The following is a 98,007-nucleotide window of genomic DNA, read 5'->3' on the forward strand; positions in this document are numbered from 1 at the left end:
AATCTTTAAACATTTACAATTATGATAAAAGTTTCAGTAATGTACCCTAACAGTAAAGACGTACAATTTGATGCGGACTATTACCAAACTAAGCATTTACCAATGATTGCAAAACACGTTGGTAGCGCCTTAAAAGGTTTAGAACTAGATTTAGGTATTGCAAGCAGAATTCCTAAAGAACCTGCTCCTTATGTCGCTATTGCACATTTACTATTTGATGATGTAGCGTCTTTTCAAGAGGCTTTTGGTCCTCATGCCGCAACCTTTGCTGCTGATGTGAAAAATTATAGTAATGTACAAGGTATACTTCAAATTAGTGAATTGGTTATTTTTAAAAACTAAAGATTAGAAACTTAAGAGGTGTCTTAATGAAGATTGAAGACCAAACGATAAAACAAATAGCCAATAAGAGCTTCCAAGCGGTTTTTAGAACGACTACAGAAGCGCATGGCTTTATGCACTTAGTTTTCAGTAAAAAAGAAATAACACCTTATCAATTCAGGTCTATTATGATAGATCTAAAAAAAGAATTATCAAAACTTAGTGTTTCAAAATTCAACAAAAAATTAAGCTATCATTGGCTAGTTCGTTTTGATCAGCAAGTAAATACACCTTTTCATGTAGATAATGCTGCAGAGCAATCTATATTAATGCTGGGTTATGAACCTAGTACTATTAAAAGTGAATTACATTTGGCAGATTATCATGCCTACGCTAAGAAAGCATATAAAAAGCCTGAAGATTATTTTAATAATTTTTCACCTGTTTTTAAAGATAATGAGGACGTATTATTGCCTTTCATTTCAAAAATAAAGTCAGCTAATAACGATAATTATTCTATTGTTATAATTAATAATAGCAGTCCAAAATCAGATGTTGATACTTTAGGTTTGTTTCATAAAGCTTTAATAATGAAGGTGGATTTAAGCAAAAGTAGAATCGTTAATTCTATGGTTTTAAATCTTGTGTCAAATGACAAAATCACAGAAGATCAACAAAAGGAAAACAACTTTCTAAACACAAATATAATCAGCAAATAAATTGATTAAGGTTCTAGAAATCAATATAAAATTCAATTAAAAAATAAAGTTATGGCTAATAAATTAAAAATAGATATCGTTTCAGATGTGGTTTGTCCTTAGTGTACCATTGGATACAAACGTCTAGAAAAAGCAATCCAAGAACTTGGTATTCAAGATCAAATAGAAATAGAATGGCAACCCTTTGAGTTAAATCCGAATATGCCAGCCGAAGGTCAGAATGTTATAGAGCACATTTCAGAAAAATACGGATCTACTCTAGAACAACAAAAGGCTTCTCAACAACATATGATTGATGCTGGTGATGAACTGGGTTTTAAATTCGATTATTTTGATGAGATGCGTATGGTGAACACTTTTGATGCACACGTTTTATTAGAATATGCTAAAGATTTTGGTAAGCAAACCGAACTAAAAATGGCATTAACTAAAGCCTTTTTTAGCGATAGAAAAGATGTATCTAAAAGAGCCATTTTAAAAGAAGCCCTTTTTAGTGTTGGTTTAAATGCAGACGAAGCTTTAGCTAAAATAGACATTGAAGAAGCCCGTAAAGAAGTAAGAACAAAACAAGACTATTGGAAAAATATGGGTGTAAACTCTGTGCCAACTATTGTTTTTAATAGAAAAAGCGCGGTTACAGGCGCACAACCTGTAGAAACGTTTAAACAAGTTTTAACTGAATTAATTAAAGAACAGCAATCGGTTTAATACAACCGATTGTTAAAAACATAACACATGGACAACAATAAAAACACAGGAGAATTAGACGTTTTGTTAGATGAAGTCCGAAAAGCAAGTGCTGCCAAATTTACAGACGAAACGAAAAAAATATATGCAGACGGAATTACTAGTGTTGCAAACTCTGGAGTTTTACATTCTGCTTTAAATGTTGGAGACAAAGCACCTAACTTTACGTTAAAAAATGCTTTAAACGAAGCTGTTACTTTATTTGACCAACTTAAAAATGGACCTGTAGTTTTAACCTGGTACAGAGGTGGTTGGTGTCCGTATTGCAATATCACATTGCACGCTTTACAAGAAAAATTACCAGACTTTAAAAACGAAGGTGCTACACTTTTAGCTTTAACACCAGAATTGCCTGATAATTCTTTGAGTACTTCAGAAAAAAACAATTTAGAATTCACCGTTTTAAGTGATTTAGGGAATACTATAGGAAAAGAATATGGTGTCGTTTACACGTTAACAGACGATGTTGCTAAAAGTTATAATGCTGGTTTTGGTTTGAATGAACAAAACGGTGATACTAGTAATGAATTACCATTAGCGGCCACTTATGTTATTGATACTAACGGAATTATTGCATATGCTTTTTTAGATGCAGATTATACAGCGCGTGCGGAACCTTTAGAAATATTATCTGCTTTACGTAAATTAAAATAGTGTATTTTTATTAAGAAAAACATATCAATGAAAAATTTCAGCTACATCATTATCCTTTCTATTTTATTTATTTCTTGTAAAGAAAAAACAGAAAACAAATTACAAGCAACTCCTGTTACAATACAATCAGAAACTCCAAAAATTACGCAAATAGCATCTTTTAAAGGGCAACAAGTAACTGGAGTTTCCGTGAGTAATGAGGGTCGTATTTTTGTGAATTTTCCTAGATGGAGAGAAGGCGTTAAAAATGCTGTAGCTGAAATAATAAATAGTACAAACACTGCTTTTCCAAATGAAGAGTGGAACTCTTGGAAAATAGGAGACAAAATAGAAACCAATAAATTTATTGGGGTTCAATCTGTAGTTGTTTATGACCATCTTATCTATGTTTTAGATACTAGAAGTCCCCTTTTTCAAGAAGTTTTAGATGCACCTAGAATTTTTGTTTTTGATATAAACACCAAAAATTTAGAACATACGTATATTTTAAATAAAGAGGCTTATCATCCTAATTCTTACATAAACGATTTACGTCTTGACAAAAAGAATAACAAAATCTACTTCACAGATTCTGGTAATTCTGGTTTAGTCATTTTAGATTTAACAACGGAAAAGTTCACTAGAGTTTTAGATAATCATCCTTCGACAGCAGCAGAGGTAGATTTTTTAACTTTTGAAAATAAGAAATGGACAAATGCTGTAAATTCCGATGGAATTGCTTTAGACACCAAGAATGACAAGTTATACTACCATGCCCTTTCTGGTTATAGTTTATTCAGCATACCAACAAAAGCATTAATTTTGGATGATGAAAAAGAAATTGAAAATGCGGTAACTTTTGAAGCTAAAACTTCTGCACCCGATGGAATGATTTTTGACGAAAACGGAAACTTATATTACGCAGATTTAGAACACAACAAAATCAAGTATCGCAAACCAGATGGTAGTATACATACTTTAGTGGAAGGTGATGCCATTAAATGGGCAGATACCTTTAGCATATACGATGGTTATTTATATTTCACCAACTCTAGGATTAATGAGGTAACTGCAGATATTTCTGAAATGAAATTTACCGTTAATAAAATTGCATTAGCAAATTAGTTTTTGATGCTTCTGGCGTAAACCGAAAGTAAAACATTACATATCTTCATAAAATGAAAAACAAACCTAAAGTATTATTCTTTGATGTAAACGAAACGTTATTAGATTTAACTATAATGAATAAGCAAGTTGGTGACGCTTTAGGCGGAAAAGACAATTTACTATCTTTATGGTTTACAACGATGTTACACTATTCGTTAGTGGTTTCAGCAAGCGGACAATACAAACCGTTTGGTCATATTGGTGCTGCCGCTCTGCAAATGGTTGCTGCAAATAATGATATTCTAATTTCTGAAGATGAAGCAAGAAAAATTGTTGCAAGTGCCATGCAGAATTTACCGCCGCATCCAGAAGTTAAGGATGCTTTAGCACTATTAAAAAAGGAAGGATATACTTTGGTAGCACTCACTAATTCGGACACAGAAAGCTTAAAAAACAAATTTGAAAACGTAGGCTTAACACCTTATTTTGATGCATTATTAAGTATTGAGTCTGTTGGTAAATTCAAGCCATTTACCGATGTTTATTATTGGGCAGCCCATAAAATGAACACAAAACCCGAAGAATGTATGCTTATTGCCGCACATGGTTGGGACGTCGCTGGAGCCGTTTGGGCGGGTTGGAGAGCTGCTTTTATCAGCAGACCTAGTCAACAATTATTTCCATTAGCACCAAAAACTGAAATTGTAGAATCAGATTTACAAAAGGTAGCTGATATTCTAGTTAACTATTAAAACAGCCCTAGTACACTCCTCTTTTACATATATCAACATAAAGGAGCTTTAAACAAGCTCCTTTATTGCTTTAAAATCCTAAGCTTTATGCTCCCATAAACAAAACCTAACTTCTCGTAATTACACGAAAAACGGATTTATAACAGTCATGTTTATTCTTAAAACTGAGGCTCTCAATAACATTGAATGTTACTCCTATTATAAGATTACTGTTGGTCGGTTTTAAAACTTTGGAGCTACCTATCCGTTATATTCTAATCTTATAAAAACGCTTGGTTTCTTTTGATATTTTCAAAAAATTCCACGAACTTCGTTAGGGTTAGATTAAAGTCATTATACAACACTCCTTTATAAAAGTTACTAAAATTAGGAGTTAAAATTCCCAAGTCTTTCCAAAATTCAGTTTTATTTTTGCCCTATGAAAATTTTAGTAATTGAAGACGAAATAGAATTACAAAACATAATAAAAGCATCACTTCTAAAGGAACAATATACCGTAGAATTGGCTTCAGATTATTATGCAGCTCAAGACAAAATATCAATCTACGACTACGATTGTATTTTACTAGATATCATGTTGCCTAATGGAAGCGGCATGGATTTGCTTCAGGAATTAAAAAAAATGGACAAATCTGGGAATGTTATTATCATTTCGGCTAAAAACTCGGTTAACGATAAAATAAAAGGATTAGAACTCGGAGCTGATGATTACCTCACTAAACCATTTCATATTGCAGAACTTACAGCACGCATAAAAGCTGTTATTAGACGAAATAATTTAAATGGCAAAAACTATATAGAGGTTGGCAATATTTTGCTTCATATACAAGACAGAACATTAACCATAAATGGTAACTTAATTCATCTCAACAGAAAAGAATTTGATATCCTCTATTATTTCTTGCTTAATAAAAACCGCCTCATTACCAAAACAGCCTTAGCCGAATATGTTTGGGGAGACCATATCGATGAATCTGATAATTTTGATTTTATTTATTATCAAATTAAAAATTTGCGTAAAAAACTAGAAAGCGCTGAGGCCTCAATCCTTATAAATACCATTTATGGTGTAGGTTATAAACTATCTGAAAAATGAAACTACTTAACCGGTCATTACTCTATCTCTCCCTTACATTTTTAGTAATTATTGGTGTATGGTCCGTTATTTTTTATCTTAACATAAAAGATGAAATACGAGATAGTATCGATGATGGATTAGACAATAACAGACTATTAATTCTACAAAAAACAAAAACCGATGCTTCTCTTTTTTTACAGAATGAGTTTAGCGGAAATAACTTTGAAATCCATCCTATTTCAAAACAAAAAGCCCTTGCTTTTAGAGATATCTACAAAGACACTTTAATGTATAGGCTAAATGAAGATGATCTAGAGCCCGTTCGGATTTTACATTCTGCTTTTGAACATCACGACCACTATTACCACCTTAAAATCATCTCTTCATTAATAGAAGAAGATGACTTAATTGAAGATTCATTTTGGAGTATTATATGGCTGTTTCTCATTTTAATTACCAGTGTTATCATTATAAATAATATTGTATTAGGTAAAATATGGAAACCGTTCTATGAGATTCTAGAGCGCTTAAAAACATATCGTTTAGATAAAGACGAAGCTGCACTAAACATCCCTACAAAAACCAAGGAATTTATTCAGCTACAACATGCATCCAATGCTTTGTTTCTTCATGCTAAAAAATCTTTCACTGCACAAAAACAATTTACAGAAAATGCATCACACGAGCTTCAAACTCCGATAGCTATAATCATTAATAAATTAGAATTGTTATTAGAATCTGAGCACCTCACTGAAAACGACGCAAAAACTATTGCTGAAGTCATAACGATAGCAGACAGAATGAAAAGGCTAAACAATTCGCTATTACTTATGGCTAAAATAGAAAACAAACAGTTTTTAGACATCAACACCGTTTCTATAAATAAGGTTTCTAAAGACTTCCTAGCCCATTATAAAGAATTAACTGATTATAGAAAGTTGGCATTTCAACTTGAAGAAACTGATCATTGTTCTGTTAATATGAACAGTGCTTTAGCCGAAATTCTAATTTCAAATCTCATTAAAAATGCTGTTTTTCACAATAAACCCCATAGTGATATTACTATTAAAATTACCAAACAAGAATTTATTATTTCAAACCAAGGAGACACCACTGCATTAGACTCAAAACTTATTTTTAATCGCTTTGAAAAAGATGCTTCTAAAACGAATAGCACAGGCTTAGGATTGGCTATTTGTAAGACAATTTGCGATGCTTATAACATTAGTATCACCTACGATTTTACAGAACATAAACATTCTTTTAAAATAAATTTTAAAAATATAATCACCCACAACTAAATTCCAAATTCTTTCCAGTTTTGACTTCTACATTTGTATTATTATTAATTAAAAAACATAAATATGAAGACAAAAACAATCCCATTTCTAGCCATGCTCCTTTTTATTACAGCAATGGCTTCGGCACAAGATATTCCAACAGACAAAGTGCCGTCTGTGGTTTTAAACACCTTTAAAAAAGAATTTCCTAAAGCGAATGATATTGAATGGGAATTACAAGGCGAGCGCTACAATGTTGAATTTGAAATAGGTTGGGATAACGACTATGAGGCTTGGTTTACTAATTCTGGTAAGCTCATAAAATACACCATAGAAATTTCTCAACGCGATTTACCTATTAACGTCCTAAATACTATTAAAAACCAATATCCAGATTACCATATCGATGATGCCGAAAAAATCATTGAAAATGGAATCGATACTTATAGCGTAGAATTAGAAAAAGGAAAAGAGGAACTTGACCTTATTTTCACTAAAAACGGCATATTAATTTAACACCTACAAAACCATGAAAACAATAATAAATTTACCACTCTTTGCAATTGTAACACTGTTCGCATTCTTTACATCTTGTAGTAGTGATGACGACAATAATTCGAATGAGATTATTTTAAGTGAAGAAGAAATCCCTGAAGCCATTCAGACCTACATTGCCACTCATTTCAGCTCTAATTCGATCGTACTAGCAGAACAAGAAACCGAAGGTAATACAGTAACATATGATATTTATCTCTCTGGAAATATAGCGTTAGAATTTAATAACAGCTTTGCTATTATTGACATTGATAGCGCCACTCAACTTCCAGATTCTGTAATACCAGAAGACATACTAAACTACGTAGCTACAAACTATCCGACTAATTTTATTACAGATTGGGAATTAGAATTAAATTATCAACAAGTTGAATTAGATAACCATATTGAATTGGAGTTTGATATGAATGGAGACTTTATTAGAATTGATAATGACTAAAAACGTCATCAAATTCTAAAGAAATCCTATATATAAAAAGCCATGATAGAACCACTTCTCTATTATGGCTTTTTTATGTTCTAAAATAGAATAGTATTATAACTAACCTAAAAAAGTGTTTTCACCTCATCAAAATCCAAGCCTCCATAATTACCAGAACTCATTAATAGCAAACTCTTATTATCAAATTTCTGAGAGAACAAGAAGTTTTTAAAGTCTTCTGGATTGGTATAAATGATTAAGTCATCGCGCTCAAAAGCATTCGCAATTTGGTCTTGTGTAACTTCCTCTAGTTTCTTAATTTCTACAGCATGTGGTGAATAGAAAACGACAGCAACATCTGCAGCATCTAAAGCACCTTTATATTCTTTTAGGAATTCGGCATTAAGACTGCTATAGGTATGCAACTCTAAACACGCGACTAAAGTCCTATCACTAAACTGTTCTTTTACCGCTTTGGTTGTGGCTTCTACTTTGCTTGGAGAGTGGGCAAAATCTTTATAAGCTACGCTTGTCTTAGATTCGGCAATTTTCTCTAAACGTTTGCTTGCTCCTTTAAACGTAGAAATAGCTTCGTAGAAATCGTCTTCATCGATGCCCATATGTTGGCAAATCCATTTGGCTCCAGCTAAGTTATTTAAATTGTGTGCACCAAAAACTTCAATTGGCATTGGCCCTTCTGGAGTTTCTAATAAGGTTTCTCCATCTTCAACCGTGTATTCTGGAGTTTTGTAAGCTATTTTTCGAATCTGATTTTCTGAAGCTTCCACTACACGCTTGACTTCAGGATCTTCTTCGTTATAATTAATACTTCCACCTGTCACAATAGAATCTACAAAGATGCTAAACTGCTCCACGTAGTTTTCATACGTAGGAAACACATTAATATGATCCCAAGCAATACCACTCAACAACGCAATATTTGGTTTGTACAAATGAAATTTTGGTCGCATATCTATAGGCGAACTTAAATATTCATCACCTTCTAACACCATAAAATCATTGTCTTCTGTGAGTTTTACCATCACATCAAAACCTTCAAGCTGTGCACCAACCATATAATCCACATCTCTATTATGATAATGCATCACGTGCAAAATCATAGAAGTAATGGTTGTTTTCCCATGACTTCCGCCAATAACCACACGTGTTTTATTTTTGGCTTGTTCGTATAAAAATTCAGGATAACTGTAGATTTTTAAGCCGAGTTCTTGGGCTTTTAATAATTCAGGATTATCTGCTTTAGCGTGCATTCCTAAAACTATCGCCTCTAAATCTGAAGTGATTTTTTCAGGATACCAACCAAAAGCATCTGGCAATAAGCCTTTAGCTTCTAATCTCGATTTTGAAGGTTCGAAAATGGTATCGTCGCTTCCTGTAACTTTATAACCTTTATTGTGAAGTGCTAAGGCCAAATTGTGCATTGCTGCACCACCAATAGCGATAAAATGTACGTTCATAGTATCCTTAAATGTATACCGTAAAAATACTATAAGTTTTTTGAAATGAGAATTTATCAAACAAGGTTCTCGATACGATTTTCTCGTTCCACAAAAATCACTCGCACTGACACAAAAACGAAATACGAAACATAATCTATACGTCAGTACGAATGTTTCTTAATTCAAAGTAAAAAAAACAAATAAATGTATTGAGAAGAAGGTATAAATTAAATCGTCTCCTTAAATTCCTTAAACACATCAATATCAGGTAAACCGTCAATCGCTTTATTTATCCAAACTAAAGCTTCTGTTTTATTATTCTTGTGTTTATAGATTTGTGCTAAGCGATAATAGGCCCATTCTTTGGGTACACCATCTTTTGCCGAATGGTTAGACAAATACGTTTTAAGGCATTTTTCACCTTTCTCTAATTGAATATTATAATCTGCGCACACCTTACCAATTTGATAGTGCATTGCGTTACGCTGGTGTATTTTTTGTGCTGCTTCAATATTCCCAATGGCCTTTTCTGGCTGTGCTTGTCCTTCATAGAAACTAGTTAACTTTTCGTAACAGGTTACAGATCCACCAACAGCTATGGCTTGTCTGTAATACTTTTCAGCCAATTCAGGCTCCTCATCATATTCATAAACATAACCTTTTGCCAAATAACCATCAACCTTAGATAAATTTTCTAATTCACCTGCATATACTAAGGCCTTCGCTGTACTTCCTCCTATAATTCCAGGTAATGAGATATACAATTCTACTAAAGCCCAACGGGCATCAATGTGATTAGGATCTAATTCAGCGGCTTTCAAAAATGCTTCTTTGACATCACCTATAATTCCAAGTGCCTTAATTTTACTAATGTTCAAAGCTTTCATCCCTAAAGCACCACCATATTTATAATGGTAATTCGCATTGTTAGGTTCTCGTTCTACTAATGTTTTATATTGTTTTATGGCTTGATCCCATTTTTCCTGATAAGCAAAAGCATCACCCAAAAGTTCTATAGCAAGCTTATCCTCAGGGTTTGACTTTAAAAATAAACGCATTTCGTCCTGAGCCTTTACAAACTCTTTATTTGCTATAAATACTTCCGCCTTTTCTTTAGACGTTTGCGAAAAACAGAGTGAAGACCATAAAAATATCCAAAAAAACTTATACATAGAATTATCCTTATAAAGCAAAAGTACAATTAATGCTTTAGTCGTAAAATCTTAATTTAATAACGTTTTGTTTCACTTGTAATTTGATTAACTTCACTCATCGAAATCATACGTTCACTACTTACTACTATTTTTGGAATACCTTTTGTTGGTATTTTGTAGAAAAAAATTAATCATGAAAAACTATATACCACTACTAATGCTCATCTGTTTTGCTTCTTTTTCTAACGCTCAAAATGATTTTGAAAATCAATGGAAAGAAGTCACTAAACTAGAAAATGAAGGGCTCACAAAAAGCGCTTCTGATTTAGCGGAAGACATTTACAAAAAAGCCGTTAAAGCAGAAAACACGGAGCAACGCATTAAAGCTTTACTGCATATCAGTAAATACATGCTTGTACTTGAAGAAGATGCACAACTACACATTGTAAATCGCTTTAAATCTGAAATCGACATTACAAAAAACGTGGTTACCAAACATCTGTTAGAAAATATGTTAGCCACTATGTATTGGCAATATTTTCAACAAAGTCGTTACCAATTTTACAATAGAACTAAAACCTCTGAAAAAGTAAGCGATGATTTTAGAACCTGGGATTTAGAAACCATTTTTAATGAAATCCATACCTATTACCAACGCTCTCTAGAAAATGGTATTTTGTTGCAACAAGAACCGTTGATCAACTATAGTTTATTATTAAATGAAGCCGAAAACTCTAAAGACTTTCGCCCTACATTATATGATTTATTAAGTCATAATGCACTAAACTTTTATAAAACAGACGAAAATAGTATTACACAGCCTGCATACAAATTTAGTATTGATAACGAAGCATTTATTTCAGATAGTGAACCTTTTATCACTATAGATTTATCATCTAAAGACACATTATCACTTCAACGCAATGCCTTAAAAATCTATCAAAATTTAATAAAGTTTCATAAAAAGAATAAAGCGACTAAAGCTTTTGTAGAAATAGACATTGAACGACTAAATTTTGTAAAACAACATGCTGTATTTTCTAATGTAGACCATTTACTTCTGGAAACTTTAAGGTCTAAATCAAACGCATTAGCATCTTCTGAATTATCGACTTTATATGATTTTGAAATTGCTACAGTATATTATACACAAGGCAACGCTTACAATAACACTATTAAAGACAGTGAAGACAACACCAAAAACCGCTGGAAATTAAAAGAAGCACTACAACTTTGTAATTTGGCAATTTCTAAATTCCCAAATAGTGTTGGTTCTCTAAAATGCAAGGTTTTAATTGAGCAAATACGACAAGCTAATTTACAATTACAAACTGAAGAATTTATTAGTAGTAACGCTCCTTCAAAAATCTTAGTGACCTACAAGAATTTAGACGCTTTAGATTTTAATATATATAAAATTTCACAAAACCAATTAGAACGTTATAATCAAATTTACAGAGCGAAAGAGAAGCGTGATTTTTTCAACAAACTGAATCCTGTTGAAACATTTTCAAGAGCATTAAAAACCGAAGGGGATTATCAAAGCCACAGCACAGAAATTGTATTACCACACCTAGAAAATGGTCTATACTTAATTAAAACAAATACAAATTCTGAACATGACGTTTTTGCAACAGCCCATATTCAAGCTACAAATTTAGCATTGGTTGAAAGCTCAGAAAATGACACACATTTGTATCAAGTTATCCATAGACAAAATGGTAAACCTTCAGCCTATGCTGATGTTGAATTATCATATTCAAACAACAGAAATAATAAGCGTTCAACAAAGTATTTTACAACAGATCGTTTTGGTAAGTTCGAATTTAAAAAGAGCACCAACTACTATAGAAATGTTCAAATTAAGGTTAAAACTAAGGATGAAACGGGTTACTTTGGAGACTTCTACATCAATAGAAAATACGACCAAAACAAAAATAACGACACACAATACCATAACTTTTTATTCACAGACAGAAGTATATACAGACCAGGCCAAACCGTTTATTTTAAAGGTATCGCAACCAAATCTAAAGACGGAAAAACGGAAGTATCAGCTCATGAGGTTTCAAAATTAAGATTGAAAAATGTGAATGGTGAAGTTATAAGCGAACTTTTATTAAAAACCAATGCTTTTGGCTCAGTACATGGTGAGTTTATTTTACCTAATGATGGCTTAACTGGTAATTTTAGCATTGATATGTTTTCACATAGTTACGGCTACACATATATTTCAGTTGAAGAATACAAACGACCAAAATTCAAACCAGAATTTCAACCGATTACAGAAACTTACAAAGTAAACGATAGCATTACGGTAAACGGAACGGCAATCGCTTTTGCAGGTAGTAATATTACAGATGCGAAAGTAGCATATCGTGTAAAACGAAATGTAAGATTTCCGAGTTGGTATTATTGGAGACGTCCATATTTTAATGCGGAAGCCCAAGAAATCACTTTTGGAGAGACCAAAACAAATGCTAAAGGAGAATTTGAAATTACATTTAAAGCACTTCCTGATGAAAGTGTTTCTAAAGACAATCTTCCTGTTTTTAATTATGAAATCACCGCAGATGTTACAGATGTTAATGGAGAAACACGCTCTACGTCTACCATTGTTAATGTAGGTTATCATGCCATGACACTAAACATTGTTGCGCCTCAAAAAATTGATAAAGCTCAAAAAGAAATAGAAATTAGTTTAGCATCACAAAACCTAAATGGCGAATTTGCACCCGCAAAAGGCGAATTAAAGATCTATAAACTAAATGCACCAAACCGTGTTTTAAGAACCAGACCTTGGCAAGCACCAGATTACCAAACGCTTTCTGAAGAAGAATTTATAAAACTATTTCCGCACGACCCTTACGATGATGAGAATCAATTAACTAATTGGAAAAAAGGAGCTGAAGTCTTTAGTACAACATTTGATACTGAAAAGAAAAAAAACATTTCGTTAAAAAAACTTAAGAAATGGGATTCTGGTCAATATATTATTGTTGCAGAAAGCAAAGATAAATTTGGGCAAATTGTAAAAGATCAATTTTTTATAGCATTTTTTAGTGATAAAGACAAGACTGTTGCTGACAATCAATTATATGATGCGCAATTAGACAAAACTAGTTATAACATTAATTCTATGGCCAAACTAACTTTAGGTTCTGCTGCAAAAAACATAACCGTTACGGTTGAAATTGAAAAGGACGACAAGATTATAATGACGCAGTTAGTTACCCTAAACAATACGAAAGCAACCATTTCGATTCCTGTTTTAGACAGTGACTTAGGTGGCTTTGTTGTACATACGTCTTTTGCTGCTTTTAATGAATTTAAATCGCAAAGTTTTAGAGTTAATGTGCCATATCCAAAAACGGATTTAGACATTGAAACCATCACTTTTAGAGATAAATTACAACCAGGACAAGATGAAACTTGGAGTTTTAAAATTAAAGGACCACAAGGTGATAAAGTTTCTGCGGAATTGTTGGCAAGTATGTACGATGCGTCATTAGATAATTTTAAAGAACATAACTGGAATTTTAACCCAATTAAGAATCCTGTTTATTATGGAAGCATCAACAAAAATTCTAGACAAAGTTTTGGGAATACTAATTTTAAATTATTTAATAGTTTTAATACTTCTAGCTATTATCCAAACCAAAGACGCGATGCATTAAATTGGTTTGGGTTTTATTTTGGGAATCATTATCGTTATAAGAAGAGGAATAAATCTTACGCACCTCTTGCTATGGAAATTATGGCGGATTCAGAGGAAGTGAACAAAGTTTCTATTGGAAATGTAAGCGAAATATTGAATGGCCGAGGGGCTGGCATACGTGTATCTGCTGGATCAGGTCAACCTAGCCAAGACGCTAGTATAATAATTAGAGGTGTGGCTTCTATGTCTGGTACTGGAGGTAGTGTTTTATATGTTTTAAATGGAAAAATCATTAGCTCAAAAGAGTTCTCTAAAATAAATCCATCAGACATTTTAGAAGTTAAGGTTTTAAAAGATATTGAAGAACTGAAAGCATATGGAACAAAAGGTAAAAATGGTGTTATACTAATAACTACTAGCGCTAGTGCAAATGACTTACAAGAAATTATAGTCCGAAAAAACCTCAACGAAACGGCTTTCTTCTTTTCACAATTACAAACCGATAAAGACGGCAACGTAAGTTTCAATTTTAAAGCACCAGAAGCTTTAACCAAATGGAAACTACAACTCTTAGCGCATACTAAAACGTTAGAAAGTGCCTTGACACAGATGGAAGCTGTAACTCAAAAAGAATTAATGGTGATACCAAACGCACCACGTTTTTTAAGAGAAGGAGATCAAATTACAATTAGTACTAAAATTGCAAATCTTACCGACAATGAATTATCTGGAATGGCTCAATTGATATTAACTGATGCTGTGACCGGGAAGTCCATTGATGCAGAACTTTCAAATTCTAGTAACACCTCTCCTTTTGTAGTTGATGCCAAAGGCAATACACAAGTAACTTGGAATTTAGAGATTCCGGAAGGTATACAAGCAGTACAATATAAAATTATTGCTAAAGCTGGCGATTATAGTGATGGTGAGCAAAATGCCTTACCTGTTTTATCTAACAGAATGCTAGTTACGGAAACGCTTCCAATGTGGATTCGTTCTAACCAAACCAAAACGTTTACTTTAGAGAAGTTGAAGAATCAGACTTCCACGACGCTCAGTCACCATAAGTTAACCTTAGAAATGACATCGAATCCAGCGTGGTATGCTGTACAGGCTTTACCGTATTTAATGGAATATCCTTATGAGTGTAATGAGCAGACTTTCTCGCGTTATTATGCAAATGCATTAGCACAACACATTGTACAATCAAATCCAAGAATTGAAGCTGTTTTTAACCAATGGAAATCGACTGATGCCTTGCTCTCAAATTTAGAAAAGAATCAAGAATTGAAATCACTTTTGATTCAAGAAACACCTTGGCTTCGTGATGCAGAATCTGAGACAGAACAGAAAAAACGCATTGGGTTGTTATTCGATCTTAATAAGATGAATAACGAATTGCAATCTGCCATGAGAAAACTAAAGAACAACCAACACAGTTCTGGAGCTTGGCCTTGGTTTAATGGTGGTCGTGATAATCGATTTATTACCCAACATATTATTGCTGGGTTTGGGCATTTAAAACAACTAAATGTCAGCCTGAGCGCAGTCGAAGGTTCTATGATCGAAAACGCCATAGACTATTTAGATGCCGAATTTGTTAAAGAATATAAAGACATCAGAAAGTATAATAAGGATGCAGATTTAAACAAAGATCATTTATCGCATACCCAATTGCATTATTTATACACACGAAGTTTTTATTCTGAAATGACTCCTTCTAAAGAGGTTCAAAACATCATGGATTATTACCAAGGACAGATTCAGAAATATTGGTTATCGCGTTCAATATACGCGAAAGGCTTAATGGCTTTAACCATGCATCGTTTTGGCGATTCTAAAACAGCAGCTAAGATTTTAAAATCATTAAAAGAAAACAGTATTACTTCAGAGGAATTAGGTATGTATTGGTTAGCAAATATGAACTCTTGGCATTGGTACCAGGCACCAATTGAAACACAAGCTTTAATGGTTGAAGTCTTTTCGGAGGCTGGAGAAATTATTCAAAACGAAGCGAAGAATCTTGAAGATATCGACAATTTAAAGATTTGGCTATTAAAGAACAAGCAAACCAATCAATGGAAAACGACTAAAGCTACAACCGAAGCTGTATATGCTTTATTATTACAAGGCAGCGATTGGTTAAGTGTTACAGAACAAGTAGACGTTAAAGTTGGTAATGAAACTATTTCACCTTCAGCATTAGAAAACGTAAAAGTAGAAGCTGGCACAGGGTATTATAAAACCTCTTGGAATGGTTCTGAAATTAAACCAGAACAAGCTGATGTAACGATTACTAAAAAAGGAGAAGGTATTGCTTGGGGAGCTTTATATTGGCAATATTTTGAAGATTTAGACAAAATAACTTCAGCTGAAACTCCTTTAAAGTTAAGTAAAAAGTTGTTCTTAAAATCGAATACCGATAAAGGTGAAGAAATTTCAGAAATCACACCGGAAACAATCTTAAAAGTTGGTGACTTGGTTAGAGTTAGAATAGAATTACGTTCGGATCGCAATATGGAATTTGTGCATCTAAAAGATATGCGTGCCGCAGGTTTTGAACCTATAAATGTATTATCACAATATAAATGGCAAGATGGCTTGGGGTATTATGAAAGCATTAAAGACGCAGCCACCAATTTCTTTATGGATTATTTACCAAAAGGTGTCTATGTTTTTGAATATGATTTACGCGTAAACAATGCTGGTGATATGAGTAATGGCATTAGCACCATTCAGAGTATGTATGCACCAGAGTTTAGTAGTCATAGTGAAGGTTTAAGGATTTCTGTAAACTAATCTATAAACCTAGAGTCTACAAAGGCCCCAATATTGATTATAAAGAAAAAGAGGTTTCAAATTGAAACCTCTTTTTCTTTATAACCTAACTCGTTTAAACAACTACTTTGACGAGTCCTTTTAAATTATTTATTTGGAGGAGTCGTTGGCCTCACTTCTATTTTGCTAGGCAATGTTCTTGGATTCATTTTTAATAAATCGACGACCAATTCACCAATATCTTCAATCTGTATTTTCCATGATTGTTCTTCTGTAGGTTTATTTCCATTAAAATGAGTAGACACAGATCCTGGCATAATGGTACTCACTTTAATTCCATATTGACGTAAATCTAACATTACAGCCTGTGTAAAACCGGTAACTCCAAATTTACTTGCGTTATAAGCTGATCCACTTGCAAAAAAATTAGCACCAGCCAAACTTGATATTGTAATATAATAGCCTTTAGATGCCTTGAGCGCATTAACACTAGCCTTTATTGAATTAAATACACCTGTTAAATTAGTATCTATGGTATCATTCCATTGCTCTACAGTTAAGTTTTCAATACTAGCAAAATGTCCTAAACCCGCATTAGCAATAACGATATCTAACTGACCAAAGGTGTTTAAAGCTTGTGCAACAGCCTTTTGTTGACTCTCAAGCTGCCTCACATCGGCCTGAATACCAATCACCGACCCAACACGATTTGTTCTAGAAGCCAAATCTTTTGCAGCTTCATCTGCAGATGTCTTTGTTCTACTTGTAATAACAACTTTTAATCCTTGACGAAGCAAAGCTTCAGCAACTCCATAACCAATGCCTTTGGTACCACCTGTAATAAGCGCTACTTTTCCTTTTAAATCTTGCATATATTCTCTTTTACCCAAATTTACAAAACTGTAATAGAAATCGGAAATTGTTAATTAAGTTGTTCTTTGTGCACAACGGCTATATTATCTAACTTTACCCCTTCAAAACACCTAATGTTTATATAGATGAAAACGCTACACATCATAAAGCCCATAATTTCATTACTTCTTGCAATGCTATTTTTATCTTGTATCAGTAAACAAAAAGGTCTTACGGAAGCCGTTCCTGTAAAAACACATCCCAAACTTCTTTTCTTAAATTACACTATTAATCGTATGAATACCGAAACAATGATTTCGTTAATTAATCAAATACAGGCGGATGGCAAATTAAAAATAAAGCCTATTGAGAAGCACAACAGCATTGGGGATTTAGAATATCACATTTTAGATAAAGACTTCACTTTATTAGAAGAATATTCAATAAAAGATCCACTAAAAAAAACCGTAGAGTTTATAAATGATTCAGGGAATCTTGAAAAAAAAATATTAGATTTAGACAGTGCACAGTTTTCTATTAAATTACAACTACCACCTAAAGCGAACTATATTGTAATTAATGAAATAAAAGCATCGGGAATAAAACAATTGGACACTGTAAAAATTAAATAAGCATGAAAAAAATCTTACTATTATTCCTTTTTACTTATCATTTCCAATTGACTTTTGCTCAAAATTTTGAGGTACAAAGCATAAAAAGTTCTGGTGATAATGACAAACGTATAAATCTTGTAATTTTAAGCGAAGGGTATCAAGCCAATGAAATGTCACAATTTGAAACCGATGCTAATAATTTTATGAATGACATGTTCTCCCAAGAGCCATTTGCTAACTATGAAAATTACTTCAATGTTTATATCATAAAAGTACCATCTAACGAAAGCGGTGCCACCCATCCCGGAACAGCGTTAGATGAATCTAGTGTCACTGTTCCAATACTAACGGTAGATAATTATTTCGGCACGGCTTATGACAGCTATGATGTACACCGATTACTCTACACTTCTAATACGGCTTTAATTAGCACAGTTTTAGCGAATAATTTTCCTGAGTACGATCAAGCCCTTATTTTAGTAAATTCGCCTTATTATGGAGGTAGTGGTGGCCCATTTCCCATAGCGTCAACAGGAACGAGTGCTGGTGAAATTGCTATCCACGAAATAGGTCATTCTTTTGTAGACCTAAAAGACGAGTATTACCCTGGCGATATTCTTGCTGAAGAAGGTATTAATATGACGCAACAAACGGACCCTACTTTGGTTAAATGGAAAAACTGGATTAACACTAACAACATTGGTATTTTTCCGTATGCTAATTCAGGAACGGCTGCTACTTGGAACCGACCACATCAATCTTGTAAAATGCGTTATCTTGGATATGATTTTTGTTCTGTTTGTAAGGAAGGAATTATTGAAAAAATTCACGATTTAATCTCTCCAATAGATTCTTATTCTCCTATGGAAGCGACAATTAACGCTCCTAACTTTCCTCTAAACTTTCAATTAAACACCATACAAACACTTCCAACGAATACTATTGAAAGTACATGGACATTAAATAGTACTACCATTGCGTCTAACACAGACACGGTTACTTTAGAAGCCAGTGATTTAACAACTAACACAAATAATTTAACGGTTGTTGTGCAAGACGCAACTCCTTTAATTAATATTGACAACCATGACACAATTCATATTGCAACTGTAACTTGGACCATAGATAACACCTTAGGGATTCAAGATATTACCGCTAACGATTTTAGCTTAACCATGTATCCAAATCCTGCTCAAACCATTCTAAATTTAAAATTAGAAAATACCTTAAACGAAGCTATTATTATAGAGATTATTAGTCTAGATGGAAAGCTAATTAAATCAGCTCAGCTTTCTAATAATCAAAATACAGCAATAGACATTAGTGCTCTAAGTAGTGGCTTATACATCACCAATTTTTATTCAAACAAAACTTTAATTACGAGTAAAAAGCTAATTAAAAATTAAATAGACGGGCCTTTATTTCGTTTTTGGCGGGTATCCTGAAAATATCTTATCAACTAATTTTACTAGTGTTGCCTCTCTTTTTTCGGGTAAAGCATTTAACTTATAATTACTCTTGCTCACAGCTTGCCAAAATAATCTTTCATTTTGCTTTTTATCTACAAAATCAATAACAATCTCTCTTGTTTTCTGATTTGTACCTATTGGAACACCTACAGAGACTCCTCCAAAGCCTCCACCTCCGCCACCACCAACTCCAACACCAACATTAGGCGTGTTTCTGTTCATCAGTTCTTGACTTTGAATATCAATATAAAAATCTGGATTATCAGAACGAGTGAGTCCAATAGTAGTCAGTTTAGCATCAATGGCACGTATTAAACGTAAGCTATCAAACTGGCTTAAACCCGTTTGCATATCACCGAAGTAATTATAGGTTTTGTAGTTACTAAAATCAGCTGATTTTTCGTAATCATAGTTGACTACAGCTCCACATGAGGTTATAAAAAGTGCGAGACATAAGTATTTAAAATTTTTCATCCTTTTTTTATTTAAAGATAACCAAATCTAATGACTAAATTTTAAAACTTAAGCTTCTTCGTCTTGAGGCTCAACCGCCTTGGTTAAAGAGGATGAGATAATACCCGTTGGAATAGCAACAATTCCCAAACCAATCATAAGAATAAAGAATGTAAAGACACGACCACCAACAGTTACAGGATATACATCACCATAACCAACCGTAGTTAGCGTTACAATAGACCACCAGAGACTAGAGAATATGGAAGAAAAATGCTCTGGTTGTGCTTCATTTTCAAAATAATAAATACCTACCGCAGCGAAATAAATGAGCATCAATGTAATGATCATAAATAAGATAATCTGTTCTTTTGCCAACTTCATCGCATTCGCAAAATGATGCATCGCTTTATTGTAACGTACAAGTTTGAAGAGCCTAAATAATCGGAACATTCTTAACAAACGCAATGAGCGTAAGTCTATTCCAAAAGACAAATAGAATGGCAAAATTGCGAGTAGGTCTATAATTCCGAAAAAACTAAAAATGAATTTCGGCTTACTATCGGCCACATAAATACGTGCCACATATTCGAATGTAAAAACGATGACACAAAACGCTTCTACAGCCTTTAATACCACTTTTGTTTGAGGCTTTAAATCTGGTAACGTTTCTATAGAAAACGTAATCACAGAAAAGATAATTAAAAATTGTATAAAATAAGCAAAACGCTTACTGCGCTTTGTGCCATTAAGTTCTACAAGATTTTTAAGATAGGCCTTCATTGTGAGGTTTAGACGTTAATCATTCAACATCTTCCAAAGTTCATCTTTTAATTCCGTAAGTCCTTGGTGCGCTAAAGAAGATATAAACATATACTTAGACTCTAAATTTTTATCTAAAATCTCAGATATTTCAGACTTTAATTCGTCATCCAACATATCAGATTTTGAAATCACCACAAAGCGATCTTTATCTAACATTTCTGGATTATAACGTCTTAACTCATCTACAAGAATTTCGTATTGCTCTACAATATCCTTAGCATCCGCAGGAATTAAAAACAATAGTATTGAATTTCGTTCTATATGCCTTAAAAAGTAATACCCTAAACCTTTTCCTTCGGCAGCCCCTTCAATAATACCAGGAATATCTGCCATTACAAACGATTTAAAATCGCGATATTCTACAATCCCTAAATTAGGCTTTAAGGTGGTAAACTCATAATCTGCAATTTTAGGCTTTGCTGAAGTTAAAACAGACAATAAAGTAGATTTTCCTGCATTTGGGAATCCAACCAATCCAACATCAGCCAATACTTTAAGTTCTAAAGTAATATCTCTTTCTTCATGAGGAATACCAGGTTGTGCATAACGTGGTGTTTGATTTACTGAATTCTTAAAATGCCAGTTACCACGTCCACCCATACCACCTTGTGCAACGATTCGTTCTTCACCATCTTCAGTGATTTCGAACATAATAGTATCCGATTCCGAATCACGAACAACAGTTCCTAAAGGGACTTCTACGTAAACATCTTCACCATCAGCACCAGTGCTTCTTCCGCTACTTCCATGTGCTCCATGGCCTGCTTTAAAGTGACGTTTAAATTTTAAATGAATAAGTGTCCAAAGGTTAGAATTACCTCGTAAAATCACATGGCCACCACGACCACCATCTCCTCCATCTGGTCCACCTTTTTGTATATATTTTTCGCGATGTAAATGCGCAGAACCTTTTCCTCCGTTTCCAGAAGATACGTGCATTTTTACGTAGTCAACAAAATTTCCTTCAGTCATATTCCTTTCCCACCAAAGTGGGAATCTTTTTTAGTTAATTCCTATTTTAACAGGAATGGCAATTTATAATTTATCAATTACAGAACTTAAACGCACTGTAATAGCTTCAACACTACCAACACCATCAACACCAAAATATTTATTCTGATCGGTATAGTAATCTTTTAAAATAGCCGTTTTTGTATAGTATTGTTTTATTCTATTTCTTATGATACTCTCGTCCGCATCATCAGTTCTTCCACTCGTTTCTCCACGTTTAAGTAAACGCTCTACTAAAACCTCATCATCAACCTCTAGAGCCACCATAGCGTCAATTTGAGAATCTTTATCTTCCATTAACGCATCTAAGGCTTTTGCTTGTGCATTAGTTCTTGGAAAACCATCAAAGATAAAACCATTAGCACCTGCATTTTTCTCCACCTCTTTATTCAACATATCAATAGTTACCTGATCTGGCACCAACTCTCCTTTATCCATATAAGACTTAGCTAACATTCCTAAAGCGGTTTCGTTTTTAATATTAAATCTAAAAACGTCACCTGTAGAGATGTGTATTAAATCGTATTTCTCTTTTAGAAAATTAGCTTGTGTTCCTTTACCTGCTCCTGGAGGGCCAAATAGTACTATGTTCGTCATATGTTGTGTTGTTTTTAATTGATATACATCTGGTAGATCTCTTCCTAATCCATTATAATCAAGTCCATAACCAACGATGAACTTATTAGGAATTTCTATACCGACGTAATGAAGTTTAAAATCTTTATTATAAGCTTCGGGTTTGTAAAACAACGTTGCAATAATTAATTGCTTTACATTTTCGTTTTCAAAAATACGATGCACTTCTTCCAAAGTGTTTCCTGAATCTATAATGTCTTCTAAAATAACAACTGTACGCCCTGTTAAATCTTGGGTTAAACCAATTAAGCGTTGAATATCTTCGGTAGACTTCACCCCTTCATAAGAGGCCAGTTTAATAAAAGTAACTTCACATGGTTTGGGATATTTTTTTACAAAATCGCTTACTAACATAAACGAACCATTTAATATACCAATAAATACGGGTACTTCATCACCTAAGTCTGCAGCAATACCATCTACCATCTTTTGGACGGCAGCATCTATTTCTTGTTCAGAGATAAAAGGTTTAAAGTATAAATCGTGAAGCTTAATCACTTTCTTTTTATTTTAGAATTGCAAAGATACATATTTGAACGAGGATTGACCATTTTTTGATTTACGAATTTCGAATTATATACCATATTTAGCGTATTTTTGCTATTGAAAAGCAGAATTTTTAATCTTAAATAAGATTCCCATTTGCACGGGAACAATAAAAATTGATGAACTATTTTTCTTCTAATTTTAAACTCGGTATTCTTGGTGGTGGCCAACTTGGCAAAATGATGCTATACGACACACGTAAGTTTGATATTTACACTTGCGTCTTAGACCCAAGCCCAGAAGCACCATCACGACTAGCCTGCGACGAATTCACCGTTGGTGATTTATTAGATTACGACACTGTAATTAACTTCGGAAAACAGGTTGACGTATTAACTTTTGAGATTGAAAATGTTAATGTAGATGCTTTAGAAACGCTTGAAAAGCAAGGTGTAAAAGTTTTTCCGTCGTCTAAAACATTACGAATAATCCAAAATAAAGCCACTCAAAAATTATTTTATCGCGATCACAATATTCCGACAGCAGATTTTACAAGATTTGCATATACCTCAGAAATTGATGAGGCTGTAGATCATGGAGGCTTAAGCTATCCTTTTGTATGGAAAAGTGCACGATTTGGTTATGATGGTACAGGTGTAAAAGTGGTTAGAAATCTTTCTGATTTAACGGATTTACCAAATGTGGAATGTATTACTGAGAAATTGATTCCATTTAAAAATGAATTGGCTGTAATTGTGGCTAGAAACGCACAAGGAGATCTTAAGACCTATCCTGTTGTTGAAATGGAATTTCATCCAGAAGCCAATCAAGTTGAATATGTCATTTGTCCGGCAAGAATACCTGATGCTATTGCTAAAAAAGCTGAATTAGTAGCCTTAAAAACTGCTGAAGCATTTAAACATGTGGGCTTATTAGCTGTGGAAATGTTTCAGACTGAAAATGACGACATCCTAGTTAACGAAGTTGCACCAAGACCACACAATTCTGGTCATTATAGTATTGAAGCCAGTTACACCTCACAATTTGAACAACAGATTAGATGTATTTTAGATTTGCCCCTAGGCCATACAGCAAGTAAAGTTGCAGGAGTGATGGTAAATCTTGTTGGTGCAGAAGGTTATACTGGAAACGTGGTTTATAAAAATATTGAAAACATTCTTGCAATGGAAGGAGTGACACCACACATTTACGGCAAAAAACAAACCAGACCCTTCCGAAAAATGGGTCATGTAACTATTGTAAATAAAGATATTACTGTTGCTCGTAAAATAGCAGAACAAGTAAAACAAACAATCGAAGTAATTAGCGAATAAAAAATGAGTAAAGTAGCCATAATAATGGGAAGTAAAAGCGACATGCCAGTAATGCAAGACGCTATAGATATATTAAACGGTTTTGATATTGAAATTGAAGTTGATATCGTTTCGGCACACAGAACCCCTGAAAAATTATTCGATTTTAGTAAAAATGCTCATAAAAGAGGCATCAAAGTAATTATAGCTGGCGCAGGTGGAGCAGCTCATTTACCAGGAATGGTAGCCTCTATGTCTCCGTTACCAGTTATTGGTGTTCCTGTAAAAAGCAGTAATTCAATAGATGGTTGGGATTCTGTATTATCCATTTTACAAATGCCAGGAGGAGTACCTGTAGCTACTGTAGCTTTAAACGGAGCCAAAAATGCAGGAATTTTAGCGGCTCAGATTTTAGGCAGCGCTGACCAATGTGTATTAGATAAAATAATCGTTTATAAAGAAGGATTGAAAGCAAAGGTTATTGATTCTGCAAAAGACTTATAAAAAAGCCTCAACTCTCGTTAAGGCTTTTAGCTATTAATCAATTCTACTTTAACATCATTTAATATGTAAAATATTAAGCAAAGGTACAAAACACCATATTACAGATTATCATATTCAAACGTTAAAATTCAGATAATCAAATACTTAATTCAAATCTACACGACATGACAATTCTTAATAAACCGTTCAACACCTTATATAATACTGCTCCATTTTCAAAACTTAAATCTGAAGATTTTTTACCTGCAATTAAAGAAGGGATAATAAAAGCAAAAGCTGAGATTGACGCAATCACAGCAAACAAAGAAACACCTAGTTTTGAAAACACTATTGAAGCCTTAGATTTTTCTGGAGAAGAGCTTGATCGTATCTCTAGTATTTTCTTCAATTTGAATTCTGCTGAAACTAATGATGAGATTCAGAAAATTGCACAAGAGGTTTCACCTTTACTTTCAGATTTCAGCAATGATATCACGTTAAATGAAGCCTTATTTAAACGCGTAAAAGCCGTTTACGACGCTAAAGCTAGTTTAGATTTAACTACTGAGCAGCAAACCCTTCTCGATAAAAAATACAAAGGGTTTTCTCGTAATGGTGCTAATTTACCAGAAGATAAAAAAGAAAAACTTCGTGCCATTGATAAGGAATTAAGTCAATTAAAATTAAAATTCGGAGAACATATTTTAGCGGAAACAAATAAATTTGAAATGCACCTTACAGACGAGTCTGAGCTTTCAGGTTTACCAGAAGGAGCCAAAGAAGCCGCTAAACAATTAGCCGAAAGCAAAGACAAAGACGGTTGGTTAATCACCTTAGATTATCCAAGTTATATTCCGTTTATGACCTATGCAGACAACAGAGCTTTAAGAGAAAAATTATCTAAAGCCTTTGGTAGAAAAGGATTTCAAAACGATGAACTAGACAATCAAAACATTGTTCTTAAAATCGCGCAATTGCGTTTTGAGCGTGCTCAACTTCTAGGCTACAAAACACATGCTCACTTTGTGTTGGAAGAGCGTATGGCAGAAACGCCAGAAAAAGTAACGTCATTTTTAAACGAATTATTAGAAAAAGCAAAACCAGCGGCTAAAGCAGAATTTGAAGAATTAGAAGCTTTCGCAAAAGAATTAGACAACATCGATCAATTACAAAAATGGGATTCTGGTTATTATGCTGAAAAGTTGAAGCAAAAATTATTCGACTTGGATGATGAGCAATTAAAACCGTATTTCAAACTAGAAAATGTAATCAATGGTGCTTTTACAGTAGCTCATAAATTATTCGGTCTACAGTTTGAAGAAATTAATACTATCGATAAATATCACGAGGACGTTTTAACGTATAAAGTTACGGATAGCGAAGGAGAATTAGTTTCCATTTTCTATGCCGACTTTTTCCCAAGAGCAGGAAAACGAAATGGTGCTTGGATGACGTCTTTTAAACCACAGATGATAAAAGATGGTAAAAATGAAAGACCACATGTATCTATCGTATGTAACTTTACAAAACCAACAAAAAGTAAACCCTCATTATTAACCTTTAATGAAGTCACAACATTGTTTCATGAATTTGGTCACGCCTTACACGGTATGTTAGCCAACACCACGTATCCAAGTCTATCGGGAACCAGTGTGTATTGGGATTTTGTTGAATTGCCAAGTCAGGTATTAGAAAATTGGTGCTACGAAAAAGAAGCTTTAGAGTTATTTGCAACACATTACGAAACAGGCGAAGTCATCCCAATGGAGCTGGTTAAAAAAATAAAAGCTTCCGCAACGTTTCATGAAGGTATGCAAACCTTACGTCAATTGAGTTTTGGATTATTAGATATGTCGTGGCATGGTATTGATCCTTCAAATATTACAAATGTAAAGTCTCATGAAGTTGAAGCCTTTGGAGATACAAGTCTGTATCCTGATGTCGCAGAAAATTGTATGAGCACGTCGTTTTCGCATATTTTTCAAGGAGGCTATTCTTCGGGATATTACAGTTACAAATGGGCAGAAGTTTTAGATGCAGATGCCTTTGAATATTTTAAAGAAGAAGGCATTTTTAATAAAACCGTGGCAGATAAGTTTAAAACCTTTGTATTATCTCAAGGAGGTACCGATAACCCAATGACTTTGTATAAAAAGTTTAGAGGACAAGAACCAAAACCTGAAGCCTTATTAAGACGTGCAGGCTTGTTGAAATAAATCAATAAAAAGAGAGCAAATGAAAAACTCTCTTTTTATTTAAACAAAACTTTCACAAATTATTGAAAGTTTAAAAATTATTATATATTTGTATTATGGAATATCAAGAAGCAAAAGAAAAATTTATTAGCACTTGGGGAAGTTTAGGCTCACTTTGGGGCATCAATAAAGCGATGGCTCAAATACAAGCCTTACTTTTTATTTCCACCCAGCCTTTGTCTATGGAAGACATTATGGAAGATCTTAAAATTTCACGCGGTAATACCAGTATGAATTTAAGACAACTCATGGATTGGGGCATTGTAACCAAAGTATTGGTTTCTGGTGAACGTAAAGAGTTTTTTACTACGGAAAAAGACGTACAAGAATTAGCACGCATCGTCGCCAAAGAGCGCAGTCGAAGAGAAATTAGACCTGTGATTAAAGTTCTTGAAGAGGTCTCTACCATAAAAGATGATGGCACTGAAAACACAAAAGAGCTCATTAAACAAACCAAGGCTTTAAATCAATTAACCCAAGATTTAGATACTTTAATGAATAAGATGGTGAATCAAAAACAAAATTGGTTAACGAAATCGGTTTTAAAACTGATGAAGTAGCAGGTATATTTTTTTAAAACAAACTTTCAATTTTTTCTGAAAGTTTAAAAACAAAGAAAACATGAAACATTTTTACGATATCAACAAAATATTAATCCTTAGCACCTCACTTCTTTACTTGACTTTTTGGGGAGGCATTGCAGCCCAAATGGTTTTGGGGTTGACTCAAATTTTAATGAGCATCACGCTTATCGTTCATTTTAAAACACTCACTCAACCGATCAAAAAACTATTTAAAGCTTATGTAATTACAACGGTATTCATTATTGTATTCTTTCGGATTATAGCTTATTTCGGAATTAGAGGATTCCCGTTCATCCTCCTATGGCTATTCGTTTCAATGGGGCTTGCCCTATTCCATTTCTATATCACTTATAAACTTAAATTATCATGAAAACACAAATTCCAAATGGGTTAATCATTCTAGGTGGCTGTGGACAAGTATTCACCGCATTAATTTATCCATATATAAGACACAAGGTTTTTGACTGGTATAATGACGTAAAACAGCTAAAACCTCTAAATCAGGAAATCGCAAAAACGTATGGCCGATATATTCAAGGTTTAAATTTTTCTTTTGGATTAATTGCTATCGTAATTCCCAACGATTTACAAAACGGATCAAACTTAGCTATTGCATTAACCGGACTTATTGCGGCATATTGGGTTGGAAAAGTCGCTACACAAATTGCGTATTATCCCATGTATGACATACCTCAGAAATTAATTTTTAAGATCGGTAGTTATGTCATGAATACCTTATTCATACTATTTGCTGTGGTTTACACATGGTTATTAATAACAAATCTTAGTTCAAGCTTATAAATTTCCATTATGAAAACACAAACACTACCTATTGACAGCTATTCTGAAAAAAACAAAATAGAAATGATAGATTTCTATAACGAAGCCTCAGAAGATTACGAATTTTGGAGTCAAGACTTTAACATGCATTTTGGTTATTATACACCGTTTAAAACTAATCCTTTTAAACGCGACAGCATGCTTAATCAAATGAATGCTCAGGTTATAAAACGACTTCAAATTAACACTAAAAAGCATAGACTCATCGATTTAGGTTGTGGTATGGGAGGCACAATGCGCTATGCTTTAAAACAACATCAAAATCTTATCACTTATGGAGTCACACTTTCTGATTTTCAAGTGAAACATGGGAATGATTTATTACAAGGAAAAAATGGTATTATTCTAAAAGAAAATTACAACCACACCTCATTTCAATCTCATTCCTTTGATTCGGCTGTAGCCATAGAAAGCTTTTGCCATTCCGGTCACGGAGAAAATTCATTAAAAGAAGCGTATCGTATTTTAAAACCTGGCGGAAAATTAGTCATCGCAGATGCCTTCCTAAAAAAAGAGCATTCAGAACTTTGCAAAGGAGCAGAATATGCATACCACCGATTATGCGATCATTGGAGTCTTGAAAAACTGGAAACCCACACTTTTATAACGCAAAAGTTACAAGACTTAGGTTTCATAAATATTACAATTGAAGACACCTCCCATTGCGTTGCCCCTTCTGTACTATATGTCCCATTTGCAATTACAGGCTTTATACTCAAAAAATTGCTAAGTTTTAAATCTATAAAAAGAGAAAGTCTTCACAACTTAAAAGGATCATTCTACGCATTATTAACAGGATTACACCTCAAAAGTTTTGGATATTATATCATTAGCGCCACAAAAACATAATGAGATATGCACCCTATATAATTTTACTTTAATTTTTAGAACTAAATTATATCTCAAATTTTTAACCTATTTTTGAGTCAGCAATGAAATTGAACAATGCCTAAGCATCAAATAGACCCAAACAATTGGGTGAAATCATATTCAGATTACTTATTTAATTACACAATTACTCGTGTTAATAGCAGAGAGATTGCGCAAGATTTAATATCTGAAACATTTTTAGCTGGCCTTAAATCCATGAAAAACTTTAAGGGTGAAGCGAGTGAACGCACGTGGCTAGTGTCTATTTTAAAGCGCAAAATCATTGACCATTACCGAAAAATAAACTCTAACAAAGGTAAAGCTGAAGTTAGAATGACTTATAACAGTGATACAGATAGCGAAGGTGATTGGTTAGAAGAACGCGTAGCAGATGCCAGTGACAAGACTGCTGAAGACCATTTAGTAAATTCAGAATTAGGTGACGCCATCTACGATTGTTTAGGAAAATTACCAGAAAAACAAGCAGACGTTTTTAAGATGAAAACCATTTTAGGTTATGATACAGAAACCATTTGTAATGATTTAGATATTACTGCGTCTAACCTATGGGTAATTATACACAGAGCACGAACTGCATTAGCAGAATGCATGGAAGAAAATTGGTATAAATGATATTCCGTTTACAAGGACATTAAAGATGAAAAAAAGTTTTTTATTTATAAGCTGTGAGGAAGCAAAACATATTTGTGATAAAGTACAATATAATGAGGCTTCTTCTTGGGAACAATTTAAACTAAGATTACGTCTTTCGTATTGTCACATTACAAAAAAGTACTCTCGCAAGAATACCAAATTATCTGAAACTATAGAAAAATCAAAAGTTCAGTGTCTCAAAACTGAAGAACTTAGCAAGCTTCAATCCGAATTTGATAGAGAATTAGCGAAGCAACAACAAGATTAACAGCCAAACAATAGGCAAACCTTCTACCCAAAACGCACTAAAATATTTTGATTGATTTTTGTTTGACAAAAGCAAAAACAATAATGTAACCGCAGTAATTATTACGATAGCAATTATTGATTTGTCTAATAATTCATCTTTAAAAAACTCTAACGTCAGAAAAACAACCAAAAGGATTACTCCGATAACTTTAGTGTTTTTAACTCCTATTTTTTGAGGTATTGTCGCCAACTTTAAACTATCGTAATTTAAGTCTCTAATCTCAAACGGCAGCATTAGAACCAGTATATAACAAAACCGTTGTACCCCAACAAGTAAACCATCAGAACTCACCAAAACACCATTATTCAACATTGGTAATAAAACCGTTGTAAAGGTCCATATCAATGCAATAAGATAAACCTTCAAACCACTGACTTGCCTTAAATTCTTGTGGTCATCAAATAAATATTTTTTAGGAACCATTATAGGAATAGCATAAAAGAATGTAATAATCCCAAGAATAACAATAAGCATTAAAGCCTCAAACTCTAGCTTTAGCACAAAATAACACATTGCTAAAAAGGCAATAAAAGAAAATACTTGTAATGCTTTTAACCAACCTGCCAAACTGCGATGATGAAACTTAACAATCCCAAAATATTTCACAAAATTATACCCCGTTATCGTTGCAAAAAAAACAAAACTTAAAAGATATGTATCGTATGCAATATCCATCTCTATTAACGTTACCCAAGCTAAAGAACAAGCGGCTAAAGCAACATGAATACTACTATTCAAATAAAAGTTGAAGATGCGTTTTAAAACTCCCATTCCACAAAAGTAAGGAATGTGTTAATAACCTCTCGTTTCGGTTAAAAACTTTAATTTTCAATAACTAAAAAATTAGGCTAAATCCTTACTTTTGCAGAACTAAATAAATTATTTTTTAATGGACACAACCTCATTTGCACTCAGACATATTGGCCCAAATTCGGACGAACAACAAGCCATGTTAGACACTATAGGTGTTAAAAATATAGAACAATTAATTGACGAAACAATTCCGACGAACATACGCCTAGAAAACGACTTAGATCTTGATGCTGCGATGAGTGAGCAAGAGTATCTAACCCATATCAACCAACTCTCACAACGCAATAAAATTTACAAAACCTATATTGGCTTAGGGTACTACCCTACTAATTTACCAGCAGTAATTCAACGTAACATATTAGAAAACCCAGGTTGGTACACCGCTTACACACCTTATCAAGCAGAAATTGCACAAGGTCGATTAGAAGCCTTATTGAATTTCCAAACCATGATTATTGATTTAACAGGTATGGAAATTGCCAATGCATCACTTTTAGATGAAAGTACAGCAGCTGCTGAAGCTATGGGACTTTTATTTGCTATTAGAGATCGTGCACAAAAGAAAGCCAATGTCAATAAATTCTTTGTTTCAGATTTAGTGTTACCACAAACTATTGCTTTACTTGAAACAAGAGCGAATCCAATAGGTATTGAATTGATTATTGGAAATGAAGCAGAATACAAACTATCTGAAGATTATTTTGGGGCCTTACTTCAATACCCAGGAAAAAATGGACAGATTACAGATATTAAAGCTTTTATTGAAAAAGCAAATGCTCAAAATATTAAAGTTGCTGTTGCAGCCGATATTTTAAGTTTAGTAAAACTTGAAGCACCAGGGAAATTTGGTGCCGATGTTGTTATTGGAACAACTCAACGTTTTGGAATCCCAATGGGATATGGTGGCCCTCATGCGGCTTATTTTGCTACAAAAGAAGCTTACAAACGTGATATTCCTGGGCGTATTATAGGAATTACTAAAGACGCCAATGGCAACAGAGCATTACGTATGGCGCTTCAAACTAGAGAACAACATATAAAACGCGATAAAGCAACCTCTAACATCTGTACCGCTCAAGTACTTTTAGCCGTAATGGCTAGTATGTATGCTGTATATCATGGCCCAAAAGGCTTAACATTTATCGCCGATAAAATAAAGAACTCTACATCTACCCTAGCCCACGCTTTAGAGCAATTAGGATTAGAACAAGTCAATTCACATTACTTCGATACCATTCAAATAAAGGCTGATGCTGTTAAAGTAAAATATGAAGCTGAGAAAAAAGAAGTCAACTTTCATTATCCAGATACTAATACGGTAACGATATCTATCAACGAAACGACTAATGTTTCGGACTTAAATGAAATTATTTCAATTTTTGAAGCTGTAACAGGAAAGACTACAGAAAAAATCGAAGCTGTTTCTCATATAAAAACCATTCCAGATCATCTAAAGCGTCAATCCGACTTTTTAACTTTTGATATCTTTAACACTTATCATTCTGAGACCGAATTAATGCGTTATATAAAACGTTTAGAACGTAAAGATTTAGCATTAAACCATTCTATGATTTCATTAGGGTCTTGTACCATGAAATTAAATGCGGCTTCAGAAATGCTACCGTTAAGTTGGCCAAGTTGGGGCAATATGCACCCATTTGCGCCATCTGAACAAGCCACAGGTTACAAACTAATGCTAAAAGCACTAGAAAATCAATTGTCAGAAATTACTGGTTTTGCGGCAACGTCACTTCAACCAAATTCTGGTGCTCAAGGTGAGTTTACCGGACTAATGGTTATTAGAGCATATCACGAATCTCGTGGAGATCACCACAGAAATATCTGTTTAATTCCTTCGTCTGCACATGGAACAAATCCGGCAAGTGCTGTAATGGCAGGAATGAAAGTTGTGGTAACTAAAGCTTCAGAGGATGGAAATATAGATGTTGAAGATTTAAGAGAAAAAGCAGAATTACATAAAGATAATCTTTCGGCTTTAATGGTTACTTATCCTTCCACGCATGGAGTTTATGAATCAGCCATTAAAGAAATCACAAAAATTATTCACGATAATGGTGGCCAAGTCTATATGGATGGAGCCAATATGAATGCTCAAGTAGGCTTAACTAACCCAGGAAATATAGGTGCCGATGTATGTCACTTAAACTTACACAAAACTTTTGCTATTCCTCACGGAGGTGGTGGGCCTGGAGTTGGACCAATCTGCGTTGCAAAACAATTAGTGCCGTTCTTACCAGGAAATCCGATCGTTAAAACGGGAGGTCATCAAGCTATCACAGCGGTTTCAGGGGCGCCTTATGGATCGTCTTTAGTTTGTCTTATCTCTTATGGTTACATAAAAATGTTGGGCTATAGAGGATTAAAAAAAGCAACCGAAATTGCGATTCTAAATGCAAACTATATCAAAGAACGTTTAAGCGAATATTATCCAACGTTATACTCTGGTGAAAACGGTAGAGCGGCTCACGAAATGATTATTGATTGTCGTGATTTTAAAGCCAATGGTGTTGAAGTTACGGACATCGCAAAACGTTTAATGGATTACGGATTCCACGCCCCAACAGTTTCGTTCCCTGTTGCAGGAACCATGATGATTGAACCTACCGAAAGTGAAAGTAAAGCTGAAATGGATCGTTTTTGTGATGCCATGATTTCAATTAGAAAAGAAATCGACACAACATCTAAAGACGAACCTAATAACCTATTAAAAAATGCACCTCATACGTTAAATATGTTAACCTCTGATGAGTGGTCATTCCCATATAGTAGAGAAGCGGCAGCATTTCCATTAGAGTTTGTGAGAGACAATAAATTCTGGCCTAGTGTAAGACGTGTAGATGACGCTTATGGAGATCGAAATTTAATCTGTAGTTGTGTCCCTATAGACGCCTACATGGAAGCTTAGTTCAAGTACAAAAACATAAAAAAAAGTATCTAAATTAGATGCTTTTTTTTATGTTTTTAAAATTATAGATCATTATAATTATGAATTCTTTAAAAATTATTGCTTTAGAACTGTAAATTATAAAAATGAATATATTATTAGTTAATTTCGTAACTATGAAAACAATTAGCGATGGCAATTAAAATAACAGGAACAGGGAGTTATATCCCTAGTAATATCAAAAAAAACGAAGATTTCTATAATAATCTATTTTTAAATGCTGATGGCTCTTCTATTAATAGCCCAAATGAAATCATTGTAGAAAAATTTAAAGCTATTACAGGTATTCAAGAACGACGTTATGTTGAAGACGATCTATTAAATTCTGATATTGCTTTTTATGCTGCAGAAAAGGCTATTAACGATGCCAAAATTGATAAAGAAACGATTGATTACATCATTGTAGCTCATAATTACGGAGATGTAAGACACAATGCAGAGCAAAGTGATACCGTGCCTAGTATGGCATCTCGAGTAAAACATTTATTGAAAATTAAAAATCCAAAATGTGTTGGTTACGATTTACTTTTTGGATGCCCTGGTTGGATTGAAGGAGTAATCCAAGCCAAAGCGTTTATCGCTTCTGGTATTGCAAAACGCTGTCTGGTTATTGGCTCAGAAACCCTATCTAGAGTAATCGATAAACACGACAGAGATTCTATGATCTACAGTGATGGAGCTGGTGCTGTAATCGTTGAGAAAACAGATGAAGAAGGAGGTATTTTAGCTCATGAATCTGCAACTTACGCCTTAGATGAAGCTCATTTTATTTACTTCGGAGAAACCAACAATCCTGAAATCACAGATAAGCGTCGATACATAAAAATGTATGGTCGTAAGATTTATGAATTTGCATTGTCTAACGTTCCTAATGCTTTAAAAGCTTGTCTTGATAAAAGTGGAGTTTCCATTAAAGATGTCAAAAAAATATTGATTCACCAGGCGAATGAAAAAATGGATGAAGCCATAGTAAAGCGGTTTTATAAATTGCACCATATGGAAATGCCCGAAGGTATCATGCCTATGACAATTAGTAGGCTCGGAAACTCTAGTGTTGCTACGGTCCCAACCTTATTAGATATGATATTAAAAGGCCAACTAAAAAATCAAGAGATTAACAAAGGTGATATTATTATGTTTGCAAGTGTTGGTGCAGGTATGAATATTAATACTATTGTATATAAATATTGATTTACAAGATTTCTATAAGCCCTATTTATGTACGAAAAAACATACCCCAATAAACGCTTCAAACTTACCCTGCAGTTTTTACAAAAACATATCAATACTTCAGAAACTATTTTAGATTTAGGAGTAAAAAATCCGTTTTCTGAAATTATGATTTCGGAAGGGTTTTCTGTTAAAAACACAACCGGAGAAGATTTGGATGAAAATCAATCGGCAATTAAAAACTCTTCTGCTGAGGTGGTAACGGCTTTTGAAATTTTCGAACATTTATTATCACCTTATGAGATTTTAAAATCTATTAAAACAAATAAATTAGTTATTAGTGTGCCTTTAAAATTATGGTTTGCTCCGGCCTATCGAAGTAAAACCGATATGCGTGATAGGCATTATCATGAGTTTGAAGATTGGCAACTCGATTGGCTTTTAGAAAAAACAGGATGGATCATTAAAGACCGACAACAGTGGACTAATCCTGTGAATAAATTAGGGATTAGACCTATTTTAAGACGGTTTACGCCGCGTTACTACATTGTATATGCAGAAAGAGTTTAACTTTGAAAAAACAGCTTTCAATTTTGGACTTCTACATTATCATTCCGGCGCACAACGAAGAAGATTACATTGGTAAAACTTTAGAATCTTTGACGCAACAAACATTGTTGCCTAAAGCTTTAGTTGTTGTAAATGACAATTCATCGGACGCCACTCAAAACATTGTTGAAGATTACGCATCAAAACACCCTTGGATCTCATTATTAAATTCAGAATCATCAGATAAACATTTACCTGGTTCTAAAATTATTAATGCCTTTAATAAGGGCTTAGACTCACTTGACGAAAATTACGACATTATCTGTAAATTTGATGCCGATTTAATTTTTCCTAAAAATTATTTAGAACAGTTAACCAATCATTTCAATTCGAATACAAATTTAGGTATGGCTTCTGGTTTCTGTTATGTTGAAAAGAATAACGAATGGGTTCTCGAAAATTTAACCAACAAAGATCATATTAGAGGTGCTTTAAAGGCGTATAAAAAGGATTGCTTTAAACAAATAGGACAACTCAAACCTTCTATGGGATGGGATACGGTTGATGAGTTATTAGCGAAATATAATAGCTGGGACATTCTCACTGATGAAACACTTCATGTAAAGCATTTAAAACCAACCGGACAATCCTACAACAAAGCCTCTAAATATTTACAAGGTGAAGCCATGTATAAAATGCGTTATGGCTTTTGGATTACTTTAATTTCTGCTTTAAAACTAGCGCTAAAAAAAGGAAGTTTTAAATTATTTAGAGATTATATGTCTGGCTATTTTAGAGCTAAATCAAATAATTTAGAGTTTCTAGTTTCAAGTGAAGAAGGACAATTTATTAGAGCGTTGCGCTGGAAAGGTATTAAAAATAAATTCAGTTAAAAACTCCAGTTGTTATAACTACTTGAGGCTTCTAATGCATCTTCAATTGTATCATCTAACTGCGGAAAAAAATCAATTCCTGTTAAAGCTTCAACCTCATCAACTGAAACCACAAATTTATATAATGGTAAATCTGAATCTTCATGATTCACTATAAACGCAAGTACTTTTATTGTTCCGTTTGTGTTGTCCAATATCACTTTATAAAATTGATTTGGAACAGCGACACCTTCATCTCCAATAGTTTTTAATCCATTTTTAAGAACGCCACCAGTTACCACAAAAACACCATCATTCTTTTTAGCCCAATAACGCACTTTCTGCTCTAATCGATTCCAAACACCAGCATTAAACAGGTGTTCTTGTGGACTAATATTACTCGTTAAAAAGGTTTCATCGTGTGCCGTTTTTGTAAATCTTCGGTCACCTGCCGGACACAAATGCCCTTTATCGTAACCCGATTTTTTATAATTCCGCCAATGCGCTGCTCCCGTTTTTACGGCATTATCAATTTCAAAATAAGGTCGCTTATGATTTGTAGAACTTATATGTGATGCTTTTAACTCATAAGCAACCCATTCTGCTTGTTCATGCGGCTCACTATAAGACAAGGAATAATTTTGATGATGAACTATTTGATTTGTTGTGCTAGTCGGTAGAAAGTACTCATTAGTACCTTCTTTTACAGTTTGCCCTTCATTTACAACTTCAGCTTTTTGTTCGGCATTTAGATAATAGTCATAACTGTAGATAGCTATTGCTATGATGATAGCTATTATGGTGAATATTGGTTTTCTTTTCAATTTTTTATTTTTTCTAAAAGTATTTTAGCTTCGTTATTTTTATATAAATTTTCAGAAATTATAGTTTCTAAAACCGCTATTGTCTCTAATTTCCTATCTGCTTTTAAGAAGATTAAGGCCTTATACCAATACCCTTTTTCTGCATCTAACAGATTACTATTTATAAGAGTATTAAATGTTTCTTCGGCTTCATTATAATTCCCTAATTCAGCTTGTGCAATCCCTTTATAAATTGCTAACGCTCCATCTTGTTCTTTAAATGAATTAAAAACTTCTAGGGCTTTATTATAATTCTTCTCTTCAAAAAGTTGTTGTGCTTCAGTTAGTTGAGTAACCTCATTACTTCTAGAAACAAAAGAAGGCAAATCATTTAAAGCCACATACTCATAATACAATTCTTGATTGGAAACGGTTTTATTAAAAAAGAATTGAAACCCTAAGAAAACAACGATTGAAGCAGCTGCCAAATAATAAAACAATTTAACCTTATCATTATGACTATTTTTAACTTTAAACTCCGTATTAGTTTGAACTAAAGTTTTTTTTAAATTTTGTAAATCTTCTTGCTCTAATAGATTTTTATAGTCATTAACTTCAGTATTTTTACTCACTAAAAAACTCCAATTATTTTCATCTAGAGCATTAAAAAGTTGCTTTTCTAATTCAAAATTTTCTTTGAATTTAGCATCAATCGCTATGCGTTCTAAAAATGCCTTTTGTTCATTTTCAGTCAAGAAACCCTTTAAATAATTATCTATTAAAATATCGTCCTCCATCACTACAGTTCGGTCAAAGATTTGAATCTATTATCGTTTCTTACTAATTCCTTTAATTTGTTTTTACATTTAAAAACACGTTGTCTAGCAACCGTTTCTGATTTATACTCAAAAGCCTTTACAATTTTAGCATAAGATACTTTAGCAAAGTAAAGCTTTAATACTTGTTTACAATTCTCTGAGATAAGTTCTAAACTCTCAGTAAATAGTTCCCAACGCTTTTGTTCTAATGCTGCCAACGCGATATCTTCGTTTTCATCCTTTAGTTCAATAACACCATCACTTGTTACCTTAATTTTAGATTTATTTAACTCTCTACGCCATAGATTTTTACAAACTGTAAATATATAGGCCTCAAAACTTGTCTTAATTACAAACTTTTCTTTTTTGTATCTTACTGCCAATTGTAATAATGCTTTTTGAAAGATATCTTCAGCATCCTCTTGATGCCCATTATTTTTAATTACAAAAGATCTTACTTTATAAAAATTGTTTTTATAAATAGCATTGATAACCTCAGTATCACTTTTAAGCAAGGCTTTTAAATAATAAGAATTATCTGTCATTTGTCAATTTTATTCTCAAAAACAAAAATAAACTTTTATATTTATTGGGTAACAAATTTGCTTTTTGTTAACAGATTAAAGTAATCATAAAAATAAAAACAATGAAAAACAAATTCTATTTATGCTTAATGGTAATTGTCTTATTCAGTCTAAATTTCAGCTGTTCTAAAGAAGAAATGGTTAGTGACCAGGAAAACTTATCTGTAGAAAAACAAAATACAAGCACTTTAGTAAATAGTAAATTCACAGATCTTAGTTCTGGTAATAATGAAAAAACTCTAAATTTAGAAACAGAACTAGAAAATCAAACTAATTCTACTGTTTACATGCCATTTGGGACCAAAGTATATTATTTATATCTAAATATAGATGATATAGAACAGGAATATCTTAGCGACTCATCTAACCCAAGCTTCAGCGGTCCTTTTAATATATATTACAGAGAATTAATGTCTAATCATTTTTCAATTTATTTTTTTACAGAAAGTACAAACTATACTTGTGGAAAAGTTGAACGATGGATTGTTAATTTAGACGAACTAAACCAATATTTAGTATCTATTGGTATATCTGAACTTAGTTACTATGGAAGTGATTGGTATAATCTATTTGATAATGACCCTAATACAGGAGGCAACACTAGTACTGGGACAATCGTAGTTGACCCTAAGGGTAAAAAGAAGACACCACCACCACCAGCACCAGATCAAATACCAACATGGTTGTTTAATTATTCTACATGCTTTACGATGTAAAAACTAAAAGCTTAGAAAAAAAGGATAATCATATACGATTGTCCTTTTTTTTTATATAATTATTCTATGAAAACCCATTACAAAATTATAATAATTTTATTTTTATTAATCTCTGCGGATTGTTTTTCGCAAAAAATATCTTTAGAATTTGTTAGTATAAGACAAGACTCTATATTAACTGTGGATGAAAAAGATGCTAAGTTTAAAGAGCTTCTTAAAAAACATAGATCTCTAAACAAATTAGAATTCTTACTTGGCGACACCTACGAAATTGCAAAATGGAATTGGACACAAGGATGGAATTGGACAGATATGGCAATAGAGCTAAGCAAAAAAAATTTAGCCTTCATGGATTCTTTAAATACTAACAATAGAGAGTTTTACAGAAAAAGCATCTATAGTTTAGGCTATTATCAATTCCACAACCACAACCTCAAAGAAGCTCTAATTACATTTAAAAAATTATTAGATTATAAACAACCAGATAAATATGCAATAATGGGCTTAAATTATACTGCTCAAATTTATTTTAATTTCGGTCAATATTATTTCGCAAAAGATTATTATTCTCTCAGCAAAACAATAGCAGAAGAACAAAATAATTCCGAATACATTATAAAAAACACGATTGGTATAGCTGAATCGTGTAAATTAATTGGTTCAACTAAGAGCCTTAATGAAGGGATTAATATACTTTCTAGGACCATACTATATGCGGAGTCTATTAAAAGTGATTCTTCGTCAGGTTTCGTAATCAACAAAACCTATTTTCACAACATGTATAACGAACTTGGCAATTTATACATTGATCGATTAGATTACAATTTTGAAAAAGGAAAAGCAAACCTCGAAAAAGCACTGAAGATTGCAAAAGAATTAAATGATGTTACACTTTTAAACAAAACATATAATAATCTCGGTGTTTTATATCTAAAAGAAGAAAGTAAAGCCGCTCAACTGTATTTTGAAAAAGCGCTACTTTATGATGCAAATCCTTTTATGACATCGCTAATCCATAGAAATCTTAGCATCCTACATACCAAATTTGAAAATTATCCTGAAGCACTAAACCATATTCAAATATCAATAAAATCAATTGTCCCATTAGATGCTTCTAATTCTAAAAATCTCCCATCTAAATTAGATTTAGTTAATTCTAACGTGAAATTTCAATTAATATCTTCACTAATTGACAAAGCAAATATTTGGATAAAACTTAGCGACAATAACCCGAATAAAAATGAATTTTTAGAAGAAGCTATTAGAACCCTAGACCTTGCCGATTATTTAGCCGAACAAACTTGGATTAACAACAGTGAGCAAAGATCAAAATTATTTTGGAGAAAAACAGCTTCAGAAATTTATCTTACAGCTACTAAAGCCTGTTATCTATTAAACAACGTTCAAAAAGCCTTTTATTTTATGGAAAAAAATAAGGCCTTGTTATTACTTGAAGATCTTTCTACAAAAATCTCAAAAAATAATTCTAAAATTCCGGTAGAAATCAATCAACAAGAACAAGAATTAAAAAATAAAATTAATAAACTTAAAAAACTTTCTACCACAAGAAAAACGGATTCTGTTCAAGCTCAATTATTAATAGCTAAAGATCGTTACAATAATTTTATTAATACATTGAGCATTGGATATAAATCTTATTTTAAAACACTTCAATCTCCTGAAGTAATAGATTTGTTTGCATTGAAACAACATATACCTACAAAAAACACAGCATATATTGAATATATTCTAGATGATAAGGAAGGATATGGACTCCTCATAACAGATACTAAAACAATTTTTTTTGAAATTAAAAACTGTAAAGAATTAAAAAACTACACGACTCAATATCGTCGTTTATTAGAAACACCTTTCCAGGATAAAGAAGTAATAAGCTTATACAAATCTGTTTCTAATAAAATATATAAATCTTTGTTTCCAGATGAGATAAAAGCTGATATAGGTGGGAAAAAACTAACAATTATTCCAGATTATTATTTACAAAATATCCCTTTTGAGTCTTTGCTCACTTCTGAGAAAGATAATAGTTACCTTCTCTTTCAAAATGAAATAAATTATAGCTACTCACTCTCTTTTCTAATAAAAAATAATGAAGTTGAAAGAAAAAACACTAATGACGTTATTGCTTTTGCTCCAGTAGAATTTTCATCTGATCTTATAACACTTCATAATACAGAAGAAGAATTAAACCTTATTAATGACATGTTCTCTGCTCAACTTTTTTTAAAGGACAATGCAACAAGTGAAAATTTTTTTAAAGAAAGTGATAATTTTAAAATCATCCACATTGCCTCACATGCGAGTGCAAATGATAGTATAAGTCCCTGGATTTCATTTTACAATGACAAAATAGAATTGGCTCAAATCTATAACTTTAAAAGCTCTCCTGATCTAGTTGTTTTAAGTGCTTGTAATACTTCTCTTGGCAAGCTTTATATTGGCGAAGGTGTAATGAGTTTGTCTAGAGCTTTTTTCAGCACTGGCACCCATAGTGTTTTACCTACACTTTGGGAGGTTAACGATAAAGCGACATTGCAAATCTTAAACTCATTTTACAAGAATATTAAACAAGGACAAAACAAATCTTTATCTCTTCATAATGCAAAATTAAAATATATTAAGAATAACTCCTTAAGTGCTGTATCTCCTTATTATTGGGCTTCATTTATTATGATTGGTGACACTGGTGTTATTAAAATTGAAAGTGAATTTTCTACTATATATTATATTGTAATCGCCTTCTTTACATTGATTATAACAATTTTTTACTTCAAAAGAAAAAAAAGTGATTAACGGAGGGTAACAAAAAGTAAAGTCAGTGAACATTAGGGAAACAATAAATCTCTATTGCTGTGAAAGACACACTAAGTTACCAGGTTGAACAACTATTAAAAGAGAATAAGTTAATCATCGATTTTGATGAATTAAGCTTTCAAATTAAAAGTCATCCTACTTATCCAAGTTTACATGCTGTTACAGGAGTTTTAGATCACTTTAATATCGAAAATTTAGCATTAGATGTTCCAATAACTGCTAATACACTTCATCAACTTCCAAATACATTTTTAGCTCAATTAGAAATTGACTCAGAAAAGCAATTTGCTGTCGTTACTAAAATAAAAGACCAATACCGCTTAGTATTTAACGCAAAAAACAAAAAAACTATTTCTCAAATTCAGTTTTTAGAACAATTTACTGGAATTCTGTTGGCGGTTGATAAAGACGAATCCAATCTTGAAGTTACTAATTCTAGTATAACTTCTAAACTAATTAAAGGACTTTCAATTGGTTCTATATTTTTATTGACTTTGCTTCTTTTTAATACCACTACTGAAATAGCAAACTACTTTTTTCTTTTTATATCAGTAATAGGTGTGTATATCACAACTACTATTTTAAAGCAAGAACAAGGGGAATCTACAATACTTGGGAATGCATTTTGTTCTAATCCAACCGAAAAAAAGAACTGTAATGCAGTATTATCTTCAAAAGGCGCAACAATTCTTAAGGGTTTAAAATTGAGTGATTTGAGCTTTATCTATTTTACAGGACTGGGTTTGGCTACCTCTATTTTAATAATAAGTAATATCTCTATTTTTATTCCACAGACAATTAGCTTAATAGCTTTACCTATAACACTCTATTCTATTTACTACCAATCTTTGGTTATAAAAAAATGGTGTTTTCTGTGTTTGTGCATTATAGGCTTAATGTGGTTTCAAGCTGGCCTTGCTACCATTAACTTCTCCGTCAATTACGAGTTTACATCAATTTTAATTACCATACTCTCATTCACTAGCATAAGTGCACTTTGGTTACTGTCATCTAAATCTTACAAAGAAAATAAAGCACTCAATACTGTAAAACTGGAGTATTTTAAGTTAAAAAGAAACTTTGAACTTTTTAACAATCAATTAAGCAAATCTAAAATTATTAATACTCAAATAGATGATATAAAAGAAATCGTTTATGGTAATATAAATAGTCATTTCAACATTACTATAATTTCCAATCCTATGTGTGGTCATTGTAAAGCTGTTCACAACTTAGTAAATCAAATTCTAAAGCAATATTCTGATTCGGTTAAGTTAATTATTAGATTTAATGTAGATCAAAAAGACCCAAGCAATTCTTCCGTAAAAATAACAACTAGGCTCTTGGAATTATATCATACAAAAGAACCAAAACTAAGTTTAAAAGCAATGAATGACATCTATGGCAACTATTCATCTGAACAATGGTTAAAAAAATGGGATGAATGTGCTCAACCAAAAGACTATCTATTAACTCTAAAAAATGAACACTCTTGGTGCACAAAGAGCAGCATCAACTTTACACCTGAAATACTCATCAATGGTCAATCATACCCAAGGCTTTATGAACGAAGTGACCTTATATATTTTATAGAAGATTTAATAGAGCAGTTTGAAGCTAACAACCACAACGTACCATTTCGAAAAACACAAATAGCATAACAACAAAGCCCTAAAATAGGGCTTTGGATTGGGCACTCTTCTCTCTCAAAGAATAGACACAACTTTAGGTAATGTCTTGAATGTTCTTTTGCAAATATAACTTAATGAATATATAATCTAATTGAAAATTAAATTCCCTACATATCAACAAACCGAAGCTAAAGATTGTGGTCCAACGTGTATTAAAATTATTGCCAAATATTATGGTAAAACCATAAATACGCAAGAACTAAGAAAACTTAGTGAAACTACACGAGAAGGCAGTAGCTTAATGGGAATTAGTGATGCTGCTGAATCTATAGGATTCCGTACGCTCGGAATAAAATTAGCTTTCAATAAACTTAAAGAAGCACCATTACCTTGCATAGCTCATTGGAATAACAACCACTATATTGTTATTTACAAAATAAAGAATGATACCATTTACACCTCAGATCCTGCGCATGGACTGTTAACATATAACACCAAAGACTTTATAAAACAATGGATAGGCGAAAATGCCAATGAGCACACCGAAGAAGGCATTGCTTTAATAATTGATCCTACTCCAAAATTTTATCAGTCCGAATTTGAGGAAGATGAAAAATTTGGATTCAATTTTATCTTTAAATACTTATTTAAGTACAAAAAATTTATCATCCAGCTTATTATTGGTTTAATTGCAGGCAGTTTACTCCAACTGGTGTTACCTTTTTTAACCCAAAGTATTGTTGATATTGGTATACAAAATCAAGATCTTAACTTTATTTATCTAATTCTATTTGCTCAGCTCGCACTATTTATTGGGAAGGCTTCCTTAGAGATTATAAGAAGTTGGATTTTATTGCACCTAAGCACAAGAATTAACATCTCACTTATTTCTGATTTTTTCATAAAACTAATGAATCTTCCTATATCCTATTTTGATGTAAGAATGACTGGAGATTTATTACAACGCATTAATGACCATAAACGTATTGAACGGATTCTAACGACATCCTCTTTAACCATTTTATTTTCATTTTTTAATCTTATCATTTTTAGTTTTGTTTTAGCTTATTACAGTTTTCAAATATTCGGCGTTTTTATAATAGGAAGCCTACTTTACATTGGGTGGGTTTTATTTTTCTTCAAAAAACGAAAAGAGCTTGACTACAAACGCTTTACCCAAGTTAGTGAAGAGCAGAGCAATGTTATTCAACTTATTAACGGCATGCAAGAAATCAAATTGCATAATGCAGAAAAAAGGATGCGCTGGAATTGGGAATACGTACAAGCAAAACTTTTTAAAATTGCATCAAAAAGTTTGGCTTTAGAACAAACGCAGAGTGTAGGTTCAAATTTAATTAACGAACTCAAAAACATGTCTATTACCGTTTTGTCAGCTACATTAGTTGTTAAAGGCGATATCACTTTAGGAATGATGATGGCCATTAGTTATATGGTTGGTCAACTAAATGGACCTATTGTACAACTTATTAGTTTTATGCGCGAAGTCCAAGACGCCAAAATATCTATTGAACGCTTGGGTGAAATTCATAATATGGAAGATGAAGAAAAACCAGAAGACCATAAAATTAAGAATGTTCCTAATCATGCAGATTTAAAACTAAGTCATGTTTCATTTAGATATGTTGGAGGATTAAAACCTGTGATAAATGATTTATCTCTTACTATACCTGCCAATAAAACAACAGCCATTGTAGGTGTTAGTGGAAGCGGTAAAACCACTTTAATGAAACTTCTATTACGGTTTTACGAGATTGATAATGGCGAGATTTCCGTTGGGAACTTTAATTTAAATAATATATCTCAACGCACATGGAGAGCAAACTGTGGCGTAGTAATGCAAGAGGGCTATATTTTTAATGACACTATTGCTAATAATATTGCAGTAGGCGAAGACTATATTGATATAGAACGACTAAAACATGCTATAGATGTCGCAAACATCTCAGATTACATAGACAATTTACCATTGAATTATAACACCAAAATAGGTAGCGAAGGCACTGGTTTGAGTACTGGTCAAAAACAACGCTTATTCATAGCTCGATCCGTTTATAAAAATCCAAAATTCCTATTCTTTGACGAAGCTACCTCAGCTTTAGATGCTAACAATGAAAAGGTAATTATGGAAAAACTAAACACCTTTTTTAAAGATAAAACCGCGATAGTGATAGCACATCGGTTAAGTACGGTAAAAAACGCACATCAAATAGTGGTTTTAGATGAAGGTAAAATTGTGGAAGTCGGTAACCATGAAGAATTGATAAAAAATAAAGGCAACTATTATAATCTAGTGAAAAATCAATTAGAACTAAGTAAGTAAATTGAACAAAGCGTAAATATTGGTAATGAAAGAAAACGAAAAACATATTGAACTCAGAAGTGAGCATGTTCAAGAACTTTTAGAAGCTGTTCCAAGCTGGATGATTCGTTATGGGAATTTACTTATATTAGTTTTTATCGTGATGTTTTTTATGATGTCTTGGTTTATTAAATATCCTGACATCATTACATCTGAAGCACAAATAACCACCAAGTTACCACCTCAAAAAAAACAGGCACAAGTTTCAGGAAAAATAGACTCTATACTAATTACGGATAATGAAACTATAAAAAAAGGTACAACATTAGCAGTCATCGAAAACACAGCAAATTTTGAGCATATACAATTGCTTAAATCTGTTGTTGACACTTTAAAACTCAATAATAAAAACTTTACATTCCCATTAGACGAGTTACCAATTCTTTTCTTAGGTGATGTCGATTCTGAATATGCTTTATTCGAAAATAACTATATACAATATCAATTAAACAAGGAATACCAACCTTATACTAATGAACAAAAAGGAAATCGGTATTCAAAAACGCAACTGTACTCAAGATTAAAAACACTAAAATCTCAAAAGCAAATTAATAAAGTCGAATTAGCGTTTCAGAAAAAAGATTTAGAACGGCAACAACAACTTTATAATAAAGGTGTTATTGCCAAACAAACTCTAGAATCCAAAGAATTAACCTATCTCCAAGCCGAACGCAATTATGCCAACATGGATGCTTCCTTATCTCAAATAAAAGAAGCTATTGCTAATGCTAACACAAATGAAGTCAGTACTTCAATTAAAAAAACTAAAGAAGAGATAAGTTTGCTTAAAAATGTTATTCAATCTTTTAACCAACTTAAAAGAGCATTGAAAGATTGGGAAATGACATATACCATAACCTCAGACATTGATGGTAAAGTCGCGTTTTCAAAACTTTGGACAAATAATCAAACTGTAAACCAAGGAGATTTGTTATTCACTATAATCCCAAAACAAAACTCATCTTACATTGCAAAACTAAAAACACCAGCACAAAATTCTGGAAAAATTAAAATAGGACAAACCGTAAATATTAAACTTGAAAATTATCCAGATAACGAATTTGGAACTATCAAAGGAAATATTGAGTCTATTTCACTTTTAACAGATGAAGATGGCTTTTACCTCGTTACTGTTTCACTTCCTCGTACACTTATCACTTCTTACAACAAAGAAATACCGTTTAGACATGAAATGCGTGGACAAGCAGAAATCATTACAGAAAACTTAAGACTTATTGAACGCTTTTTCTATCAATTAAAGAATGTGTTCAATAACTAAAATATTCTCTCGCGAGGAATAGACACAAGCCTTGGGTGTCTTTAAATGACCAAGGTTAATTTAATTTTTAAATATTTTAATTATGAAAAATTTAGTAAAACTAGGAAAAGTTTTAAACAAAGCTGAACAAAAACAAGTAAAGGGAGGTGGACCTAATAGATTGATACATAAACCTGATCCTTGTATCTCACATGAAGAGTGTGGGCATAGACATGGGAATTACAACTATCGTTGTGATTCTTATGGACGTTGCCATTTACGATAAGGTATACAATTAAACTGAGAAAAATAGGCTGTATGTAAATACATACAGCCTATTATCATAATTAAATTATTATTCTAAAATAAAACCCAAAGGCTGACCTGTTGCTCCATTAGGAAAACTAATACCTAATAAAGCTGAAATTGTAGGTGCAATATCTGGAATTACCGTTTTGTTAAAAGTTTGACCATGCTTAATACCTTTTCCAAAGAATAATAATGGCACATGCGTATCATAATTTAGGGCACTTCCATGCGTTGAACCTGTTGTGCTATATGAAATAAAAGCCGTGTCATTAACTAATATTACATCTCCAGAACGTTTTTGATTAAACCCATTTTGCAATAATTCTTCAACTCCTGTAGAAAAACTAGCGGTACTCATCGTCGTTGCTGTATACACTTTAGTTATGTTTTTATAACTTAATTCTTCCATAGCTATCGTATTTTGTACATCTGCGAGGTTTAATCCTAAAGATTTTACTTTAGCTCTATCTAAAAACACTTGGCCATTGCTAATATTTTCAACAATATCAGTTGTGCCATAAGTCTCATTTAAAAACACATTTAATTTCGTTTTTCTATCCTTATTACTTACGTAACCCGAAGGTATTTTTACGGACGTTAAATAAGAAGGGACATCAACTGCACCATGATCTGCTGTTAGAAACACAGTATACTCACCTTTACCAACTGCACCATCTAAAAATTCGAAGAAACGCTCTAAATCCTTATCCAGACGGATATACGTATCTTGAACTTCTTTTGAGTTAACACCAAAATTATGACCTACATAATCCGTTGCCGAAAAACTTACAGTAATCACATCTGTAATCTCGTCTTGTCCTAATCCTTCGCCTTTAATCGCTGCCATTGCAAAATCTGCCGTTAAACTATTTCCATAAGGTGTTGCCTTTAAAATATCAAAACCTTTATTGTCTTTACTTAAGGCTTTTAAATCATAAGGAAACGTTGCTTTGTCCTTTCCCTTAAAACCACCTTCAAAGGTATTTTCATCCGCACCACTTTCCGTATATGTTGCAATGTCATACAGTGTATTCCATTCTCTTAAATACGATTCTGCCTTTTCTGAGGCATTAAAATCTTTTACCCATTTTGGTAATTCACTTATATAAAACGAACTCGAAATCCAGTGCCCTTCATCTTTTCCATGAAACCAATACGCTGCATTTGCCGTATGACCTGCTGGTAAAATAGCGCCTCTATCTTTTAAAGAAACCCCAATAGTTTTCCCTTGCATTTGCGTAAACAGTCTATTTTCATCACCAAATGTTGTGGTTTGCATTCTGTGCGGAGACATTTGACCTGCGTCATCGTTTGTTCCAACAGATGTAACAGTAGCATCACCTGCACAATACACCATTTCTTTAGTTTCCTTATCGTACCAATTATTGCCTATAATTCCATGATACTTTGGTGTTGTACCTGTATATACTGAAGCATGACCAGGACCTGTATAAGTTGGCACATAGTTAAAATGATTATTTTTACAGTTGAAACCTTCATTTATCATACGGTTAAAACCACCGTTTCCAAATTTAGATTCAAAACGTGTTAAGTAATCATAACGCATTTGGTCTACAACAATACCGACCACTAATTTTGGTCTATCGTTAGATTCTAAAACTGAAGTTTCCGTTTTTGTGTTAGTAGTTGTATTTTGTGCCCCACAAGAGGAAAACATAAATAAAACAGCAATTAAAGTGAATATATTTTTCATTTGAATAAGACATTATTTTGAGTTTCAAAAATACGATTTTTAAATTATCTTAGTTTAAATTAACATTAATAACTAATCCTTTTTTATACTTTAGCGTTAATAAAATATAACATGATTTACCTACATAATATAGGCACCTATTTCATAATGATTAAAGATATCTTTCGCAGACCAACAAAATGGTCCGTAATGAAACCTTTAATTTTAAAAGATATCGACGATCTTATTATTGGCTCACTCGGAATTGTTGCCTTTATTTCATTTTTTGTTGGAGGTGTTGTGGCTATTCAAACGTCACTAAATATGACGAGTCCATTAATGCCAAAGTCTTTAGTCGGTTTTGCAACACGCCAATCCATTATTTTAGAATTCGCACCAACGTTTATCTCCATTATTATGGCAGGTAAAGTGGGCTCTTTTATTACTTCGAGTATAGGAACAATGCGAGTTACTGAGCAGATTGATGCTCTTGAAGTTATGGGAATTAATGCCATTAACTATCTCGTTTTCCCAAAATTTATTGCTTTAACACTTTATCCATTTGTCATTTCTATTGCTATGTTTTTAGGAATTCTCGGTGGACTTATGGCGTGTGTATATGGAGGTTACGGCACTATGGAAGACTATGTGGAAGGTGTTCAGATGGACTTTATTCCTTTTCACTTTTTTTATGCCTTTATTAAAACATTTGTATTTGCCTTTTTATTAGCTACGATTCCTTCCTATTATGGATATTTTATGAAAGGTGGTGCTTTAGAAGTTGGAAAAGCAAGTACGACTTCTTTTGTTTGGACTAGTGTGATGATCATACTCGTCAACTTTTTACTAACCAGTTTATTACTCGGCTAATTATGATAGACGTTAAGGACTTAAAGAAATCGTTCGGCGATACTCAAATTTTAAAAGGAATAACAACGTCTTTTGAAAAAGGAAAGACCAATTTAGTCATTGGTCAAAGTGGTTCTGGTAAAACCGTATTCTTAAAATGTTTATTGGGTTTGTTTGAATACGAAAGTGGTTCAATATCTTACGAAGGCAAAAATTTCTCCAAGTTATCACGAAATGAAAAAACCAAACTACGGTCAGAAATGGGTATGGTTTTTCAAGGTAGTGCATTATTTGACTCTATGACCATTGCCGAAAACGTAATGTTTCCGCTCCGCATGTTTACTAAGCAAAGTAAAAGCGAAATGGAAGACCGAGTGAATGAAGTTTTAAAACGTGTTAATTTAGATGATGCTCACAACAAAATGCCAAGTGAAGCTTCTGGAGGAATGCAAAAACGTGTTGCCATAGCTAGAGCCATTGTTAACCGTCCTAAATATTTATTTTGTGATGAGCCAAACTCAGGCCTCGATCCCAAAACGGCGATTGTAATTGATAACTTAATTCAGGAAATTACTAATGAATTCAATATCACTACGGTAATTAACACACATGATATGAACTCTGTTATGGAAATTGGTGAAAAAATTGTTTTTCTAAAAAATGGATTATTAGAATGGGAAGGTTCTAGTGAAACCATATTTAGAACCGACAATGAAGCGGTTACCAATTTCGTTTATTCTTCTGAATTATTTAGAAAAGTACGTAAAATGTATCTTGAAGAAAGCGAATAATAACGTTTAATTTCGTTTTATAAACACCGTATCGACTTTCAGTTTATTTTTCAACCACTTTTGCAAATCGCGTTCTTTTGATAAAACTAAACTATCGGATAGTTTTACTTTCCATCTTACATGAGCAACGGTTATCGTATCAATATTTATAAAATCTTTTGACTCTAACATTTTAGCATAACCAAAATACTCTAAATCATTAAATTTAATTTTAGCATCACGAGATAATTCACTAAACGACACCGCCTTTTCATTGGTATCTTTAGATTCTATAACTTTATTTAAGTTTGAGATATTAGATTGTAGCTCCTCTATTTGTTTTTGAAGACCATCAATTATATTATCTTTTCTATCTAAATCGGCATAAGCCCTATCTAATGACTGTGCTAAGCGATCAGTACTTCTTGTTTTGTTTGCATTAATAATTAGTTTAAACTCTTTTAAATCTAAAGATTCATTTTTAGCATTCTCTAAAGCAGACACCATCTCGTCACTAATTTCTCCATTAAAATACAGATTCATCGTTTTGGCATCCATATCAAGATCTTCGTCATACAACCATAGGCTACGATTATCCTCTATTTCAGCTTTAAGAAAGGCCTTATAGTCTCTGTTTATTTTACTTTCATTAAGTACCGTTAAAAATGTCCAAATTGCAGGAATCATAACAATGATAGCCACACCCATTGCTACTCTTGAAATACGTTTCCGTTTTGCAGAATTAGCATATTTAAGCATTGGAAAACGTAATAATTTTAACACCAAAAATGTAGCCAAAGCTATAAAAATGGTATTAATAGTAAACAAATACATGGCTCCTCCAAAAAATTGCCAATTTCCTATAGCTAAACCATAACCAGCTGTACACAACGGAGGCATTAACGCAGTAGCAATGGCAACACCAAAAATAACCGAGGCAATAGTTCCTTTCTTTGTACGTGCAATAATTAAGGCTAAGCCACCAAAAAACGCAATAAGCACATCTCGTATATCTGGACGGGTTCGTCCCATTAACTCATTTGTATCTTCACTCAATGGAAAAAGCCAAAAGAATAAAAATGCCGTTAATAAACTTAAAACAATCATAATTGCTAAGTTGATTAATGACTTTCTTAAGGTATCAATATCGTTAATGGCTATAGATAAACCTATTCCTAAAATAGGCCCCATTAATGGTGAAATTAACATGGCTCCAATAACAACTGCTGTAGAGTTTGCATTAAGACCAATTGATGCGACAAAAATAGAACAGACCAAAATCCAAGCTGTTGCCCCTTTAAAAGGAATATCTGCTTTTATAGCAGTTATTGTTGCGTCTCTATCTGTATCCTCTCTAAAATCGAGCAGTTCACTTAAAAACGTTTTTAAACTGGCAAATAAACCTTGAGCATCTTTTTTTATTGCGTCTTTCTTTTCTTCGACAGCATTCTCCTTATTCATTTCATTGGTCATCTGAGAATTCTCATCCTCAGAAAAATTGAATTTGTTTTCGTCACTCATATTTTAACCATATTCTTCTCCAAAATTGGCTTTTACATTTTGAAGTACCTTTTTTATATCCTGTTCTTTTGCTTTAGGAAAGATAAGTAAAACTTCGTCTTTATCTACAATGATATAATCTTTTAGTCCATCTATAACAATAATTTTATCTGCCTTAGAACGAATCATATTACCATGAGCATCTTCTAATAAGGTTTTAGCATTAACCACAGCATTAGCATTGTCGTCTTTATCTAACTTATCGTAAAGGCTTCCCCAAGTTCCTAGGTCATTCCAATCGAAGGTTGCAGGAATCACATAGACATTATCACTCTTTTCCATAAGCGCATAATCTACAGATATATTTTCTGCTTTTTCGTAATTATCGCGAATAAAATCATCTTCAAATTCTGTATTATAAACGCTGTAACCGCTTTCAAATAATTGATACAATTTAGGTTGGTTATTTTTAAAAGCCGAAATAACAGATTTAGCACTCCACATAAAAATTCCTGCATTCCACAAAAAATTTCCTTGACTTATAAAAGATTTTGCCGTGTTGTAATCTGGCTTCTCTCTAAATTGGTTGACTGGTTTAATTTCAGTCGTAGCCGATTTATCATATTCAATATAACCATACCCTGTATTAGGAAATGTTGGCGTAATCCCCAAAGTCATTAAAGCATCGTTAGATTGGCAATACTCAAAAGCTGTTTTTACATTATTAGAAAAAGCCTCTTCATCTTCAATCCAATGATCACTTGGTGCTACAATCATTACTGCATCTTCATTTTCTTTCTGAATTTTTAAGGCTGCATATAAGATACAAGGAGCTGTATTACGCATGGCTGGTTCTAAAACCACTTGACGTTTGGTAACGTTTGGTAATTGTTCAAAAACAAGATCATTATAACGCTCGTTAGTTAATATAAAAATATTCTCTTCTGGAATTAACTGTGCTAAACGATTAAATGTTTTCTGTATTAAAGTATCACCTGTACCAAGCATATCGTGAAACTGCTTAGGAAAATCTTGCGTACTTACAGGCCAAAACCTCGAACCAACTCCTCCTGCCATTAAAATGGCGTAATAATTTGAATTTTTGCTATCCATCAATCAATCTATGTTTTAATCTAAAACCTCTACTTCTGCATTAGGGTTAAACAAATATAATTTACCCGAATTAATTTCTACACATTCGTAGCGCTTTCTTCTTTTATTTCCCTTTTTAAACACTCTTCCGTTGTAAAGTTTAAAGGTTGTATTCAAAGGTACTTCAAAAACATAGGTCTTATCGTTACTTTCGTCAAATTGCTTTAAGGCATAGGCGAGCTGTGTATCTGTATCGCTAGACGCTTTTGGATTTTTAAAATGATTAGCTAATAATGGTAATAACTCTAACGGAAAAATTTCGGGTCTTAAAAACGGCAACATTAAATGCTGAAAGGTATGCTTCCACTCTTTTCCGTGCGGTTTAATAAATCTTCCGTATCTTTTATAAGCTTCAAAATGGGCTATCTCGTGAATTAGTGTAATTAAAAATCGATAAACATTTAAATTAGAATTAATCGTAATCTGATGTTTCCCATTTGGTAATTCTCTATAATCTCCGTGTCGCGTTTTACGCTCATTTTTCACTTTTACAACTAAATGATCAATAGCTAAAAGCTCTGTAATCATGGGTTGTGCCGCAGGAGGAATAAAATTTAAAAGCTGTGTTTGCATTACTGCAAAAATAAGCGTTAAATTATTACTTTTTAAGTCTTTTTCTAATCAAAATAAACACAACAATTCCTATTATTACAAATGGCCAAATATACACTAGACCTATAAAAAACAATTTCAGAACTTCCCAACCTGAAATAAAACCGTCTTTAATTTCGGATAAAAATGTTTTTTTATAATGCTCTGGTTCTTCTTTATATTCTACCGTTTCATATAAATCAATCTGAATGGTACTAAAAGCCACTTTATTGGTTAAATATTTTAATTGCCCTTGACTGGATTCAATTTCCTCTTGAATACGTTGTAATTTTTCTTCAACACCTAATAAGTCTTCAACACTTTTTGCTTTTGTTCTAAGAATAGATTCGTAGCGCTCCTTAACCTCTAATTTTGTTTTCAATCTAGCTTCCACATCTATAAATTCGGAAGTCACATCTTTAGTGGTTATATTTTCATATTCAATAAATTCGGCAACACTGCTTATAGAATCCATAATAACATCAAAATCTTTAGAAGGTACTTTTAACGTGAACCGGTTTTCTTTTTTATAAAGATTATTCTCGAAGCGTAAATCTGAGACATAAGAATTGTATGCTTCAGAAATTCGCTTGACTCGTTCTGTAGCTATTTTTACATCTTCAACTTTGTACCTCACATTTGCAGATTTAATGATTTTTAAATGTTTTAATTCTAATTTTGGAGTCTCGGTAGTGCTATCATCGGTTTTAACGGCTTCAAAATCGGCTTTAACCTCAACACTTTCTAAAGCAAAGTTTTCCGAGGACTCTGAATGATTACATGCCACTAATAATACGGCTAGTACCCATAATTTTAATACTGTTTTTAATGATTTACGTTTCATAATTCTTTATTTTTAAGATTTAAAACCAAATCTATATTGAACCATGTATTAGCAATTGTAAAGCCGTTGTAAAACAATTGTAAAGCATGTACAATACTGAAACAGAAGCACTAAAGCAAACCAACTATTGATTTCTAACGACTTAGAATTATTCGTTCACCTTAAAGAATTGGTTGTAAAAACCTTTCTGAAACGGCATAATGCTTCTAAATCTGTAAAAGACTGGAGTGGCAATGACATTGTAGTGTTTCAAGAAGACTTATTTGAACGTGTAAAAACACGAGTCAGCGAAAAATGGTTTTATACCTATTTTAAAAACGATACTGATAAATTACCAAGAGTAGATATGCTTAATTTACTCAGCACTTATGTTGGATTTAAAAACTGGTCTGATTTTAAAACTGCGAACAGCAAAGTCTCTAAACAAAAATCTAAAGCATTACAATTTTATCTCTTACCGATTGTGCTACTAACAATTTTAATCGCCTTTTGGTTCACCAATAGAAGTCATACCTATACCATTTGTTTTATAGATGACATTAAAGGGCAACCTATAGATTCAATCCGTTTAGATATAAAAATTCTAAATATTGATGAAACTCCAACCTACATAAAATCTGATCATAATGGCTGTTTTACGTATACAACAGATGCAGACTATATAACGTTTGTGGTACAATCTCCTTATCATAAAACGGATACCATTGTTAAATCGATAAAAAACATAGACAATGGCAAAGTCAAACTAAATACAGATGATTATGCTTTAATGCTCGATTATTATTCTAGCAAAAACCTTATTGACTGGAAAGCACATAAAGCAAATCTCGAAAAGATCTTTTCTAATGATGCTTTAATTTATCAAATTTTCCCCAATAATATAGGTATCGAATTATACACAAAACATGAATTCATTACTAAACTCACAACACCAACGCAAAGTTTAAAACAAATGAAGATTCTGAGCAAAACCTATGCTGATGGTAAAATTGTGAAACTTAAATTTATTGTAGAATGAAACGCTATTTAACGCTTTTGGTTTTAATCTTGTGTAGTTGCAATAATAGCAATGAAAGATCTATTGAGCATTCTGAAATGGAACGTCTAGAACTCGATGACGCCAATACATTAACTATAGAAAAACCTTACTTTAATGAATTACATATTGTTGAAGAAAAACTACAAGAAACATACGATCTAATTTACTTATCTAAAAAAAATGCAACTTTTGGAACCTCTAGAAAGTCAAGCACTATTCTGATTTCAAATATCATTTTAGATAGTTTAGACCATGACGATTATCCTATAGTAGAAGATTTATATCAAATTGGATCTGTAGAAGTAATTAATGATTCTACTACAAACATCAATTTTGGTTATACCGTAAAACAACATAACGCTATAAAAAGAGATACTTTAAAGGCTCTTATAAAAAAGCAACACATTACGATTGAAGGTCAAACCACAACAGCAATCAAAATTGATTTTAAAAACTATAATGATTAATTATTAACGACAGTCATCGTGGTACTCGTATTTACTTTCAGCAGGTATAAACCTGTTTCAGTATTAGTCAACGTAATTGTTGTTGTATTTGTCAATTCATTATAGCCTCTATCTCGTATTTCAATTTTACGTCCTCTCATATCATACACTTCAATGCGGTCATTCGTTTTTGTATTTGAAATATGCAATTTACCATTAGTTGTTGGATTAGGATAGACTCCCATTTCTGAAGCAACCTCATTAACACTTAATTCTTCACCTTCAAAATAAGGTACTGCAAAGCTAAATGCATCTTCAGCTACCACTTGACCAATAAATCGTCCGGGAATATCATCTGCTGGTGGATGGATTCCACCCCAAATACGACTTAAGCTCGTTTGGTCTGAAGCATCTCTATAAGTTGCCCATTGTAAAACAACATCTTGTGATGGTCCTTCTTCAAATACTAAAAACTCATTCTTTTTTGCAACAAATTCGGCTATACCTCCAGGGAAAAATTCATCACCTGTTATCATAGTCATTAGTTCTGCTGCTGCTCTAGAATACGTAGAGTGTCCAGATACAAAACCTGCAAATGGAGGTGTTACAAAAGTTGGTCTTTGATACGGGTACCAATCTTCTGCTAATATCCAACCTACTCCTGCTTGATCTGTTTCTGTATTACTTATATAGTCATGACCTTTCCAAGTATACATCTTTATTTTACCTACATTTTCATTAGTAAGACCCACTAAAGGATCTCCCAACTCTACGACTTCGATATAACCATCAATTAATTCGATACCAGAAACACTATAGTTAGATAATGAAGGATCGGAACTTTGCCCTTGTGTTGCCATATAACGTATGGCAGATATTGGTCTGATATAGTCATACCATCCTTTTATACTCCAACCAGAAATTGCAGCATCATGCATACCTCCACCAAGTATAAAATAAGATTTAACATCCCATTCTAAAGGGTCTAAGATGTCTCCTTCTCCCTCAAAACGTTTTTCAAATTCCTGATGATCACTAACGTAATTTAATAGTGTAAACCAATGACCTGGTGGAGTTTCAGAATCTGGACCGTCTGCCCAAAACTCTGCTAATACTCTAGTATAATCACCACGTGGTACAATATTAGGCTCGTATGGATTACCTGTAAACGGATTTATAGCATGTCCATTACTATTAGAACCTCCTTCTATAAAATTATAAAAACTTGGATAGTCGGCATAATTTGTTGGAAAGGTGCTAATATCTACATTTCCAATTGCGCTTGGTGAAATGTCCCACATAACATTATCACTAGGATCTAAATGCGATTGCCAAACAGAAACCATTGAAAATCCCCATTTATAAGCTTCGCTTCCTGAATTATTTTCTGTTATACTTATATAAGGTGGATTTGAAGGATCATGATACACATTAAATGCATCTCCATCCCTTTCATAAGTCACCTTATCTTCCTCTTTTAATGCAAAAGTTGATACATTTCCCCATTCAGGACTCAAAAAAGGAGGTACACTACCTTCTATTAAATTACCACTTTGGTCAATAAAGGTCTCTAAGCTTAGAGGCTCCCATCTATTAGGATCGTTTATTTGTTGCTCGTAAGATACTTCTAGAGCATATGGAGCATTTATAGGTTGATAATAGTCATTATCGTAACCTGTAGCTTCTCTTGATCCATCTTGCAAACCATAATCTATTAAGGTCTGACCAACAAAATTACCTAAAGCTGCTGCACTTCCATTTTCGTATAACAAAGACGTAAACGATGTATCGTAACCTAACCTGTCCATTAACAAATCAAATCTAGCTTGAGTCGTTTCAACATTTGGGGAGTTTTGAAAACGATGAGACAACAAACGATACATTGCAAAACTAATCGCCTCTTTTTCTGATTCTTCTATACTCTCAGTTGGGGTAAAGTCTTCTAAAGTACTACTGAACCCATTTACCGTATTCCCAATTAAATAAGGTCTAGCAACCTCATGGTAAATCGCCCAAATATCATACATAGCTACACTTGAGTGAAATAAATTTCTTGCATGTATAGTTGGTCTTGCATAATCTCGTCTTATCGCTTCTAGTAAAGCTTCATTCCATAATCTTGCAATAGATATATCCTCAGGAAGATTATCTGCATCTAAGCTGACCTCAACTGAAGTACCTAAACTAATACAATCTTCGTTAGATTCTGTTACCGTTATGAAACCCGAATCTTCTATGTGCCATTTCACGGTAATTGTATCCGTCCCCTGCCCACTTAAAATTTCTCCACCAACAACTTGCCAAGTTGCTGTTGACTCAGGTCCAATACTATAACTATACACCTCTGTGGTTAAAAAGGATGAAGATAAATTACCGACAATAGTATTAGGTAAAATATAATTACAAGAGCCATCTTCTAATGTGGCATTAGGATTATAACTACAAGACAAAGGGTCTGTACAACCATAAATTTTCTGGCTTGGTATAATATTTAACTCCTCATACCCCATTGCTTCGGTCACTTTGATTGTTGTATCAACATTTAAGTTATTAAATGTCTCAATTAAACCCGATGGCCATTTTATTTCGAGTTCAGATATATTAGTCGCTTCTCCTAGACCAAAATGGACAGGTTGCAAACTCTGACTCAATAAACCTATACCAGAATAATACCGTTTTAAACTTCCGTTTTCAGTAGTTAAAGTAATGATTGTACCTATAGCATCACGATTTGATGTTGTCCCCTCTAATTGAATTTTAAAAAAATGGAAATCAGGATCCGTACTATCAAAATTCAAGATTCTATTTTCGTATAGAAATGACGACCTATTGCTATTAGTAACAAATAAATCGATGTCTCCATCATTATCATAATCCCAGTCAATGGCCTCTACACTTATAGTTAAATCGTCTAATTGCAATAGAGCAGAAACATTTACAAATTTATCATCACCTTGTACTGAAGTATTTCTAAAATAGACATTTTGCTCTGCATTTCTATTGCCAAAATCAAAACCATTAGCAATAAACAGATCTTCATCTCCATCTAAATCAAAGTCAGAAAATCGTGTTCCCCAAGACCATCCTGTAGAGTTAATCTCATACGCTTCGGCCTGTTCGCTAAATGAATTATCACCATTATTACGAAGGAAAAAATTCTGATCTATTGTGGTTATAAACAAATCAAAATGACCATCATTATTATGATCACCTATTGTAATTCCCATATCATCTCCCATAGTAGCTAGACCATATTCTGATGCTTGGTCTACAAATGAATTACCATTAGTATTTATATAAACGTAATTGGGTTTACTAAGATCATTTGAAACCAGCAAATCCATAAAACCATCTTCGTTAAAATCAAAAGGTAAAGCTGTGTAACTCGGTCTACTTACCTCTGTTAAAAGTCCAGTTTGAACTGTTACATCCGTAAATGTATTATTCCCATTGTTTTGATAGAGCTGATTTGTGCCACAACCCGACCAATCATTAATATAAATATCTAAATAGCCATCATTATTATAATCAAACCAAGTAGCGCCTGTATTATAACATCCATTAAATGTTGTAAATCCAGCACTTTCTGTAATATCCACAAATATACCATTACCTAAATTTTGCCATAATTGCACTTTCAATGAATAGGTTAGGAATAAATCTGGAAATCCATCATTATTAAAATCACCCCAGAATGCACCATTTTTATTTCCGGCTAAACCAAAGTATTCTCCACCACCTTCTTCTTGGGGTAATAAATTAGTAAAACCAGCTATTTCCGTAACATCAGTAAATGTTCCGTTATTATTATTTCGAAATAAGCGACTTAAAGTTTTAGGGCTATTAGGATTGTCTTTTGCCTTTGCAACCACGAAAATATCTAAATCATTATCACCATCATAATCGGCTACTGCCACGCCATTATTCTCTTGAAGTTCGCCCAAACCAACGGTGTTCTCAACATGGCTAAAGGTTTGTGCATTTCCCATTTGAAGTATAAAAAATGTGAAGAGAACAATGAAAAGTGTTTTGTAAGGTAATTTTATTATCATTCTTCTAATTTTTTATAAATATAAAAAATTAGATTTAACATTTCGTTAACTTTTACTTATACTAGCATGATTAGCATGTATTCAATAGCACCAAAAACGCATCGTATACAAATTAGTTTTATAATTTTAAAAAAAAAGACTCAACGACCTCTCCCATATTAAGGGGTAGAATTAGATACTTGCAATACTTTTCCGTTATAATATTTATTACCGGTTAATGCAAAATTTTGAATATACTCTGCCATTTCCTTAGCTGTAGTTGGAGCTTTGTAACCTGGAAAGGCTTCTTCTAACATTTCAGTTTGAACCGCCCCAAGCGCTAGAACATTAAACTGTGGCCCTGTTTCTTTGTACTCTTCTGCCAATAATTCTGTCATAGTAATTACAGCACCTTTACTAGAACTATATGCTGATAAGCCAGAAAACTTCATACTACCTTGTATGCCTCCCATTGAACTTATAGTTACCACATGTCCATCACTCTTCATAAATGGCAACACTGTTCGCGTTAATTCTGATACACCAAACACGTTAGTCCGATATACTTTCTCAAAATCTTGAAATGTTGTTTCGGCAAAAGGCTTATTGATAATTGCACCTGCATTATTAATTAAGACATCAACATGTTTCCATTCCTCTTTTATAAATGCTCCTACTTTTTCATAATCACCTTGATTACATAAATCAAAAGCAAAAGATGAAATATTATCAAAATGAAGGTTACTTATTGGTTTTGCGTTTCGAGATAAGGCTAAAACATTGTGACCTTGATTGGCCAATAAATGCACCAATTCAAAACCAATACCTCTACTTGTACCTGTAATAATTATGTTTTTACTCATCATTTAAAACTACTTCTTTTGTTGGTGCATTTATCATTCCTTCTAAAGCAGGAATCATTTTATTTATAAAATTTGCCATATGTTGGTAATCCATTTTATCGGCTTCGTCTTCTACATGATGATAATAATCAAAATTTGTAAAGTCGAAAGTTGAAATGGCATGTGCAGGCATATTTAATTCTTTAAAGAAAGGAAAGTTATCTGACCTCATAAATAAATTCATTTTTTTTGCTCCTGCAAAAGCTCCAACCACTTCCTCTCTTGCATATCTATTTAAAGTTTCAGCAAAATTAGAGCGTTCGTAGCCACTCATATAAGCCATCGCTTCAGTTGAAGCTCTTGGTACACCAATCATTTCAAAATTAATCATAGTATAAGCATTAATGCCTTCATTTTTTAAACGTTTTGCTAAATGTGCTGAACCTTTTAGTCCTTTCTCTTCTGCATCATATAAGGTAATTAAAAGACTACGTTTATTCGTTTTGGTTTTGGCAAAATAGGCTCCAATTTCCATAGCAGCAACAGTGCCTGAAGCATCATCATTAGCGCCATTGGCAATTGAGTCGCCCGCTACTACTTTCCCTATTCCTATATGATCGTAATGACCACCTAGAATTACATATTCATTCTTAAGTTTAGGATCATTACCATCTACAACTCCCACAATATTATAACCATCTAAACCATTAAGCTTAAATGAATCGCGGTACGTCTCAAAATAAGGTTCTATCCCATTAGATTTTAAATACCCTTCAATAAACACAGCCGCTTTTTCAAGACCTTCACTTCCTGTTTCTCTTCCTCTTAATTCGTCAGAAGCTAAATAATCCATACTGGCTTTTACAGCTTCTTGCGTGATTTTAGGTTTTGCATTTTCACCATCTTTTCCAGCAATTCCATCGGGTGCATTTACATTAAGAGCGCATGAATACAGTAATGCGATTGAGACTATTGAAAGTATTTTTTTCATTATTATATATTTTGTGTTTAAAGATAAAAAAATCCTATACCAAACTAATGGCATAGGATTTAAAAGATTATTTTTAATTGAAATGATTTACATTTTTTTGTTTGCTTTTTTAGCTAAACGTGCTACTTTTTTATTCAAATCTTTCATTAATTTATCTACTGCACTTTCGCACATTGGTTGGATTTTCTCTGTACTCATAACAGGAATACCTTTTACCATAGCCGCTTTTTTTGAAGAACCAGCAATTTCACGAAACTGAAAAATACTCTTATTATCTTTAGAGTATAGATCCATACTGAATCTTGCTTGTATGCTAACATAACCAAAACTACCAACTCCAGTTTTAACAAAGCCAAAATCTAAATGAATAAACATTATGGCATCTACACCTAAATCTTCCGCAACTTCTTTTAAATCCTTAACATTTTGTCTGTAGTTAGGAATAACCCTATAGCCTTCAACTGTTGTAGTTGATTCTATATCTTTATTTATACTTCCAGCTTCTTCATAAGTAGGTTTAAACGTTTTATATGCTTCATTGCCCCAAACATCTTCTTCTGCGATAAATTCAAAATCAAAATTTTCAGCGTATTCACTAAAAAAAGCGTCATGTAATTTATTAAGAGGTTCTGTTAAATTAAAATTGGGACTATCACTTAAGTTCGTGTTTTTTGCAATTAAATCTGCAGAAGCATCAAGTGCTGATAAATCTATCATTTTGTCTGCATAGAACGTTACAACAGCCACTTTCTTCTTTTGTGCATTACCCAACATAAATAATGTAAGACATGTCATTAACACAACTACTTTTAAATTTTTCATTTTATTTTTTTTAGTAAACTACTGAATAGCAGTTAAATTTAGCCGCGAAAGTAACTTTATATTACAGTTAATACAACAACAAAAAAAACCTATTTCAAGTTAATGAAATAGGTTTTTAATATAATGTTCACTATGCTGTGAATGTCAAGGCATTAAACTAACATCGTCACAGGATTTTCAATATATCCTTTTAATGTTTGTAAGAATTGAGCTCCTGTAGCACCATCAACTGTTCTATGATCGCAAGCTAAACAAAGTTTCATTGTATTACCAACAACAATCTGTCCGTTTTTAACTACTGGTTTTTCAACAATATTTCCAACAGATAATATCGCTGAATTAGGTTGATTGATAATTGACGTAAAACTATCGATACCAAACATTCCTAAATTAGAAACCGTAAACGTACTGCCTTCCATCTCTTCTAAAGACAATTTCTTGTTTCTTGCTTTACCTGCATATTCTCTAACAGCTGCACCAATTTGAGGTAAACTTTGCTCATTTGCAAATTTAACCACTGGGACTAATAAACCATCTGGCACAGCAACGGCAACACCAATATGAACATGATTGTTTAATTGCATTCTATCATCAAACCACTGAGAGTTAACTTGAGGATGCTGTTTTAACGCTAAAGCACATGCTTTAACAATCATATCATTATAAGAAATCTTTGTATCAGGAATAGAGTTGTATTGCATTCTAAATGCAATTGCGTTTTCCATGTCAAACTCTACATTTAAATAATAATGTGGTGCCGTAAATTTAGATTTTGCTAAGTTTTTAGCAATCGCTTTACGCATGTTTGAGTTTGGTACTTCATCGAAATCTTCTTGTCCTGTTGGTACAAATTTACCGACCGAAGCTCCTTGCACTGCAGGAGTAAAGTTTTCTATATCTTTCTTTATAATTCTTCCGTTTTCACCAGAACCTTTAACTTGATTTAAATCGACACCTTTTTCCTCAGCCATTTTTTTAGCTAATGGTGAAGCAAATATTCTACCTGAGGTTGATGTTGAAACCTTTGGAGCTTCTTTTTTTGCCTCTACTTTTTTAGGTTCTACTTTTGGCGTTTCTTTCTTAGCTTCAACTTTAGGAGTTTCTTTCTTAGTTTCTCCTGCTGCTACTTTAAAGTTTTTAGCAATATTAGATACGTCAGTCCCTTTTGGACCTATGATGGCTAATAATGCATCTACTTTTGCTGATTCACCTTCTTCTAATCCAATTTGTAATAAATATCCAGATTGGAATGACTCAAATTCCATTGTTGCTTTATCGGTTTCAATTTCAGCAAGAATATCACCTTCTTCAACTTCATCACCAACCTTCTTCAACCATGTGGCAACAGTACCTTCTTCCATGGTATCACTTAAACGTGGCATGGTAACAACCGTAACTCCTTCTGGTAATTTTTCTTTTGAATCAAAATCGACATCAGAAATATCTTTTTCTTCATCCTTATTTTCTGGAATGGCATCTGATTTTTCAACTTCTGTGCTTCCATTTAAATAACTAGAAATATCTTCACCTTCATCACCAATAATAGCTAAAAGCGTATCTACTTTTGCAGTATCACCTTCTTGCACACCAATATGGAGCAATGTTCCTTCGTTAAAGGACTCAAACTCCATGGTTGCTTTATCGGTCTCGATTTCAGCTAAAATATCGCCTTCCTCAACTTTGTCACCTACTTTTTTTAACCAAGTAGCAACAGTTCCTTCTTCCATTGTATCGCTCAAACGCGGCATATTTATTACTTCTGCCATGGCTTACTTAATTTTGTGGTCTATAAATGGGTAATCTTCTTGTTCATATACAACATCGTACATCACATTCTTTTCAGGATATGGAGATTCGTCTGCAAATTTCTCACATTCTAAAACGCGTTTCTTCACATCCTTGTCTATAAGTTTTAAATCCGCTTCTGTAGCATATTCATTTTCAAGAATGATATCTTTTACTTGTGTAATTGGGTCGATTTTCTTGTACTCTTCTACCTCATCTTTTGTTCTGTAGTGTTGTGCATCAGACATCGAATGACCTCTATAACGGTAGGTTTTCACTTCTAAAAATGAAGGTCCACCACCTTTTCTTGCACGTTGAATCGCTTCATCAAACGCTTCTGCTACTTTAATCGGGTTCATACCATCTACTGGTCCTGAAGGCATATCATAGCCAAGTCCAAGTTTCCATATATCTGTATGATTTGCTGTACGTGCTACTGATGTTCCCATAGCGTAACCGTTATTTTCACAAACGAATACAACCGGTAAATTCCAAAGCATTGCTAAGTTAAACGTCTCATGTAATGAGCCTTGTCTTGCAGCACCATCACCAAAACAACAAATAGTTACAGCATCTTTATCGTGGTATTTATCACCAAAAGCAATTCCTGCTCCTAAAGGAATTTGACCACCAACAATACCATGCCCTCCATAAAAACGGTGTTCTTTTGAGAAAATATGCATAGAACCACCAAGACCTTGAGATGTCCCTGTCGCTTTTCCATACAATTCTGCCATCACACGTTTTGGATCTACACCCATACCTATTGGCTGCACGTGATTACGATAGGCTGTAATCATTTTGTCCTTAGTTAAATCCATAGCATGTAAAGCTCCTGCTAATACCGCTTCTTGTCCATTATACAAATGAAGGAATCCTCTAACTTTTTGCTGAATATAAACTGCGGCGAGTTTATCTTCAAACTTTCGCCAGAACAACATGTCCTCATACCACTTTAGGTATACTTCTTTGGTTATTTTTTGCATTTCTTGATGAGTTCTTTAAAATAGAATAACAAAAATAACACTTTAGAAAATAATGAAGAAGTAGTATATCGTAAAAAAATAAGCGATTACTGAATTTATTGCAATAAAAACCTTATAATACTGAACTTTCAAAAAGAAGTGGCAATAAATTAGCTAAAGAACTAGATTTAACAACCTTTCCTTGTGCTCCCATGAAATAAATTTCGATGGGTTGGTCTTGTTTTATTTCATATTCTGCAATGGATTGTCTACATGCTCCACAAGGAGGAATAGGTTTATCCGTAATTTGATTTTGCGAAGATGCCGTTATGGCCATTTTTAAAATTTTTGCTTTAGGATATTTTGCTCCTGCATAATAAATAGCTGTACGTTCTGCACACAATCCAGAGGGAAAACATGCATTCTCTTGATTGCTTCCAATCACGACAATACTATTATCGAGTAAAATAGCGGCACCTACATTAAATTTCGAATAAGGAGCATACGCATTTTCTCGGGCTTCAATGGCCGTATTCATTAAATTCTGAATCGCTTTAGGAAGCTCATTAATATCATCATAGACTTGTAATTTCGTTTCTATTTTGACTTCCTTCATAATTTGCTGTTTATTTTAGACAAAAAAACTATTGCTTTAGTAAACAATAGTTTTTAATATCTAAATTTAGTTATAATTTTTAATATTCATCGTATGCACCATCACCAAAATTAAACGTTAGTGAAAAACGCAAGGTATTTTCTAATGGACTCTGAATTTTAGATGCTGAAAATAAATATGATAAATCGACATTTATAGTAGTGTATTTAAACCCTGCGCCAAGTGCAAAAAACTTACGTGCACCTTTGTCATCTGCTTCATTAAAATATCCTGTTCTGAAAGAAAAACTATCTTGATAGGTATATTCTGCTCCTAATGCCCAGGTAAACTCTCTTAGCTCTTCACTAAAACCACCTGGCGCATCACCAAATGATTGAAAAACTCCATTTAAAAAACTAACATCATTACTTTGACCATCAATTATAATGTCATCTTGACGCTCAATTAACTCATCATCGTCCTCCTCATAAGTACCGTTATCATTTTGATCAATAAACTTAATTTTATCTCCGTAAATAGGTGGCGTTGGTACTAAGTATTTAGTAACCTCTGCAGACACACCTAATTTATTATATTGATCGAAAATAAAATCGAAACCAGCACCTAATCTTAAGTTTGTTGGTTGAAACACTTCTTGCCCTCCATCATCATACTTAAATCGTGGACCTAAATTTTGAATAGCAAAACCAGCTCTCCAACGGCCATTATAATCATTATAAGCTTCTTCTTCACTCTGATAATATCCTGTAATATCTGCTCCAAACGTACTTCCTGGACTTGCATTTGGATCTACAGTATCAATTCTTAGTGCAGAACGCATATAACGTAATGCTACAGCCATTGCAAATTGATCGCTTAAGCGTAATGTATAAGCGGCATCAATTGCATATTCGTTTGGTTTTACTGCGACACCTGGATCATTAGCATCTTGTGTTAATACAATTTCTCCAAGTGAAAAATACTTAAGACTTGCTGAAAACGCACTGTAATCATTTAAACGATTAAAATACGTCACATAACTTAATGAAATATCATTTACCAATCGTGTTAAATAAGGAGTGTAACTTAAACTAACTCCTTGTTTTGTTTCTGAAAACGCATATTTTGCTGGGTTGTATTGCTGCGAAAAGCCATCTACTGACGTTGCAACTCCCATATCTCCCATAGAAGCAGATCTTGCATCTGGAGAAATAAGCATAAACGGCAAACCTGTTGTAATTACACGGCTGTCGTTACTATTAGGTATAATTTGTATCGTTTCTTGACTACAAACTAAATTAATCATTACCAATGATACAGCGGTTATAAAATGTTTTTTCATGTTCAATTTTTCAAATATTAATACCTCTTCAATCGTATTAATTCGTTAGCAAATATAAATTATTATTATAGTATAACAAGTTTTTGGATTTTTTCAACCTGTTTATTTAAACGGTTAGATTTCACTTTTAGTTTATAAACATAGACTCCTTTTCCTATTTTATCACCAAAATCATCTCTTCCATCCCATACAATATCTTTAGACAACGAACTTACAGCCTTACTTCCTCCCGAAGTTTGTCCATTTAATGTCCGTACTAATTTACCTGAAACAGTAAATATTTGTACCGAAATATCTAAAGGCTCTACACTATTATGATTAAACCAAAACTCCGTATAACTAACAAATGGGTTCGGGTAGTTTAAAACATTATTTATAACTAACTCCTCATCTTTATCATAAACTACAAATTGAATTTCTGCAGTAGAAGAGTTATTATAAACATCCCAAGCTTTTAATGTTAAGGTATGTAAACCAGGTTCCAAATCTCTAAAAGGATAAGACACTGTTCCATTAGTGTAATCATCTAAATTTGCTTGATAATAATTATTTAATATTATTGGATTCGTTTCATCACCATCAATAATGGCCGTAATATCATGACCGATACCACTAGCTGTATTAATTCCATTATCATCTTGAAGCTTTGCTAGTAATACTGGGGATTCATTTGTAATACCACCTGAAACAAAGTTTTCGTCATTCATATATAAGTTAATTACAGGTCCGATATTATCTTCTGGAGCATTTTCATTTATACCTCCTATTTGAATATCAAAATTAGCACCTGCCTGATCTGAAAGCGGATTCGCCGTTTGTGCATAAAAACTAACTTTACCATTCCCTACTGGTATTCCTATATCTTTAGGCACAATAAAATCAAATTCAAATTGACCATTTACAACACTTGCTTGACCTTTAAATATAACTTCACCTAAAGTTGTAAAATCCATAATGATAAGACTACCATCCGTATCTGTAACACCATCGTTCCCTAAGGTTTGTCTCGCAATTTCTTTATCGAACACTGTAGCGGTTAACGTACCATTATAGTTAGATAACAGATTACCATTAGTATCTACCACTTCACCTGCCAGTTTTGTATAACTTAAAGCCTTAAGCACATCGATAGGTTCTGTAATCTCTACATCGTTAACCTTTGTTAACCTGATATCTGGCTGTGCAAAGGCTAATTTCATTGCAGGATCACCAATAAAAAACACTAAGCGCTTTTGATTAGAACCAGCTATACTATTATTTACCTTGGTCAATCGTAATGCTTCTGCCATCGACACATAATCATTAGATTCGAATCCAAATAAATAGTCATCTAAAACTTTATTTAAAGATTCTCCTACAGATACAATTATTTGTCTTGTTGTTGTAATTAAGCCAACAGCACCACCTGTTGTATTCCAAAAGGTATATTCACCTGCAGTATCTCTGTTGGGATCATCAAATTTGGTATACTCACACGTTACTGTGATAAACAAATTATATTTACAAATATTATTAATTTCTTGAGAGTCTATTTTATCAAAAATTCGCTCTTTGGCAATGCCATCTTCACCTCCATGTCCAAAGTAGTTCACCACGAGTGCTCCAACTTCAATAGCATCTTTTATGGCTTCATTAACTTTAGGATATCTATTTCCGGCAGCCGATGATTCTTGTTCAAAGGCATCTGAATGAATCTTTATAACATTTAAAAATGGTTTTTCTTCATCTAAAGTGGTTCCTAAATCATCTGTCGTCTGTTGTAATCTTTCTTCCCAAGCTTCATCTACATCATCAGAGATAAGAAGGATGTTATTTCTCCAACTACCATAAGCTTCTGGTTGATAATACGTATTTATTTTATCGACCATTTCTTTAGCGCGCTGCACATCTTCTGCTAAAATTCGACCAACAGCAATATCCATACGATCTATAGCGGTAGACATTCCTCCTTCGTTATCATCTAACATGGCATAGAAATCATCTGAAACAAATGAACTCGTTAAACTAAAACTACTAGTCGTGTACCAAGATGGTATTAAATTGGTATTATTACGTATTCGATTTTTGTAATCATAAGAGCCATCACCAAATAGGCAAAGGTATTTTAACCGTTTACTAGGAGTGCTTGCGTTGTCATACACGTATTTAATAAAATTCCGTATGGCTGCAATATCTTGACTTCCTGTACTAAATTCATTGTATATGGTTTGTATATCTACAACTTTGACATTCAGGTTATATTGATTTCTATTAATCTCAGCTAAGCGTTCGGCTTGTGTTAAAAATTGAGACGGAGCTAAAATGATATAATCGATATCTTCAAACTGTCCTTGCGCATTAGTAAAAATCGTGCCTTTCAAATTTTGATTAGCAACAACAGTTCTCGAATCTGTTTTAGGGATAAAAACATTAGAATTAGAAAACGCTAAGTAAACTCTTTTTTCACCAGAGAGTGCTTTAAAAGAAAGCGTACTAGCATTATCCGAATTTACTGTTGTTCTCACATTAAAACGATCGGTTATATCCCAAATTTCTCTAACACTGGCAGCATTTGAAAGATTATACTGAGCAATCCCTGGAGTAAGTACAACATCTTTGTTTTTAAAAACCAACTGTTCTCCTTCGTATTTTAAATCGCGAGTAGCAGTAATATTAATAAAATCCAAATATGCATTTGCAGATGGATTCCCATTATTGTTATACTCAAAATCTACCGTAACAATATCTGAGGATACTGTTTGTGGTTGATTGTATTGTACTGCCGTTCCCAAAAGAGAACCTGGATTTATCACTCCTAGTCCCATAGTCGTAACCTCGTTACCATTTACAGAAACCTTCATAGTGGTTGCCACTTCTGAAACAGAACCTATAGCGACTTCAAAATCTATTGGAATACTTGTAACCAAGTTTGGAAATTCAAACTCATAAGACCGTTGGTTTTCAATATCAAAATCATCACCAAACCAACGACGTCCAAGTTTTGCTAGGTTATACTTATCAACTTCATAAAATTGATAATCCTGAAATGTATTAATTTCAATATCTGCAGCAGCATTAATTGTAGGCATGGCTTGTATGCGCTTTCCGTTACCAGAACTCACATTAACATAGTAATAGGTCTTATCGGTATATAAATTTAAATTCGTATCACTTTCTTCGTTAAACGTTTTAGGCCCTTCACCATAAAAAAGAATATAGTCAGCATTATCAAAGCGACCATCTTCTTCTCCCACAAACTTCACCGCATTTTCTACCACATCAAAAGGATAATTAGCAGCATTCTCTAAAGGTAACATTCGACCTCCGTTTCCATAAATCTTAATCGTTCTTGGGTCAACAGAATTAGTATTAACGCCTAAATTATTCAAAAAACTCTTGGACAATTTAAACACGCCAGAGTCCTCAATATAGAAACGATACCACTGTCCTGAACTTAATACTGAGTTTGTTATTTCCGTTACCCCCATTACACTATTACTAAAACGACTAGATTGAAGATTATAGGTTACAGTAAAAGCTGTTATTTTCTTATAGACACCTCTATCATTTACAATAGGGGTTAATTCAAAATAATGCGCATATTGACCTCTCGCATTTGTGTTGTTTAATATAAACTTTGGGGTATTTTGTATAAGTTCTAGATTCAAATCTTTTAATTCAGCAGAAGAAATCGATTCGTAAACGATGTTTGTAAGCGACACCGAGTTTTCATCAATTTGACTTCCGTCACTTTCCCATTGGGCAAAAAAGACAATTCCGTTTTCATCATTATAACTAAAATGATCCTCATCAAATCCGGGAACTTCAATTTTACTATATCCAGTTTCTAAAACTTTATAGCCATTCCAATTTATATTGAATTGTTTTTGCTGCCCAAAGCAAAGCGCTGTAAATAAGAGTAGAGCGATTAAATAACAATTTTTCATTTATTCATTTTCGGTGTTAGTCTCTATAAGAATAACAAGAGATACCATCATTTTAACAAATTCTTGTATTTTACAATAAAATAACGACTAATAAAGACCGTTATTATGACTTCACATTTTTTATTTCAAAAATACAACAATAAATCATTACTACACTCGTTATTAAAGGGCAAAATACATCGGCAAATTGAAAAATATCCGTTGTTATGTTCAAAAAAAAGGATGAAATGCACCATTTTTTATATTTACACATAAAAAAAAGTTGTGGGTTTACCTTTAATTACTATATTGCGACTCTAAAATTAAACGAGCTTATTTAAACCTATGGATATGAAACATGTCTCAAACCTAAAATTTTTAATAGCAGTTACGCTTTGCGCTACAATTGTAAGTTGCAACCGTTCTTCTAATTCTGGCAATGTAGATAGTGCCACAGGCTGGAAAATCAACGATAAAAAAGGTGGTTTTCAGTACAACACACAATTTAAAGAACAGGAAACTCCTCCTGGTACAGCATTCGTTGAAGGTGGAACTTTTACAATGGGTAAAGTTCAAGATGATCCTATGCATGATTGGAATAACACTCCAACACAACAACATATTCAGTCATTCTACATGGATGAAACTGAAGTTACGAATGTGAATTATCTATTTTATTTAGATTATTTAAAAAACGTATACCCACCAGATGACCCTAATTATGCTTTAATATACAAAGGAGCACTTCCAGACACGTTAGTATGGAGAAATCGTTTAGGTTATAATGAAATGATGACTGAAAACTATTTACGTCACCCAGGTTACGCAAATTACCCTGTAGTTGGTGTGAGTTGGATCCAAGCTGTAGAATATGCTAATTGGAGAACTGACCGTGTAGCAGAATTATCATTACAAGAAGCTGGTTATATAAAAAGAGATGCACAATATACAGATGTAAATGCTGAAAGCACATTTAGCACTGACACCTATATCAATGCCCCATCACAAACTTATGGCGGTAACGCTGAAGTATTAGAAGGTGGACAACGTAGACAACAAGTGGATGCAGAAGGAAACCCTATAAATGTTTATGCAAATAGAGAATCTGGATTAATTCCAGTAAAATACAGACTACCAACTGAAGCAGAGTGGGAATATGCTGCGTTAGGCATGAGTGAGTTACGTCAATATAATGTTTATAGAGGGCGTAAAAAATACCCTTGGGATGGTCAATATACAAGATCTGGAAAACGTGTAAACCGTGGTGATCAATTAGCTAACTTTAAACAAGGTAAAGGAGATTACGGTGGAATTGCAGGTTGGTCTGACGATGGTGCTGATATTACTGCAGAAGTTAAAACTTACGAGCCAAATGATTATGGTTTATATGACATGGCAGGGAACGTGGCAGAATGGGTAGCCGATGTTTACAGACCTATTGTAGATGATGAATTTAACGATTTTAACTACTATAGAGGTAATGTCTACACTAAAAATGCCATCAACGAAGATGGTACCGTAAAAATTGTTACTGTTGATGAAATTGTATACGATACGTTAAGTAACGGTAAAATTGTAGCTAGAGATTTACCAGGCGAAATTGCTAAAGTTCCAGTTGACGAAAATGAAACGTATTTAAGAACTAACTTTAGTCAAAGTGATAACCGAAACTTTAGAGATGGTGATAAGCGTTCTTCTCGTTATTACAGAGAAAGTTTTGACGAATCTGATGTTGATAAAAACACCACTAGTAAAATGTACAATTCACCAAAACACAGAGTTGAAGTTGATTCTACAGAAGGTACTATGGTTAGAGAATATGACCAATCTAACAGCAGAACGTCATTAATTAATGATGAAGTTAGAGTTTACAAAGGTGGTTCTTGGAGAGATAGAGCGTACTGGATTGACCCAGCACAACGTCGTTATTTCCCACAAGATATGGCTACAGACTATATTGGTTTTAGATGTGCTGTTTCTAGAGTAGGATCTAAAAGCGAAAAAGGTGGAAAAAGACGTAATTAACAAACGTTAAATAATATTTTAAAAAGTCCTGATAATTTTATCAGGACTTTTTTATTTTTAAGCCTACCAAACAAACGTGTTGAAATGACCATCATTATAATACATGATAACCAATAAGCCACACGTGATCGCTGAAGAGCACTAAACATAAATACATGAAAATCGAATCTATATATCAAAAATTTGAGACCTGTTCTTCTATTTCTACAGACACAAGAAAACTACAGCAAGACTGTATGTACTTTGCTTTAAAAGGTGATAATTTTGACGGCAACAAATTTGCTAGCCAAGCTTTTTCTGGTGGAGCAAAATACTGTATTGTTGACAGTGCTGACGCCGTTATAAATGAAAACTGCATCTATGTTGATGATGTATTAACCACGCTTCAAGAACTCGCCACATACCATAGAAAAGAGATTACCATCCCTATTATAGCATTAACTGGCAGTAACGGAAAAACAACCACCAAAGAACTTATTAATGCCGTTCTTAAAACCACATACAACGTCAAAGCGACGGTTGGAAACTTAAACAACCATATAGGTGTACCCCTAACCTTATTAAGTTTTTCAAAAGCTTTAGATTTTGGAATAGTAGAAATGGGAGCTAACCATCAAAAGGAAATTGAATTCCTATGTAAAATTGCACAACCCGACTTTGGTCTAATCACTAATTTTGGTAAAGCACATCTTGAAGGCTTTGGAAGTGTAGAAGGAGTTATAAAAGCAAAGTCTGAATTATTTGATTATTTAAAACACAATCAGAAAACCGCATTTATAAATAATGATGACAAAAAACAGGTGAGACAAATTGGGGAATACACAAATATTATCACGTTTGGTAACGGTTCACATACGGATTGCAACATCACTTTTAAAAGTGCAAATCCCTACGTAACCCTATCCTATGACAACACTTTAATTAACAGTCAGCTTATTGGTGATTACAATTATGGAAACATAGCCGTTGCAGTTGCCATAGGTAAGTATTTTAAAGTAAATACTAAAAGCATAAAAGAAGCCATAGAACTCTACCAACCAGATAACAATCGCTCTGAAATTATAGAAAAAGGAACCTCTAAGATTGTACTCGATGCATACAACGCCAATCCTACAAGTATGCTAGCTGCCCTTAAAAACTTCAAACAACTCAATGCCGAAAACAAATACCTTTTTCTTGGTGATATGTTTGAATTAGGCACAGATGCCGAAAAGGAGCATCAATTTATTGTAGATTTTATTGAATCCTATTTCGGAACGAACTGTTCTATTATCGGGAAGAATTTTTACAAAACCACAACAAATGATACTACGCTTAAGTTTTCTAATTTTGAAGACTTAAAAACACATCTAAAAACACTTAAGCTCAATAATGCGACAATTTTAATTAAAGGTTCTCGTGGCATGGCTTTAGAGCGAATTTTAGACCACCTATAAACCTCAACAATGTGCCCTTTAAGAAAGAAACACAACTCATAATACCATGAACTAATACCACTGTTTCTAACTCGTACGTTGGATTTTTAAGCTACCAATCTGCTCAAACAAGATTTTGAAGAGACCATGCAAAATGAAATAAAAATAGTAATCAACAAGATTAGGCAATTACTGTCCGGATTATTTAAAAAGGACAATGAGCAATTACCTTACATTATAATTTCGATGATTGCCATATTTGTAGTCATTGGTAGTATCAATGTATTCATTGAATTAACAGAAAACCTTAAAACAACGAGCTTAGCTCAATTTGACACCAATACAACTGCCTATATACTCAATTATAGAACCCCTACACTTACACAATATTTTATATTTATAACCAATGTTGGAGATGTTTACGGTTATACCATTGTATTTATACTATGTAATTTGGCATTTCTATTTATTTTAAAGAAGTGGCAATATGTCGTTCAACTTAGCGTCGTTATGCTACTCGCATTAAGCTCTAATATCATTTTAAAAAAAATAATAAACCGCTCGCGACCAGAATTAGAACACTTAGTCTCTGTAGAAACATTAAGCTACCCTAGCGGACATGCCATGACGGCTATGGCTTTTTATGGTTTCTTAATTTATCTTTTTTATCGTTTTAAAATCAATTCGTTTTTAAAGTTTACTATTATTACCTTATTAATCTTTCTTATTTTAAGCATAGGTATAAGCCGCATTTATCTTGGGGTACACTTTCCTTCTGATATTGTAGGAGGTTATATTGCAGGTTTTATATGGGTTATTCTATGCGCATTAATGTTTACATTTATTAAGATTTACAGAAAAGACGCTAACGCTTAATATTATAAACCTTCCAATAAAACGCTAAGCAAAACGTCTTTTACAAAATAATTCAAAAGACGTTTTTTTTACAAGGTGTAACCTTACCTATTTTACTCATTATGATTAACCATCCAACCCATACCAAATCGATCAGTACATCGTCCAAAATAGCCCCATTCTCTTTCCCGATAATCATGGTGAACTCGACCTTCTTCTGACAGCAATTCAAATAGTTTTTTGCCCTGAGTTTTATCTGTAGCTTCAATACTCATATGAATTTGATTTCTGTTATTAAGCGTAGTATCTGGAGAAACATCATACGCCATAAAATAGACATTATTTCCCTTTAATTCAGCATGTTGAAGCTTCTCGCGATAAGCAGATGGAACATCTATCTTTTTATCGGCATAAGTTTGACGATTAACAATATCAGCATCAAATAAATTACTGTAGAATTTTAGTGCTTCTTAACAATTTCCTTTAAAGGATAAATAGGCTTGTACTTTCGTGATTTTAAATTTTAATTCAACAAATAGTGCATCTAAAATTATCTTAATCTATCATAAACGCTTAACTGCTTTCGTACTTTTTATTGCTCATTTTCTAAAGGCTATATAATGAGTTTTAACCCAGTGTATAAACAAAAAACGCCCACACTTACATGTAGACGTTTTCAATGTTTGTGGGTCATACTGGATTCGAACCAGTGACTTCCACGTTGTCGACGTGACACTCTGAACCAACTGAGTTAATGACCCCTATTTTTGTTTTCAAAAACCATTTCGAGTTTTTTTGTAAATTAAAATACGAAACCACTCCTTCAAATATAATCCCGAATCGTTTGAGCGATTCTAGGAATTTTAACTCCAAAAAAGCAACTCAAGCTGTTGCCTTGGTCCTTTTTTGGAGCTAAAATCCCGATTTACTTTTGTAAATCGGGATTTTTTTTGATGTGGGCGACAAGGGATTCGAACCCCTGACCCCTTGGGTGTAAACCAAGTGCTCTGAACCAACTGAGCTAGTCGCCCTAATAAATGAAGTAACGTATAAAAAAAGCTCACATTTCTGTGAACTTTGTGGGCGACAAGGGATTCGAACCCCTGACCCCTTGGGTGTAAACCAAGTGCTCTGAACCAACTGAGCTAGTCGCCCTATTTATTAGGACTGCAAAGTTACTATAGTTTTTAATATCTCAAAATATTTTCGCAATAAAAATCAAATAATTTCTGCAACCACAAAAGTACTTCCGCCAACATAAATTAAATCTGTTACTTTAGCATTTGATTTTGCGATACTTAAAGCAGATTTAACACTATTATAAACTTCCCCATTTAAACCATTATTTACAAAACTTCTTTTCAAGATTTCAGCATTCAGCCCTCTTTGCACATTTGGTTTGCATAAATAATACCTAGCCGCCTTTGGCAATAAAGGAATTATATGCTCTAAATCTTTATCATTAACAACACCAAAGACAATATGAAGTTGATTAAATGCCTCCTCTTGTAATTGTTTCATTACAGAAGTTAAACCTTCTTTATTATGAGCTGTATCACAAATAATCTTTGGTTTAGCTCCTAAAATCTGCCAACGCCCTTTTAAACCCGTGTTTGCAGTGACGTTTAAAAGCCCTTTTTCTAAGTTCTTTTCAGAAATATTAAATCCCATATTCTTTAAAACCCTTACCGATTGTAAAACCGTTTTTATGTTATGAGTTTGATATGCACCTTTTAAATCACTTTCTACAATGGTATCAATCAGTTGATCCGCGAAATAAATATCTGATTGCTTTTCTTTTGCTTTGGCCCTAAAAACAGGTTCAGTTTCAGAATGTGTTTCACCAATGACAACAGGAACATTTTGTTTGATAATGCCTGCTTTTTCACCAGCAATATCCTTAAGCGTATTTCCTAACATTTGAATATGATCGTATCCAATATTGGTAATTACAGATAATTCTGGGGTGATAATATTTGTAGAATCTAAACGTCCACCTAATCCAACTTCAATAATAGCAATATCGACTTCTTGGTTAGCAAAATACTCGAATGCCATACCAACTGTCATTTCAAAGAAAGACAGTTGATTTGCTTCTAGAAATGCTTTATTTCGTTCAATAAACCCAATAACAGATTCTTCCTTAATAACCTTACCATTAATACGAATACGCTCTCTAAAATCCTTTAGGTGCGGCGAGGTATATAAACCTACTTTATAACCCGCTTCTTGCAAAATTGAAGCAAGCATATGCGTTGTAGATCCTTTACCATTTGTACCACCAACATGAATAGATCTAAAACGATCTTCAGGATGGTTTAAATGCTTCGCTAAATTAATGGTATTCGTTAAATCCTTTTTAAAAGCTGAGTTGCCTTTATTCTGATACATTGGAAGTTGTTGAAACATCCAATTCACCGTATCTTGATAATTCATTCTATTGACCTACATCAAAATTAATACTTACAAAACCAACCTGAGTTGTTGGTGCATCAGCATCTGCCGGCCATTTATGAGACAACGCTATTTTTTTTGCCGGCTCTAATAAGCAGGGATCTGTATTTGTGGACCCTTTAATACCCGGTACAGCCTTAGTAACTTTACCTTGTTGGTTCACTTCAATTCTTACTACCACAAGACCATATTCATTACACTCTTGCTTATAAATCTTTTTTTGCGGTACCCCTCTACCTCCTAAACCATAACCGACTCCACCTTTTCCTGGGCCAGAACCTCCAAAATAACTAGTAGCATAAGGATCCCCATCGAGTTGTCCTTTATTACCCCCTTTGCTATCTGGCCCTTCTCCTCCATCAGTATTACCAGAGGCATTTTTTACTCCACCAATAAGGTTGTCTAGCTGTTTCTTTTTCTCAGCTTCTTCAGCGCGCTTCTTTTCTTCAGCTTCACGTTTTTCACGTTCCACTTTTTCTGCTGCGGCTTTGGCCTCAGCTTTCGCTTTCGCTTCTGCTGCTTGTGCCTTTGCCTCTGCTTCCTTTTGCTTTTTAATTGCAATGGCTTCGGCATTATCTTGTGTCATTACCTCTTCTGCTTTTGTTGCCGCTTCTGCAGGTGCCACTTGTGTTTCTTCAGGTACAACTTCTTCAACAGCACTTTCTTCGACAATTTTATCTTCAACCGCTTTTTTTGGTTCACTTAGCGGTTTATTTCCACTACCAAAATCTGTAGTTCCAAAATTTACAGAGACACCGTATTCTTCTGGTGGATCCATATATTGAGGCCCTACAACAAACAATAGCAATAGTAATATCAAAGCAATAAGGGCTGTGATTTTTGCAGAATTACGTTCGTGTTTGGTCTCTAAATATTTCATTTGTTTTATGTAAACCTATAAGGTTTTAAAACCTTACAAGATAGAATAAGTTGTTTTCAAAAATGATGCCGCTTAATTCGGTTGCACAGCTAATATCACTTTAAATTTATTTCTGTTAGCAATATCCATCACCTTTACTACATTTTCTACAGGAACAGATTTTTCTGCACGTAGTACTATTGTAGGAGATTCTTGCGACGCCATTATAGCTATCAATTGTGACTCTAAAACACTTTCACCTACACGCTTCTGATCGATATAATAAGTCAAATCTTTTTTGATACTAACCGCTGTTGATTTTTTATTTTCTGTCTTACCACTTGCTTTAGGCAACACAATATCAATAGCATTAGTTGTTACTAAAGTTGACGCAATCATAAAAAAGATTAATAACAAGAATACAATATCGGTCATTGACGCCATATTGAATTCTGGTGTTACTTTATTTCGTCCTCTAATGTTCATATTAGATAGGTTCGTTTAAGTGATCTAAAAACTCAACAGAATTGGCTTCCATTTGGTAAACCACCTTATTCGTTTTAACCACGATATGATTATAGGTTACATAAGCAATAATACCAACAATTAGTCCTGCTACGGTTGTTGTCATAGCGGTGTATAAACCACTGGCTAAAACATCCATTTGAATCGTTCCACCTGCATTTGCCAATTCGAAAATTGAAATGATCATACCAACAACAGTTCCTAAGAACCCAATCATTGGAGCGACACCTGAAATTGTTGCTAGTACACTAACATTTTTTTCTAGATTATAGACTTCCAATCGTCCTGCGTTCTCAATCGCTGTATTTATATCCTCTAAAGGTTTACCTATTCTCGTTATACCTTTTGCTATTAATCGCGATACTGGTGAGTTTTGCTGTGCACATAACATTTGTGCCGAATCTATTTTACCATTACTCACGTGGTCTTTTATTTGATTCATAAAATTTGAATCCACCTTAGACGCTGCTTTTATAGCGAAAATACGTTCAAAATAAATAAACGTAGCGACAATTAAGAGTAGGAATAAAATAAGAATAATCACTATTCCTGATGTTCCTCCGCTTGAAATTAATTCTATTATGGATAAAGTCTTTTCTACTGATTCTCCATCAGTTAAAACCTCTACTTCATCTTGAATAGCACTTAGTGATATCATATTATAAAAATTGAAATTATTTTTAACTATTTGTATAACGTCTGTTTTTAAACAAAAGTATGTGTATTAAAATATAGTTCTGGTAAACATAAAGGTAATGGCACCTGCTAAAAACCCTAATAAAGCTAACCATGAAATCTTTTTAAAATACCAAAAGAAGTCGATTTTCTCCATGCCCATTGCAACGACTCCTGCCGCAGAACCAATAATCAACATACTTCCTCCTGTACCTGCAGAATACGCTATAAAATGCCATAATTCGTTATCAATTGGCTCAGTAAACATTCCTAAACTTGCCGCAACTAATGGTACATTATCAATAACTGCAGAACCTGCCCCTAATAATAAAACAACCAAATCTGAAACACCAGCATGATGTAACTCCGTTCCTAACATTGGCATTGTTTCTTGAAGTGTCCCTGCAAAACCGAATAAGATTCCTAAAGATTCTAAAGCTGCAACCGCCATTAAAATTCCTAAGAAAAACAAAATACTTGGCAATTCTATTTTAGACAAAGAATAATGAACAGGACTATGGTGTGCATTAGCATCACTTTCTGCAGAATCGTGATTAGAAATACTAAACTTAGCATTACTATATATCTCTGCAAAAATAGCAACCACTCCTAATGCTAACATCATACCAACATAAGGTGGTAAATGTGTTATGGTTTTAAAAATTGGAACGGACACAATACCTCCAAGACCTAAATACAACATAGTTGAACTGTACTTACTTTTAGACTTATCATTTTCATCCTCTTCAGAATCAATATTTCCTTTAAATGCAGGTAAAAAAGACGCTATAAATGTTGGTAACAACATACACATTAATGATGGTAAAAACAAGTACACAAATAGATGTCCTGAAGTTACTTTTTTACCAATCCAAAGCATTGTTGTGGTAACATCCCCAATAGGAGACCAAGCACCACCTGCATTTGCTGCAATAATAATTAAACCTGCATACCAAATACGAATATCTCTTTTGTTGATTATTTTCTGTAAAATTGACAACAACACTATCGTTGCTGTAAGGTTATCTATTATGGCAGAAAGAAAAAATGCTAAGAAACCAAAAATCCAAAGTATTTTCTTTTTGCTTTTTGTTTTGATAAACCCTTTTATTGTTGAAAACCCATCGAAATAATCAATGATCTCTACTATAGTCATAGCACCAAGTAAGAAAATTAATATTTCTGCTGTTTTACCTAGATGATGAAGTAAGGTTTCTTCCATCATATGCATTTTCTCTTCATGCTCCAGTAAACCAAAATTATCCATTAAGTTATGCTTTGCTGAATCAAACCATTGGGCAAAGTCATCGATTCCTAATGATATTAAAGCCCAACTAATAGCCATCATCACTAAAGCCGGAATCAATTTATCGATTTTAATATTATGTTCTAATGTTATTGCTAAGTAGCCAATAACAAATACAAGTATTATAACTGTTTCCATAGTAATTAAATTAATTGTCTTAGTGCAATTTCAAAAGCAGTAGCGCTAATACCTGTTTTTGTTGGGTTAGTTTCATGAACTTCTTTTAAAGCCTTTTTAATCACATTAGAAGTATCATTAAAAATAGCTTCATCAGTCATTTGTACTTTTCGCTCCATAAAGTAAGCAAAAACTCTTGCCATACCACAGTTTGAAATAAAATCTGGTATTAAACTGATTTTTTGATCTGTATATTCCATTATAGACCCAAAGAATATTTCTTTATCTGCAAAAGGAACATTTGCTCCACAAGTTATAACCTCTAGACCTGAGTTTATCATTTGATCAATTTGATCTTGAGTCACTAATCTTGAAGCGGCACAAGGTGCAAAAACTTCAGCTTGTAAAGCCCAAATTTGTTCATTAATCTCTTCAAACGGAATTATAGAATCGGCAACTAAAGTGTTCCCCTGTTTTGCTAGATATAAATCCGTTATCTCTTTAAATGAAAAACCGTCTTTATTAATCAGTCCACCATCTCTATCAATAATACCTACGATTTTGGCTCCCATTTGCGCAAAATAAAACGCTGCGGCAGCTCCTACATTACCAAAGCCCTGTACAACAACACGTTTTCCTTTTATAGCATCGCCATTAATATCGTAAAAATGCTTAGCAGCCATGGCAACACCATAACCCGTAATCATATCGGCTACGGTATATTTCCTCCCTACATTAGGAGAATAATTAGGGTTTTCGATGACCTTAATAACTCCATGCCTTAATTGTCCTATTCTGTTAATTTTATCGGCTTGAGTTGGTTTAAAATGGCCTTCAAAAACGCCTTCTTGCGGATGCCAAACACCACTTTGTTCTGTAATAGGAATAACCTCGTGAATTTCATCAACATTCAAATCACCACCTGTACCATAATAACTTTTCAGTAATGGAGATACAGCAGCATACCAACGTTGTAATACTCCTTTTTTTCTTGGATCTTGAGGATCAAAGTTAATTCCTGATTTTGCTCCACCAATTGCTGGACCAGAAACCGTAAATTTAACTTCCATCGTTTTTGCTAAGGAAAGCACTTCATTTTTATCTAATCCTTTTCGCATTCGAGTTCCACCTCCAGCAGCTCCTCCTCTTAATGAGTTAATTACAGTCCAACCCTCAGCTTCTGTTTCTGAGTCGTTCCAATGAAACACGATTTCAGGTTCCTTATTTTCGTATTTTTGAAGTAAATCTTTTATCAATTTTAGTGCATTTAATATCTAATAACAAATATAAAAAACAATCTAAGTGAATGGTTAATTAAATCTTATTTTTCGGAATTAATATTTTTCCTGAAGAATGATTTTGTTTTGCTCCAGTCACGCTTTTTAAGCAATTGATTTCATTCCTATATTTAAGTACTCCGAGTAATCCAAAAATCAGAGCTTCTTTAAATTCTATAATATCATTTTGAGGGATTACAATTTGAACACTTGAAAAATGGTGTAGTCGTTCTATTAAAAAATCATTATAAACACCTCCGCCTGTAATCAAAACTCTAGTATTTTTTTCAACTAAAACTTTCGATATTTGAATGGCAACATGTTCAACATAGGTTCTCAATATATCTTCAATATTAAGTTGAAAAGATTCTATTATCGGAAGAACCTTTAATTCCACCCATTCTAAACCTAATGACTTAGGAGGAGCTTCATTATAATAGTGAAGTGCATTTAGTTGTAATAATAAGGTTTCATTTACAATTCCTTTTGACGCTAATTGTCCTTTATCATCATATTCTAGATTTAATTTAGACACATAATGATTCAATACAATATTTACAGGACAGATATCATAAGCGATTCTTTCCGTGTTAGCTTCAAAAGAAATATTAGCAAAGCCACCTAAATTTAAACAATAATCAAAATCATTAAATAGTAAACGGTCACCAATTGGTACCAAGGGCGCCCCTTGTCCACCTAACTGAACGTCTTCAACTCTAAAATCACAGATGACGTTTTCATTTACGAGTTCAGCTAAAACTTGCAGATTACCAATTTGGTATGTTAACCCTTCTTCTGGTTGATGTAAAGCGGTATGCCCATGCGATGCAATAAAATCGATACCTTTAATTTTATGCGACTTGATAAAATCTAAAATGACGCTTGCTAAATATTTAGAATAATCCAAATCAATAGCCTGTAATTGTTCCATGGATTGATTTACCAATTGGCTTAATATGGTCTTCCATTCACTTGAATACTTTATTGTTTCAGCAGCGTGAATTTTAAAATCCCAACAGTCATCCACCTTATAAGTTGCATATATAAGGTCTATACCATCGAGAGAAGTTCCGGACATTACTCCAATAACGTTGTAAACAGATTTTGTCATATGAGTAAAAATAATATTCCTTATTGAAAATACCGCAATAAAAAATTATCTTTGCATCAAATTTTTAAGAAATCAATAATATTTATAATATATGGACTTTAACTTAACAGAAGAACATTTAATGATTCGTGACGCTGCACGAGATTTTGCACAAACAGAATTGCTTCCTGGTGTTATAGAGCGCGATAATACACAAACTTTTCCGGACAGCTTGGTACGAAAAATGGGAGAATTAGGGTTTTTAGGCATTATGGTTGATCCTAAATATGGAGGAAGTGGCATGGATGCAATTTCTTATGTCCTTATTATGGAAGAGTTATCTAAAGTGGATGCGTCTGCTTCTGTTATGGTTTCTGTAAATAATTCATTGGTTTGTTATGGATTAGAAGCGTATGGCAATGAAGCTCAAAAAGAAAAATATCTAACAAAATTAGCGACTGGTGAATGCATCGGAGCGTTTTGTTTAAGTGAACCTGAAGCTGGTAGTGATGCTACATCTCAAAAAACAACAGCTATAGATAAAGGTGACCATTACATTTTAAATGGAACAAAAAACTGGATTACAAACGGTGGACGTGCCGAAGTCTATTTAGTAATAGCTCAAACAGACAAGCATAAAGGCTCTCATGGTATAAATGCCTTTATTCTTGAAAAAGGAATGCCTGGTTTTCATATTGGACCAAAAGAAGATAAATTAGGAATTAGAGGAAGTGATACACATACTTTACAATTTAATGATGTAAAAGTTCCAAAAGAAAATAGAATAGGTGATGATGGTTTTGGTTTTAGATTTGCTATGAAAACACTTTCTGGCGGACGAATTGGTATTGCTGCACAAGCCTTAGGTATTGCTGCTGGAGCTTATGAATTAGCTTTAAAGTATTCTAAAGAGCGTAAAGCTTTTGGTACTGAAATTTGTAACCACCAAGCCATAGCGTTTAAGTTAGCTGATATGCATACTGAAATTGAAGCGGCTAGAATGTTAGTAATGAAAGCTGCTTGGGATAAAGATCAGGGTAATAACTATGATATGTCTAGCGCCATGGCTAAACTCTATGCGAGTAAAGTCGCTATGGAACACACTGTTGAAGCGGTTCAAATTCATGGAGGAAATGGATTCGTAAAAGAATACCATGTAGAACGTTTAATGCGTGATGCAAAAATTACTCAAATTTATGAAGGCACTTCAGAAATACAGAAAATTGTGATCTCTAGAGGAATTATAAAGGACTAACCTTATAGCTTTAAAATATTTAATGTTAAAACCCATCAAACGATATGATGGGTTTTTTTTATGCTTATTCTTAAATTGTAATATGAAACTAAAATTCTATATATTAGCACTTTGAATAAACTCCCTAAAAACCCCCTATTTTATTAATGTTTAGAAACTATAAATTAATTTATGGCTTCCTTGTATTACAAAATAGTTAATATCTGCCTCACTATTTGTTTATTGAGTTCTTGTCTATTTATAGCAAATGCTCAAGAATCTGTAAACGAAAAGCCTTTCTCATTTAATAGTTTAACCATAAATGAAGGATTATCTCAAAGCAGCGTTATAAGTATTGCGCAAGATAGTATTGGCTATTTATGGCTTGCCACACAAGATGGTTTAAATAAATATAATGGTCGAAGTTTTAAACACTACGACAAACAGTTTGAGGATATTACGAGACCAACCTTTAGTAGATTAGGTAAGATTTATATAGACAAACAAAATCAATTATGGATTATCACAAAATCTGGTCGTCTCGAACTCTACAATACACAAACAGATGATTTTATTAAAATTAAAAATATCAAAAATGTCAGTGTTATATTTCAAGACAAAAACTTAAACACCTTTATTGGTACTTACGGAGAAGGATTATATAAAATTGATTATAAAACTAAAGATACGCTTCAAGTTTTTAATACAATTGACAAACATAGAACTGTATATGATTTGGTTGAAACCAAGGCATCATTACTTGTAACAACTTCAGGTTCTGTTTTTGAACTTGAAAAGGACAAACCGTACAAACCTCTTCAAATTGAAACACATAATTATGCTAACTTCAGTACTATAGTAAAAGGACACAACGGTAATATTTGGTTAGGAACTTATGGTCAAGGTCTCTATTTCAAAGCTGCAAATAAAACTTCATTTGTAAAATACAAGCATAAAGATTTACCACAAGATTTAAATATTGAGGACCTTCTAATCGATTCAAAAAATAGGCTATGGATTGCGACGTATGGCAATGGCGCTTATATTTTAGATGGCCCTCATCTTATAAATTTTAAGGCAAATAAGGAAAATCCTTTTGCTATACAGTATAATGATGTATTGTGTTTATATAAAGATATTACCGATATTATTTGGCTAGGGACTGATGGTGCTGGTGCCAACTATTACGATGAGCATCTCATTAAATTTAATGTACTTACTAACAAGCAACTACCTAAATCTGTAAATGTGGATGTGGTAAGAAGTATCAGTACCGATAAAAATGATAATTTATGGATTGGTACCTCTGGAAAAGGACTTACATATATCAATTTTAAAGCAAACCATTTTAAAACGTTTACAACCAAAAACTTACCTTTAGTAAGTGATAGAATTATCAGCTTATTACACAACAACGATAACCTTTGGATTGGGCATCAAGGATTTGGTCTTAATATTATAGATCCTTTAGGAAGTTACAAGACATTTCCGGAAATCTCTAATTTTACTATTTGGAGAATTGTTAAAGAAAACGATCAACAAAGTTGGCTTTGCACTGAACGTCATGGCATTGTGCTCTTTGATATAAATAAAGGTATTGTAAAACAATTTAACACCACTAACTCTTTACTAAACACAAATGATATTAAAACTGTTGTTAAAGGAAAATATGACGATTTGTGGATAGGTAGTGAAAATAATGGCCTGTATAAATTAAATATAACAACAGGTGAAATAACCAATATTAAAAGCATAACCAGTAATATTAAATCGTTGTATTATCACAACAATATCCTGTGGATTGGCACAAATGGCAAAGGCTTAATAAAATATAATACGGTAAACAAATCGGTGCAAACGTTTACAAAAACAGATGGTTTACCTAATAATGTGATTTATGGTATACTGCCTGATAACGACGATAATTTATGGTTAAGCACGAATTATGGGATAAGTAAATTTACTAATAAAAATGAAAATAAATTTAAAAATTTCAGCAATGATGATGGCTTGCAGGCTTTAGAATTTAACACCGGAGCTTATTATAAAGATACTAGTGGCAATCTTTATTTTGGTGGCCTCGAAGGACTTAATTGGTTAAACCCCAACCACATCACTTTCAACGCTATCAAACCAAAAACAATAATTACAAAATTTGAAGTCTATTCTGAAGAACAGCCGTTAAACCAAAATGCAGCCTTTAAATTCAATAAGAATACTGTAACATTTACGTTTTCGAGTTTACATTTTTCACAACCATCTAGAAACCTATATAAATACCAATTAGTGAATTATGATACGGAATGGATTGATGCCGGAAATAACAACACAGCACACTACACCAACTTACCTGCTAATGACTATACTTTTAAAGTAATATCTAGCAATTACGATGGTATTTGGAATACTACACCTGCCACTTATTCATTTACAATAAAACAACCTTGGTATTTAAGCAAAGTTGCTATAATCGGCTATGTTCTCGCTTTTCTAATCACTTTATTTTTCCTTTACACGTATTTAAAATGGCGATGGCACATGAAGATGGAATTACAATATAAAAATAACGAAACTGAACGCTTAAAAAAGCTAGATGAATTTAAAACCCGTATTTACACTAACATTTCACATGAATTTCGTACTCCACTTACATTAATTTCTGGTCCTATAGAAAAGCAGTTAGCAAAACCAAACATTTCTGAAGAAGACAAAAAAGAATTGACATTGGTCCAAAACAATTCAAAACGCCTATTAAATTTAGTGAATCAAATGTTGGATCTATCAAAACTAGAGGCTGGCAATCTAAAGCTAGTCGTTTCTAAAGGTGATCTTTCTTCACTATTAAAACAAATTATTGCTGCTTTTGAATTTAAATCGAAAGACAAGTCCATACATTTCAGCTCTCATATTCAAACGATTGAAAATGCTTGGTTTGATGCTGATATTATAGAAAAAATCACATCCAATCTACTTTCTAATGCTATAAAATACACCCCTATAAATGGTAAAATACATTTTGAGGCTATAGAAAAAAATGGACAACTTATTATTACCGTAATTAATAACGGAAACACTATTTCTAATAAAGAACTTGGTAAGTTGTTCCAAAGATATTATCAAAACAGCAAAAATACAGATGGCATGGGGATTGGACTGTCATTGGTAAAAGAATTGTCCATTTTATCGCATGGCAATATCATAGCTCATACTATGAATACGGATGAAATTCAATTTACTTTAACCTTACCCATAGAGCGCTCTTTTTATAGTGCTTCTGAAATACATGAAGACGAACAACATAGCACTAAACCCGAAATTGTTACAAAAACAACGACCGATTCCAAATTAAAAACAATATCAAAAACAGAAGATAAATCCATACTTCTTATTGTAGAAGATGATCACGATATTAGAGCGTTTATAAGTTCAATTTTTAAAAACGATTACACCATACTAGAAGCTGAAAATGGTGAAATAGGCATTTCAAAAGCCATTAAGTATATTCCAGATGTTATAATTAGTGACCTTATGATGCCAAAGGTAGATGGCATTGCACTTTGTAATACGCTTAAGAATAATAGCAAAACTAGTCATATTCCAATTATTATATTAACCGCTAAAAGCGGAGACGCCAACGAAATAAAGGGGTTACAAACTGGTGCTGACGACTATGTTGTAAAACCCTTTAATAGCAATAAACTTAAAATACGCGTTGAAAAACTGATAGAGCTTAGACAAAAACTTCAAAAACGATATAGTAGTAATTTTGAATTAAACGAAGTCATAGCCACTCCTATTGATCAAGAGTTTTTAACCAAATTAAACAAGGTTTTAAACGAACATATAACAGACGCTTCATTTTCGTCAACGGCATTAGCAAAAAAAATGCTAATGAGTAGAATGCAACTTCACAGAAAACTAAAAGCCATTACTGGATTATCTACAACAGAGTTTATACGTAACGAACGCTTAAAATTGGCCATTAAACTCATTAAGAATTCGAACCAAACCATATCTGAAATTGCATATATGGTTGGTTTTAATACACCTTCTTATTTTATTAAATGTTTTAAAGACGTTTATAAAATTACTCCTGCAGAATACACCTCTCAAAATTAAAAATCGACGCTCTAACTAAGGAATGTTACATAATTGACACACTTTGTTACATAGTTGACATCACTATTTTCCTTAGCTATCTAATTTTACCATCAAATAATACAAGCTCCCTATTGTATTGTATCCCCTAATAAAATCGTCTTATCAAAAAGCTAATATAATATGATGCTAGATCAAGAAGAATTAGACGACACGCAAAACAGTATACAAAACATTTATGTAAGTGTTGACCATTTAAAGCAAGGCCACTATATCATAAATATTATGCTTAATGACAAGATTATTAAATCGATAAAAATTAATAAAACATGAACACCATTTACAAACAAATTCTCATTTTATTTTCGTCGCTATTTATTTCTATTGGAAGTGCATCAGATAAAAATTTAGCTCACAAAAATCACTTTATAGTATTTAAAACATATTCTAAAGGTAAAAATTATGCCGACACAAAACGACAGCATACTATTGCTATCCCCGAACATGTACTGATCAAAAAGTATACATACAATTTTTTAAGACCACATTTTCCTTTAGTTGAGCTAAATAATGAAGCCAACATCGAAGATTTAAATTGATGGATGACTTGTACCACCTCTTAAGCTAAAGTTCAAACCCTAAATAAAGGAAGCTGCTTTAACAATTTCAATTTACCACAAATAATAAAAACTTTAAAACATGACATCTCAATTAAAATTTATGGTAACAATTGGCGTCTATGGCTTAATCATGATCCGCAACAATACGAATCTGACCACAACTACAGCCTACAACAGAACTAACGCTTCAAATGTTGCAATGCATGTTGCCCTAGACGCTGTTTTTTTGAAATCTGACAAAATGAATTAATTCTAGAATAAAAATAATTTTTCAATCTCAAGAAACCCAAATATTACATTTTTAAAACAACAAATTTTATGGAATCAGCAAAAACAAAAACGACATCTTCAGAAGGTAAAACAATTGCCATCATTGCCTATTTAACCATTATAGGACTCATCATTGCTTTTGTAATGAACAATGATAAAAAAGATGATTTTGCAAAATATCATATTACCCAATCCTTAGGCTTAGCCATAACAGGTCTTGCTTTAGGCATCATTGGGCTAGTACCTATTATAGGTTGGCTTATTAATATTATAGGCATATTTATTTTGCTCTATATGTGGATTATGGGATTTATAAATGCCATTAACGAAAAAGAAAAACCTGTTCCCCTCTTAGGTACAAATTATATTAAATGGTTTAACAATTTATAATAACACTTAAAATGAAATCACAACATCGATTTTCAGCCTCTTTAGAATTGTACATGTATAAACTCAAAGTTTAAAATTCTAAAATAACCATGAGTATAACAGTAATAATCTTAAAAGAAATTTCAAAAAAAATCAAAGACAACTTTAAATAAAACATACAATGAAAAATCTATTAAAACTAAAAACCATGTTCATATTACTTTTATGTGTATCCCTATTCACTTGTAGTGATGATGATAGCGCTAATGATGAAACCCCTAACAATGATTCTATATCCTATGCTAATTTTAATATTTCTGGATCTATTACCAATGGAAATTATGAATTTAGAGATACTGGGGCTGATGATGAATTTAATACTTTTGGTTACTTCCTTAATGCTGATGAAGACCCTGATATTTCCGAAGATCAAATTCAAGTCTATATTGGTAAATCATATACAGATTCAAACTTTTTATTGGTTGCGCCTACGGCAACAGGAACATACAATTTTTCTTATCAAGGTGGTGCTAATGATTTTGATATAAGCATCATATTATCATCATTAGAAGACAATTACATTGTAAAATCAGTGAGTGTAATTATTTCCGAATTAGAAATAAATGGAAGTAGTGTTACCCATTGTAAAGGGACGTTTACAGGGACATTCTATAGAAATAATTTAGTCGAGTCAGATGTACATCAAATCAATGGGGAATTTGAAATCAATAACTAAACATACTAACAAATATTTAAAAATATAAAGAAACTAAAACCTATAAATCATGAAAACAATCAATTTAATTATTACCACAACTCTTATTTACATCGTATTTTCTATGAACACATTCGCGCAAACCGAAACAAAAATCGGAGGCTTTTTGGCTTATGGTAGCGAAATTGAAAATATTGGTATAGGTGCCAATGCTGAGTTTCCAATAGTTGAGAACTTAACCATTTCACCTTCCTTTATTTATTATTTTCCTAAAGATGAATATGGTATAAAAATTAACTGGTTTGAAGTTAATGCTAATGCCAATTATTATTTTTTAAATGAAGATCATATTGATGTCTATGGAATTGCAGGGCTTAACTATTCAAGTGTTAATGTAAAATATGAGAATGATTCGATTTTTGGTGAAGATTATTCAGCAAGTGATGGTCGTGTTGGACTCAACTTAGGTGCCGGTACCAACATAAATATTGGTAGTAACATTACTCCTTTTGCAGAAATAAAATACGTAATTATTGATGGTGGCCAACTCGTTATAGCTGCAGGTGTAAAGTTCAATTTATAAATCACAGATTATGAAACTCATATGGCCTGCTATAAAACGCTTATTGCTCTTATCATTAGTTACGATGTCTTGCAGTAAAAATAATGATGATTCTAATGATACTCCACAACAACTTATTTATATCAATTACAGTGTCACAGGTAACCAAGTAAACGATACGTTCAATATTGTGACTGATAATATCAATGATCCAAGTGTAATTGCTGTAGCCAATATTTTTCCTGAGAGCAATTCTCAAACCTTAAAGAAGGCCGTAATCGTTTATAACGATAGCAATCAATCTATTAATGCATCATTAAGTATTCCTGCAAGAACAGGTTTGACTGAAGTATTAGATGGCCATACAGATTTTGATTTACTTTTTGGATTTAATGATTTAGAATTAGGTCTAGAAGCCAAATCTATTTCTGTAGAAGTTCTGCAAATTGAACATAATGATATTTATGTTACTAGTATAAAGGGATCTTTCCAAGGAATTGCTGTGGATAAAGTCAATATCAATGGCGATGAAATTGAGGAAACTTACATTGTAGATGGAGCGTTTGAGTATAATGCGTACAGCAACAATTGACACTTTATAAAAACAAATACACAACTAAAAAGACACTTTTAACCCGACTTAAAAAAAACATATCACACATTTATTAATTAAATAAATACATATTATGAAAACTTTAAAAATTACTATTTTATGCACGTTACTGAATCTATTTGGCTTTTCCCAAACAATTCACACCGTTGACAACCGAGATCAATCTGGAGCCCAATTTACAGATTTGCAAACTGCTATAAATGCAGCTAGTACAGGAGATATAATTCAAGTGCACCCTTCTCCTAATTCTTATGAGTCTATAACTATTGATAAAACGCTCACTATTATGGGGCTTGGTCACAACTCTGATGTTACTGGAGGCGAAATCGCTAGCCTTAATACCATTACGTTTATTAATAATTCAGCTGGTTCACAAATAAAAGGTTTATCAATTAACAATATAAAGTGCGGTACATCTAGTACTAGTCCCGATCAAACCAATATGCACATTATTAACAATCATATTAGATCTAATGTTACCGGATCTACTACTGATAACCTTAGTGATGGGTGGATTATTGAAGGCAATTATTTTTCAAGTACTAGCACAAATGTAAACGCCCAAAACGGGACTAGCAATTGGCAAATAAAGAATAATTTTTTAAGAGGTTCCATTACTAATCTCAATAATACTTCAATCGTTACAAATAATATATTTCTTACCACACTAAGTACTGAAACATTTTTTTCTTATTGCTCTAATCCTTTAGTAAATAACAATATTTTCTTATCTACAGGGACTCTAACAGAAATAGGTATATACAGTTCTACAATAACATTTGTAAGTAATATAACCTACAGCTATTACGGTGCTACTATTAGTCCGTTATCAGGAAGCAATAATTTAGATAATACCAATCCCTTATTTGAAAACGTGCCAATGGAATCTGTAACAGATTTTTATAGTAACGACTTTAATTTAGATAGTGGATCACCAGGAATCAATGCAGGAAGCGATGGAACAGATATAGGTCTTTATGGAAATAACTTTGCGTTTGATCCCAATGGAAGACCTAATCTTACTCCATATGCGGAAAGTATCACCATTACAAATAGTGTTGTTGCTCCAGGACAAACACTTAATGTAGACTTTACTGCAACACAAAAACAATAGTCATGAAACGTATTTTACTCATCCTGATTTGCACTATAGGCGCATTTTGTAATGGCTGGAGCCAGATTACAGATGCCGAATATTTTATAGATCTAGATCCTGGTGTTGGGAATGCCAATGCATTAGCAGTTACGTCTGGCAATACTATTAGTTCAAACTTTAGTATACCAACCAATGGATTAAGTAATGGATTGCATGTACTCCATATCCGAGTTAAAGGTACTAACGATATATGGAGTATGTATTATCGTGATTATTTTTACATACATACTATAGAAATTCCTCCTGTAGGCTCAAACTTAAGTGAAGCTGAATACTTTATCGATACCGATCCTGGTGTTGGCAATGGCACTTCCTTATCTATTACACCTGATCAAACACTCAATGACACCTTTAATATTCCAACTGCAGGTCTCGATAATGGCTTGCATGTGTTACATATACGCGTAAAAGATTTAAACAATAATTGGAGTTTGTTCTACAGAGATTACTTTTATATTCAAACCATCTCTAATGTTGTTTCATCACCTATAACAGCTGCAGAATACTTTTTTGATACTGATCCAGGAATTGGTAATGGTATATCAATTCCAATAACCGAAGGTTTTACAATTAATGAAACTTTAGCCATACCCGTTCCTGAAGATATGACCGATGGCAATCATTATTTATATCTTAGAGTAAAGAATATGGATAATAACTGGTCTGCTTACATATTTGAACTCTTTAATGTAGACAGTAGTTTATCGGTAGAGAATTTAGACCATACAAATTTTAAGGTTTTTCCTAACCCAACACATACGATATTAAATGTTCAATTTCATACAGATGTAAACTATTCATTACAACTGTTTGATATGCATGGAAAAAAACTCATTCATACAACAACGAATAGTGGACTTGAAAAAATGGACTTTTCAAATTATCCTAAAGGGATATATTTACTCCACATAATAGAACAAAACACTAATAAACGTTCTGTTGCTAAAATCATTAAATCATAGAGTTAAAGAGTTAGTAGCCTTTCAAAAAAAGCTTCGCTATCGAAGCTTTTTTTATGCCATTGAGTGAAATCTAGACATAGCACCTTTATTACTATCATTAACCTATAACCTAGAAAAGTGTAATATTTATGATTTTAATTCTTGAAGGACCAATCGTAATTCTCCATAAGAATATTTATCATCTATTTGATGTTTTAAATCTGAAAGGTTTTCGAAAGTAAGTGTTGGGATAATCGCTTTTAATTCTTTATAATGTGTTGAAGACATTAAATCCGTAATTTTCACTTCACCTGAAGCAATAAAATCCGCTAGATGTCCAAATATAGTATTAGAATTTAATTCACGTTCTAAGGCAATTTGATCAATTGATTTTCCCGATTTAAATAAATCTAAAGATATCTTCTTGGTATCCCCTTTTCGTTTTTTAGGTTTTAATTCATCAAATACAGAATGATCATTAGAAGTTTCAATATCATTTTCATTACAATAATCCGTTATAACTTTTAATATGTCTGATCCATATTTTTCAATTCTCGTTTTACCCATACCATGAACCTCTTTCAATTCTTGTTTAGAAGTTGGTAATAATTCACACATGGCATATAACGATTTTTGTGTAAAAATTTGAAAATGAACTAAGCCTTCACGTTTAGCAATTTGATTTCTTAATTCTCGTAATAATTCAAACAGTTCAACATTAGTTGTACCATCTATAATTGTTTTACGCTGTTTTTTTGGCTTTTCTTTACCTAAGAATACTGATTTTGCTCTTAAGCTTAAAAATGTATCTGTATTGAAACCATCAGTTAAACCTTCAAAGTAAGAAAGCTTAGTTTCTAATAGTTCCTCTAAAGTATCTAATTGCTTATCAATATCTTTTTGAATGGCTTTGTTATCAGTAGAAAAATTTAACTCTTTTAAAGGGGCTTCTATAGTTAAAGTCGTTTGATCTTTAAAATAACCCAAGGCTTTTTTAAACCGTTGTTGCACCACTTCGCTCAGCTCAGGAATGTCTTTAAGATTGACTAAAGTTTGTAATTGTGATTTAAAACCATTACTTATTTTAAGAAGATTTGTTACACTATCTTTAATAGTAATAATCGGTGCTTCTATTGTACCTTCAATACTACCTCTGTTTTTATAATAAATATCTAAAACACGATTAGCAGGATAGATAAAGCCATAAAAATTGAATACTTCTGAAATTAAATCTAATTGATAATTACGTTTTGATTCCAATAAAATAGAATCATTAGGTTGATTTTCTTCTGCCTTCTTATTAAATTCAATAACATTATAATCACTAATTATTTGATTCGATTCAATTTTACTTTTTAAAACCAAACCTTCTAATGATTTACAACGACTCAATGCCACATAAGTTTGTCCGTGAGCAAAAGCTCCCTGAGCATCAATAATTGCTTTTTCAAAAGTTAATCCCTGACTTTTATGAATTGTAATAGACCAAGCTAAGCGCAATGGAATTTGTGTAAAACTACCTATTTTATCTTCAGAGATGGCTTTGGTATCAGCATCAACAGTATATTTTATATTTTCCCAAGTTTCTAATTTTGTAGTAATATTAAAATCGTCATCCGGACAGTGTACAATAACTTCATCCTTTTCTAATAATAGCACCTTTCCTATTTTACCATTAAAGTATCGTTTCTCTTGAGAACTATCATTTTTAATAAACATAACCTGTGCTCCAACTTTTAACTCTAATGTTTCTTTATTAGGAAAAGAATGCTCTGGAAAATTCCCTTCAATAATGGCTTTATATGTCCATGTTTTGCCTTTTAACTTATCTAACTCTACCAAATTAGTTTGTCGTGCTTTATTATTATGTGTGGTTAGGGATACATAGCCATCATCTTCATTGGGTTCAAAATCCGGTAAAAATCGTTTATTTAATTCTTCAGCTAAAGCAATGCTTAAATTATTATTCCTGATTTCATTCAAAATATTAATAAACAGCGGATTTTCTTGTCTATAAATATGTTTTAGTTCTATAGTAATAGGATTACAATTTTGGTAAGATATACTACTAAAAAAGAATGCATTCTTATAGAAGGGCTGTAGAAGTCTCCACTCATGATCCTTTATCACTGGAGACAATTGTTGTAAATCACCAATCATTAACAACTGTACGCCGCCAAATACTTTATTCCTATCCTTGTAGCGTCTTAAGGTTTTATCTATACCATCTAGTAAATCAGCTCTAACCATACTAATCTCGTCAATGACCAATAAATCTAAAGACTTAATTATAGCTATTTTAGTTTTACTGAATTTTCGTTTGAAACTTGATGAGGACATTTCATCATTAGGTAAAATAGGTCCAAACGGCATTTGAAAAAAAGAATGAATTGTAACCCCCTTAGCATTAATGGCAGCTACTCCTGTCGGGGCAACTATGACCATTCGTTTATTTCCCTGTAGCTTTAATTTATGTAAAAAAGTCGTTTTACCAGTACCAGCTTTTCCTGTTAAAAAGACATTTCTATTGGTATTGTTTACAAACTTCCAAGCTAAATCTAATTCTAAGTTTTCTTTCATAATTCAATTCCAAATAAAGAATGAAGATAATAAAAAAGGTTAATTGATTGAATTATTGAATTTATTAA

81 protein-coding genes, 3 tRNA genes and 1 pseudogene are annotated in these 98,007 nt (G+C 32.9%); 48 read left to right on the forward strand and 37 right to left on the reverse strand.

Annotated elements, in window-relative coordinates; translation table 11 throughout:
* The first annotated feature begins 21 nt into the window (after window positions 1–21).
* The 10 genes from ACXGSQ_RS18295 to ACXGSQ_RS18340 all read left to right on the forward strand — a co-directional run bounded on the left by ACXGSQ_RS18295 (window position 22) and on the right by ACXGSQ_RS18340 (window position 7,631).
* Window positions 22–342 (forward strand): EthD family reductase, encoded by a 321-nt coding sequence (locus tag ACXGSQ_RS18295; protein WP_458627555.1) that lies wholly within the window; start codon window positions 22–24, stop codon window positions 340–342.
* Between the two features lie 26 nt (window positions 343–368).
* Window positions 369–1,040, forward strand: coding sequence for a hypothetical protein (locus ACXGSQ_RS18300; RefSeq protein WP_458627556.1), 672 nt, complete (start codon window positions 369–371; stop codon window positions 1,038–1,040).
* Window positions 1,041–1,148: 108 nt separating this feature from the next.
* The gene (locus tag ACXGSQ_RS18305; protein ID WP_458629381.1) at window positions 1,149–1,748 is read left to right on the forward strand and encodes a DsbA family oxidoreductase; all 600 of its coding nucleotides are present in this window, start codon (window positions 1,149–1,151) and stop codon (window positions 1,746–1,748) included.
* Window positions 1,749–1,775: 27 nt separating this feature from the next.
* Window positions 1,776–2,441, forward strand: coding sequence for a peroxiredoxin-like family protein (locus ACXGSQ_RS18310; RefSeq protein ID WP_458627557.1), 666 nt, complete (start codon window positions 1,776–1,778; stop codon window positions 2,439–2,441).
* Window positions 2,442–2,468: 27 nt separating this feature from the next.
* Window positions 2,469–3,545, forward strand: a complete 1,077-nt coding sequence (locus ACXGSQ_RS18315) for an L-dopachrome tautomerase-related protein (protein ID WP_458627558.1) — start codon at window positions 2,469–2,471, stop codon at window positions 3,543–3,545.
* 53 nt (window positions 3,546–3,598) lie between these two features.
* The gene (locus ACXGSQ_RS18320; protein WP_458627559.1) at window positions 3,599–4,279 is read left to right on the forward strand and encodes a haloacid dehalogenase type II; all 681 of its coding nucleotides are present in this window, start codon (window positions 3,599–3,601) and stop codon (window positions 4,277–4,279) included.
* Window positions 4,280–4,697: 418 nt separating this feature from the next.
* Complete coding sequence (locus ACXGSQ_RS18325) at window positions 4,698–5,375, forward strand: response regulator transcription factor (protein WP_458627560.1); 678 nt, start codon at window positions 4,698–4,700, stop codon at window positions 5,373–5,375.
* Window positions 5,372–6,658, forward strand: coding sequence for a PorY family sensor histidine kinase (gene porY, locus ACXGSQ_RS18330; protein WP_458627561.1), 1,287 nt, complete (start codon window positions 5,372–5,374; stop codon window positions 6,656–6,658). Before ACXGSQ_RS18325 ends, porY begins: the two co-directional genes overlap by 4 nt.
* 63 nt (window positions 6,659–6,721) lie before the next feature.
* Complete coding sequence (locus ACXGSQ_RS18335) at window positions 6,722–7,153, forward strand: PepSY-like domain-containing protein (RefSeq protein ID WP_458627562.1); 432 nt, start codon at window positions 6,722–6,724, stop codon at window positions 7,151–7,153.
* Window positions 7,154–7,166: 13 nt separating this feature from the next.
* Window positions 7,167–7,631 carry a PepSY-like domain-containing protein gene (locus ACXGSQ_RS18340; RefSeq protein WP_458627563.1) on the forward strand — a complete coding sequence of 155 codons (465 nt, stop codon included), beginning with the start codon at window positions 7,167–7,169 and terminating at the stop codon, window positions 7,629–7,631.
* A gap of 107 nt (window positions 7,632–7,738) precedes the next feature.
* Here the strand turns inward: ACXGSQ_RS18340 and ACXGSQ_RS18345 are convergent, their stop codons facing one another.
* Window positions 7,739–9,091 carry a UDP-N-acetylmuramate--L-alanine ligase gene (locus ACXGSQ_RS18345; protein WP_458627564.1) on the reverse strand — a complete coding sequence of 451 codons (1,353 nt, stop codon included), beginning with the start codon at window positions 9,089–9,091 and terminating at the stop codon, window positions 7,739–7,741.
* A 209-nt stretch (window positions 9,092–9,300) separates the two neighbouring features.
* Window positions 9,301–10,245 carry a tetratricopeptide repeat protein gene (locus tag ACXGSQ_RS18350; protein WP_458627565.1) on the reverse strand — a complete coding sequence of 315 codons (945 nt, stop codon included), beginning with the start codon at window positions 10,243–10,245 and terminating at the stop codon, window positions 9,301–9,303.
* A 175-nt stretch (window positions 10,246–10,420) separates the two neighbouring features.
* Between ACXGSQ_RS18350 and ACXGSQ_RS18355 the strand changes: the two genes are divergently transcribed.
* Window positions 10,421–16,684: an alpha-2-macroglobulin family protein gene (locus tag ACXGSQ_RS18355; protein WP_458627566.1), complete on the forward strand. Its 6,264-nt coding sequence runs from the start codon at window positions 10,421–10,423 to the stop codon at window positions 16,682–16,684.
* 125 nt (window positions 16,685–16,809) lie between these two features.
* Here the strand turns inward: ACXGSQ_RS18355 and ACXGSQ_RS18360 are convergent, their stop codons facing one another.
* A complete protein-coding gene (locus ACXGSQ_RS18360) occupies window positions 16,810–17,535 on the reverse strand; it encodes an SDR family oxidoreductase (RefSeq protein WP_458627567.1) in 726 nt (241 codons plus the stop codon).
* A 126-nt stretch (window positions 17,536–17,661) separates the two neighbouring features.
* On the opposite strand from ACXGSQ_RS18360, the gene ACXGSQ_RS18365 reads away from it, so the two are divergent.
* Both ACXGSQ_RS18365 and ACXGSQ_RS18370 read left to right on the forward strand, forming a co-directional pair.
* Window positions 17,662–18,147, forward strand: coding sequence for a hypothetical protein (locus tag ACXGSQ_RS18365; RefSeq protein ID WP_458627568.1), 486 nt, complete (start codon window positions 17,662–17,664; stop codon window positions 18,145–18,147).
* A 2-nt stretch (window positions 18,148–18,149) separates the two neighbouring features.
* Window positions 18,150–19,535, forward strand: a complete 1,386-nt coding sequence (locus tag ACXGSQ_RS18370) for a T9SS type A sorting domain-containing protein (protein ID WP_458627569.1) — start codon at window positions 18,150–18,152, stop codon at window positions 19,533–19,535.
* A 12-nt stretch (window positions 19,536–19,547) separates the two neighbouring features.
* On the opposite strand, the gene ACXGSQ_RS18375 is transcribed toward ACXGSQ_RS18370, so the two are convergent.
* The 4 genes from ACXGSQ_RS18375 to ACXGSQ_RS18390 form a co-directional block, all read right to left on the reverse strand.
* Entirely contained in the window at window positions 19,548–20,072 is a 525-nt protein-coding gene (locus ACXGSQ_RS18375) for a DUF4136 domain-containing protein (protein ID WP_458627570.1), read from the reverse strand.
* A gap of 48 nt (window positions 20,073–20,120) precedes the next feature.
* Entirely contained in the window at window positions 20,121–20,834 is a 714-nt protein-coding gene (locus tag ACXGSQ_RS18380; RefSeq protein ID WP_458627571.1) for an ion transporter, read from the reverse strand.
* A gap of 15 nt (window positions 20,835–20,849) precedes the next feature.
* Window positions 20,850–21,848, reverse strand: a complete 999-nt coding sequence (gene obgE / locus ACXGSQ_RS18385) for a GTPase ObgE (RefSeq protein WP_458627572.1) — start codon at window positions 21,846–21,848, stop codon at window positions 20,850–20,852.
* 63 nt (window positions 21,849–21,911) lie between these two features.
* A complete protein-coding gene (locus ACXGSQ_RS18390; RefSeq protein ID WP_458627573.1) occupies window positions 21,912–23,021 on the reverse strand; it encodes an adenylate kinase in 1,110 nt (369 codons plus the stop codon).
* Window positions 23,022–23,188: 167 nt separating this feature from the next.
* Between ACXGSQ_RS18390 and ACXGSQ_RS18395 the strand changes: the two genes are divergently transcribed.
* The 9 genes from ACXGSQ_RS18395 to ACXGSQ_RS18435 all read left to right on the forward strand — a co-directional run bounded on the left by ACXGSQ_RS18395 (window position 23,189) and on the right by ACXGSQ_RS18435 (window position 30,276).
* Window positions 23,189–24,343: a 5-(carboxyamino)imidazole ribonucleotide synthase gene (locus ACXGSQ_RS18395; protein ID WP_458627574.1), complete on the forward strand. Its 1,155-nt coding sequence runs from the start codon at window positions 23,189–23,191 to the stop codon at window positions 24,341–24,343.
* Window positions 24,344–24,346: 3 nt separating this feature from the next.
* The gene (purE, locus tag ACXGSQ_RS18400; protein WP_458627575.1) at window positions 24,347–24,826 is read left to right on the forward strand and encodes a 5-(carboxyamino)imidazole ribonucleotide mutase; all 480 of its coding nucleotides are present in this window, start codon (window positions 24,347–24,349) and stop codon (window positions 24,824–24,826) included.
* 164 nt (window positions 24,827–24,990) lie between these two features.
* The gene (locus ACXGSQ_RS18405; RefSeq protein ID WP_458627576.1) at window positions 24,991–27,021 is read left to right on the forward strand and encodes a M3 family metallopeptidase; all 2,031 of its coding nucleotides are present in this window, start codon (window positions 24,991–24,993) and stop codon (window positions 27,019–27,021) included.
* A gap of 95 nt (window positions 27,022–27,116) precedes the next feature.
* On the forward strand, window positions 27,117–27,620 hold the full coding sequence (locus ACXGSQ_RS18410) for a GbsR/MarR family transcriptional regulator (protein WP_458627577.1): 504 nt from the start codon (window positions 27,117–27,119) through the stop codon (window positions 27,618–27,620).
* Between the two features lie 61 nt (window positions 27,621–27,681).
* Window positions 27,682–28,014, forward strand: a complete 333-nt coding sequence (locus tag ACXGSQ_RS18415; RefSeq protein ID WP_458627578.1) for a hypothetical protein — start codon at window positions 27,682–27,684, stop codon at window positions 28,012–28,014.
* Window positions 28,011–28,445, forward strand: a complete 435-nt coding sequence (locus ACXGSQ_RS18420) for a hypothetical protein (RefSeq protein WP_458627579.1) — start codon at window positions 28,011–28,013, stop codon at window positions 28,443–28,445. Before ACXGSQ_RS18415 ends, ACXGSQ_RS18420 begins: the two co-directional genes overlap by 4 nt.
* Window positions 28,446–28,454: 9 nt before the next feature.
* Window positions 28,455–29,333 carry an SAM-dependent methyltransferase gene (locus tag ACXGSQ_RS18425; RefSeq protein ID WP_458627580.1) on the forward strand — a complete coding sequence of 293 codons (879 nt, stop codon included), beginning with the start codon at window positions 28,455–28,457 and terminating at the stop codon, window positions 29,331–29,333.
* 96 nt (window positions 29,334–29,429) lie between these two features.
* Window positions 29,430–29,987: a sigma-70 family RNA polymerase sigma factor gene (locus ACXGSQ_RS18430; RefSeq protein WP_458627581.1), complete on the forward strand. Its 558-nt coding sequence runs from the start codon at window positions 29,430–29,432 to the stop codon at window positions 29,985–29,987.
* 25 nt (window positions 29,988–30,012) lie between these two features.
* Window positions 30,013–30,276: a hypothetical protein gene (locus tag ACXGSQ_RS18435; protein ID WP_458627582.1), complete on the forward strand. Its 264-nt coding sequence runs from the start codon at window positions 30,013–30,015 to the stop codon at window positions 30,274–30,276.
* Here ACXGSQ_RS18435 and ACXGSQ_RS18440 read toward each other — a convergent pair.
* Entirely contained in the window at window positions 30,253–31,089 is an 837-nt protein-coding gene (locus tag ACXGSQ_RS18440) for a UbiA prenyltransferase family protein (RefSeq protein ID WP_458627583.1), read from the reverse strand. The genes ACXGSQ_RS18435 and ACXGSQ_RS18440 overlap by 24 nt on opposite strands.
* A 118-nt stretch (window positions 31,090–31,207) precedes the next feature.
* Here ACXGSQ_RS18440 and gcvP point away from each other — a divergent pair, with 118 nt between their 5' ends.
* The 4 genes from gcvP (at window position 31,208) to ACXGSQ_RS18460 (ending at window position 36,708) form a co-directional block, all read left to right on the forward strand.
* Window positions 31,208–34,057: an aminomethyl-transferring glycine dehydrogenase gene (gene gcvP, locus ACXGSQ_RS18445; RefSeq protein WP_458627584.1), complete on the forward strand. Its 2,850-nt coding sequence runs from the start codon at window positions 31,208–31,210 to the stop codon at window positions 34,055–34,057.
* A 171-nt stretch (window positions 34,058–34,228) separates the two neighbouring features.
* Complete coding sequence (locus ACXGSQ_RS18450; RefSeq protein ID WP_458627585.1) at window positions 34,229–35,287, forward strand: 3-oxoacyl-ACP synthase III family protein; 1,059 nt, start codon at window positions 34,229–34,231, stop codon at window positions 35,285–35,287.
* Between the two features lie 27 nt (window positions 35,288–35,314).
* The gene (locus ACXGSQ_RS18455) at window positions 35,315–35,836 is read left to right on the forward strand and encodes a class I SAM-dependent methyltransferase (protein WP_458627586.1); all 522 of its coding nucleotides are present in this window, start codon (window positions 35,315–35,317) and stop codon (window positions 35,834–35,836) included.
* A 23-nt stretch (window positions 35,837–35,859) separates the two neighbouring features.
* Window positions 35,860–36,708, forward strand: coding sequence for a glycosyltransferase family 2 protein (locus ACXGSQ_RS18460; protein ID WP_458627587.1), 849 nt, complete (start codon window positions 35,860–35,862; stop codon window positions 36,706–36,708).
* Here ACXGSQ_RS18460 and ACXGSQ_RS18465 read toward each other — a convergent pair.
* Genes ACXGSQ_RS18465 through ACXGSQ_RS18475 form a run of 3 tightly spaced genes read right to left on the reverse strand, consistent with a single transcriptional unit; the run spans window position 36,705 to window position 38,853 of the window.
* Complete coding sequence (locus ACXGSQ_RS18465) at window positions 36,705–37,511, reverse strand: DNA/RNA non-specific endonuclease (protein WP_458627588.1); 807 nt, start codon at window positions 37,509–37,511, stop codon at window positions 36,705–36,707. The two genes, ACXGSQ_RS18460 and ACXGSQ_RS18465, sit on opposite strands and share 4 nt — an antisense overlap.
* A complete protein-coding gene (locus tag ACXGSQ_RS18470) occupies window positions 37,508–38,287 on the reverse strand; it encodes a hypothetical protein (RefSeq protein WP_458627589.1) in 780 nt (259 codons plus the stop codon). Before ACXGSQ_RS18470 ends, ACXGSQ_RS18465 begins: the two co-directional genes overlap by 4 nt.
* Window positions 38,288–38,289: 2 nt before the next feature.
* Window positions 38,290–38,853, reverse strand: coding sequence for an RNA polymerase sigma factor (locus ACXGSQ_RS18475; RefSeq protein WP_458627590.1), 564 nt, complete (start codon window positions 38,851–38,853; stop codon window positions 38,290–38,292).
* A 101-nt stretch (window positions 38,854–38,954) separates the two neighbouring features.
* On the opposite strand from ACXGSQ_RS18475, the gene ACXGSQ_RS18480 reads away from it, so the two are divergent.
* The 5 genes from ACXGSQ_RS18480 (at window position 38,955) to ACXGSQ_RS18500 (ending at window position 47,733) form a co-directional block, all read left to right on the forward strand.
* On the forward strand, window positions 38,955–39,608 hold the full coding sequence (locus tag ACXGSQ_RS18480; RefSeq protein ID WP_458627591.1) for a hypothetical protein: 654 nt from the start codon (window positions 38,955–38,957) through the stop codon (window positions 39,606–39,608).
* Window positions 39,609–40,106: 498 nt separating this feature from the next.
* Window positions 40,107–42,422: a CHAT domain-containing protein gene (locus tag ACXGSQ_RS18485; protein WP_458627592.1), complete on the forward strand. Its 2,316-nt coding sequence runs from the start codon at window positions 40,107–40,109 to the stop codon at window positions 42,420–42,422.
* A gap of 59 nt (window positions 42,423–42,481) precedes the next feature.
* Window positions 42,482–44,104: a vitamin K epoxide reductase family protein gene (locus ACXGSQ_RS18490; protein WP_458627593.1), complete on the forward strand. Its 1,623-nt coding sequence runs from the start codon at window positions 42,482–42,484 to the stop codon at window positions 44,102–44,104.
* A 121-nt stretch (window positions 44,105–44,225) separates the two neighbouring features.
* Window positions 44,226–46,415, forward strand: coding sequence for a peptidase domain-containing ABC transporter (locus ACXGSQ_RS18495; RefSeq protein WP_458627594.1), 2,190 nt, complete (start codon window positions 44,226–44,228; stop codon window positions 46,413–46,415).
* Window positions 46,416–46,440: 25 nt separating this feature from the next.
* Entirely contained in the window at window positions 46,441–47,733 is a 1,293-nt protein-coding gene (locus ACXGSQ_RS18500; protein WP_458627595.1) for an HlyD family secretion protein, read from the forward strand.
* A 334-nt stretch (window positions 47,734–48,067) separates the two neighbouring features.
* On the opposite strand, the gene pafA is transcribed toward ACXGSQ_RS18500, so the two are convergent.
* Window positions 48,068–49,735 carry an alkaline phosphatase PafA gene (pafA, locus tag ACXGSQ_RS18505; RefSeq protein ID WP_458627596.1) on the reverse strand — a complete coding sequence of 556 codons (1,668 nt, stop codon included), beginning with the start codon at window positions 49,733–49,735 and terminating at the stop codon, window positions 48,068–48,070.
* 111 nt (window positions 49,736–49,846) lie between these two features.
* Between pafA and ACXGSQ_RS18510 the strand changes: the two genes are divergently transcribed.
* A complete protein-coding gene (locus ACXGSQ_RS18510) occupies window positions 49,847–50,584 on the forward strand; it encodes an MlaE family ABC transporter permease (RefSeq protein WP_458627597.1) in 738 nt (245 codons plus the stop codon).
* Window positions 50,585–50,586: 2 nt separating this feature from the next.
* On the forward strand, window positions 50,587–51,354 hold the full coding sequence (locus tag ACXGSQ_RS18515) for an ABC transporter ATP-binding protein (protein WP_458627598.1): 768 nt from the start codon (window positions 50,587–50,589) through the stop codon (window positions 51,352–51,354).
* A 6-nt stretch (window positions 51,355–51,360) separates the two neighbouring features.
* Here the strand turns inward: ACXGSQ_RS18515 and ACXGSQ_RS18520 are convergent, their stop codons facing one another.
* The 4 genes from ACXGSQ_RS18520 to ACXGSQ_RS18535 are packed head-to-tail and all read right to left on the reverse strand — an operon-like array spanning window position 51,361 to window position 55,420.
* On the reverse strand, window positions 51,361–52,854 hold the full coding sequence (locus tag ACXGSQ_RS18520; RefSeq protein ID WP_458627599.1) for a DUF389 domain-containing protein: 1,494 nt from the start codon (window positions 52,852–52,854) through the stop codon (window positions 51,361–51,363).
* A gap of 3 nt (window positions 52,855–52,857) precedes the next feature.
* Entirely contained in the window at window positions 52,858–53,946 is a 1,089-nt protein-coding gene (locus ACXGSQ_RS18525; RefSeq protein WP_458629382.1) for a mannose-1-phosphate guanylyltransferase, read from the reverse strand.
* 15 nt (window positions 53,947–53,961) lie between these two features.
* The gene (locus ACXGSQ_RS18530; RefSeq protein WP_458627600.1) at window positions 53,962–54,558 is read right to left on the reverse strand and encodes a SprT-like domain-containing protein; all 597 of its coding nucleotides are present in this window, start codon (window positions 54,556–54,558) and stop codon (window positions 53,962–53,964) included.
* A gap of 25 nt (window positions 54,559–54,583) precedes the next feature.
* Window positions 54,584–55,420, reverse strand: a complete 837-nt coding sequence (locus tag ACXGSQ_RS18535; protein WP_458627601.1) for a DUF4349 domain-containing protein — start codon at window positions 55,418–55,420, stop codon at window positions 54,584–54,586.
* 127 nt (window positions 55,421–55,547) lie between these two features.
* Here ACXGSQ_RS18535 and ACXGSQ_RS18540 point away from each other — a divergent pair, with 127 nt between their 5' ends.
* Window positions 55,548–56,438: a hypothetical protein gene (locus ACXGSQ_RS18540; protein ID WP_458627602.1), complete on the forward strand. Its 891-nt coding sequence runs from the start codon at window positions 55,548–55,550 to the stop codon at window positions 56,436–56,438.
* Window positions 56,435–56,926 carry a hypothetical protein gene (locus ACXGSQ_RS18545; protein ID WP_458627603.1) on the forward strand — a complete coding sequence of 164 codons (492 nt, stop codon included), beginning with the start codon at window positions 56,435–56,437 and terminating at the stop codon, window positions 56,924–56,926. Before ACXGSQ_RS18540 ends, ACXGSQ_RS18545 begins: the two co-directional genes overlap by 4 nt.
* On the opposite strand, the gene ACXGSQ_RS18550 is transcribed toward ACXGSQ_RS18545, so the two are convergent.
* The 9 genes from ACXGSQ_RS18550 to porU all read right to left on the reverse strand — a co-directional run bounded on the left by ACXGSQ_RS18550 (window position 56,923) and on the right by porU (window position 72,204).
* A complete protein-coding gene (locus ACXGSQ_RS18550; RefSeq protein ID WP_458627604.1) occupies window positions 56,923–60,957 on the reverse strand; it encodes an FG-GAP-like repeat-containing protein in 4,035 nt (1,344 codons plus the stop codon). The genes ACXGSQ_RS18545 and ACXGSQ_RS18550 overlap by 4 nt on opposite strands.
* Before the next feature lie 158 nt (window positions 60,958–61,115).
* Window positions 61,116–61,799, reverse strand: coding sequence for an SDR family NAD(P)-dependent oxidoreductase (locus ACXGSQ_RS18555; RefSeq protein WP_458627605.1), 684 nt, complete (start codon window positions 61,797–61,799; stop codon window positions 61,116–61,118).
* On the reverse strand, window positions 61,792–62,769 hold the full coding sequence (locus ACXGSQ_RS18560; protein ID WP_458627606.1) for a M28 family metallopeptidase: 978 nt from the start codon (window positions 62,767–62,769) through the stop codon (window positions 61,792–61,794). Before ACXGSQ_RS18560 ends, ACXGSQ_RS18555 begins: the two co-directional genes overlap by 8 nt.
* Before the next feature lie 87 nt (window positions 62,770–62,856).
* The gene (locus ACXGSQ_RS18565; protein WP_458627607.1) at window positions 62,857–63,591 is read right to left on the reverse strand and encodes a hypothetical protein; all 735 of its coding nucleotides are present in this window, start codon (window positions 63,589–63,591) and stop codon (window positions 62,857–62,859) included.
* Between the two features lie 152 nt (window positions 63,592–63,743).
* Window positions 63,744–65,357, reverse strand: a complete 1,614-nt coding sequence (locus ACXGSQ_RS18570; RefSeq protein WP_458627608.1) for a pyruvate dehydrogenase complex dihydrolipoamide acetyltransferase — start codon at window positions 65,355–65,357, stop codon at window positions 63,744–63,746.
* 3 nt (window positions 65,358–65,360) lie between these two features.
* Window positions 65,361–66,362, reverse strand: coding sequence for a pyruvate dehydrogenase (acetyl-transferring) E1 component subunit alpha (gene pdhA, locus ACXGSQ_RS18575; RefSeq protein ID WP_458627609.1), 1,002 nt, complete (start codon window positions 66,360–66,362; stop codon window positions 65,361–65,363).
* 112 nt (window positions 66,363–66,474) lie between these two features.
* Window positions 66,475–66,957 carry a cytidine deaminase gene (cdd, locus tag ACXGSQ_RS18580; RefSeq protein WP_458627610.1) on the reverse strand — a complete coding sequence of 161 codons (483 nt, stop codon included), beginning with the start codon at window positions 66,955–66,957 and terminating at the stop codon, window positions 66,475–66,477.
* 79 nt (window positions 66,958–67,036) lie between these two features.
* Complete coding sequence (porV, locus tag ACXGSQ_RS18585) at window positions 67,037–68,278, reverse strand: type IX secretion system outer membrane channel protein PorV (RefSeq protein ID WP_458627611.1); 1,242 nt, start codon at window positions 68,276–68,278, stop codon at window positions 67,037–67,039.
* 65 nt (window positions 68,279–68,343) lie between these two features.
* A complete protein-coding gene (gene porU / locus ACXGSQ_RS18590) occupies window positions 68,344–72,204 on the reverse strand; it encodes a type IX secretion system sortase PorU (RefSeq protein WP_458627612.1) in 3,861 nt (1,286 codons plus the stop codon).
* Between the two features lie 324 nt (window positions 72,205–72,528).
* On the opposite strand from porU, the gene gldJ reads away from it, so the two are divergent.
* From gldJ to ACXGSQ_RS18605, 3 genes are all read left to right on the forward strand, one after another.
* Entirely contained in the window at window positions 72,529–74,208 is a 1,680-nt protein-coding gene (gene gldJ / locus ACXGSQ_RS18595; RefSeq protein ID WP_458627613.1) for a gliding motility lipoprotein GldJ, read from the forward strand.
* A gap of 155 nt (window positions 74,209–74,363) precedes the next feature.
* Complete coding sequence (locus tag ACXGSQ_RS18600) at window positions 74,364–75,644, forward strand: UDP-N-acetylmuramoyl-tripeptide--D-alanyl-D-alanine ligase (protein WP_458627614.1); 1,281 nt, start codon at window positions 74,364–74,366, stop codon at window positions 75,642–75,644.
* 126 nt (window positions 75,645–75,770) lie between these two features.
* Window positions 75,771–76,499, forward strand: coding sequence for a phosphatase PAP2 family protein (locus ACXGSQ_RS18605; RefSeq protein ID WP_458627615.1), 729 nt, complete (start codon window positions 75,771–75,773; stop codon window positions 76,497–76,499).
* 92 nt (window positions 76,500–76,591) lie between these two features.
* On the opposite strand, the pseudogene ACXGSQ_RS18610 reads toward ACXGSQ_RS18605, so the two are convergent.
* The 11 genes and pseudogenes from ACXGSQ_RS18610 to ACXGSQ_RS18660 all read right to left on the reverse strand — a co-directional run.
* Window positions 76,592–76,936 (reverse strand): annotated as a pseudogene (locus tag ACXGSQ_RS18610) (VOC family protein); the annotation flags it as partial.
* Between the two features lie 228 nt (window positions 76,937–77,164).
* Window positions 77,165–77,239 (reverse strand) — tRNA-Val (locus tag ACXGSQ_RS18615).
* Between the two features lie 195 nt (window positions 77,240–77,434).
* A tRNA-Val gene (locus tag ACXGSQ_RS18620) sits at window positions 77,435–77,509 on the reverse strand.
* A 49-nt stretch (window positions 77,510–77,558) separates the two neighbouring features.
* Window positions 77,559–77,633 (reverse strand) — tRNA-Val (locus ACXGSQ_RS18625).
* 63 nt (window positions 77,634–77,696) lie between these two features.
* On the reverse strand, window positions 77,697–78,914 hold the full coding sequence (locus ACXGSQ_RS18630) for a bifunctional folylpolyglutamate synthase/dihydrofolate synthase (RefSeq protein ID WP_458627616.1): 1,218 nt from the start codon (window positions 78,912–78,914) through the stop codon (window positions 77,697–77,699).
* Window position 78,915: 1 nt separating this feature from the next.
* Window positions 78,916–79,812, reverse strand: a complete 897-nt coding sequence (locus ACXGSQ_RS18635) for an energy transducer TonB (RefSeq protein ID WP_458627617.1) — start codon at window positions 79,810–79,812, stop codon at window positions 78,916–78,918.
* 72 nt (window positions 79,813–79,884) lie between these two features.
* Complete coding sequence (locus tag ACXGSQ_RS18640) at window positions 79,885–80,277, reverse strand: ExbD/TolR family protein (protein ID WP_458627618.1); 393 nt, start codon at window positions 80,275–80,277, stop codon at window positions 79,885–79,887.
* 1 nt (window position 80,278) lies between these two features.
* Window positions 80,279–80,974 (reverse strand): MotA/TolQ/ExbB proton channel family protein, encoded by a 696-nt coding sequence (locus ACXGSQ_RS18645; RefSeq protein WP_458627619.1) that lies wholly within the window; start codon window positions 80,972–80,974, stop codon window positions 80,279–80,281.
* Window positions 80,975–81,040: 66 nt separating this feature from the next.
* Window positions 81,041–82,435 (reverse strand): sodium:proton antiporter NhaD, encoded by a 1,395-nt coding sequence (gene nhaD / locus ACXGSQ_RS18650; RefSeq protein ID WP_458627620.1) that lies wholly within the window; start codon window positions 82,433–82,435, stop codon window positions 81,041–81,043.
* Window positions 82,436–82,440: 5 nt separating this feature from the next.
* On the reverse strand, window positions 82,441–83,667 hold the full coding sequence (locus ACXGSQ_RS18655; protein ID WP_458629383.1) for a Glu/Leu/Phe/Val dehydrogenase dimerization domain-containing protein: 1,227 nt from the start codon (window positions 83,665–83,667) through the stop codon (window positions 82,441–82,443).
* A 61-nt stretch (window positions 83,668–83,728) separates the two neighbouring features.
* Window positions 83,729–84,802: an anhydro-N-acetylmuramic acid kinase gene (locus ACXGSQ_RS18660; protein ID WP_458627621.1), complete on the reverse strand. Its 1,074-nt coding sequence runs from the start codon at window positions 84,800–84,802 to the stop codon at window positions 83,729–83,731.
* A gap of 91 nt (window positions 84,803–84,893) precedes the next feature.
* On the opposite strand from ACXGSQ_RS18660, the gene ACXGSQ_RS18665 reads away from it, so the two are divergent.
* The 10 genes from ACXGSQ_RS18665 (at window position 84,894) to ACXGSQ_RS18710 (ending at window position 95,380) form a co-directional block, all read left to right on the forward strand.
* On the forward strand, window positions 84,894–86,036 hold the full coding sequence (locus tag ACXGSQ_RS18665; RefSeq protein WP_458627622.1) for an acyl-CoA dehydrogenase: 1,143 nt from the start codon (window positions 84,894–84,896) through the stop codon (window positions 86,034–86,036).
* 222 nt (window positions 86,037–86,258) lie between these two features.
* Window positions 86,259–90,134 carry a two-component regulator propeller domain-containing protein gene (locus ACXGSQ_RS18670; RefSeq protein ID WP_458627623.1) on the forward strand — a complete coding sequence of 1,292 codons (3,876 nt, stop codon included), beginning with the start codon at window positions 86,259–86,261 and terminating at the stop codon, window positions 90,132–90,134.
* Between the two features lie 162 nt (window positions 90,135–90,296).
* A complete protein-coding gene (locus tag ACXGSQ_RS18675; protein ID WP_458627624.1) occupies window positions 90,297–90,446 on the forward strand; it encodes a hypothetical protein in 150 nt (49 codons plus the stop codon).
* Window positions 90,443–90,712 carry a hypothetical protein gene (locus ACXGSQ_RS18680; RefSeq protein ID WP_458627625.1) on the forward strand — a complete coding sequence of 90 codons (270 nt, stop codon included), beginning with the start codon at window positions 90,443–90,445 and terminating at the stop codon, window positions 90,710–90,712. Before ACXGSQ_RS18675 ends, ACXGSQ_RS18680 begins: the two co-directional genes overlap by 4 nt.
* 339 nt (window positions 90,713–91,051) lie before the next feature.
* Complete coding sequence (locus ACXGSQ_RS18685; RefSeq protein ID WP_458627626.1) at window positions 91,052–91,393, forward strand: DUF4870 domain-containing protein; 342 nt, start codon at window positions 91,052–91,054, stop codon at window positions 91,391–91,393.
* Window positions 91,394–91,553: 160 nt separating this feature from the next.
* Window positions 91,554–92,108, forward strand: coding sequence for a hypothetical protein (locus tag ACXGSQ_RS18690; protein WP_458627627.1), 555 nt, complete (start codon window positions 91,554–91,556; stop codon window positions 92,106–92,108).
* A 49-nt stretch (window positions 92,109–92,157) separates the two neighbouring features.
* A complete protein-coding gene (locus ACXGSQ_RS18695) occupies window positions 92,158–92,670 on the forward strand; it encodes an outer membrane protein (RefSeq protein ID WP_458627628.1) in 513 nt (170 codons plus the stop codon).
* A 10-nt stretch (window positions 92,671–92,680) separates the two neighbouring features.
* A complete protein-coding gene (locus ACXGSQ_RS18700) occupies window positions 92,681–93,241 on the forward strand; it encodes a hypothetical protein (RefSeq protein WP_458627629.1) in 561 nt (186 codons plus the stop codon).
* Between the two features lie 94 nt (window positions 93,242–93,335).
* Window positions 93,336–94,376: a right-handed parallel beta-helix repeat-containing protein gene (locus tag ACXGSQ_RS18705; protein ID WP_458627630.1), complete on the forward strand. Its 1,041-nt coding sequence runs from the start codon at window positions 93,336–93,338 to the stop codon at window positions 94,374–94,376.
* A 2-nt stretch (window positions 94,377–94,378) separates the two neighbouring features.
* Window positions 94,379–95,380, forward strand: a complete 1,002-nt coding sequence (locus tag ACXGSQ_RS18710) for a T9SS type A sorting domain-containing protein (RefSeq protein ID WP_458627631.1) — start codon at window positions 94,379–94,381, stop codon at window positions 95,378–95,380.
* 126 nt (window positions 95,381–95,506) lie between these two features.
* On the opposite strand, the gene ACXGSQ_RS18715 is transcribed toward ACXGSQ_RS18710, so the two are convergent.
* Window positions 95,507–97,939 carry a helix-turn-helix domain-containing protein gene (locus ACXGSQ_RS18715; RefSeq protein ID WP_458627632.1) on the reverse strand — a complete coding sequence of 811 codons (2,433 nt, stop codon included), beginning with the start codon at window positions 97,937–97,939 and terminating at the stop codon, window positions 95,507–95,509.
* Between the last annotated feature and the right edge of the window lie 68 nt (window positions 97,940–98,007).

The organism is Winogradskyella sp. PC D3.3 (assembly GCF_054366245.1).

Coding starts and splice junctions, on each gene's coding strand:
- ACXGSQ_RS18295 (WP_458627555.1), top strand. CDS start 22: ATGATAAAAGTTTCAGTAATGTACCCTAACAGTAAAGACGTACAATTT.
- ACXGSQ_RS18300 (WP_458627556.1), top strand. CDS start 369: ATGAAGATTGAAGACCAAACGATAAAACAAATAGCCAATAAGAGCTTC.
- ACXGSQ_RS18310 (WP_458627557.1), top strand. CDS start 1,776: ATGGACAACAATAAAAACACAGGAGAATTAGACGTTTTGTTAGATGAA.
- ACXGSQ_RS18315 (WP_458627558.1), top strand. CDS start 2,469: ATGAAAAATTTCAGCTACATCATTATCCTTTCTATTTTATTTATTTCT.
- ACXGSQ_RS18320 (WP_458627559.1), top strand. CDS start 3,599: ATGAAAAACAAACCTAAAGTATTATTCTTTGATGTAAACGAAACGTTA.
- ACXGSQ_RS18325 (WP_458627560.1), top strand. CDS start 4,698: ATGAAAATTTTAGTAATTGAAGACGAAATAGAATTACAAAACATAATA.
- porY (WP_458627561.1), top strand. CDS start 5,372: ATGAAACTACTTAACCGGTCATTACTCTATCTCTCCCTTACATTTTTA.
- ACXGSQ_RS18335 (WP_458627562.1), top strand. CDS start 6,722: ATGAAGACAAAAACAATCCCATTTCTAGCCATGCTCCTTTTTATTACA.
- ACXGSQ_RS18340 (WP_458627563.1), top strand. CDS start 7,167: ATGAAAACAATAATAAATTTACCACTCTTTGCAATTGTAACACTGTTC.
- ACXGSQ_RS18345 (WP_458627564.1), bottom strand. CDS start 9,091: ATGAACGTACATTTTATCGCTATTGGTGGTGCAGCAATGCACAATTTG.
- ACXGSQ_RS18350 (WP_458627565.1), bottom strand. CDS start 10,245: ATGTATAAGTTTTTTTGGATATTTTTATGGTCTTCACTCTGTTTTTCG.
- ACXGSQ_RS18355 (WP_458627566.1), top strand. CDS start 10,421: ATGAAAAACTATATACCACTACTAATGCTCATCTGTTTTGCTTCTTTT.
- ACXGSQ_RS18360 (WP_458627567.1), bottom strand. CDS start 17,535: ATGCAAGATTTAAAAGGAAAAGTAGCGCTTATTACAGGTGGTACCAAA.
- ACXGSQ_RS18365 (WP_458627568.1), top strand. CDS start 17,662: ATGAAAACGCTACACATCATAAAGCCCATAATTTCATTACTTCTTGCA.
- ACXGSQ_RS18370 (WP_458627569.1), top strand. CDS start 18,150: ATGAAAAAAATCTTACTATTATTCCTTTTTACTTATCATTTCCAATTG.
- ACXGSQ_RS18375 (WP_458627570.1), bottom strand. CDS start 20,072: ATGAAAAATTTTAAATACTTATGTCTCGCACTTTTTATAACCTCATGT.
- ACXGSQ_RS18380 (WP_458627571.1), bottom strand. CDS start 20,834: ATGAAGGCCTATCTTAAAAATCTTGTAGAACTTAATGGCACAAAGCGC.
- obgE (WP_458627572.1), bottom strand. CDS start 21,848: ATGACTGAAGGAAATTTTGTTGACTACGTAAAAATGCACGTATCTTCT.
- ACXGSQ_RS18395 (WP_458627574.1), top strand. CDS start 23,189: ATGAACTATTTTTCTTCTAATTTTAAACTCGGTATTCTTGGTGGTGGC.
- purE (WP_458627575.1), top strand. CDS start 24,347: ATGAGTAAAGTAGCCATAATAATGGGAAGTAAAAGCGACATGCCAGTA.
- ACXGSQ_RS18405 (WP_458627576.1), top strand. CDS start 24,991: ATGACAATTCTTAATAAACCGTTCAACACCTTATATAATACTGCTCCA.
- ACXGSQ_RS18410 (WP_458627577.1), top strand. CDS start 27,117: ATGGAATATCAAGAAGCAAAAGAAAAATTTATTAGCACTTGGGGAAGT.
- ACXGSQ_RS18415 (WP_458627578.1), top strand. CDS start 27,682: ATGAAACATTTTTACGATATCAACAAAATATTAATCCTTAGCACCTCA.
- ACXGSQ_RS18420 (WP_458627579.1), top strand. CDS start 28,011: ATGAAAACACAAATTCCAAATGGGTTAATCATTCTAGGTGGCTGTGGA.
- ACXGSQ_RS18425 (WP_458627580.1), top strand. CDS start 28,455: ATGAAAACACAAACACTACCTATTGACAGCTATTCTGAAAAAAACAAA.
- ACXGSQ_RS18430 (WP_458627581.1), top strand. CDS start 29,430: ATGCCTAAGCATCAAATAGACCCAAACAATTGGGTGAAATCATATTCA.
- ACXGSQ_RS18435 (WP_458627582.1), top strand. CDS start 30,013: ATGAAAAAAAGTTTTTTATTTATAAGCTGTGAGGAAGCAAAACATATT.
- ACXGSQ_RS18440 (WP_458627583.1), bottom strand. CDS start 31,089: ATGGGAGTTTTAAAACGCATCTTCAACTTTTATTTGAATAGTAGTATT.
- gcvP (WP_458627584.1), top strand. CDS start 31,208: ATGGACACAACCTCATTTGCACTCAGACATATTGGCCCAAATTCGGAC.
- ACXGSQ_RS18450 (WP_458627585.1), top strand. CDS start 34,229: ATGGCAATTAAAATAACAGGAACAGGGAGTTATATCCCTAGTAATATC.
- ACXGSQ_RS18455 (WP_458627586.1), top strand. CDS start 35,315: ATGTACGAAAAAACATACCCCAATAAACGCTTCAAACTTACCCTGCAG.
- ACXGSQ_RS18470 (WP_458627589.1), bottom strand. CDS start 38,287: ATGGAGGACGATATTTTAATAGATAATTATTTAAAGGGTTTCTTGACT.
- ACXGSQ_RS18475 (WP_458627590.1), bottom strand. CDS start 38,853: ATGACAGATAATTCTTATTATTTAAAAGCCTTGCTTAAAAGTGATACT.
- ACXGSQ_RS18480 (WP_458627591.1), top strand. CDS start 38,955: ATGAAAAACAAATTCTATTTATGCTTAATGGTAATTGTCTTATTCAGT.
- ACXGSQ_RS18485 (WP_458627592.1), top strand. CDS start 40,107: ATGGGCTTAAATTATACTGCTCAAATTTATTTTAATTTCGGTCAATAT.
- ACXGSQ_RS18500 (WP_458627595.1), top strand. CDS start 46,441: ATGAAAGAAAACGAAAAACATATTGAACTCAGAAGTGAGCATGTTCAA.
- pafA (WP_458627596.1), bottom strand. CDS start 49,735: ATGAAAAATATATTCACTTTAATTGCTGTTTTATTTATGTTTTCCTCT.
- ACXGSQ_RS18510 (WP_458627597.1), top strand. CDS start 49,847: ATGATTTACCTACATAATATAGGCACCTATTTCATAATGATTAAAGAT.
- ACXGSQ_RS18515 (WP_458627598.1), top strand. CDS start 50,587: ATGATAGACGTTAAGGACTTAAAGAAATCGTTCGGCGATACTCAAATT.
- ACXGSQ_RS18520 (WP_458627599.1), bottom strand. CDS start 52,854: ATGAGTGACGAAAACAAATTCAATTTTTCTGAGGATGAGAATTCTCAG.
- ACXGSQ_RS18525 (WP_458629382.1), bottom strand. CDS start 53,946: ATGGATAGCAAAAATTCAAATTATTACGCCATTTTAATGGCAGGAGGA.
- ACXGSQ_RS18530 (WP_458627600.1), bottom strand. CDS start 54,558: ATGCAAACACAGCTTTTAAATTTTATTCCTCCTGCGGCACAACCCATG.
- ACXGSQ_RS18535 (WP_458627601.1), bottom strand. CDS start 55,420: ATGAAACGTAAATCATTAAAAACAGTATTAAAATTATGGGTACTAGCC.
- ACXGSQ_RS18545 (WP_458627603.1), top strand. CDS start 56,435: ATGAAACGCTATTTAACGCTTTTGGTTTTAATCTTGTGTAGTTGCAAT.
- ACXGSQ_RS18550 (WP_458627604.1), bottom strand. CDS start 60,957: ATGATAATAAAATTACCTTACAAAACACTTTTCATTGTTCTCTTCACA.
- ACXGSQ_RS18555 (WP_458627605.1), bottom strand. CDS start 61,799: ATGAGTAAAAACATAATTATTACAGGTACAAGTAGAGGTATTGGTTTT.
- ACXGSQ_RS18560 (WP_458627606.1), bottom strand. CDS start 62,769: ATGAAAAAAATACTTTCAATAGTCTCAATCGCATTACTGTATTCATGC.
- ACXGSQ_RS18565 (WP_458627607.1), bottom strand. CDS start 63,591: ATGAAAAATTTAAAAGTAGTTGTGTTAATGACATGTCTTACATTATTT.
- ACXGSQ_RS18570 (WP_458627608.1), bottom strand. CDS start 65,357: ATGGCAGAAGTAATAAATATGCCGCGTTTGAGCGATACAATGGAAGAA.
- pdhA (WP_458627609.1), bottom strand. CDS start 66,362: ATGCAAAAAATAACCAAAGAAGTATACCTAAAGTGGTATGAGGACATG.
- cdd (WP_458627610.1), bottom strand. CDS start 66,957: ATGAAGGAAGTCAAAATAGAAACGAAATTACAAGTCTATGATGATATT.
- porV (WP_458627611.1), bottom strand. CDS start 68,278: ATGAAAAAACATTTTATAACCGCTGTATCATTGGTAATGATTAATTTA.
- porU (WP_458627612.1), bottom strand. CDS start 72,204: ATGAAAAATTGTTATTTAATCGCTCTACTCTTATTTACAGCGCTTTGC.
- gldJ (WP_458627613.1), top strand. CDS start 72,529: ATGGATATGAAACATGTCTCAAACCTAAAATTTTTAATAGCAGTTACG.
- ACXGSQ_RS18600 (WP_458627614.1), top strand. CDS start 74,364: ATGAAAATCGAATCTATATATCAAAAATTTGAGACCTGTTCTTCTATT.
- ACXGSQ_RS18605 (WP_458627615.1), top strand. CDS start 75,771: ATGCAAAATGAAATAAAAATAGTAATCAACAAGATTAGGCAATTACTG.
- ACXGSQ_RS18630 (WP_458627616.1), bottom strand. CDS start 78,914: ATGAATTATCAAGATACGGTGAATTGGATGTTTCAACAACTTCCAATG.
- ACXGSQ_RS18635 (WP_458627617.1), bottom strand. CDS start 79,812: ATGAAATATTTAGAGACCAAACACGAACGTAATTCTGCAAAAATCACA.
- ACXGSQ_RS18640 (WP_458627618.1), bottom strand. CDS start 80,277: ATGAACATTAGAGGACGAAATAAAGTAACACCAGAATTCAATATGGCG.
- ACXGSQ_RS18645 (WP_458627619.1), bottom strand. CDS start 80,974: ATGATATCACTAAGTGCTATTCAAGATGAAGTAGAGGTTTTAACTGAT.
- nhaD (WP_458627620.1), bottom strand. CDS start 82,435: ATGGAAACAGTTATAATACTTGTATTTGTTATTGGCTACTTAGCAATA.
- ACXGSQ_RS18660 (WP_458627621.1), bottom strand. CDS start 84,802: ATGACAAAATCTGTTTACAACGTTATTGGAGTAATGTCCGGAACTTCT.
- ACXGSQ_RS18665 (WP_458627622.1), top strand. CDS start 84,894: ATGGACTTTAACTTAACAGAAGAACATTTAATGATTCGTGACGCTGCA.
- ACXGSQ_RS18675 (WP_458627624.1), top strand. CDS start 90,297: ATGATGCTAGATCAAGAAGAATTAGACGACACGCAAAACAGTATACAA.
- ACXGSQ_RS18680 (WP_458627625.1), top strand. CDS start 90,443: ATGAACACCATTTACAAACAAATTCTCATTTTATTTTCGTCGCTATTT.
- ACXGSQ_RS18685 (WP_458627626.1), top strand. CDS start 91,052: ATGGAATCAGCAAAAACAAAAACGACATCTTCAGAAGGTAAAACAATT.
- ACXGSQ_RS18690 (WP_458627627.1), top strand. CDS start 91,554: ATGAAAAATCTATTAAAACTAAAAACCATGTTCATATTACTTTTATGT.
- ACXGSQ_RS18695 (WP_458627628.1), top strand. CDS start 92,158: ATGAAAACAATCAATTTAATTATTACCACAACTCTTATTTACATCGTA.
- ACXGSQ_RS18700 (WP_458627629.1), top strand. CDS start 92,681: ATGAAACTCATATGGCCTGCTATAAAACGCTTATTGCTCTTATCATTA.
- ACXGSQ_RS18705 (WP_458627630.1), top strand. CDS start 93,336: ATGAAAACTTTAAAAATTACTATTTTATGCACGTTACTGAATCTATTT.
- ACXGSQ_RS18710 (WP_458627631.1), top strand. CDS start 94,379: ATGAAACGTATTTTACTCATCCTGATTTGCACTATAGGCGCATTTTGT.
- ACXGSQ_RS18715 (WP_458627632.1), bottom strand. CDS start 97,939: ATGAAAGAAAACTTAGAATTAGATTTAGCTTGGAAGTTTGTAAACAAT.